Below are 115,343 nucleotides of genomic sequence, written 5' to 3' on the forward strand. Positions count from 1 at the left end.
TTTAAGCGAGTTATTCAAAACATTGCTCGAGCAGCACTATCAAAAGCTGGTTGAGTTAGACGTACATTTAGAATGGTATACGAAGAAAATCCATGCCCTAAGCCAACATGAAGCCTGCCAGCGTTTACAGAGTATTCCAGGCGTTGGTCCGATCATCGCCAGTGCGCTGTATCAACACATTGGCAACGGTAGTGAATTTAAAAATGGACGAGCTGTATCGGCTTCAGTGGGTTTAGTGCCCAAGCAACATAGCTCAGGTGGCAAACAGAATTTATTAGGTATCAGTAAGCGAGGGGATGGCTATCTTAGAACGCTATTGATACACGGAGCTCGGGCAGTGATGCGTGTGAGTAAAACCAAAGACACGCCACTGGCGCGATGGGTAAGGCGCATTGAGCAAACACGCGGGCGCAACAAAGCCGCTGTTGCTCTGGCCAATAAACTGGCCCGTATAGCGTGGGCACTATTAGCTCAAGGTGGCCGTTATACGCCTGAATGGGCATCGGCTTAATTTAAACGAATTTAACGAGTTCACTTCCAAGGATTGCTGAATAAACATAATGTGATGACAACCTGGTTAGACCGACATATCGAAAACCTGATAGGGGCTATGGATTAACAATCCGTGTCAACGATAAGGACGATATGGGCGAAGTTCATCGAGGCTCGAAGTTATAGCACTTCATCAAGAAGCCGGATATACGAACGCAAACCTGACTTTCAAAACAGCCAGTTTATTCTTGCAATATTGGAGGAGACCATATACAGACTCTAGCACAAGGTGGCGATTATCAACCTGAATTGACAACCGCTTAAGTTAATAATGTACCTGTTCACTTCCAAGGATTGCTGAATAAATATAACGTGATGACAATACGGTTAAACCGACATATCGAAAACCTGATGGGGGCTGTGGATTATTAATCCGTGTCAACGATAAGGACGATATGGGCGAAGTTCATCGAGGCTCGAAGTGAAAATACTTCAACGAGAAGCCAGATATACGGACGCAAACCATTTTAGTCAGAATAGCCTGATTACTCTTGCAATAATGGGGATACCATATAAAATCTTAGGAAGGGAACAGTTGCTAGAAGCGAAAAGAGTGACTAAATATAATGAATACTATAAAACAAATACTTATGCCTGCTGGTAACTTATCGGAAGAAGACCATCACAAAGCGTTTCTTACCATGGTGTCTTGTCTTATATTGGTGCCGGCATCGGTACTATACGCTACTGTCTATTACTTGCATGAGGCACATGATTCCGTCTTTGTTATCATATTGGATTGTTTTCATTTCATCGCTACACTATTCATTTTGAGGGCAGGCTTAATAAATCTGGCTGCCAACTCTGTATCCCTGGGACTATTGTGGGGCCAGGTTTACCTCATGTACCTTAACGGTGGTGTTTACACTGGCTCGGTCGTCTGGTTTGTAGTTGTACCTGCCATTGCGATATTGTTGTGTGGGTTTATAGAAGGGATTTTCTGGGGCGTACTGACGATTTTAGCGGTTAGCGTTATCTATTTTATCCAGATGTCTAGCGGAATCCCTGAGCCAGAACTAGGTATTGCTGAATTATCTGGCACAAGGGTTATCTTAGTTTGCGGTGCAATACTGGCGAATTTGATTATGTTAAGTATTATAGAGAAGCAACGGGTAACAAGTAACGAGTACGCTCGCCATGCATTGTTAGATTTAGAGAAATCCAAGTCAGAGGCTGAGGATAACGGCAAATTGATGACTGAGATAGTTGGCTCGGCTGAGAAAAATTCCCATCTACTGGCTGCTTCCACCGAACAACTGGCAATTACCTCTCAGACCATTTTAGAAAATACTCGTGGCCTGCTTGGCCGGGCACTGGAACAGGTGCAGGCATCGGAAAGTACCAGTAAAACACTGGAAATCATCTCCGAAAATATGAAGAGCAGCTTTGCCAAGGTTAATGCGGTCAATTCACTGGTTCAGTCAACCAAAGAAAATGCCGCCGACGGCCAGCAAGCGATTACTCGGACGATGGTGTCGATGAGCAAAATTAAAAGCAATAACGAAGAAATAAACCGGGCAGCGGCGATGATTTCCGGCATCGCAGACCAAACCAATTTGCTGGCTCTCAACGCGGCCATAGAAGCTGCCCGAGCCAGTGTGCATGGGCGTGGATTTGCAGTAGTTGCTGATGAAGTCCGTACTCTTGCTGCGCAAAGCAACAGTACTGCGGTGGAAATTCAAAACAGTCTGATACTGGCCACTACCAGTATTGAGGAAGGCGCCGCCATTGTAGAAGATACCGGTGCTCAGCTTGGGCTAATCCTGCAGGCGGTTGAAGACATCTCTGAACAGTTCGGTGAAGTTCGTGAGCTTATTGACAAGAGTGATAAAGATATCACGGCGATATCGGCTTCGGTTCATCAACTTACCCGCATTGCGGTAAATAATCAGGACAGTGCTAAGGAAGTAGAGGAAAGTTCCGAGCATATCGCCCAAACCACCAGTAACCTGAGTGAAATGGCCAGTGAGTTACAGGAGCTGGTGTCCAGGCGCAAGTATTAAGCCAGTATAGGTTAATTAAACTTCCCACCTACATCTTAGTTTCTAGTACAGTAATGGCATGATTATTAATAAATTATACCGTTTTTTGCTGTTGGTCATTTGCCCTTTTGGGAAGAGTGTGCTTTTTTTGTGGAAGTAAGCCCCAACGAACATGACCTGAATCAGTTTAAAAAACTGTTGCACGAAGATGAGGAATTCGTTTCTGGCGATGCCGGATATCAAGGCGCAGAAAAATGCGAAGAGCTTCAGGATACGATTGCAGAGTGGTTGATTGCAGAACGCCCCGGTAAAGTCAGGGCACTGAAAAAGCATACACGAAAGAAAAAGACGGCTATTAACATCGAATACGTAAAAGCAGCATCCGGGCAAAAGTAGAACATCTGTTTCGCATTATCAAACGTCAGTTTGGCTTCTTCAAAGCACGGTACAAAGGACTGATGAAAAATGACTCACAGTTAGCCATGCTATTTACCTTAGCGAACCTGTTTAAAGTCGACCAGATGTTAAGGCGATAGCCGAGATCTGTCTGAACTCCGGGAATAGCCCGAATTAAGGCTGAAATTCAGCCTAAAAGGCGAGTATATTGACCGAAATTGAAAATTTAGTATTCAAAAATTATACCAATTGACTTAAAAATTTGATCTAATGACGCTATTCATATTTGAGTGATTTTCACATGCATACAGCCGACGACTTTAAACAACTAGCAAAGCATACCTCCAACGGGCAACTGCGTACCCGCTATTTAGCGTTATATCATTTCAAAAAAGGGGAAACGCGTACTCAGATAGCCGATTACCTTGGGGTTGCCAGAGGCAGTGTTAATACATGGGTAACCAATTACCTGGCTGAGGGACTAGAAGGTCTGCAAAGCAAACCGAGTCCGGGTAGACCCTGTCAGCTCTCCGTCTCCCAGCGAGAACAGATCGCACAATTTATCGAAGAAAATGCGGTTAAAAAGGAGGGAGGCCGTTTAATTGCACAGGATGTACGGCAATACATTAGCGATACCTTCCAAATTGACTACCAGTTGCGAAACGTCTACCGCGTCATGGATGCACTCGGTTTCAGTTGGATAACCAGTCGCTCGAAGCACCCTAAGCAATCACAACAAACGCAGGAAAACTTTAAAAAACTTCCAGTTGGAAACGATCCTTCACACTCCGGGTCACCTCCCGCTGGGTCGCGTTGATGTCTGGTTCCAGGACGAAGCACGATTCGGTCAGCAAAATCAAACGACAAGAATATGGGCAGCTAAGTGCAGCAGACCAAGAGTGGTAAAGCAACAACAATTTGATTATGGCTATCTGTTTGGCGCAGTGTGTCCGAGCAATGACAACACACAGGCGCTTATCAGCCCTCTTGTCAATAAAGAGGTGATGAAGCAACATCCTACATTCCGCACTAAATTTAGGAATAAATTTGCCTGTAACGTTCGCCTAGCACAGCCAGTATGGTTTGCTGCCGTTCTTGCAGGTTAACAATGATGGGCGGTGCGTCGCCTACGCGCAGTTCATGCAAGCCGCTAAAGCACAGGAATACCCAACGCGCTGTCGGAGACTGTGTTGGTTTACGTTTCATGTCGGGTATGCTGACGTTGTTGGCCTTTAGTCCTTGGCGAATGCGATGCTTTAGCGCAGCGTATATCATCAGGCTACAGGTCATGACCATGAGTAAGGCCTCTATCCGCTCAGGCTTTTTAAGAAACAACGCTGACGTTAGGAATTCAGGACTCTTTAGAAACCGGAAACCGCGCTCGACCCGTTGTTGCGATTTGTATAAATCGAGCGTGCGCTGCATATCAATGTCGTTATCATTCGTCGCGAGGATAAAGACGCCGCTACGTAGATGACGCTCTTCCGTTTGGGTCAGACAACTGACAGCGTGACCTTGCCATTGATATTCTATGTGCGAGGGCATTTGGTCTGCACTGGGGCGGCCTCGACCGCCATACACAAGACAGGCCTCGCAGGTCATGCTTTCCAAGCGCAATAACGTCAATGATGACATAAACTCCTCTAGCGCTTGCTTGGCATCCTGCTCACAGGCAAAGCGTTTCTTGCAGAATTTCTGAAAGCGCTTCAACTCTGCCATGCTGTATTTCGTCAAGTGTTTTTCTACCGTGTGTTGTTCGCGGTGCGTCGCCTGCTCGCTTTTCAGTAACAACCAACGTTGTGGCACGCCAACTGTCGATTGGCACCCTTATGGCGCCACCCACTTGCGGGCTAATGGAGCCACTTAAAACCGTCATTTTCGCCCTCTAAAACCAGTCGATAAGCATTGTGTCTGAGTCGATCGAGCGTGGCAGCGCCAAGCAGTTTATTTGGGAAGGCCTGGCCCCATTCGCTGAAGTCCAGGTTACTGGTGATGATCGTTGATTTTTGTTCATATCGTTCATCGATTAAGTCGTGTAAGTCTTCATCCTGAGGGGATTTGAGAGGCTTTAAACCGAAGTCATCAATGATCAGTAGGTCTACTTTAGCTAACGTCTGGAAGCGTTTCTCATAGGTATTCGTGGCTCTGGCTGTATGCAAGTTCGCCAGCAGTTTTGCCTGAGTGAAAAACAGTACATCAATGCCTTGTTGCACAGCACAATGCCCGATAACTTGTGCCAGATGACTTTTGCCCGTGCCGCACGGGCCTGCGATCAGCACCGCCACATGTTCATCAATAAACCGGCAATCAGCCAGTTCATTGATGTACGCGCTGTTCAGGTTGGGATTGGCATTCAGATCGAAGCTTTCCAGTGTTTTATTACCTCTGAAGCCAGCACGACGCAGACGTGTGACATATTTTTTCTGGTCGCGTCTGACCACTTCATCCTGTACCAGTAAAGCCAGGAAGTCGGGATAACTGAGTTGATGTTCAATGGCCTCACGATTACGCATCGCTAATGAGTCCGTCATACCTGAGAGGCGTAGCTGTTTCAGTAACGGTGTGAGTTCGGGGATCGGGTTGATCATGTGTTTTTCCTTGCTTTAGTGAGGGAGAAGTTTGTTGGGATCTCGGTGGAAGCGGCCACCGCCGGTATAAGCATCGCTTAACGTATCGAAGGTGCTCGATTCATCAGGGTGCTGGTCCAGCCCTTTTTCAAGGATCTGTTTAACGGCACTGTAACGCACATTGTCGAAGGTCAGTGCGCGTAAGCAGACGGCTTCAACTCGCTTGTCACCGTAGCGTTTGGCAAGGCCCACAACGCCTTGTGCAGCACGCAGGTCATCCAGTACGCGGCTGGCAAACAGGCGCTTAATAAACACATGACAGGACTCGCCAATCCGCTGCGCCTGAGCAAGACAATACTGTGGATCCTGCATGTTGTAAGCCTGCGCGGCGGGCGGTTGATGTTCAGGCACCGTAGCGCGGCCACCCTGATGATGCATTCGGGCATGCCTGGCTTTCAGCTCATGCTTTTGATAGATACGCACCATGGTATCGCTGGCTTTCAGCCACAGTGTTTCTCGGATCAGAGTGTAAGGTACTGAGTAACGACAGTGTTCAAACTGTACGTGCCCATCACCGTGTACCTTTACTTTAGCCCAGACGGCTTGCTCTGGCGGCACTTCCGGCAACGGACTAAGCAATGCCTGCTCAATCTCAGTAAAACGCTCAAGTGGCTGACATTTTGTGGTACCGTGCTTCCGATTACCGGCGACGGACAGCAACCAACTTTTAAGCTGTGCATTGGCATCACTGAGACTGCGAAATTCTTTTAGCGGTACGAAGCTATTTTTGATGTACTTGACGTTAGATTCCACACGCCCTTTCTTCTGCGGGTCACGTACAGGGCATGGGGCAATCAAGAAACCATAGCCTTCGGCACATTCACCATAAGCGCGCTGCACCTCAGGATCGTGATAGCAGGCCCTGGTGATGGCACATTTGGGGTTGTCGATAACGACCCGTTTGGGCACACCGTTAAACCATTCAAACGCACGACGATGGCAGGCCAGCCAGGTAGCAGTACTTTAATCGCGAATGAATTCAGCGTAGATATGCCGGCTCCAGGCCAGTGTCATGACGAAGATCCAACTCTTACGCAACTCGCCGGTCCGGATATCCACAATGAGTGGACCCGCCCCGAAATCCACTTGTGCGGCATCACCAGGCGCAAACACCATGACAGTTGTGGGAACAGGTGTCTTCTCAGACAAGACTTTGAGATAGCGGATCACCGACCAGTAGCTGCCAGTGAAACCATATTTATCCACCAACGCCTGATGGATGGTCGTGCCTTGCACGCCATCTTGATACCACTTATCGACTTTATCGGCGTAAGGTGCAACGGATGAAGTGGTTGTCGGGTTGGGTGGCTTTTCGCCGAAAATAGTGGCGAGTTGCGTGTCGTCAGGCAGATCTTTATCCAGCTCAAGCCAGCCACGTTCAAGAGCGATACGCTTAATCGCTTTCACTTTATTACGGCCAGCGACACCACTGTCTGCAATCGCACGATTGGATTCCCCCATTCGCATTCGAACGAGGATCTGTCGGTATTGGTACATTTCAAACCTCCGGTTTGCCATGCGTATTCTCCTGACTGAAAAACAGTCAACGATACGCGAGTTAAACAGAAGTTTGAGGGGAAAATCAGGTCAACGTGGAGCCAATACGCCGCTAATCAGGTGGATCGATTACGGTGCAAATGGGGTGGCTCCATTAGCTGCCAATATAGTGGATCCATTAAGTGCAAATGAACTGACTCCATATTGGTGCCAATCAACACCAGCATAGGTGGAGCTCACACATCTTCCCGAATACCCGTTATCTAATGCGGTCAGCGCCTGCGTATGAAGCCCTTGCACATGGGCCTTCGCCTCACTCAGCATCAGTGGCACCCGCGTGATAAACCGTTGCCCCTGACGGTGCAAATCGCGCAGCGTATCACTGGCGTACAATGCCGCGTCTGCCACCAGATAGCGATTATCGTGCGCTTCCTTCATCTCTAGCTTCTTCACGACACGTGCCGCAAGAATTTCATACAACACCGACACATCGGTGGCATAGAGCGCATCCAAGCAACGTCCTAAGGCATCATCATTGATGATGTTCGGGCAATACACCTTCACCAATCAACCGCTCTGTCGGCTTGTCCGCAAAAAAGTCAGGAAACATGTGCAGCGTGCGGCTGTGGAAACATAACCCGTTGATAATCATCGCTACTAAAGCCTGCCCATGAGTGACATGATGGTCGTTCGATTTAGGAATGATGGCATCAATGCAGGCTTGGATTTGCAGCTCTTGGCACATGCCTGCGACTAAACCCAAGTGGTCGAGATTCTTGATGGCGTGGGTGGTGGTCATAAGTCTCTGCTCAAAAAGCAGTAATAGATCAAAACCACCGATCGCTGTCAAGCTTCTTTAAATACTATTTTTGATGCGGAATGACGGGGGGATCGGTGTCAAGAAAAATAAATCAGTTAATTAGCTGCGGAATGACGGCTCGCAACAGAAAGAACCCGCATCAAAACACGGTCGACGCGACCATTACCTTAAAAAAACGCCACAAGTCAGCGATCAACATCCACAAGCGAATGTAGATCCTGCTGGGAATGGCATAAAGCAAAGGACTGTTGAGTGATGCAACCGGCCATTCATATGAATTGGAAAATGCCCGGGGCAGCATTCGGACGTGAAAACGTAGCACTATTGCAGTCCGACTCTGCTTGGCTACATGTTTATAGAGGTGCCCAGTTGTAGCCGAATACGGTGCTGCTCAGTAGGCAGCGAAAAAAAGCACGATGAGACCAACTATCGCCAAGCTGCCGTGCCCTACAATCGCCCACAGCGGTTTGGACTGGCGGAAAAGCATGCCAAATAAAACCGCCCCCCCAAAAAACGAAAAGCTTAGCAGCCAAAATGCATATATAACAGGCCGTGGAAGCGGGACATTGGGCGGAGCGCCATACAAGGCATAGCCCAGTGTCATGAGTCCCGCCAAACCAAGCGCACCATGCCCCAAGCCGAACCATGAGGGATAACGCACTTTCATTACCGACAACAAACCGAAAAACAACCCGCCAGCAGCCGCCGCTACCAACATCCAGAAAGACCATTGTATAAGTCCCATTGTATTTATCCTCAATTAGTTTTATTAAAGAACAACTGAAATAAAGATGTAATTATGACAGCTTTTGTCTCCGTCAGACTAGAAATAAGCAAGCCAATCAAAATGATCAGTTCACTTACTAATTTCGGTGTTTCTCATCCTTCACTAGAAACTTACCACACCTATTTCTTCGCATCATAAACACACCTTAAATAGCCTAAATATCCTAGAGCACGCGAAACGTATATTCTACTTATGCACGCGCACCAAATAATGGCCTTCTCTATGTTGGGTCTGGCCATGTATAGAGTATTAAGCACAGCGTTAATCGAACATACTGGAGTTGCCGTAAAATTCAACATCACTATGCTATTTGTCTATGCAATTACGCTAAGGCAGTATCAAAAATTAAAACCTAACCAATCTTTCCGCCAACACCAAAACACCCTACTCCTCCAGTAGCGCTACCTAATTATCCATGGCCTTATGTCCCCAAGAAAAATATCGCATTCACCAGCTCTACAAGTCTACTTCGACAATTTCATCACTTTATACTACAATCTGGTTTAAGCCCACTATTAGTATGAATAGTTGTAGCTCAATACAAAATTATCTAGTGCTATTGACGATCTAACAGGTGATGATGTGTTATAAGCTGATCGGTTAGTCATACTATTCTCAAAGGCATGTGAGTATGCAGCATCAAGTCTACTAGATTTAGAGAAATTATAGCTAAAGCCTAAGGTGGCATGCTTCCGTAAAACCGCTGGAATCAGGGCAAGCAACCCTTCATCATTAAATGGCTGAGTAGCCTGACGGTATCCTGCTCGCAGCGTAAAATTCTGGGTCGCAGTATACGAAAGCCCAATCGCTACAATCGTTGAATCTTTGGCGTTCTGAGGTAATTTCAGATCAACACTCCCAGCGTCACTAGTAAAGCCCACGTCAATATCTTTCAAAGCATCCTTCCAGAAAACCCGAGATAAATCTAAACTGAACAAGAACTTGTCTTTTACATTATGGCTCAAGCCCACATCAAGTTTGGCGGGAGAGTTGAAATTTAAAATCCGGACATCCCCATCAATAGGTACATTACCAACTAAGCCATCCACGGCAGTAACAGTTAGTCTACCCTTTAGATCGTTCATATGACTCTTGAACATGTAAGAAGCCCCAAAATTTGTTTTAGGCGTCACCTTATACAACAAACCTAACCTACCAGAGTAACCCCAACCATCTGCACCACTAGCAACTTCTTTGTTTTTGCTAACGCTCAAATGCACACCTCGCGGATCAGGTAAAGTACTGATCAAACCAATTAAGGAACCAGAGGCTCGTCCACTCTGAGCAAGGCTACCTAACTGATTCATTCCAAGCAAGTAATCAAGATTCAAACCAGTCCATTTTGCATCTATCGATCCTCCGATGGAAAAACGATCATTAACCTTAAACCTTACCGCAAAAGGTATGTCAAGAATAAACAATCGGCTCGCATTCTCAAGACCTGTATCAGCACCAGCGGCATAACCCACTCAGCTAATATCACCTCGCGACAAAAAACTTGATTTGCCATACTCGACCCCTACACCAGCTTGTGCAAACATACCTACGCCAACAGTCCAGTTGGAAAATTTAAGAGTAGAAGCAAACTGAGGGGCAATATACGGACCTCTATTATTAGAGCGCGTGCTTGAAGACACACTTTCACCTGTACTAACACTCAAAGCACTGATGTCAGTGGTAATCAAGTCGAACCCTAGCAACACTTCACCTGTCGCATCTGACAAATCCATTGTCGCCGGGTTAACCATCATTGATGCTGGGCCAACATAATGAGCAGCAGCGGTACCACCCATACCTCTCGAAATTGCCCCAAAACCCTCAAGATACAAACCTTCTGTCGCTAACGCACAAAATGACGATACAGTCAAAAGTACACCAACGACAGTTCTGTATAATAATTTAGACCACATAAATTTCATCCTTACTTATAATTATTTAGTTATTTAATTCCGATTATTTATTTCCCTCAAAAATACTCTGCTATTAGGAAGAAATACGTATAACCGGCTTAAGTGTTATTCCCTTTTCCGAATCCTCTGCCGCCTGATTAATCTGATCAAATGAATAGAACTTTATCAATTTATCGAATGGAAACTTCCCTTGACGATATAGCTCAATCAATCTTGGAATAAAAATATCCGAAGTAGATTGCCCCTCAATGATACCTCTAATCTTACGATTAAATAGTAAAAAATTAATATCAACGGGAATGGTAGTCCCCATAGGTGGCGCCCCAACAATACCAATCTCACCACCTATAGTGGAACTGAGAATCGCCTGCTCAAGAACGGATGGCAAACCGCTTGTTTCGAGCGCATATGGAACACCATCACCAGCACAGATTTCTTTAATCCTCTCAACTGGATCAGAACTTGCTGCATTAATCACGTGCGTCGCCCCCAACTCACTGGCCAATTTGAGGCGATTCTCTTTGACATCAACAGCGATAATTGTTGTACAACCCGCCACAACGGCCCCCATAATAGCCGAAAGACCTACAGCCCCGGCACCAAAAATTGCAATAGATGAGCCTGCTGAAGGATTAAGCGCGTTAAGGACGGATCCTGCACCAGTTTGGATACCACAACCAAGAGGACCAAGAACCTCAAGCGGTACGTCCTTTGTAACCTTCACTGTGTTGCGTTCGTAAGCCAGCGAATAGGTCGCAAAGGAAGATTGTCCAAAAAAACTAGATCCTACTTCCGATCCATCGTGTCCATGAATAGTGCATTCGCCTGAAACTGATCGTCCCATAAAATTAGGAACGAACGAATTAGTACAACTGGTTGGATCACCGGATAAACAAGCTTCACAACGTCCACATGTATAAAAAGTCAAAACAACATGATCACCTGGCTGAACTTTTTTAACTTGAGAGCCTACTTTCTCAACTACGCCAGCCCCCTCGTGCCCAAAAACCATCGGCAGCGGTACAGGATAGTGCTGATCACGACAAACGAGATCTGTATGACACAACCCGGTCGCAACCAGTCGAACTAATATTTGATCTTCCGCAGGCTCATTAAGTATCACATCCTCAAGAATGAACGGTCCTTTTTCTTGACGTACAACTGCTGCTTTTATTTTCATTTTTGTCTCCGTTTTTGATTCGTTACACAATTTAAAAATAGCTATTATTACTCGCTAGGCTCAATAAGTTTGTTCTTCGAATGAGCTTAACCAAAAAAGAAATTCTATTCCTTCACTCCCGGCATTATTGCGTGGTTGCAGAGGTTCGGTTATAAAAACGATCTGCATATATAGATCCTTGCGCCACATCAAGTCGAAGAAGTTCGGCTTCAGCAGCATCAACCATCGGTGGTGGCCCGCAGAGATATGCTTCACACGACTGTCCCTGCAGGTACTCTTGAAAATATTCAGTCACCATGCCTCTCTTTCCTTTCCAGGAAGACGTTGCTGGTTCTTCGGACAACACTGGAATAAGCTCAAAGTTTCCTCCCCAATCCGCTTGAAGCGCTTGCATTTCTTCAATGCAAAATAAATCACGCTGCTGCCGCACCCCAAAAAATAAGAAAACATCACGCTCACGTTGGGTTCCGGTCATGCTCTCCAAAATGCATTTAATGGGAGCGAGCCCAGTTCCTCCAGCCACACATACCATTACGTCAGGACTCTCATTCAACCCAAACTGTCCATACGGGCCTCGCAACGTAACGGTTGTCCCAGTTCTATCACCACCAAATAACCAACCACTGAATAAGCCTCCTGGGACGTGGCGGACTTGAAAGTTCAGGCTACCGTCCGCTTGAGCAGGAGTCGAAAACGAATAGCTTCTTACAACCGACAGTTCTGCAAATTCAATATCAGCATACTGACCAGGATTAAAAGTTAATATTTTTTCTGGCTTTAGAGTCAATCCAATTACATCATGCGCCAGATGTTTTTGTTCACTAATCACGGCTGTCGTCTCTTTAGGAACAATGGCCTTTCCGAGTTTGGCATCCAGTTCAATTTCAAGGTCTTCTTTAGGTATACACTGGCATCCCAACCGATATCCAGATTGATATAAACCACCACTTAGCCCCATAGCAGATGATGTCAGTTCGCTTACCTTCCCCGAGATTAGTTTAAATTTACACGCACCGCAGCTTCCGACTTTACACTCATGTGGAAACGCCAGTCCTTGATGCTGTGCACTTTCCAGAATTGTCTGCCCTCGTGAAACTTTAAATTGCACACCTTGTCCTCCCACGGAAACAGTAAATTCCGCTGGAGGACTAAATAGCCCAATGATTTTCTTAAGCATAATCAAGTATCCATCATTAAAATTTTGTGGTCTTTACTTGTGTAAACTCCAGAACGACACTTTTTATGCCAGCTTTTATGGCAGTAGTTTAATGTAGTCATCAATCTGCCTGCGGTATCCACTGTGACCATCCGACTTTTTTATTAGCCTCAACGGCCAACTTTCGCTCACCGGGGGTGGCATAGTGCAGATCCCAATCCTTCAATTTCGGCTTTGCAATGAGATTCTCCCAAAGAGGCGGAACAAGTCCAAGCAGAAAGCACAGGAAGAGTGAGGGCATCTGAGGAGCCTCCTTTTCCGGGCGCAAATCATAGAACCGTATATAGCCGTCAATGTGATGGTTAATATGGTTCGTGATCTCACATCCCAGCGGGCGTACTATCATTCCCATGTGATTCCAAGCGTGGTGTAAGGTAATAGGCTGACCGATTTCGCGTATTAACCCATAGTGCTGAAAATAATTGAATCCCTCAACAAGCCCTTTCGCAATCAGCATTGAAATAATTGTAACTAGCCCCGCATCCGCCCCTCCAAAATAAGTTACCACGGCAGGCAGAGCGATCAGAAGCATGACTTGCTGATACGTTTTGTTAGACAAATGCCACGCCGACTTTCCTTTTCGACGCAAGGTCTCAGCTTCAATTTTTACTGCATCTTTGTAGGAACCAACAGTTGCACTGACCACGAAACTGTACATTGTCTGACCGCGGTATGGTGTGTCACTATCAAGCGGTGTATTGAGCTCGAGATGATGCGTGTTGACGTGCGCCATATCTCGGTTTGGATCACCATAGAATGTTGCTAACAATTGTGCCATTCTTCGCGGCAGCCAATGTCGCCGGTGCATCAATTCATGCGAAACCGGAAGCGTAGGTACTCCACTAAGCCAAGCCAAAGAAAGAATGCTTCCCCAAAATAGCATGGGTTCACCAAGGTCGATCAGGCCTTCCCTCACGCCGAAAATAAAAAACCCATACATAGCAATCATTAATGGTAAATGCAGGTATTGAGTAAGGTCTGCAAAAAAAGAACTTACCTTTCTCTCTGAAAAATCCTTGGGCAAAACGATATCTAGCACCATCAGCACGGGATAGGTTGCAGCCCCGAGCCAAACCCAATTTCCGCCATAATAAAACCCCAATACCCCACAGCCAGTCACTAGTGGAATCAGGTAGTAACGAATAGTATCCATATTATTTTCCTTCTCTAATTATCTATTTTAATTACAAATAGTTCGAAAATATAAACCATCAAGGAAATCATTAAAATTAATCTATCTAGTTAAATCAAAATGGGTAAGTAGCAGGCTTCTCAACCATGCTGACCCATTGAGACTGAGTAAATGCATCAATGCTTGCAAGCCCGCCAAACCTTCCACTGCTGCCTGAGGCTCCCATGCCTCCAAAAGGAACATGTGGCTCACAGTTTATCGGCTGGTCATTGATATGAACCATCCCTGTCTTTAAGTTCCTCGCAATCTCCAGACCCGCCGCCAAGTTACTAGTGTGAATAGACGCAGCCAAGCCATACTCCGAGCTGTTTGCCAATCCAATAGCCTCCTCTACGCTGTCAACAATTGTGATTGGTGCCACTGGACCGAAAGTTTCCAACTCAAAAATATCCATTTTCGGCGTTACGTTCATGAGGACGGTAGCTTGGTAGTAGCGATCCTGATAGGTACCTCCGGCCAAGATCTTTGCGCCAGCCTTTTGCGCAGATTTTACGAGCGCATGGACGTGCGCCACTTGTTTATCGTTGATAAGAGGACCGAGGTGTACTTGATCCGTTTTCGGATCTCCAACCACCAAATTCCCAGCACGCAGCGCAAGCTTCTCTGCGTATTCTTGAGCAATATCACGATGAACGAGGTGGCGCCCGGCGGCCATGCACACCTGACCTTGGTGGAGGAACGTACCCCATGCTGCACAACTAGCGGCCCCATCAAGATCTGCATCAGGCAAAATGATGTGCACATTATTTCCACCTAGTTCAAGCGCAACCTTTTTCAGCATTCTCCCGCACTTCTCTCCAATTGACCGGCCCACTTCAGTTGATCCAGTAAATGATATCATGTCGATGCCCGGATTCGTCACCATTGATTCGCCTGCTTCTGCCCCTCCAGGAAGGACATGAATAACGCCATCTGGTATACCAGCCTCGGAGAAAATCTCAGCAATGAGCGCGCCTCCAGTGACCGCAGTCTGAGGGTCGGGTTTTAGAATTACTGCATTCCCCAACACCAACGCTGGCGCTACCGAGCGCATCGCCAGAAACAGTGGGAAGTTCCACGGAGCAATCACGCCGACCACGCCAACAGGAACTCGATGACAAAGGTTCAGGCGCCCTGCAACAGTCGATGGCAATGTCGTACCGTCAGGCAAAAAAGCTAGGCTCGCAGCCTGATGCATTTGTTCATATGTAATCCCGACCTCCCACAAGCCTTTCTGCCGAATCGCGCCACATTCCCGCACATTCCAATCGGCGAACTCATTTTCGCGCTCTTTCATTTTTTCCGCTGCCTTTCGGACAATCTCAGCTCTTTCACTAAAAGGTCTTGCAGCCCACTCCTTTTGAGCTCGCTTGGCTGACTGCGCAGCAGTTTCGACATCTTCACCATTTGCAATGCCCACGACGCCAAGCAGAACTCCATTAGATGGATCGGTAACGTCAGAGACACCACCTCGCGCTTCTACCCATCCAGAGCTGAACACTTTTCCAGACCAAGTAGGTACTTCTTTTTTTCTTTCTTGCTCCATAACTCTTCTCCTCGACATAAAACAGTTCTTTTTATTCATTTATTTCGTCCCCACCTAATACATTTGGTAATGGCAGTAAGCGGAGTAATATAACCCACCAGCGCCTAGCCTTATAATCAGGTAGCACCCAGAACTAATTTGTAACTGATCGCCAGAATTTCCCTCCCTGCTTCCATGCGCCGGACAAGCTTTCAGTATACGCCTCGACTCAAACAACCCAGGTCCATCGGCGATTCCCTGCCAGTCATATCTAGGGCTTTATCTTTGCTGTATGAATTTTGGCCTAATTGAAGCATCTTAATCGCGGAACAGTCCTGAAACATAGTTGTTCTAGGTTAATGGGCTGTAATAAAGAGTAAAATGCTTTCATGATTCCACCTCCAGGCAGCCTTTGTCGCGCATTTATGCTACATCATGAATTGTTCGTGTAGATGACTACACTTCACAACCCTTTTCTTGCGTAATTTCACGACAATTCTCTGCAAAAATTGACAGGCTCTAGGGTGTTTTTCGTGTAGCCTTCAATAATGCTGCCTTCTTTTGCCATTGGTTTCCTTACAAGTTAGTTTTTACTAATTAAGTTATTTTTTGTTAATGTAGTGTAAGTCCCGGGTAATTACTATCCTTACAGTGCATTAAATATCCATATTGCGCAACGTTGATATTTGTGAATGTACAATACTATCATAGGCTTCCAGAGCAAAAGCCTGAACTGTTCCCTAGAGTCTGTATATGGTCTCCAATGTGAGATCATGGCAGTACAGTAAATCACAGCCCTTACCGCCCATGAGCCAACAGTTAACTTTTGCCGATAGTGAGTTTTCCAGCAAGCGCCGTCAGACTCGTAAAGAGATATTCTTATCCAGAATGGATAACCTGCTGCCGTGGTCTCAACTGCTGGATGTGATTGAACCCTTTTATCCTAAAGCAGGTAATGGCAGACGTCCGTATCCACTGGAAACCATGTTCCGCATTCATTGTATGCAGCAATGGTATAGCCTCGGTGATGAAGCCATGGAAGACGCGCTGTACGAGATTGCTTCAATGCGTCAGTTTGCGCAACTGTCACTGGATAAAGCCATTCCTGACCGCACTACCATTATGAACTTCCGGCACTTGCTGGAAAAACACAAGCTGACTCGCCAATTATTCAAAACGGTCAACCAATGGCTGTCGGAGTGCGGTGTGATGATGACGCAGGGAACACTGGTGGATGCGACGATTATTGAAGCACCCAGCTCCACCAAGAATAAAAAGAATGAGCGTGACCCGGATATGCACCAGACCAAAAAAGGTAATGAATGGCACTTCGGCATGAAAGCCCATATAGGAGTGGATGCCAAGAGTGGCCTGACGCATACGCTGGTGACCACTGCCGCCAACGAACATGACCTGAATCAGATGAAGAACCTGTTGCATGGCGATGAGGAATTCATCTCTGGCGATGCTGGATATCAAGGCGCAGAGAAGCGTGAAGAACTTAAAGAAAAGGATGTGGAATGGCTGATTGCTGAGCGTCCCGGAAAGGTTCGGGCACTGAAAAAGCATCCCCGCAAAAACAAAACTGCCATCAACATCGAATATTTAAAAGCCAGCATCCGAGCAAAAGTTGAACACCCGTTTCGCATCATCAAATGCCAATTTGGTTTTATCAAAGCTCGCTATAAGGGATTGATAAAAAATGACTCACAGTTAGCCATGCTATTCACCTTGGCAAACCTGTTTAGAGTAGACTAGATGTTAAGGCGACAGCCAAGATCTGTCTGAAATCCGGGAATATCCCGGAATTAGGTCGAAATCCGGCCTAAAACGGCAGTATATTGGCCAAAATTGAGAATTTAGCGTTCAAAAATTAGACGGTGAATGCAAAGGCTGGTTCAAGAACTAAATTGCAGGACTTATTCGCAGTTTCCTTAGCACATTTAATAACATAGCTTGCATCTTATGATATTATTGACATGACTAAATCAACGCTTAGTTAATAAGTAAAAGGCCAGGGTGAGATTGTGAATATTTATTAACCAGTTGGCGGAAACTAAACGATCAGTTTGACGATCCGGTTTAGTCGTGATCTTATACTCTCTTTTTGGGGAGTAAAACCATGTATATCGAAGCCTTCACCACCCACTTTGGGGAATTATCTGACACGCGTCAATCAGCAAAAGTGACCTATCCACTTGAGGATATTTTGTTTATCACCTTATGTGGTGTCGTCGCTGGAGCCGAAGGGTGGAGCGATATCCGGGACTATGCCGACGGTCATATTGGCTGGTTCCAACAACATGGTTACTTGCGCGATGGCGTCCCCGTTGATGACACTATTGCCCGTACCATTTCGCGTCTCGACCCAGAGCAGTTTAGAGCTTGCTTTATCAACTGGATGCAGGCTGTACATGAAAGCACCGAAGGACAATTGATTGCGATTGACGGTAAAACGCTGCGAAGCTCCTACCAGCGCGGTGACCGCCAATCAACGATACACATGGTCAACGCGTTTGCCTGCACCAATAAAGTCGTTTTAGGTCAGGTTAAAACCTCAGAGAAGTCGAACGAAATTACAGCAATCCCTGAGCTTATTCAGTTACTTGATGTTCAGGACACCTTGGTAGCAATTGATGCTATGGGCTGCCAGACCGTGAGCGTCCAGTGATCTCCACATTCAAATACTGAAATAGCTACGGCATGGTGTCCTTTTCAAAAGGAGTATGCCATGCGACACCCTCAACGTAGCCAGCAAGAATGGCGACAATTATTCAAACAGCAACAACAGAGTGGCCTGTCGGCTGTCGAATTCTGCCAACAACAACATATCAATATCCAAACCTTTTATGCCCGGCGCAGTGATATTCGCTTGCAACATAGGCAAAGCAAGTTTGTTCAGGTGAAACGCGAAGTCACCACGGTTGAATCCCGAGAGTGTGCAACGGCCGAACAGATAACACTGGATTATGGCGCGGGACAATTCAGTTTACCCATTACCGTACAACCGCATTGGGTAGCGGCGTTGATGAAGGCGCTTAACGAATGAAGATGTTCGTCGAGCCTGCTGATATCTATCTGTACATGGACATTGTCGATTTCCGTAAATCCATCAACGGACTGATTGTGGTGGTTGAGCAACAGATGCAGCTTAGTCCGTTTAGGGATGCCCTGTTTGTCTTCTGTAATAAAAAGCGCGATAAAGTCAAAATCCTCTATTGGGATAAAACTGGCTTCGCGCTGTGGTACAAACGCCTCGAAAAGCACCGCTTTAAATGGCCAAATGATGCTGATTTGCAGCACATGCATCTGAGCGAACAGCAGTTGCAATGGCTGTTATCCGGCTATGATGTGATAGGCCATCAGCCCTTACATTACACTGCTTCCGGCTTATAACCGGTGATCATAAGCAGCGATTATCGATCACGAAATAATCTGAATAATGGCATGTAATCAGTCAGTTATTGCGTAATACTAGAGCAATGAATATTGATATCGAGAACCTCCCCGACGACCCGGCAACACTGAAAAAGATGTTGTCGCAGATGGTATCGCGTTATCAATACCTGGAAGAGCAGTTCCGCATTGCTCAGCATAAACAGTTCGGTAAAAGTACTGAAGGCCACCCTGGGCAGGGTGAGTTGTTTAATGAGGCCGAAGAGCTGGTTGCTGATGTTGAAACACCCGAGCAGGAAGCCATAAGTTATACGCGCAATAAACCTAAGCGTAAACCATTGCCCAGTGATTTACCCCGCGAGGTTATCGTTCACGATATCCCGGAAGCAGACAAAACCTGTGACTGCTGCGCCAGCGAGTTGCACTGCATCGGCGAAGATAAGTCTGAGAAGTTACAGTTTATCCCGGCTCAGGTGAAAGTGATTGAGCATGTACGTCTGAAGTATGCGTGCCGTACCTGCGACAAAGACGGTACTAGCAACACTATCAAACAAGCGCCGGTGCCACACAGTGTTATCCCCAAAGGGTATGCCACGCCCAGCCTGTTAAGCCAAATCATCACCAGCAAATACCAGTTTGGTCTGCCATTGTACCGTCAGGAAGCCATGTTTAAACAACACGGTATCGAGCTTAGCCGCAAAACCATGGCTGACTGGATAATCCACTGTGCTGAGTTGTTTAAACCGCTCTATGACCAGCTTCATCAACATCTGCTACAGCAACCGGTTATCCAGGCGGATGAAACCACGCTGAAGGTGGTCGATGCGGATAAATCGACGAGCTATATGTGGTTATATGCCACGGGGGCAGATTCGCCAGCAGGCAAGATACCGGGCACGGCTATCCCGAACATCGTCCTGTATGACTACCACAATAGTCGGGCCGGGCAATGTGCGGTGGACTTCCTTGCTGGTTACAACGGTTATCTGCAAGTAGATGGTTACGTTGGCTACGAACAAACTCAGGCCACCTTAGTCGGTTTCCGAGTAGATGAGGACATTACTGCCCTCACCCCTCACAGACCCGGACGAGCGCAATTAACGCATCCGGTTCTTCATAACAGTTTATTCGCTGCGTAGCGCATTAAACATAACGATGATAGATCCTTGGAATCGCCAATGGGAAGCGTTTAAGCATTAGCGTGAATCGTACCCAAGGAATGTAACTTTTCCTAGAACGGCGACCTAGCCACTTATGCCATAGACGCTCCACTTTATGGTGGAGACGTTTAAGTGATTTTATGTTTCCAGTGATCCCAAAGTAGACAAAGTGTCCCACTAGCCTTCGATTTAACCATTCCCACTGCAAATCCAGCGGTTTATGGCGCATCTTTTGGCACAGCACATTAAATGCCTTTAGTGTTCGAGCGAGCCTATTCTTCGCTGTCTTTTGACAAACAACAAAGTGACCACGTCGAGACCGCCCCCAGTAATGGGTAAAGCCTAGAAAATCAAAATTAACGCACTTACCGCGTTGGATATTCGTTTTTCGATACCGAAATCGAAAATCTACGCGGCGAGTTTTGTCAGGGTGCAGTGTCAGTCCATAACGCGTAAAGCGTTTGGTTAAGACTTGTTGAACACGATAACAATCCTCGTAATGTTCAAACACCATAACAAAATCGTCCGCAAACCGAGTCAAACTTGAACGCCCAAGCATGCGAGCTTTAACCGAATTGGCAAACCATTCATCCAATACATAGTGCAAATATATATTTGCTAGCAAAGGAGAAATAACACCGCCTTGTGGCGTCCCGATTACAGACTTCTTTAGTTTACTCCCATCCATCACACCGGCTTTTAGCCATTTGTCTATCATTTTACGAATAACGCCATCCGTCACTCGTTGGTCTAAAAAGTTTCTCAACTGAGTATGTTCAATAGTATCGAAATACTGCTGTATATCCACGTCTAGTACCCACTTACCCCCGTCATCCATGATGTGATTACGAAGACTTTGTAGCGCTTGGTGCGCAGAGTAGCCCGGTCGAAAACCAAATGAACAATCATAGAACGTCTGTTCGTATATTGGCTCCAGTAGCATTACAACGGCACGTTGAACAAGCTTGTCTTCAAATGTGGGGATCCCAAGTGGACGCAACTTACCATCGCCCTTGGGAATATACACGCGACGAATAGCAGGCGCTCGATAGCGTCCAGACTTGACTCTTTCAAGCAATGATTGCAGATTTGCATCCAAGTGCTGTTCATAGTCACGTGCTGTTTCACCATCTATGCCGACTGCACCATCTTTACGCGTGAGCCTATACGCTTCATATAGCCATTCAATATTCAGTAGATGATTGAGTGATGTGAACACGAGTTTCGGTTTCTCTTTAGCCAATTTGGCTATCTGTTGTTGTTTCGTTGACACAATCATCGGTTTCTGTGCACCTCTATGTTTCCCATCAACAGTTAAAAAGTTATGGTGCGCCCTTTCCTCGTTAGGGTCCTCCTGAGCAGAGTTCCCCCAAGTCAACAGTACTATGGCGCACTAAGACTTCCAGCATCTACTACCTAATCACTTATGGATTCGCTTTTAAGCTCCTGAGCGCGCTTCCTGTTCGCTCTGTCTGATTGGAAGCCATTATCAGACAGCCCGGCTTTGTTAATAGCTAGAGCCAAACGCTTAATAATACTCAGGTCAATACTGGATCTCACAGGTTCCTGAGAATTCCATCCTGTACCTTTGCCCCGGCCATAGATCCCGGTCGGACAATACATCTCTTACCATTACGATATGTACTGTACTGACCCCATTCCCAACAAAATGAAGCCTCCAACGTGAACATGATATCGAGACTCCATCCCGCGGCTTTAGTACCTGCTGCCTACGCTTCACGAATAACGTTGCCGTCACCCATGCAAGACTCGCTTCCGGCTAGTGGTTAGCTTTTACCGGGAGGGAGTTGAACCCTCTGGAATTCAACGAATAATTTTGGTTACAACATAATTACCTCCTTTATTCTCAGGCTTAGCCTGTCGGTTGCTGGGCCCATGCCCGTCGTAAGTTTATGGAAGCTAAAAAAGGGGCGGGAAATAAAGGCAGTGGCAAAGCCGACTGGGCCCTGAACCATATCCAAAAGCTCTACCGTATCGAAACCCAGATAAAAGATAGCTCAGCAGAACAACGATATACCACACGGCAGGAAAAGTGTCTGCCATTACTGGACCAACTCCATACCTGGCTAACCAAATCAGCACAACAAGTACTGCCCAAAACAAAACTGGGTGAAGCGATACAGTATTGCTTGAACCAATGGCATAAGTTGGTTCGATACACACTAGACGGCCAGCTCAGCATTGATAACAACCGTGCAGAGCGAGCAATAAAACCGTTCGTCATTGGCAGGAAAAACTGGCTGTTCAGCCAGACAACTACCGGCGCAAACGCCAGTGCCATCCTCTACAGCATCATCGAAACCGCCAAGGCCAATAACCTCAACGTGTTCGAATATGTGATGAAAAGTCTGGAGTTGCTGAGCCAACCGGAAGCCGATGTCGACCCACTACTACCATGGCAGGTTGCTAAAGACTAGGTGGGATCACCGGACGGATACGCCAGACCAGCATCGCAGAGCAAATAGTCGAGCAAGGTGGTGATTACCTGTTCACACTCAAAAGCAATCAGGGCAAGTTCTGTAAAGCAGTCGAGGATGCGTTTACTGAGACACGGGAAGCACCACTTGGTGGCTTAACCTTCGAGCAAAAGCGGGGTCGCATAGAAGCCCGGACATACCATGTGTTAAGTGCTGATGAGGTGAGCAAAGCGTTCCCGCAATGGCCTGAGTTAAAGACGCTTGGCATGAGCATGAGCTTCCGCCAACAACAAGGCAAAGCACCTGAACTGACGTATCGCTACCATATCAGCTCCGCACCATTAAGTGAGAAGCAACTAGCCGAAGCAGTACGTTCTCACTGGGCTGTAGAGAACAGCTTACATTGGGTACTGGATGTCAGCATGGGTGAAGACGACTGCCAGATACACCAGAATCACGGTGCCGAAAACTGGTCGATGCTACGCCATTTAGCGCTAAACATGTTGCGGGCAGAGTCATCAAAAGGCAGCATACCCGCCAAGCAAAAACGGGCTTGGATGAAAGCCAGCTATCTGTAAGCTGTGCTAACTGCGGGTTTTAGTGGCATGATTAATTAGTTAGCACTCATGCGGTTGCCCTGAGTAAAAGGCTAGTTAACAACTTGAGAGAATTCAACCTCTTTTTTGGTTCATCGAGGCTCGAAGTCACGGCCAGCGCATTTTAATTATAGATTCTAACAGGGTTTCACGATATTCATCGTTATAAGCGGCCATTTTCCGTTTTTTGTTTTAAACTTGCTTTCTCTGTTTCATCCTGACGGTAGAGCTTCATCGCTATTTTTCTGAGGACATTGAATATCATAGGCCCGGTACCTTTACGTATTCTGGACTCGACCTCCCTGAAGGTCATATCCAACATCCAGTGCATGCTCTCCACCTGCCAGTGACTTCGTACTGCATGAAGCGATTGTGTGGCATTTAACGGTAATGAGCTAATGTAGTAACGGATTTCTGAGGTCACTTTGCCAGTTTGTTTTTCTTCTATTTCACTACTGATTTTAATGAGCGTATTGAGCCCTTTCCAACGATAAGCTTTATCTATCCATTTCGTATCAATCACTAACTGTTCACACGTACGCGTCTCAATACGTCCATGACCGCTGTCTATATGTTGGTCGCGTTGATAATTTTTTTCGGTCAAACCGTCCCGACGACATTTGTGCCACCAGGCTTCAAGTTCTGCCTGCATACCTGAATGGTTCCCTTTTAAGGCCAATAAGTAATCCGCTTTGGCTTGAACAATCTGTTGAGCAATCGCTTGCTGACATCCCATTGCATCCAACTTAATGATACAGTTCTCAATATTTAACAGACTTAATAGTTCCGGGATAGCGGTTATCTCATTACTTTTCTCGCTGACAGCCTTTTGCCCTGGCACCAGCTGATGTGAACAGCACCAAGCGCTCACCGAATGTAGGGGATTACGCCGCTGGCGAGTATCAAAGGAACGTCTCGCGGTTTTGCCATCAATCGCTATGACGTCACAATCAGTGACATCAATAAGCCCGTTTATCCACTTATGGAAGGCTTGTCCTATCTCATCAGCTTTGAGTCGGCACAGTAACCGGGCGATAGTGTCATGTCTGGGGATACCCGAGACAAAAGGACGAAACTGACGTAACCAGTCCAGTTTTCGTTTACCAAACATCTCAATATCTTCCCAGCCTTCAGCGCCTGCGACCACTGCACTCAAGGTGAGAAATAAAACACCAAGTAAATCGTACATCTTACATCGTTCTATACGCGGATCAACAATATGTTCGCAGCTTGAAATGAAAGTAGGTTGTTTCATCATTCGTTCTCAGATTAGATATTTTGCCTGGTCTGATCATCAACTACGCCATAAGTTCAAATTAAAACGATCTTGCCGTGACTTCGAGCCTCGATGAACCAAAAAAGAGGTTGAATTCTCCCAAGTTATTAACTAATCTATTACTCATTATTAACTAATCTATTACTCATTATTAGCTAATGTATTGGTTATGTTCTGCTAAATTGTTGCTACACTGTATATGAATACAGTCATTGAGAATTGATCATGCTCCCAGCACAATTTACAAAGCTTATAGCCGAGTTAGAACACTTAACAGATAGTCAAACCCGTTATGTTGAGAAGCTGCTGAAAGGCACTGATAGCGTCTCACAGTTGATAACAGAGCTTGAGGAGCGGATGGTTGAAAACCCTGAATGCCCGCAGTGTCATAGCTCACTGCTCAACCGGCACGGGAAGGTAAACAAGATGCAGCGTTATTGTTGCAAGAACTGCGGCAAAACCTTTGTAGCGACAACGGCGACACCGCTAGCTCGACTGAGGTACAAAGAGCTTTGGTTAGAATATATTCGCTGTATGCTGGACAGTAAGCCATTGCGTAAATGTGCCGAAGAATGTGGCCTCCACCTTGAAACATCGTTCAGGTGGCGGCACCGATTCTTGGCACTACCATCAGCACTGAATGCGAGCAAATTAGAAGGCATTATCGAAGCAGACGAAACACTTTTTCCCTACTCAGAGAAAGGCTCAAAACGGATGACTCGTCAGCCCCGTAAAAGAGGGGTGAAAGCGAAAAAACGAGGACGTTCAAAGGATGATTGGGTGCCAGTTTTAACGGTCAGAGACCGAGCTAAGAGTACGTATGAAGCCGTTGTGCCAAGTGTTACATCGGAAGCTTTGCATCAGGAGCTAGCAGGAAAATTAGAGAAAGACAGTGTGTTGTGTAGTGATGGCTATAAGCCCTACATAGCTCTTTCTGAGAAAAATGATTTAATACACAAGCGCTTAGATGTGGCGGGAGGTGTTAAGGTGATAGACAAAGTCTCTCATATTCAAAATGTTAACGCCTATCACAGTCGTCTGAAAGCGTGGATAAAACGGTTTGACGGAGTCGCCACAAAATACCTAGAACACTACCTTGGTTGGTTCAGGTTTATGGATACTCCAGAAAACCTTAACGGAAACAGGCTCTTTTCGATTCAACAACAGTTAATCCGAACATTGCCAATCTATTACTTATCTTATTATTAATAAGCGTTGATTTAGTCATGTCAATAATATCATAAGGTGCAAGCTATGTTTTTAAATGTGCCAAGTAATTTATTAAGTGTGCTAAGTAATTCCGTGATTTTTGCTCAGGCAGACCCGTTTGAGGTATCCGAATACCTCAAGTGTCATGTCGGACACCATGTACTGGAACCTGCAGATAGTACATGCAATCGCACACAAGCCGCTTTTCTTAATCATCGTAATTTTGCTGACTGCAACGTATCATTCATCAGCTACGGTGAACAGGTGAATATTCGTTGTTTCGAACCTCGAGATGTCTACCACTTTCAGTTTGTGGTCCGAGGTGAATGTCGTTGGCGTTTCCAAGACAAGAACATTCGGATGCTGCCTGGTCAAGCTCTTATGGTTAATGCCCATGATGAAGTGTCGCTAAGTTATTCTGATGATTGTGAAAAAGTTATTATTGCAGTGCCTCAAGCGCTGATCAATGAAATATGCTTTGATAAGGAAGGCTCATTGTCTCTTGAAAGGATTATTTTTTCATCTGAGATTATAGACTTGAGTGGATCAATATGTTTCATGAAGTTGCTAGATGCGCTGTTAACTGAGGCCGAAGACAGCGAGTTGTTGGGTTTGGAGCATGTGGAGCGGCTCTACTGTGAAATTCTGATCCGCAAGCTGCTGCAACAGTTCAGCAACAATGCTACCTCAAAGCGTGACCTACACACCATTGCTCGCAGTTATTCCAAAATTTTGGCTTACATTGAAGCCAATATCCGCGCCGACCTGAGCGTTGAAGAGCTGGCGCAGGTGGGAAATGTAAGTAAGCGCACCATCTACAACCTGTTTGCCAAGTATTCCAGTATGACGCCGAAGCTATTCATCAAGAAAGCCAAGCTGCGAAGCCTGCATAAAGAGCTAACTGGTGGCAAGGCTATTCGGAATGTGACGGAAGTCGCTTTGAACTACGGTTTTACTCATCTTGGGCGTTTTTCATCCGACTATCGTAAGATGTTTGGTGAGCTGCCGTCGGAAACGTTTCGGCGCAGGCGTTGAACCTACATTCCGCACTAAATTTAGGAATAAATTTGCCTGTAACGTTCGCCTAGCACAGCCAGTATGGTTTGCTGCCGTTCTTGCAGGTTAACAATGATGGGCGGTGCGTCGCCTACGCGCAGTTCATGCAAGCCGCTAAAGCACAGGAATACCCAACGCGCTGTCGGAGACTGTGTTGGTTTACGTTTCATGTCGGGTATGCTGACGTTGTTGGCCTTTAGTCCTTGGCGAATGCGATGCTTTAGCGCAGCGTATATCATCAGGCTACAGGTCATGACCATGAGTAAGGCCTCTATCCGCTCAGGCTTTTTAAGAAACAACGCTGACGTTAGGAATTCAGGACTCTTTAGAAACCGGAAACCGCGCTCGACCCGTTGTTGCGATTTGTATAAATCGAGCGTGCGCTGCATATCAATGTCGTTATCATTCGTCGCGAGGATAAAGACGCCGCTACGTAGATGACGCTCTTCCGTTTGGGTCAGACAACTGACAGCGTGACCTTGCCATTGATATTCTATGTGCGAGGGCATTTGGTCTGCACTGGGGCGGCCTCGACCGCCATACACAAGACAGGCCTCGCAGGTCATGCTTTCCAAGCGCAATAACGTCAATGATGACATAAACTCCTCTAGCGCTTGCTTGGCATCCTGCTCACAGGCAAAGCGTTTCTTGCAGAATTTCTGAAAGCGCTTCAACTCTGCCATGCTGTATTTCGTCAAGTGTTTTTCTACCGTGTGTTGTTCGCGGTGCGTCGCCTGCTCGCTTTTCAGTAACAACCAACGTTGTGGCACGCCAGCATAGGTGGAGCTCACACATCTTCCCGAATACCCGTTATCTAATGCGGTCAGCGCCTGCGTATGAAGCCCTTGCACATGGGCCTTCGCCTCACTCAGCATCAGTGGCACCCGCGTGATAAACCGTTGCCCCTGACGGTGCAAATCGCGCAGCGTATCACTGGCGTACAATGCCGCGTCTGCCACCAGATAGCGATTATCGTGCGCTTCCTTCATCCCTAGCTTCTTCACGACACGTGCCGCAAGAATTTCATACAACACCGACACATCGGTGGCATAGAGCGCATCCAAGCAACGTCCTAAGGCATCATCATTGAGATGTTCGGGCAATACACCTTCACCAATCAACCGCTCTGTCGGCTTGTCCGCAAAAAAGTCAGGAAACATGTGCAGCGTGCGGCTGTGGAAACATAACCAGTTGATAATCATCGCTACTAAAGCCTGCCCATGAGTGACATGATGGTCGTTCGATTTAGGAATGATGGCATCAATGCAGGCTTGGATTTGCAGCTCTTGGCACATGCCTGCGACTAAACCCAAGTGGTCGAGATTCTTGATGGCGTGGGTGGTGGTCATAAGTCTCTGCTCAAAAAGCAGTAATAGATCAAAACCACCGATCGCTGTCAAGCTTCTTTAAATACTATTTTTGGTGCGGAATGACGGTAATAGGCGCCGTTAACTGGGTAGAATTCGATTTTGCGGCTTTCTCTGCAGAGCGACGTCGCATGGTTTCAGAGCCAATATCGAGCCCGATAGCCTGTAGGTTTGCGTGCTCAGGCATTATGTACTGGATGATAAAATAACTGTTGGTATGAGGTGTTAATGTGCGAAGTTCAAATTGTTTATCCGGCCTGTCCAGCCCGGTCATGGCGATAAATTCGGCAAAGTCTGTTACCTCGACTCTGCGGATAAAGCCAAATCCCCAGGCGCCCGGGTATTGCTGACTGTAATTCTGGCATAGGTTTGTACGTAATCGTAATTCAGGTTATCTATACCCACTGCCACAATCGATGTTTTTAAGCTCGACAGCCCGTACGCATAAAGTGATACGCGATCATTTACCGCTTCGCTGATTTGCGCTAGGCGCTGCTCAAGGGCTTCGGTGATCAGTTGACCTCGCTGCGTTTCGTAACTTTTACCCACTTCGGTGGCATAGAGGTAGCCGATAACCAAAACAATCAGTGGTAACCACACAGACTTGCTGATGCTGCTCTGGATGGATGCACGCCTTAAGTCTTTCACCGACATCAATTTACACTCAACAAATTAAATACTTAGAATGCACCAGTATACAAAATCAGTCCTGTTAATATGCACCGCCCACCCATTTAGTATACAAGCGATCAGAATCCGTGCATAAAAAAGCACACACCTAATCGAAATCGTGAACTTCACAGCTGTCAGAACTGGCTGACCATTGAACCTGCGACATAAATCGGTCGATCACCGCCGACGGGTATTTAAACTCTTACTCCAGCGGACTATCATTCACTTCTTAGCTATTTTGGAAGGATATTTTTTGGTGAGTCAGGCAACTGTTAAGTTACTTCAGGATTACTACGCTGCTTTTAATAAGCAGGTTTGGACACCTTTTTGTCGCTGCTCACTGATGATGTTATTCATGACATCAATCAGGGCGCTCGCGAAGTGGGTAAAGATGCGTTTGTAGCGTTTATGGAGCGCATGAACAAAAACTACAAAGAAACCATTGTAGATATTGAAGTAATGACCAATACCGCGGGCGATCGCGCTGCAGTAGAGTTCACCGTATTAGGCGAATACCTGGCCACCGATGAAGGATTACCCGAAGCCAACGGGCAGACTTATAAACTGCCCGCTGGTGCGTTTTTTGATATTCGTGATGGCAAGGTTGCTCGGGTAACCAACTATTACAACCTGGAAGACTGGATAGCACAGGTTTCGGCCTGATTGCTAAACAACACTCATTATGCTTACTTTTAAATGTTTATCCGATGCAGCCCTACATCAATATATAGATGAACTCTCCCAACTGCGCATGCAGGTGTTTCGCGACTTTCCCTATTTATATGATGGCGATGCCGCATACGAAGCCCGTTATCTGAGCACCTATATTGAAGCGCCCGACAGTATTATTGTGCTGGCATTCGATGGCGCTAAAGCCGTAGGCGCGTCTACCGGCGTACCGCTGAAACATGAAACGGCGGAAGTAAAGCTGCCTTTTTTGAATACCGTGAGGCGCACGCCAAAGCCATCGCCGGAATGACTCACTCATGCTTTTGTGCGGTTCAGCGCCCAGCCGATCACCCGGCCCGCCCGGCAGATTTTCAGCCACTTGATACATTCTGGCAGCATCGCGGCTATCACAAATGTGCCGACCTGACGACCACCTTCAGTTGGAAGGAAGTGGGGGAGTCTGAGGAGTCTGCCAAACCCATGACATTCTGGATGAAAGCACTCACTTAGGGGTAGTAATGCATACATTTAAACTGGCCTCGGCTCAGTATGACATCGGTTTTTTTGAACACTGGGATGAGTTTGCCACAAAGCTTGATGACTGGGTAAGCCGTGCGGCCAGACAAGGTGCCAGGCTGCTGGTTTTTCCTGAGTATGGCAGTATGGAGCTCACCTCCCTGTTTGGTGAAGCGGTGTATAGTGATTTAGCTAAGCAACTGCACGCTATGCAAAGCCTGTTGCCCCGTTGGGCTGCCCTGCATAAATCGTTAGCGGCTCAATACGACGTGCATATTCTGGCCAGTTCTTTTCCTACCGCGCAGGAGGATGGCAGTTTTGTAAATCGCGCCAACCTGTTCGGCCCTGAGGGCCTGCTCGGCTATCAGGATAAGCTCATCATGACCCGGTTTGAGAACGAACAATGGCACATCAGCCCGGGCACCGACATTAAAGTAATTGATACAACACTTGGCCGTATCGGCATTCACATTTGTTACGACTCAGAATTTCCCATGATCGCCAACCATCAGGTAACGGCAGGCGCCGATTTGTTGCTGGTACCCAGTTGCACCGATACCCAGGCGGGTTTTCATCGCGTACGCATCGGTTGTCAGGCGCGCGCATTGGAAAATCAATGTTATGTGGTTCAGTCTCCCACGGTTGGCGATGCCAGTTGGTCACCAGCCGTCGACGCCAACACTGGCCGCGCCAGTGTTTATAGCCCGGTTGATTATGGTTTTCCGGCAAACGGTATTTTAGCCGAGGGGGAAAACAGCGATCCAGCCTGGGTGTATGCCACCGTAGACCTGGGGGAAATCGCCCGTATTCGCAATGAGGGGCAGGTATTTAATTACCGCGACTGGCCCAAACAATTTGATTTAAAGGCCCCCCGGTAAAAAGCAAATCAACGGTACTATTACAGGGCTACCAATAATTGAGCAACTCAAAATCCTGTTCTGCGGCATCGATGAAAGCCTGATAAATCCGTTTGCGCTGCGAACTTTCTGGCACAAAAATGTAGCAAGGCGGGCGGGGAACAGACTCCTGCAACTCAAACCACAACTTATCCAACGATTCTTTTCCGGGCACCACGTAAGTCTCACCCCATGTGGTGGTATAGATAACGGTCACTTCATCCACGGTAGGCTTGAGACGGCTGGAGGTAAAATTGACCACTGCCATACAGGCCTTTATTTGCATCGGGCTTAACAGGGCTTCCCGTGGAATGGCATTCACCCGCACCGGGCCAAAGATCTTGCCAAAATGCTTGATCAGGGCATGAATGTCGCTGTCGGTAACCGGATCAGTATCGTAATCCAGCAACACTGTGGTGCTGATATCGATAACGCGATTACACACGCACCACAAAATGAGTCTGACTGGCGATTCGGCCACACTAATGCGGGCTTTTTCCTGGTTCTTACCAAGCACGCCGAGCTGATCGTCATAATAGGCAGCCCAGACCTGCTGACCATTTTTACGCCGGTGCTGTTTAATGGTAATCACAGGGCAAAATACTTTGTCGTCAAAGCCGATGCGTAAAAATTCCAGCTTGTGCTCTTTTTTTGAATAAAACGTATCGAGGCGGCGGCCCAATACGGCCATGTCTTCACGACTGACCGACTGATTATCCATTTGCAGCTGAGAGGACATGCGCCGGTAGCAATAAATTAAGAAACGGTGAATTTTACGGCTCAGTTGGACTAACTCGGTGAGCGACCAGTTATGGGAATTATCCAGATGGCGGATCTGACTTTTGGTCCACCCCCACTGTTTAACCAGGCCAGCAATTATTCGCCGTTTAAAGGTAATATCACTCTCAGCCACGGGCTGGCTGAGCTGGCAATTGCACTTAATATAAAGGCACTGCTGTAGCAGCAACACGGTTTCCGGTTCGTTGACCGCCTGATAATGGCTCAGCAGCTGATCAAACATCAGAGCGTAGGGATCGATATTGGCCACGTTGCCCGGCGCTTCATCGCCGTGATGAACCCGTTTTTTCAGCAGGTTACACAACGGCTGCTCTTGCTCCAGATTCTCCAGAAACACTTCCAGCTTGGCCATTTTTAAAACTGATTTAAATGGCGAATCGATAGCTTTACCCAACTGCCAGATTGCCGCGCCAAACAATTCCTTGATATCCAGCTTGTCGAGATGGCCCAGATCCATGAACCAGTTGGGATCCGGTGAGCCGCCCTCTTCCAGGGCGTTCAGCAGGGAGTAATACTGCTGTTCGGTAGTAGCGTCGGGCGTTAACCACCAGAATGGCGCCTTACCCGCCACCACGATATTGGTGGTATAAAATTCGGATTTTAAGAACACGGCCTGAGCCGATCCGGCACTTTCGCCTTCGGCTACGCCAAAATCATTGTTTCTGACTTTGTCGATATCCGACAGGAAAAAATGCACTTCGATGTCGTAGCAGCTCATCGCCCAGTCTTCAACGGTGTTGAGTTTGCGCTGCATAGCCGCTAAAGACGCTTCGCTCAGTTTATTGCCGTCTACACAAACCCAGTAATCAAAGTCAGACTTCTCCGATTGCGCGATGGTGCCAATACTGCCCATTAACACCAAAGCGTCGATGGCTCGCTGGCGGGGCCAGACAGACTTGATGTCGTCAAATAAGTCATGATGCTGAGGAAAAATAGTAAACAACGCATCTTTTATTTCGTCACGAAAACTGAAGTTATTAAGGCCATAAAAGAGCTCTGCATCGGCATCGACATAACCGGGAAGATCAGGATGATTAACGTGCAATAAAAATGGGATGACATGAAACAATGGCCGGCGCTCTGGCGGCAATAACGCCTGTGCCCGCTCGATACGGGCCTTGTTATAGCGTAGCACCCGCAGTAATCGAATGGTCAGGTTTTGCTGAATTGTAAGCGACGGCTGTGAACTCATTGCACCACATTTATCCTTAAATACTCGTTAAAGGATAGTCATTTTATTTCAGACTGCAGTACTCTGCCGAAATAATCTGATTCAAACTCAGTTCTTTAGACTGAGATTTTCACTCTGTTATACCTTGCCCGTTTAACTGACGCCAGCGCTACCGGCAGAATTATTGATTCAAATCCTTGCCTGATGCTTTTCGATGATTTAATCAATCAATTTATTAGATTTTAAAAAGCATTTCTAATCGATAATAATTCTTAATAACAACTTCAGGAGAGTTCGATATGAAAAAAACTATTACTTTCGCCATTTTGCATTTCACTGTTGCTTTTACCGTGGCATACCTGCTTACGGGGAGTTTATTGATTGGTGGTGCTATGGCATTGGTTGAGCCATTGATTAATACGGTCGCGTTTTATTTTCATGAAAAATGGTGGACGTGGAAGACCAGCAAACAAACCACAAGCTCCTTTGCTGGCTCAGCCATGAACTCTGCTGTGCTTTAGCCTGACGCCCAGGTTTAGGCGTTACTTTATAACGCCCTTCTTCCTTTTAGTGCCATATAGCACCGCAATCACCGACCAGCTTTCGAGCACCTCACCACATCAATCGGCATTAAATACTGCCTGATAATGCAGAAGTTACGCAGACCGCCTCGTCATAGCCAGCGCAAGATGCGCTGGCTATACCTGAACAGACAATAAACGGGCAAGCGTCAAAGCTTGCCATCGAATGCCTAAAACAGATCCGCCTCCATGACTTTGGTCCAGGCCTTCACGAAATCACTAACAAATTTTTGCTGATTATCGTCCTGGGCATACACTTCGGCATATGAACGCAGAATTGAATTGGCGCCAAACACCAGATCAATCCGGCTTGCAGACCACTTTTGCTTACCCGAGTCACGTTCGACAATGGCATATGAACCGTCGTTTAGCGGTTTCCAGGTAAACTGCATGTCGGTCAGGTTAACAAAAAAATCATTCGTTAACGTGCCAGGATTATCGGTAAACATACCAAATGGCTGTTGTGCGTAGTTGGTGCCCAGTACACGCATACCGCCCACGAGTACTACCATTTCAGCAGCAGTTAGCCCCAGCAGTTGCGCGCGGTCGAGCAGCAACTCTTCAGGTTTTACCGCATAATCTTGTTTTAACCAGTTTCTAAAGCCATCAGCAATAGGTTCAAGCGGTGCGAATGAATCAGCGTCCGTCATTTCGTCGGTGGCATCCCCTCGCCCTGGCGTAAAAGGAACTGGCACAGCGAAGCCCGCCGCTGCAATAGCCTGCTCTAATCCCACATTCCCGGCCACAACGATGGTATCAGCCAGACTCGCGCCCACTTTTTCGGCCAACGGTGTTAATACTGCCAACACCCGCTGTAAACGTTCAGGCTCATTGCCCTCCCAGTCCTTTTGTGGCGCCAGACGAATACGAGCGCCATTAGCTCCACCTCGTAAATCGGATTGTCTGAATGTACGAGCGCTATCCCAGGCGGTTGATACCAGTTCAGCAATCGATAGACCAGAGTTTGCAATAAGCGCTTTTAAGCCATCGACATCATAATCGGTAGCACCTGCTGGCACCGGATCCTGCCAAATTAAGTCTTCTTGCGGCGCTTCGGGGCCTATATACCGGCTCTTCGGTCCCATATCCCGGTGAGTCAGCTTGAACCAGGCTTTGGCAAAGACTTCTGAGAAGTATGCCGGGTCGTTATAAAACCGTTCTGATATTTCCCGGTACTTCGGGTCTTTTATCATGGCCATATCGGCATCAGTCATGATGGGATTGAGCCGAATACTCGGATCTTCCACATCCACCGGTTTGTCTTCTTCTTTAATATCAACCGGCTCCCACTGCCATGCGCCGGCTGGTGATTTGGTGAGTTGCCAGTCATAAGTAAACAACAAATAAAAGTACCCGTTGTCCCATTTAGTCGGATGGGTAGTCCAGGCGCCCTCAATACCACTGGTTACCGTATCCCGGCCGATCCCCCTGGTCGTGTGGTTGTTCCAGCCCAGGCCTTGTTCATGTACGTCAGCCGCTTCTGGGTCTGGTCCCAGATGCTCGGCCTTGCCATTACCATGGGTCTTCCCTACCGTGTGCCCGCCAGCGGTTAACGCGACCGTTTCTTCATCGTTCATTGCCATCCGCGCAAAGGTTTCACGCACCTGAGCGGCCGTTTTCAGCGGATCAGGCTGACCATTAACCCCTTCCGGGTTAACGTATATCAGCCCCATTTGAACAGCGGCTAACGGGTTTTCCATGGTGGCAGGATTGGCCACATCGTCGTAACGGTTATCGCTGGGGGCCAGCCATTCTTTTTCGGCTCCCCAGTACGTATCTTTTTCTGGATGCCAGACATCCTCGCGACCATAGGCAAATCCGTAGGTTTTTAGGCCCATGCTTTCATAAGCAATGGTTCCCGCCAGAATCATCAGGTCGGCCCAACTCACTTTATTGCCATATTTTTTCTTGAGCGGCCAAAGTAAGCGCCGGGCTTTATCCAGGTTAACGTTATCAGGCCACGAATTGAGTGGCGCAAAGCGTTGATTTCCGGTTGCCGCACCGCCCCGGCCGTCGGCGATACGGTAGGATCCTGCAGAGTGCCACGCCATACGAATCATCAGGCCGCCATAATGGCCCCAGTCCGCTGGCCACCAATCCTGAGAATCAGTCATCAGATCTAGCATATCTTGTTTAAGGGCAGCAAAGTCGAGCGATTTAACCGCGTCTCGGTAGTTAAAATCGTCTTCCATAGGATTCGACTTGCGGTCATGCTGATGCAATATGTCAAGGTTAAGGGATTCTGGCCACCAATCAGTATTACTCTTTCCTGACGCTGTCATTCCACCGTGCATTACCGGGCACTTCGACGCAGTATTGCTATCGTCTGTCATGATTTTTACCTCTGTTGTTGTAGGCGATTCCAGGGAAATCGTGAAGATTTAAACCTAATCATAGTCGAAAATAACGCAATGGTATGGCGAAATAAGTTGATTCAAATCATTGCTAAATCTGATTAACCGACGGCATAAAATCAGGCAGTGAAAGGATATCGATGGTCAGCAAAATACTGTGGATAGGATGAATGGTGTAAAGCAAGAACACGCTTCACGGCTTCGACTCTGCGCGCCGTTATCAAAAACACAATTGTGCAAAACAGGTAAAGCCACCGCGCTGTAATGCGGCGGCTTAAAAGAATATTTAGTAGAGTTCAAACACCGGTTTGCCCTTGGCATCAAACTTGACTTCCATCACACGGGCGTGACGATTGGGATCGTACAATGGATCCTGCTTGATTTCTTCCAGCGGGCGAGTATCGGTTTTTGGTACCACCGACGGATCGCCAACGGCATGCTCGTAATCCCTGGCATGATAAACACACAAAGGGGTTACATCATCTTCAGCTACGGTAAAGCAGTTATGGCCGGGGCCAAAGATTTTCTTCTCGTAGTCGGTTTGCAACACGGGATGTCTGGTTTTGGTCCATGCATTGCGATCCAGCAGATCGGCGTTTTCATCGGCTTCCATATAGCCCATACAGTAGCAGGCACCTGTAGCACTGGCCGAGAACGCGATAAAGATTTTGCCATTATGCTTAAGCACAGCCGGACCTTCGTTTACCCAAAAATCAACCCGCTCCCAGTCGTAGTCCGGTGTGGTGAGCATAAACTGCGTGGTTTTAAGTTTAATAGGCGATTCCATTTCAGCCAGGTACAGGTTGGACGCTGCAAACTGCCCGCCGGTCTTCTCGGCCCAACAAAAATAACGCTTACCGTTATTTTCAAATACGGTGGCATCCAGTGAAAAATCGATAAAGGATTTCTCGTCGCCATCGGCAGGCTGCATCATGCCGAGCTCTATCCACTCGTCGTTAAGCGGATCCTGTCCCTGACACTCAAGCACATAGGGGCGTAACGCCCAGATGTCATCTTCCTGACTGGCGGCAAAATAGATGTACCACTTACCATCCAGGTAGTGGATTTCTGGTGCCCAGATGTGGCGGCTCATGGGGCCACTGTCGTGCTTAAACCACACATCAAAAGTTTCGGCGTCCTGTAAGCCTTCAATGGTTGCAGACTTTCTTAGTTCAATGCGATCGTAGGTAGGCACTGAGCCGGTAAAATAATAAAAACCGTCACTGTGTTTGTACACAAAAGGGTCGGCACGCTGGGCCACTAATGGGTCATTTGTCTTTGCTGTCATCATTTATTTCTCAAGTTATATCGAGGCATTTGTCATACAAATGAATTTCAGCGCCAAAGATAACACTTTTTTTACCGTCAGTGCTACCGTTGGGTTAACCCATGTAAACAGAAATTAAGCGAAGTATGAAAGCAGAGGGATAAATAGGAGGTGCTAAATCACCTCCTGTAAACCGGGCTTATCAGAGCGCGCTCAGCCAGGCGTGCTCGGGCAGTAGATACAGGCCTTTTTCTGCTGATGCCCCTTCGCCGACGATATGGCCAATCCCTGCAGCCATTACCGCCAGGGTGACATCGAAGGCATTTAAACTGTCGCCATAGCCGGCGGTAAGGTTAAACATAGAACCGTCAGCCAGTAAAAACAGCGTCTTATCGCCCAACTGATACGCATTAACATAGGGCATTGGTTCGCTGTGGGAAGCATTCTGCTTTAAGTAAGGCACGTCGATTTCCTGCGCCACATGACCCACGTTTAAAATAAACGCTCCGTCTTGCATGCTATCAAGATGCGCGGCACTTACTACGCCATAAGCGCCGGTAGCAGTAGCAACAACATCGGCGGTTTTAACCGCTTCACTTAAATCGACTACCGGCCAGCCATCATATTTAGCCTGTAATGCGCGCGCCGGATCCAGCTCGGCCACCTGCACCTGTGCGCCAAAGGCTTTGGCCGAGGCGGCAACCCCCTGCCCGACTAGTCCGTAACCAATCACCACCACAACTTTTTCGTGCAGCGTCAGGTGCGTGGTTTGAAAAAAGGTTTGCCAGGCGCTTAATCCCACCATATGGCGGTTATGCAGCCCTTCTTTTACCGGCAGGTCATCCCAGTTAAAGATAGGGTAACGGGGCGTTACATTGCCCAACCGATTAATGCCAGAGCCGGTTGCTTCCAGGCCGGCAATTATATTTGGCTGAAGATCACCTTCGTGTAGGCGTGTGGTCAGGTCGGCCCCCATTTCGCACAAATGGGTTGGCCCCCAGGCTAGTGCCTTATCGAAAGATTCAGACCAGTCCTTGTCACTCATATCTCGCCAGGCATGGGCGACCGCGCCTTTGCTAACCAGATGCGCCACTACATCATCCTGCACGGTAGTAGGGTTACAGGTTGTCAGAAATACTTCACAACCGGCATCGAGTAGACCGACTACCAGTGGTGCCATTTTTAGATCCAGATGCATATTGCAGGCAAGTTTTACGCCCTTAAGGTCCGGTATCGCATTGATGGCAGCGCGAGTGCGCGGCATATGGAGCCTGGCCCAGGCCAGCTCCGCTTGAAAGTCCTGATACATTGGGAGTTCTTATCACAGAAAAACGATAATCATACGCGCATTAAGCCCTTTTTCTCAACTGGTGAATTTATCGACCCGAATTGATCGAATTTGGCGGTTGCGTATTAAAAGTCAGAGAATAAAGGTATCTTACCTTCAGGACCTACTGCTCAAGGACGCCCATGTACATCACGCTACTTCTGGCTAGCTTATTTATGCTGTTCAGCACCCTGGCACCTCATCTGCCCGGTAAACACTGGCTTATCAGAGTGTGGGAATTTCCCCGTTTACAGTTGTTTGTACTCATTTTGTTGTGCATGACAGGCTGGTTTTTTATGACGATGACACATCCGTTCGCAGCGGTTGTTATGATTATGGGCCTGGCGCTTGCGGGTATCTACCAGGCAATCTGGATCCTGCCCTATACCGCACTGTGGCCCAAGCAGGTGAACCAGGTGAGTAAGGTTGATGACAACTGTACGCTCAGTATTCTAACCAGTAATGTGTATATGTATAACGATAACTACGAGGGGCTGAAAACTCTGGTAAGGCAATATCAGCCTGATATGCTTATCCTGCTGGAAAGTAATCAGGCCTGGCAGGATGCTATGTCATCGATTCACTCCGATTATCCGCACCGCTTAGCCTGCCCGCTGGAAAACCTGTACGGCATGCACTTATACAGCAAGCTGCCTTTTAAAGGCGAACAGATCCGCTATATCGTGGAAGATGATGTGCCTTCCATGGAAGTACAAATCGATATTAGTGGCACGCAGGTAACTGTTTATTTTCTGCATCCCAAACCGCCGAGTCCAACCGAAAATGAATCTGCCGCGCCAAGGGACACTGAGTTAGCCATAATCGGTAAAGAGATGGCAGAACATAAGGATCCGGTGATTGTATCGGGCGATTTAAATGACGTAGCCTGGTCCCCCAGTACAAGACGATTCCGCAAGCTTAGTAAAGCTCAGGATCCGCGTGTAGGACGTGGTTTTTACAATACTTTTCACGCCAAATACCCGATGGTGCGCTGGCCGCTGGATCATATTTTTCACTCGCGGGATTTTGATATGGTGAAGGTGGAAAGACTACCGGGCTACGGCTCTGACCACTTTCCGCTGTTCGCCCAGCTACAACTGACTAAAAAGCGGTAGTAAATGGTTATTCGGTGGGCATTAACAGGTTTTCAAGCTCCCGCGCAGCCATGGGCTTAGCATACAAAAAGCCCTGGGCATATTCAACGTTAAGTGCCTGGCAATACAAAGACTGCTCTTCGGTTTCGACCCCCTCAGCAACAATAAACAAGTCCAGCTTATGACCCACATTAACAATGGCCTCCATGAGGGCGCCATCGTAAGCACTTTCCGGCGCATCCTTAAGGAACGTGCGGTCGATTTTAAGATGACTTACCGGGAAATGTTTTAAATAACTCAGCGATGAATAGCCCACGCCAAAGTCGTCAACCGAGATTTCAACCCCCTTTTCGCGTTGCTTTTTGAGCTCTTCCAGGACCTCACTCCCCGCTTTAATTAGGATATTTTCGGTCAGTTCGATACCAATATCCTGTGGCTTGAGCCCATAGCGAGCACGGCATTCGTCGAGACTGGCAAAGTAGCCTGACTCAACCAGCTCGCGGCCCGACACATTAATATCGACGCGGATATTAATGCCTTGTTCACGCCAGGTCTTCACCTGTTGGCAAGCCTGTTCCATTACCCAACGACCAATATGCAAAATAAGATCGGTGCGCTCAGCAATCGGAATAAACACGCCAGGAGAAACACTGGCCACTTCCTGAGTAGGCCGCCAGCGCAATAAGGCTTCACAAGCTGCGATGCTGCCGGAGCTTAAGTCAAATTGCGGCTGATACACCAACTCAAATTCATGGTTGTTCAGTGACTCATGTAATTGCGCAGCCAGCTTGCGCTGCTCCTGCAGTTGCAAGGCCAGCGATTGAGTGAAAAACTCATAACGATTACGCCCTTTGGCTTTAGCATCGTACATGGCTAAATCTGCATTTTTGAGCAGATCGCCAGCCTTTTCGCCATCTTTAGGATACAGACTAATGCCCACGCTCAGGGTAATCCGAACACTTTCATCGCTCAGCTCAAACGCATGCTGAAAGCACCCCGTTAATTTGCCAGCAAGCTCGCTGGCTCCAGCGCTATCCAGTGCATTAGTGACCACCACAAACTCATCGCCGCCAAACCGGGTAATTAGCCCATTGTCTGCAAGGCATTCTTGCAAGCGCTGCGATACTGCGCGTAACAACTCGTCGCCCCACGAATGACCCAGGGTATCATTTACTTCTTTAAACATGTCCAGATCGACAAAGAACAGTCCAAACTGCTCACCAGTTTGTTGAGAATTCGCAATGCGACTCTGTAGGGCATTTTCAAGTTGACGGCGATTGGGTAAGCCAGTAAGTAAATCGGTAGACGCCATTTGCTCCAGTTTTTCCCGCGCCGCATACTGTTCACTCAAATCAATATCGATACAGAACATTTCAGGCGAATCGGTATTGGCTTTGAGCATAACGTGGGAAGAAAAGACGTGTACGATGCTGCCGTCCTTGCGCTGCAGCGGCAACTGCGCCGACGGAATCGGCACCCCTTGGTCCAGCCATCGTTGATGCAAAGTAAGCACTTCCTCCCGCATAGGAGGAGGAATAATTAAGTCTTCCAGCTTTTTCCCAATAGCCTCTTCGCGGGAATATCCGTAAATCTCCTCGCTCGATTCATTCCAGTAAATAACTTTTCTGTGCTTGTCGTAGCCTTGAATAGACACCTTGGCAAGTGAACAAATAAGATCCAAAAATCTAAGCTCTGCCGCATCATAGGAATCACCGAAGTCTGTCTGTTGCCGTTTATCTGAACACATTGTCGTCCTATACAAGCATTTAGCAGCGTTTTGTAAATTTCTTTCATAATCGTACATTTAAGAAAGTTTAGCTCAATTCCAAATAATTACCGTGTTATTCATGATCGCCAGCTAACCACCGGCACGTCGAATAACTACCTGCTCGTTATCCAGTAAACTTTCTATTGGTGGTAACGATGCCTCATCTTCAAATAGCGCCGGATCCTGAGCAGACTCCACGCCAACCCAACTATTTTTGCCAGCCGCTTTGGCAGCATAAAGACAACTATCGGCAATCGCCATCAGTGCTTTAAAACTGATATTCATCTCTGGCGCTTGCAGTACCGGAGGGAAACACACATAGCCGATGGAACAAGTTTGCTGGAGTGTCAGTGTATCGCTCACTATAAAATGGTGGGTGTTTATGATCTCAAGCATCCTCTGCGCCAACAGTGCCGCTTCTTCCCTGTTAATGAAGCGGGCAACAGCAACGAATTCTTCACCGCCCCAACGTACCATATAGTCAGACTGACGAAATACCTTTTTCATAAGCCGGGCAAGTTCAACCAGAATGCTATCGCCGACATTGTGACCGTAAGAATCATTCACCTTTTTAAAATCATCCAGGTCGATAATAAACATAACTACATCGGCGTGGACAGGTTTGACTGATTTGCCGACATGCCAGTCGTAATAAATCCTTAGCACATGCTCGAAGTCTGGCTCAATATGATTTTTCAAGAACCGGCGGTTATGCAACCCGGTAAGATTATCAGTAAGGCTGATCGCCTCTACTTCCTGATAGGCTGCCGACAACTGCTGGTTTTTCTCTTCCAGCTCCAGAGTGCGTTGGGCCACTTTTTGTTCCAGCTGACCGTTAATCCGGCGCTGAATTAACCGACCATAAAGTAACAACAGGAGCAGGCATACACAGACAATGGTAAAAGTTGCCGTCATCCATAAAATACGCGATGTCTGCTCAAGGGCCTGCTCTTTTTCGAGCAATTCGATTTGGTGAGCACGGCGCACAAACTCGGCCTGAGCCTGTACTTTAGTAATGCCCTCAAGCCGTGCCTCGTTCAGTCGCTGGTCATCCAGCCTTTTTTGCCTTTGCAGTGCTTCAAAGGCTTGTTCCAATGAGTTATTCGCTAAGTGAACCTTAACCCGTAACGCCTCAAAATCAGATTCCTCAGCGCGTTCGTTATTTTGCCTGGCTTGTTCAAGGCCGGCCTCTATAAATGATAGCGCTGAGGCATAATCTGCTTGCCGGTAGGCCAGCTCAGCAGCAATTTCATAGGAGTCGACCAGCAGACTGCGATAGCCATTTTTGATGGCGCGTTCTATTACTCCGTCGATAAGCGTTTTAGACTTTGCAAGGTTGCCACTGTCCATTTCAAGCTGAGCCAGTGACGATAAGGCCCAATCGATATCCCGTGGCGCCTGAATTTTTCGGAACAGTTCCAGTGCTTTCAGGATATGAGTACGGGCTCTTTCTTGTTGGCCCAGAGCATTAAGCAGATAGCCAATCTTGTTGTTGCTGTACGCGATATTTTTGGGGTCACCCGAAGCAACATCCAGTTCAAGCGCATTCTCAAAGTAGGTTAATGCAGTGTCCAGATCTCCCATCACCCGGCGCAGATCACCAATATTATATAATGCGCTGGCCACTCCGGATTTATCATCAAGCACGGTGTTCATTTCTAAAGCTTGTTGGTGAGCTTCCAGAGCTTCTTCATAGTATCCCATCTTTTCCAGCACGACCCCGATGCTGTTGTATGCTGAGCTGATCGCGTCTTTATCGCCAATTTTCTGAAAAACCTGCATCGACAAATAAACATATTGAAGCGCCTGAGAGTAACCCGACTGATAGCGATAAGTTAGCCCCATCTGACGATATGCTTTACCCAGCCGAGGCTGATCGTCAACACGTTTAAATCGCTCTATCGCTTCGATAAGTTTACTTTGCGCCAGGTCATAACGATTTCGTTCCATGGCGTTACGTGCTTGCTGATATAGCGCCTGTCCTTCAAGACCGGCATCATTCCGCGCCCGGGCTTGATTAATAAACTGCTCAGCAAGCTCATCGGCACGTCGCATCTTGCCCTCGATGCGCGCATCAACAATCTGTGAAGTCACATCTTCGACTGACTCGCTTAGTTGGGGTGGGGATTGAGCGTTTGCCGGACTGACAATGGTTACCCAAAGCACGCATCCAAGCCACCGCAGGGTATTACGAAAGGACATGAAAACCTTTACGAAACGGTAAGTAACATCACATCATTTTATACACGCTGTTTATCCTACAAACAACTATTCAGGCGTATTGCTTCACATCTACAGGTATAAAAAACTCTGTGGCGACAAAGTGTTAAGTCAGTTTTTTCTGTGGGTATGCACAGTAAGAGAGGAAAAACCGGGTGGGCATGGTCGAAGCCATGCAGCCACCCAGGTTACGAATTAATGATTATGCTGAAGTTTGATTAAGCGGCCATCTCTTTTGTCTTCCAGCACATAAATATTGCCTTTATCGTCTTGTTCGACTTCGCGCACCCGTTTACCCCACTCATAACGCTCTGCTTCTTCAACCTGCCATGCGCCTTTGTCATTCTGATTAAATGTAACACGCACTAAGGCCTTGGAAGACAATCCACCGATAAAGCCATTACCGGTCCAGTTGCTGAACAACTTGCCTTTATAGATAATAAATCCAGCCGGACTGATAGCGGGAACCCAGGCCTTCTCCGGCGCTTTGAAAATTGGGAAATCTTCATGATTGGGAATTTTAACGCCCGAATAGTGATCGCCCTGTGAAACCATGGGATAACCATAGTTACGCCCTCGTTCAATGATGTTCAACTCATCACCATGGCGAGGGCCCATTTCGTGTGCCCACAGGTTGCCCTCGGCATCAAAATCGATGCCCAGCGGGTTGCGGTGACCAAGGGTCCAGATTTGCCCGCTGACTTCGCCATTACCAACAAACGGATTACCTTCCGGCACGCTGCCGTCGTCGTTTAGACGCAGGATTTTACCCAGATTCATTGTCATGTTTTGCGCTGGCGTAAACTTTTGTCTTTCGCCAGAGGAAATAAACAAATAACCGTCGGGCGAGAACACCATGCGATGGGAATAGTGCCCGTTACCGGTCACCTTAGGTGACTGGCGCCAGATAATTTCGCGGTCTGACAAGCTTGCGCTGTTATTGGTTATTTTTAGCATAGCGCGCTCAATCACAGCGCCGCTGAATGCATCGTTTTCCGGGTCGCGTTCTATGTACGACACATAAATGGTATTGTTAGTGGCGAACTCCGGATGAATAATCACATCGCCAAGGCCGCCCTGCCCGCGGGCAGTAACGCTGGGTACGTTTTCAACTGAAAACCGTTTTTGCTGATTTTTATCGAGCAGCCAGATGACACCTTCTTTTTCGGTCACCAGGCTGTGACCATCTGGTAAAAATGTCATTGCCCAGGGTTGATCAAAGGATGCCATTACCTGACCGGTAAGGGTGGTGCCTTCGCTGCCTTCCATCTTAACTTGTGCTGACGAAGCGCTCTGAGCCAGCGCCACAAATGACGAAGTGAGCAGCGTAATAACAAACAGCAGTTGTTTCCGCGCGGGTATTTTTTGCAAAATGAGGCTCCCTACCTAATTCGTTGTTAGCGCAATACTTGTCACACTTATGCGACACGCTATTCATAATCATCAGGTTACCTACGTGATTTATCAGGGATAAGCTCAACTTGTTGCCAATTCAGCGAGTTAATCACCACCAGCGCCACGCTACATTCTGTTATATATTCTCATCTTCGCGCCACCGGGCAAAATGCTGAACCAGAAAATCAATGGCCATGCGGGTACGCAGAGGCATAAAGCGCCTGTTCTGATAAACAATCCAGCTACTGGAGCCGCTCCCCCAATAGGGTTGTAGAATCGGCATCAAGCGGCCACATTTAACTGCCTCGGTAAACGTACTTTTGGGCATATACGCTATGCCCAGACCCTGCTCACAAGCTTGCAGTACGGCATTGGCGTTATTGCTGCGCCAGCGCCCTTTTACTTTTACACTTTCCTGCGCGCCATTATGGAAGAACTTCCAGGTATCATTATTGGTAACGATACAACTATGGTTTTTTAAATCGCCCGGCTGTTTCGGCTCGCCATAGTGTTGCAGATAATCATTAGCGGCCACCGCCATCATCGGCCGGTTAACCAGTTTGCGAGCGATCAGGCTCGAATCGGCAAGCTCCCCATAACGAATGGCGAAATCAATGCCGTCTTCAACAAAGTTAACCATACGACTGTTAAAATCCATATCAATGCTTAACTCGGGGTGGGCCTGGGCAAAACGCATCAGCGCCGGGGCCACATAGTGTTCGGCAAATCCACCTGCTGCACTCACTCGCAAGGTACCGGTCAGGTGAATTTGCTGCAGATTAACCAGCTCATTAGCTTGCTGTAAGCCGATGAGTAGTTCTTTAACCTGCTGGTAATACACCGCGCCAGTGTCAGTCAGACTCACCAACCGGGTAGTGCGTGAGAGTAAAACACAACCCAGGCGCTCCTCCAGTCTGGCCAGCTGACGACTCACATGGCTGGTGCTACAGCCAAGCTGTTTTGCCGCAGCTGAAAAACCTCTGCTCTCGGCTACCGCAATAAATTCGACGATCCCTTCAAAACTATCCAAAGCCCTGCCCCTATTATTGCTATATAACAACAGTATTTACAAAAATAAGCATATTATCATTCAATGAGGGACGTTTTATAGTAATTGCGAATGAACAAGGCAACAGACTAAAAGGAGCATCATGAAAAAGATACTTGTACCGGTAACCAATCACGCCACGCTAGGTACCACTGATCAGGCCAACGGCACCTTTTCACCAGAGATCACCCACGCACTTCACGTGTTTACCCAGCATGGATTTGATTATGACATTGCCTCAATAGCCGGCGGTAAAGTGCCAGTCTACGGTACTGACATTGAAGACGACGAGGTTAACCAACAAGTACTCGCCAGCGAAGATTTTCAAAACCGTACGAATAACAGCCTGCCGGTTTCAGAGGTAAATATTGACGATTACGATGCCATATTTTACCCCGGTGGTTTTGGCCTATTAAGCGATTTAGCCAGTAATAAAGAGTTTGCCAAACTGGCCGCAACTCACTACGAAAACAGCGGGTTAATTGGCGCGGTTTGCCATGGCCCCGCGGCCTTATTGCCCATTACTTTAAGCTCAGGCGAAGCGCTTCTGGCAAATAAATCAGTCACAAGCTTTACTCGTGAAGAAGAAGTTGACTACGGCACAATCAACGATATTCCGTTTCTGCTCGAAGAAGCGCTGGCCCGCAAAGCGGCGCGATTCAGCAAAGTACAGCCATGGCAGGACTTCGTGGTAGAAGACGACCGAGTGATCACCGGCCAGAACCCGGCAAGTGCTCACAGTGTGGCTACTGCTATGGTGAAGCAACTCATCAGGTGAACCATCCAAAGTAGCACGCTTAAATGAGTGCGCGGTTTTGCAGTGGGTGCTCCCGGGCAACCCGGGATCGCTACTTTTTAATCCTAACTTTGTATTGTGTTCGGATAACCCAAGACTACAGGATATATCGACATAAAAAAACCAGCAGATTAATTATTCAACCGCATGATTTTTATATAAAAAACCCGAATAACATTCTTATTATTACCGAAGGTTTTCCTGTCCGGCGGCGTTGTTTAATCCAATTGGAACTTCGATAGCACAACAACTCATCCCATTGGAGATAACAATGTTGAAAAAATGGAAAATCGCAACGGCTTTATTATCAGCCACTATACTCTGTTCGGGTTCTATCCCCTTTCTTACTCCAACAGACTCTGACAATAGTATTTTTACTATCAAACCTGAAGATTACATCACGGAAAAAGGATTACAGAAAAGTAGTACTCGATTATTCGATCCAAATACTGTTTTTATTACTGCGAGAGGATCTGTCGGCCGATTAGCTTTAAATGCTGTCCCTATGGCGATGAATCAATCTTGCTATGCACTTAGAGCCAAGGATGAAATAAGCCACACCTTTTTATTTTTCTTAACCAAAGAGCTGATATATCATCTACGAGTGAAAGCCAGTGGTTCAGTATTTAACTCGATCGTTTCTCGTGATATTGAATATACAAAGTTGGAAACAAAATTAAGAATGTTGAGTTATTAATTAATGTGGTGAGTAATTTAGAGGCGTACAGTCTACCCAGATCATACGGTCGTATTAGGCGTAAGCTAATTTCTTTTTGTTCGTATCGAGTAGGAGGGAGTTTTACAACTCCCGTCCTCTCACACCACCGGGCATACGGTTCCGTACCACGGCGGTTCATATTAACACTGGAACTGTCGGTGACACTCCAGCAGTGATACCAGCCCCATTTTATCGAACCACCCTTTTCTGAAGGCCTGATTCATATGGCTAGCCCCCGCATTCCACCATGCACCTCGTTGGTTTGTCGCTGACCACCATGCCCGACTCTCGCTAAGGCCTGCTTTCATCAGATTACCAGCACGGGTAAACACTCCCTTCCATTGCCGCCATAACAGGCAGCGGAGTTTTCGTCGTATCCAACCGTCTAGTTCTTCCAGCACGCCTTTAACCTTTGTCAGGCGGAAGTAGCTTATCCAGCCACGAAGTACTGGTGTCAATACGTTTATCGTGTCACTGACTGAGCGCGAGCAATGCCCTGTGGTCAGTTCGCGGATTTTATCCTTGAAGCGACTCACACTTTGCGCGGCGATTTTCACCCGGCTCTCTTTGTGCCGGGTAAAGCTATAGCCTAAGAACTTGCGTTCCCATGGCCGGGCTACCGCGCTTTTGTTGACATTCACTTGCAGCTTCAGTTCGTTAGACAGGAAGTCGGTGATATCGGCCAGTAAGCTCTCGCCTGCCTTTTGACTGCTCACGTAGATATTGCAGTCATCGGCATAGCGGCAGAAGCTGTGACCTCGTCGCTCTAATTCATTGTCTAAGCTATCCAGCAGGATGTTTGATAGCAATGGTGACAGTGGGCCGCCTTGCGGCATGCCTCTGTCCCTTGTGACCCATTCGCCATTATCCATCATGTCCGCTTCAAGGAAGCGACGGATGAGTTTCAACAGCCGTTTATCTTCTATCAGGTTCGCCAGTTTCGACATTAAGATGTCATGGTCTACCCGGTCGAAGAACTTCTCCAAATCCATGTCTACGACCCACCGTTTTCCGCTACGTATGTATTGCTGTGCTTGTTGCACTGCTTGCCATGCATTGCGGTTTGGTCTGAATCCGTAGCTGGAGTGAGAGAAGTACGGCTCTACCAACGGACTTAGCCGTTGTGCTATCGCTTGCTGGATGAGTCTGTCTACCACCGTTGGTACGCCTAACGTCCTGACGTCGCCGTTCGGTTTCGGGATATCCACTTTACGGATGGCCCGCGGTAGATAGCTGCCCTCTGTCAGTGAGACCTTCACACCTTGCCAATGCTGTTTCAGCCACGGTTTTAAGTCCAGCGTGCTCAGGTTATCTACACCCGCTGCGCCTTTATTCTCCACCACCCGCTGATAGGCCAGCATCATATTGGCTCGGTCTGTCACTGCTTCCATCGTCACCGATGGTTCCGCTTTCGTTCGCCCACTGCCCGCCGTGTCAATTTCAACACCAGAGGCGTATCCCGACAGGTTCCGCCCGTCTTCGCACTCACTGGCCGCAGTCTTTTGCGCTTGTGCATCATTAATCAACATCGAGTAACAGTGTCCTAATAGCGGTTAAGTATGTTCAGCCCTTCATGTTATCGGTTTAATAACACTACTACGGCCTCGGCTGACTTCTGATATTCCATCCCAACACCTCTTGATGTCAGTAGCACGCTGTTTTTTTAAAAAAAAATAAATCAGAGGCAGAACATCAGACCTCCCGGGGTAATTCGCGCGACCTTCCTGCTTATGCCTGTCGGCTTTACGTTGCTGCATTCCGTGCAAGTATTGGGCTTTAGTGATAATCGCCACCTCACCCTGCAACAACGCCTAAACCGCTTCCTGTTCGTCAGGCCAGCATTTTGCCTTCGGCTTCCTTCAGATTTCACCTCGCGGTGAACACCCTTGCCGTTCGGCTAACACTTCCCCTTGCCGGGTGTGCAGAGGACTTTCACCTCCAAGTCATCAACTCACCACCACAGTGAGTTAAACGGTGTCGAAACACCACGCGCCATGCCCGGCGCACGATACAAAAAGGCGAACCACCTGGTTCGCCTTCCTCATATCTAGCTATTCACAATCTTAATTGTATTCACAAACTTAATTGTCGCGTTCACAATTTTAATTGCAGTTAGTCAGTCGCGGACTTAATTACGCTGCACACAAATTCATCACTCTTCCATATAACTCTCGAGTGGAGGGCAGCTACACATCAGATTACGGTCGCCGTAAACGTCATCAATACGGTTTACGCTTGGCCAGAACTTATTGCGGGCGACTGTAGGTACAGGATATGCCGCGGTGGTGCGGTCATAGCTACGATTCCAGTCGTTATCGCAGATATCGGCCAGTGTGTGTGGTGCGTTGTGCAGTGGGTTGTCGGTGGCATCCCATTCGCCGCTTTCCACTTTGGCAATCTCTTCGCGAATGTGGATCATGGCTTCTACAAAACGGTCCAGCTCAAACTTCGATTCTGACTCGGTTGGCTCAATCATCAGCGTACCGGCTACCGGGAAGCTCATGGTTGGCGAGTGGAAGCCATAATCGTTCAGTCGCTTAGCGATATCCAGCTCAGTAACGCCAGATGATTCCTTTAGCGGGCGCAAGTCAATAATACATTCGTGTGCCACGTGGCCGTTACGCCCTTTGTAAAGCACCGGATAATGGCCTTCCAGTGAACGCGCCACATAGTTAGCGTTCAGAATGGCCACTTCGGTAGCTTTGCGTAAGCCGGCACTGCCCATCATTTTGATGTACATGTAGCTGATAGGCAGAATCGACGCACTGCCCCATGGCGCGGCTGATACCGCACCACAGTCTTTACCCGCACCTTCAATGTCTACCACAGTGTGATTAGACAGGAACGGCGCTAAATGCGCTTTTACGCCGATAGGCCCCATACCCGGGCCGCCACCACCGTGTGGAATACAGAAGGTTTTGTGCAGGTTTAAGTGCGATACATCTGAGCCAATAAAGCCCGGTGCGGTAATGCCCACCTGTGCATTCATATTGGCGCCGTCCATGTATACCTGGCCGCCATGGTCATGCACAATGTCGCAAATTTCACGCACGGTTTCTTCGTATACACCGTGAGTAGACGGATACGTGATCATAGCACAAGACAGGTTATCACCTACTTCTTCCGCTTTAGCACGCAAATCGTCAAGGTCTACGTTACCGTTTTTGTCACAGGCTACTACCACCACTTTCAGGCTAACCATTTGCGCAGAGGCAGGGTTAGTTCCGTGGGCAGAGCTTGGGATAAGGCACACGTTACGATGACCTTCACCACGGCTTTCGTGGTAACGCTGAATCGCCAGCAGACCGGCGTATTCGCCCTGAGCACCAGAGTTAGGTTGCATAGATAGCGCATCGTAACCGGTAATGCTGATTAGCCAGTCGCTGAGCTCGCTGATCATCTCCTGGTAGCCTGTAGCCTGATCCAGCGGTGCAAACGGGTGCAGCTGGCCAAATTCAGGCCAGGTTACCGGGATCATTTCGGCCGTAGCGTTCAGCTTCATTGTACATGAGCCCAGAGAAATCATTGAGTGATTCAGCGCTAAATCTTTGTCTTCGAGGCTCTTAATGTAACGCAGCATCTCTGTTTCTGAGTGATAGCGGTTAAACACTTCGTGAGTCAGGTAGTCACTGGTACGTACCAGATCGGCCGGAATAGACTGGCTTCCCTGAGTGGTCACCTGGGCATCGAGGTCTTCAATGCTCAAGCCGTGATCATCGCCAATTAATACGCTGAACAGGTTCAGAATGTCGTCGCGGGTTGTGGTTTCATCCAGCGCAATACCCACAGCGCCTTCAAGGTCTGCACGCAGATTGAGGCCCAGTGCCAGCGCTTTTTCAATCACACTGTCTTTGTTATCCACCAGCACGGTGAGCGTATCAAAGTAAGTGCAGTGCTTCAGTGCCAGACCTTTCTTGGTTAAACCTGCAGCCAGAATATCGGCGAAGCGATGAATACGGCTGGCGATGGTTTTAATGCCTTCAGGGCCATGGTAAACCGCGTAGAACGAAGCCATGTTGGCCAGTAATACCTGGGCAGTACAGATGTTTGAGTTGGCTTTTTCGCGGCGGATATGTTGCTCGCGGGTTTGCAGCGCCATACGCAGTGCCTGACGACCACGAGTATCTTTACTTACGCCAATAATACGGCCTGGTAATGAACGCTTGTAAGCATCACGGGTGGCAAAAAAGGCGGCGTGTGGACCACCGTACCCCATGGGTACACCAAAACGTTGGGCACTGCCTAAAGCAACATCTGCACCTAATTCACCAGGCGACTTCAGCAGCGCCAGGCTCATCAAATCTGTCGCGACTGCCACAATGCCTTTTTTCGCCTGCACGGCAGCAATGATATCGCTTAGGTCTTTTACTTCACCGGTGGTGCCAGGATATTGCAATAAGGCGCCAAATACATCGTGATCAGCGGCTTGCTCAGCCGGGCCGGTAATAATGCCAAAACCAAACATCTCAGCACGGGTTTCTACCACGTCGAGGGTTTGCGGGTGCACATCATCGGCCACGAAGAATAGATTCGCTTTTTTGTTTTTTGATACCCGTTTGGCCAGCGCCATGGCTTCGGCCGCCGCGGTGCCTTCGTCCAGCAATGAGGCTGAGGCCAGCTCTAAACCGGTTAAATCGATTGTCAGTTGCTGGAAGTTCAGGATGGCTTCTAAACGGCCCTGGGCAATTTCTGGCTGATACGGTGTATAAGCGGTATACCAGCCCGGGTTTTCCAGCACGTTACGTAAAATGACGTTTGGCACGTGGGTATCGTAATAGCCCATGCCAATAAACGAGCGGTTAATTTTATTCTTTGCGGCGGTGGCTTTAAGGGCTGCCAGCGCTTCAACTTCGGTGGCGCCTTCGCCAGTTTCGATAGGTTTATCCAGACAAATGCTGTTGGGCACGGTCTGATCGATAAGGTCATCCAGTGAGCTGGCGCCCACTTTGTCCAGCATCTGCTGGATTTCTTCTTCGCTGGGGCCAATATGACGGCCAACAAAGGCGTTTTTTTGCTCTAACTGAGCCAGTGAAATTGAAGCGTTTGACATAATTCGTTAAGCATCTGCAATAGAGTAAAAAGAATAAACAAAGGGGCCAATACCGCCCCTTTATTATCAATGTTGTAACGTCCGACTTATTCGTCGTCCTCGATACTGGCAGCGTAGCCTTCAGCGTCGAGCAGCTCGTCTACTTCAGCTACATCGTCGGCCTTGATTTTAAATAACCAGCCGTCACCGAATGGGTCTGAGTTAACCAGCTCTGGTGAGTCTTCAAGTTCTTCGTTTACCGCCAGCACTTCGCCGGTGATCGGGGTGTAAACGTCTGATGCGGCTTTTACCGATTCAGCTACTGCCACATCATCGCCGGCATTTACCTGATCACCCACATCCGGTAAATCAACAAATACCATATCACCTAATAAATCCTGCGCGTGCTCAGTGATACCAATGGTAAAAACTCCGTCACCTTCCGGGCGAACCCACTCGTGTGACGCCGCGTAACGTAAATCATTTGGGATAGTACTCATGTGTATTCCTGCTCTTCGTTAAATTGTTATAAAACACTTTTTCCATTGCGGACAAAACTGGGCTTAACCACTTCTACTTTAACCCACTTTTTACGCATTTCCACCTCTACGGTGCTGCTGTTAGTCGCAGGAATACGCGCCATGGCTATGGCATGTCCTAAGGTAGGTGAGAAGGTACCCGAAGTGATAATGCCCGCTTCGCCTTCTGCTGTTTTGACTTGAAGTCCGGCGCGCAATACGCCTTTTTCTTTCATCACCAGGCCAACCAGCTTTTGGGTGCCCTGTTCACGCTGTGCCTCAAGCGCTGCACGACCCACAAAGTCACGCTCGGCAGGTTCCCAGGTCACGGTCCAGCCCATGTTCGCTTCCAGCGGCGAAATGGTTTCGTCCATATCCTGGCCATATAAATTCATGCCCGCTTCCAAACGCAGCGTGTCCCGTGCACCCAGTCCACTGGGTTTTACCCCGGCATCCAGCAGGCTCTGCCACAGCTCAGGGGCTTTTTCTACCGGCACCATAATTTCGTAACCGGCTTCACCGGTATAGCCAGTAGTGGCAATAAACAGATCTTCGGCCTGCACACCGTAAAACGGCTTCATGCCTTCAACCGCTTCATTCTGAGCGTTAGAGAATACTACCGCCGCTTTGGCTTTGGCCTCTGGCCCCTGCACCGCAATCATGGCGAACTCAGGACGTTCGGTAACTCTTACGTCAAAGCCTTCAGTTTGCTTTAACAGCCAGTTCATGTCTTTTTCGCGGGTCGCCGAGTTAACTACCATGCGATAGTTGGTAGCATCAAAATAATACACAATCAGGTCATCAACCACGCCGCCATCGTCGTTCAGCATGCCACTGTATAACGCTTTGCCCTTGTCCTTGAGCTTATCAACATCGTTAGCCAGCAAGTAACGCAGATAGTCTTTAGCCTGGCTGCCGGTAACATCAACAATGGTCATGTGCGACACGTCAAACATGCCCGCCGCCTGACGTACAGTATGGTGTTCTTCGATTTGCGACCCATAGTGAAGCGGCATATCCCAGCCGTGGAAATCGACCATCTTGGCACCTGATTCAAGGTGTTTGTTGTATAACGCGGTGCGTTGTGTAGTTGCGCTGCTCATTGTGGCTAACCCGACATTGTGAAGATATTGCATAAAAGTATAGGGAGGCCTGGCAATCACAACAAATTGGAAATTCTTATGAATGCATTTAAAATACTTATATACACAAGCCTGAATATCAGAATTACTAATCTTTATGATGAAGCAGCTATCCTTAGACAACCTGCGCACCTTCGTTGGTGTCATTGAACAAGGCGGTTATGCTAAAGCCGGCCAGTGGCTGGGGCGTTCACAACCTGCCATCAGCCTGCAGATAAAAAAACTGGAAGAACAGCTGGGTAAAAAGCTATTCACTAAAGTCGGTCAGCGACACTTACCAAGCTCAGATGGTAACTGGCTGTATCCTAAAGCCAAGGAGCTACTGGAACTTAACGACAGTATTTTTCGCAGTCTGGATCCCACTCCGTTACGCGGTCGCATGCGGTTAGGGATCCCCAACGAGTTTGCCTCTACCTTGCTGCCCGGCCTGATTGGCGAGTTTTCCAAACGCTATCCGGATGTATCACTGGAAGTGACTTCGGCCCTGAGCCGCGAACTGCTTCACCCGTCGCGGCAAAATGACTTTGACATGATCCTCGCGCTGGTTAACCCGGAGCAAGCCACCGATGGTGATGTGATCCTCGAAGATGAGGTCGTCTGGGTTGGCGATCCGGCTCATCCGCTCATCACTCCCAATATTGCCCTGGTGCTGGCGCCCGATGGCTGTATTTATCGCAGTCGCGTAATCACCCACCTTAAACAACAAACCACGGCCTGGAAGATAAGTTACACCAACGCCGATTTATCCGGACTCGTTGCGGCTATTCAACAGGGTTTGGGTATCACTGCGCTGGCACGCTCCAGTATGCCGGCGAATCTGATGGAGCTAAAACATAAAAACCTGCCGGCACTGGGAGGGATCAACGTATGCCTGTTTATTCAGTCTACCCAGCACCCGGTAGTCAGCAGAACACTGGCAGACTTTATTACTCGTCGATTAAGAGAACGATAATTTCCAACAGAACTTGGGGGTTCGCTACTTTGCACTATACTTTGCTCAAAGCCCCTGTTTTTCGAAGATATGCTAAGTACCCCCATAGATAGCAATCTGGTTGACGATGATTACTCCTTATTAACCAGCGACATGACCGCAGAGGAAGCCGCCCAGCTTACACCTGTCTTTCAAACGCTCACCGATCACCTTAATCTGGATGGTGCGATGCTGTTGTGTCATTCACGTTCGCTGTGGAACCAGCTGTATTTCACCACCGAGCAATCACTGGATAGCGAGTTTATCGAGTCATTGCTGGGGCAATTCAGAGCCGAGAGTCGCTGGCATTGCCCTGCCGGTATTCTCGACTTTGCCCTGCCTTGTCACGACGAGTTGGCAGCACTGACCTTATTCAGTGAACCACTGAATATTGAACTTAGTCTGTGCGTGATGCTAAAGGCTGGCACCACAGCCGATGAAGCACTGTTTAATCGCTTACAGCATTATCTGCAAATACTCACTACCCTGTGCGAGCATATTACCCGGCAGCGCATTTTGCAGGCCAGACTCATCAAGAAAAAACGGCTCGGGTTTATTGTAGAGGCCTCCGGGGCCGGCACCTGGGAATGGGAGATACCCTCCCAGCGCGTGCAACTCAACGCCCGCTGGGCCAATATGCTCGGTTACGAGCTAAATGAGCTGGGTCCGCTGTCTTTAGATACCCTATTTAATGCCATGCATCCTGAAGACCATGATAAAGCCAGGGCTTTACTGCAAGATTGCCTTGCTGGCCACAGTGAATACTTCGATTTCGAATGCCGCATGCTGCATAAAAATGGTGAGTGGATGTGGTTTTTCGAACGAGGCAAGGTTACCGACTATAACGCGAAGGGCGAGCCAGTGCTGATGGCGGGCACCCATACTGATATTACTGAGAAAAAACGCATGGCGCTGGCCCTGTCCGAAAAGGCCAGTTTTCAGCAGTTGATGTTTGATCATTTACCGGTGTACTTATTTATTAAAGACACCGACTACCGCATCGTGATGGCCAATGATAAGTTTATCTCGCTATACCCACCTGAAAAACGGGATAAGGTGATTGGCTACACAACCGTTGAGGAATATAACAAGGATGAAGCGGGGCAGTTTTTGCGTATGGATATTCTGGCCTTTGCCTCAGGCAGTTCAGAAAACGAAGAGCAAATCCAGTTTCCCAACGGCGAAATCCGTACCCTGTGGACCAAGAAAGTCCGCTTTGAGGATGCTCGGGGACAATCTTTTATTCTGGGTGTGGCTACTGACATTACCAACGTGAAGGCCAGTGAACTGGCCATGCAACTGGCAAAAACTGAAGCGGAACAGGCCAATCAGGCTAAAAGTGAGTTTTTAGCCGTCATGAGTCATGAGATCCGCACCCCAATGAACGGCATTATGGGTATGTTGCAGTTGGCGGTTCAGCACGCCTGTGACAAACAACAACAACGCCGCCTTGAGCTTGCCCGCACCAGTGCCAGTGCCTTGCTTACCATCATCAACGATATTCTCGATTTTTCTAAAATCGAAGCGAACAAAATGGAGCTGGAGTACGCCTCTATCGAAATAGATTTACTGGTACAGCGTATTGTCGAGGAACAACTGGCTCATCTGAATACGAAGCCTGTACAACTCCATGTTGATTTAAGTGATTTACCCTTTAACCGGCTTACCGGCGATGAAGTGCGCCTCGGCCAGGTGTTAACCAATTTGCTGTCTAACGCGATTAAATTTACTGCCGAGGGAAAAGTACAACTTGGTCTGCGCGGCATTCCGCTGGACAGCGAACATATTCTGCTTGAAATCACCGTGGAAGATACCGGAATAGGCATGACCGAAGCTCAGCAACAAGTATTGTTTAAGCCGTTTACCCAGGCCGACTCATCCACTACCCGGCGCTTTGGTGGCACCGGCCTGGGGCTGTCTATTGTGCACCGCCTGACTCACATGATGAAAGGCAAAGTCGCCGTAACCAGTAAACTCAATGAAGGCAGTCAGTTTACCGCCACGGCAACGTTATCTTCACCGGTACGCCTGCAACAACTGCCTGAGGTAGGTGGTGTCATCGTATTGAGTTCACTGCACCGTCAGGCGCGATTGCTGTGTAAGCAACTGGCAGTGTGGAAGGTTCGCTTTATATTAATTGACTCGCTCGACTCACTGGCTGAGTTCAGCGAAAAAATGCCGCCCAACATGGACTGGCTGATTATTGATGCTGCGCTACAGGCTGAATTCAGCGCCTGGCGAAACAGCAAAAAACAGGCCCGGCGGGTTGAGCTATTACCCACCAATCTGGCTGTGCTTGTTGATCGCGATACTACCATTAACGTTACGTCCTTACCTGACAACACACTCCATACGCTCAATAAGCCGGTGTTACGCCATGAGCTATTCGCCTTGCTGCAGGGCTCAGCCAGGAACGTTGCAAACAATGCCGATCTGTCATTCATCCCGTCCCATCAGATGGTGGTTTCAACAGGTCGCATCCTGCTAGCAGAAGACAACCCAATTAACCGGGAGGTGGCTTTTTATATGTTGCAGGACTCTGGCTTCTCGGTGCTCTCGGCCGAAGATGGCAAACACGCTATCGATTTGCTGAAAACCAACAATGATATCGATCTGGTCCTGATGGATTGCCGCATGCCGGTAATGGATGGCTTTGCTGCCACCCATGCTATCCGCACCGGCAAGGCAGGTGAGGAGTACAAAAATATTCCTATCGTGGCGTGTACGGCAAATGCTTCCGTACAGGATAAACAGGAATGCCTGCAGGCCGGCATGAACGCCTACATCACTAAACCGTTACGGAAGAAAATTCTCATCGACACCGTTTTAGCGATGCTTAACCCCGATTATTCCATCTGACAATACTGGCTTTTTTCCGGTCTTCCTGTCAGCTCTCATTGAGCGTTACATGCACTACTATGAGCTGGCAGTTTATTTTTTAATCACGGAGAAAAATCATGAGCAAAACAACCCTTACCCCACTTAAGCCTCACCAATTGTTAAACGTTAACGGTGCTGGTACAGTTTCTTTACCAGGCCTGTTTCCTATTCCTATGCCAGCCCCAATGCCAGGCCCGGTGCTCATTCCCGACGACAAGGAAGACGACACCATTTTTGTTGGCCTTAAGGTAACCCCGATGGAATAAGTAGGATTAATAGCGGCAGGCGGCAGTAGCCGCCTGCCACTTATTTTTAAACTTTCAGCGGCTCCAGTTTACCCAGTGGGTCGGCCAGCGATTCTGGTGGAGAGGTAAACCAGGCGGGGCCATTGGTAGTCATGTATAAACAATCTTCCAGTCGCACGCCAAACTCGCCGGGTAAATAAATGCCGGGCTCATTAGAAAAGCACATGCCGGCTTGCAACAGGGTACTTTCACCTTTTACGAAGTTAACACTTTCGTGCCCTTCCATACCTATGCCATGACCAGTTCGGTGAGACAGCCCTGGCAACACATAATCAGGCCCGTACCCTAACGCGGTATAGTGTTCGCGCACCGCATCGTCCACACTGCCGGCAGGTTTACCGAGTTGCGCCGCCGCAAATGCGATCTCCTGCCCTTTCCGTACGGTTTGCCACACCTGCTGTTGCTTTTTATCAGGCTCACCAAATACAAACGTCCGGCTGATATCAGACTGGTATCCATGCACCGCACAACCGCAATCCATCAGCACTACAGAGCTATTTTCGATAACCTGTTGCTGGCGCGTACCATGAGGGTAGGCGCTGGCTTCGTTAAACAGTGCCAGGCTCCACGGCCGGCTGCCTCCCAGCGCCACCATGGCCTGGTTCATCATGCTCTTGACTTCGGCCTGAGACATGCCTTTGCGTAAGCGTTTATACACGTAGCCATAAGCCGCCAGGGTGATTTCGTTAGCTTTATGCATCAGCTTGAGTTCATGCGGCGACTTCATCATTCTGCAGCCGCGGGTAATCGGTTCGGCGCTTACCGCACGCAGTTTTGGGTTAGCACTCAGGATCCCGTCTGAGACAAAAAAGCGCACACTGTTTTCAAAACCAACGGTGCCCTTGTTAATACCGCGATCGACCATGATCTTTGTCACCAGTGCAAACGGGCTCTCGTGTTCCTGCCATACCCGCACATCATCGCCCACTTCCAGGGATTCGCGGATACTGGGCTCTTCAAAGAACGGACACACTACGCCAATATCACCTTCCCGGGGGATCACTACCCCGGTTAGCCGTTCGCTGCGCCACCACTGAATACCAGTGAAATACACCATGGCCGCACCGGGTTCCAGAACAATAGCATCGATGTTTTGTTGTGCCATCAGTTGTTGTGCCCGGGCGATCCGGGCGCGTCTTTCACTGGCCAAAATGGGCGACAAGTCACCCACCAGGGATGACAAAGAAGCCAGTTCTTCTTGTTGGCCCGCGGCGCGGGTATTGCCCGCCATTAACAAACTTACGCTGCTTAAACCGGTTAATTTTAAAAATGTACGTTTATCCATATCTCGTTCTTCTTGTTTGGATGTTAAAACTTATGCGTAAATACTGAGCGCGAGGGGATTTCTATCAGGCGGGTCTGTCGCCCGTCCAGATACCAGACGCCGGTGTCATCAAAAAACGCATCTTCTTCCAGCATAATGCGAATTTCTTTGCCCCAGGGCTCTACCATCACCGCGTTATTCAGCTCAATGCTGTAGGCAGTACTTATATGCAGCGGGTAATCACCGTCGCCCGGCACGCCGCCCTGCTTATCCCACATACCCAGCGTGGTGCCAGCGGCATGACCGTGATACCCCAGCGGATGAGTATAAATAGTCGGTTTTAATCCCGCCGCCTTGGCTTTAGCCAGACTGCTTGCCAGTACCTCGTTACCAGTGCGGCCTGCGGCGAATTCACCAGTAAAGATATCCTGTAACTGATTGGCTTTTTGCAGCGCCTGCTGCAGGTATTCCGGCGCGCTACTCTCGCCAGGCATTAAAATATAAGCATGCTGCTGTGTATCGGTATTCAGGCCCAGATAGGTAATGCCAAAATCCACGTGCAGCAAATCACCGGGCATAATGACCTCGGCCTTATCATCGTCAAACGTGGCTTCATGATCAAAGCGCTGATTATCGCTTCGCTGCAAGGATACCGAAGGATGAAACCAGGTCGATAGCTTCAACTCCGCAACACGCTCTCTGAACCACCACACAAGATCATCGGTAGTCGTTTTACCTACCGTGATAGTGTTGGCTGAAAAGCCCTCGGCAATGATCTGATGGGCTACCGCCACCATTTTCTTGTAAAGGGCAATTTCGGCATCAATTCGGGTTTCCAGCCAGCTAACGGCCAGAGCCTCGGCCGATACTACCCGCGACTGGTATTTTTTAGGGAGTTCAGCCATCAAACTGGCGCGGTCGGTAACGGTAAGACCATCGGCATGGGCCCAGATTTCCGACTGGTTTACGCCGATAGTGTTAGGATCAAAACGTTTAATAATTGCATTCAGTGCCTGCCACTGATCCGGCTGCGCAGATTTATCCCAGGCCCGTTCAAACATACTCCCCACCTTGTACGGCGCTACCGCCAGCGTATGCACCTTGCCCTGCTCACCCCTGGCGATAACAAGAATAGTGGTGCGTCTGGCAGTTTGCAGCCAGTCTGCCGGCAGGAAGGTGCGTAAAACGGGGTCTTCATTGTACTCGCGGCTGATCATCAGCCACATGTCGATGCCGCTGCGGGCCATTAACTGGGGTAAGAGCTGCTCAACCCGCTTGGCCAGCAAGGTATCCTGCACTTGTGCGCGCTCGCGCAATGAGAGTAGTTCGTCGGCCGGTGCCGCCTGACTGTTAAATACGGCTAACCCGCCCAGTAGCAGTAATACATTCAACACGCGCATACCCGGTATGCTCCTGATTGTGATCAAAGGTTTATACCAATCCGCATAGAAGTTTACCCTCTCAGAGTGATCCCTGAGGGCTAGTCGAAAACGACTTAGATCACGACGCGTTCTCTGTGGCATAGTCATTCTATGTCCAGAGGGCGCAACACAGATGTAAGTCGTTTTGGCCACTCCCTTCGGGCAAGGCTGTCAGGCTTTCTGGCGTTGTTACGCTTGCTTGATTTGACACCACCAAACCTGTGCAACCAAGCCTAGCCAGAAAGCCTGACAGTCTTGCTGAGTGGGCAAACTTCTATGCGGATTGGTATTGGCTACTGTATGCCCGCTTGGCCGCCGTTGCAACGCCAGCGCGATAACCTGGCGTGCGATGAGGTTAAAGGCGGTATTGGAACTGGCCTGTTACCAGCCCATGGCCTGGGTTATAAAGCGTTGTTTTATCGCCGGGATAGCATCGGCCGTGCACATCCCTACGCCGCGGATGAGCTTCTTGAGCGGATGGCTGCCACCAAACAGTTGCTTAAAGCTTTCCATGGCTGCAATCATCTTAACCGCCTCACTCTTACGGGCCCGTTCAAAGGCTCTTAACTGACGGGCCTGATAAAACGCGGCCTGCTCAGCGGCCAGCTTTTGCAGGCTATCCGCCAGGGCAAAAGCATCCTGTAGCCCAAGGTTCGCGCCTTGTCCGGCTAACGGATGAATCGTGTGGGCTGCATCACCAATAATAACTAAGCCATCGCTCAGCCACTGGCGGGCATAGCGCATGGTTAACGGAAAGTGCATGCGTGCACTTTCAACCGCGATTTCGCCCACATCGCCTTCAATAGCCACCTGCAGGGCTTTGGCGAAGTCACTGTTAGATAACGCCAGCAACTCGTCGGCTTGCTGACTGTTCTGCGACCACACAATAGAGCATAAGTTAGTATCGCTTAAGGGTAACAAGGCCAGCGGTCCGGTGGGCGTAAACACCTGGCGCGCCACTTTACCGTGCGGCGCTGCGGTTTTGATGGTTGCCACAATGGCGGTATGACCGTAATCCTTAAACGTCAGCGGAAAGTTGGCGTATTTACGAATCGCTGAATTAGCCCCATCGGCACCCACTAACAATCGGCAGGATACCACTTCGTCGGTGTCCAGCATAAGCATGGTTTCGGCTTGGCCGGTTAACACTTTGGCAATGTGGGTCGAAGGTAACATTTGCACATTAGGCTGCTGACTGACCTGATGATGTAATGCGTTAACCAGAGACTGGTTTTCAATGATATGCCCCAGTTCAGAGGTGCCCATTTCTTCACTGCTGAACTGGATGCGGCCAAAACTGTCCTGATCCCAAACCTGCATCTGGGTATAAGCACTCAGGCGCTGCTGGTCGAGATGCTGCCACACGCCCAGTTGCTCAAGCACCTGCTTATTGGCCGCGTTAATTGCTGACACCCGCAGTTCGGGCTGCTCTGAAAGAGGCTTAGCAATGGGAGTGGTGTCGATCAGAATAACCGACAAATCGGCTTCTTTCAGAGACCGGGCCAGTGCCAGCCCCACCATGCCTGCGCCTACAATTGCGATGTCCGCCTGATACATATTTTAAGTCCTGTCTTGTTCGGATTTACTGTCCAAAACCCATGGTCTGGCGAACAAACTTCTGCGAAAGTCCGTCGCAAAATTCCATCGCCAGTAAGCCGGCATTTCGCCCCGCCACCAGTGGTGCATATCGATTGGAGAACAGCCTTACCAGACCATCCGTTAAACCGATGGTCGTCGCTTTATCCTTTACTCTGTTTTGGCGGTATTGGTTTAACACCGCAAACGCCCCTGGATCGGTTGCGCTTTCCAGAATATCGGCCAACGCCAGTACATCCCTGAGCCCAAGGTTAAAGCCCTGCCCTGCAATGGGATGCAACGCCTGTGCGCCATTGCCAACCACCACGCAGCGATGGCCGGTAAATTCGCGGATCTGATTTAACACCAACGGGTAACTGTGGCAGCTGCCCACCTTGTTAATCACGCCATGTCGGTAGCCGATTTGCTGCTGCAACCGGCTGATAAACTGTGCCTGTGGCCACGCCAGGGCGGCTTCTGCCTCGTCGTGGCTTAGCGTCCAGACTAACGAGTAACAGTTAGCGTAATCACTGCTGTCATCTTCAGCAAAGGGCAGCAGGGCCAGTGGCCCGTTTGGCGTAAAACGTTCGTGGGCCCAGCCGTTATGCGGCTCACTTAATTGCACGTTGGCAATAAGCGCAGACTGGCCGTAGTCTTCGCTGCTACGCTTGAAATTGAGTTTATCCGCCAGCTCAGAGCGCCCGCCATCAGCCAGCACTAATAAACCGGCACTTAACGTGCTGCCATTGCCGAGCTGTAGCTCGATGCTATCGGTAGATTGGTTAACTTCATCAACCGTTACGCCTTCCAGCACGCTGAGTTCTGGTAACCCGGCGGGAAAAAGTTGCTGGCCGAGAGCCTGAATTCCCACTACCTGGCCAAAACTTGGCAACTGATGATCGCTGGCGTGCAGGCGGGTCTGGCCAATAAATCCCTGGTCGGAAACCAGTATATGTTCGATGGGCGTAGCGAAGGCTTTTTTCAGTTCGACGCCCAGCTCAGTTAGCGCCTGTTCGGTACGTTTTGCCAGGGCGATTACCCTCGCATCAAACCCCGGATGGCTGTGCGGATCCCGGCTAAACTGATTGGCGTCGATTAAGGTAACACTGTGGCGGCCCTGCCTGACCAGCATACGCGCCAACGCAGAGCCCACGGCTCCGCCGCCCACAATAACAATGTCTGACTGGTTATTCTTTGCCACTGACTGTGTTTAATCCTTCTACGGGCAATCAGCCCTCGGCCATTAAGGCTTCAATATCTGCAATGGTTTTAGGCACGTCACCGGTTAACATCTGGTAACCTTCACCGGTAATAACGATATTATCTTCAATTCGGATCCCTATGCCGCGATACGGCTCGGGAATATCATCTTCAACCGGTATATACACACCCGGCTCAACGGTAATAACCATACCATTAGCCAGCGGTCGGGGCTGGCCATCCTGCAGGTAATCGCCAACATCATGGACGTCAAGGCCAAGATAATGCCCCAGGCCATGCATAAAGAAGCGTCGCCAGCTTTTATTGGCCAGTGCTTGTTCCGGGCTTTCTTTCAATAAGCCTAATTCGCACAAACCACGGCAAATAACCTCAATGACCACTTCCGTCACGGCCGGTAATGTTACCCCGGCTTTGAGTTGCGCCAGAGCGGCCAGTTGCGCATCAAGCACCAGCTGATACACCCTTGCCTGTGCCGCAGTAAATTTGCCATTAACCGGAAACGTACGGGTGATATCGGCAGCATAGCCGTGAAATTCGGCTCCTGCATCGATCAGGATCAAGGAACCATCAGCTATTTGCTGGTTATTTTCTGTGTAATGCAGGATGCAGGCGTTTTCGCCGCCCCCCACAATGGTGCCGTAAGCGGGTTGCCGGGCACCAGCCATGGCAAACTCATGATGCAATTCGGCTTCAAGCTGATATTCGTAACAGCCAGGCGAGGCAAACTGCATAGCCCGGCGGTGAGCACGGGCTGATATTTCGGCAGCCTGGGTCATAACGGCAATTTCTTCGCGCGATTTAAGTAACCGCATTTCGTGAATTAACGGTCGGCAATCCACCAGCGCGGTAGGCGCTAAGTTTTGTTTCGGCGTTTTACGCAGGGTATCGAGTACGGCAAATACCGCCTCATCGGCAAAAGCAAATTCACCCTGCGGGAAAAAGACCTGCTGATGGCCTTCGAGCCATTCGGTCAGCACCTCAGGCAACACTTCGGTGGGATAAGCTTCATCCAGTTTGAACGTTTCCAGCGCCTGCTCCGGCCCCAGCCGCTTGCCGTGCCAGATTTCGAGCTGCGGATCTTTAGCCTGACACACCAGAGCCCGATAATCCCCGGCGTAGCGCTCGTGGTTAGAGAGCAACAACCAGGCGTCGGGCTCATTAAAGCCGGTCAGATACCAGAAATAGCTGTTTTGTCGAAACACATATTCGGTGTCACGGCTGCGGGTAACCCGTTGCGCTGCCGGCAGCACCAACACGCTCGACGGCGGTAACTGACGCAGCAGGCGGGTTTGGCGCTGGCGAAATTGTTTTACCGTAACCATTAATGTACAGAAGGTGTGTCTTGTTGGTCGTCGAGCAGTGACTGACCCAGTTCGTTAAAACACAGCAGCGCAGAAATGCGCACGTATTCCACCACTTCGTGCAGCGCTTGCTCTGACTCTTCGTCATCGTTCATGGGTTCTTCCATGCGGGCGATATCCGAGAAATCCTGCAATGCTTCACGTACATCATCAGAACAATTACTGAGCTTTTGCTGATACAAACCAAATCCGGCCATAAAACCCTGAACCCAGTTTATAAGTGCCAGACCGCGGTCGTTAATAGGCTGATTATCATCTGGCAGCATCAGGCGTAAAGCAAACTGACCATCGACCAGTTGCTGGCAGGTTTCGTTAAACAGGTTTTGTAATTGAGAGACCACAGTAGAGGCCAGCGGCTGCCCCTGATTCATGGTGTCCTGCAGTACCACAAGCCATTGCTGCTCACTCAGTGACATGCCGCCACACAGCATGCCGCACATCATGCCATGGATTTCAGCGCCATCCACAACCATCTCGTTATCGGCAAGGCACTGGGTTAAAGAATCGAATTCAGTGGACATAGGGTATTCCATAAACAATTTGGCCAATGCTAACAAATGCACTGGTTTAAATCCAAAACTCCCGCTTATATAAAAAGCGGGCGGGTTAAATAAACAGCTAAGCGGATACAAAGTAAAGCATTTGAATATCATATGTCGTATCGTGTCTGGCAGTTCAGGGCTGATTCTACTATGATCACTTTTCGCAAGTTATTCATCACAGACTTGCATAGCGACACAGAGGGCGTAAACTTACTCCCTTGAACTCGCTAACAACAATGTCTCCTGGAGTGTTTGCCAGTCTATTCATGTCCCTGGCCGATGCTATTTACCAAGGAAGTTGACTTGTTACTATTGAGCAAGCTCGGCTCGTACCGAGAAGCCTACGGTGATAATGATGCTTCCGCCCTGAACTTTTCGGTTCTAGGGCGAACAATAGACAGCGGCACTTTGGGAGACGCCATTTATCGACGGAATTAATAATGGCAATAATAAACTTTGGATCGGTAAATATTGACCATGTCTACCAGGTCGACCACTTCGTTCAACCCGGCGAAACTATCGCATCAACTAATTACCAGCAATTACTTGGCGGCAAAGGAGCCAACCAGTCAATCGCTCTGGCGGCAGCCGGCGCAGAAGTTCGCCATGTCGGCAAGGTAAATCAGTCAGACAGCGCCTTTAAGCAAACACTGATTAAGCACGGTATTGACTGCCAGTTTTTGCAATGTGTGGAGGCGCCTTCCGGCCACGCCATTATTCAGGTTACCCCCTCAGGCGAAAACGCCATTGTACTGTTTGGCGGCGCCAATCAGGAAATCGGCAGTAAAGAGATTATGCATGCGCTGGATAAAGCCCGGCCGTCAGACTGGGTATTAACGCAGAACGAAACCAGCGGCCTGGCCGAAACGCTTCAGCAAGCCAAACAAAAGCATATTAAAGTGGCTTTTAACCCGGCACCAATGAGTGAATCGGTGAAGTCTCTGCCCCATGAATGCATCGACCTGCTGATCGTCAACGAAGTAGAAGCGGCTGAGCTTTCCGGCGAGCGGGAACTCGATGCTATTATTGAACACTATAAAACTCAGTGGTCACATGCTGAGGTTATCATTACACTGGGTAAAGCCGGTGTGATTATGCTTAAGAATCAACAAACCATTCAGGTCGACGCTTTTGTAGTGGATGCAGTAGATACCACCGCAGCCGGCGATACCTTTATCGGCTATTTTTTAGCGGCTTACAGTCAGCACGCGGATGCCCGTCAGGCATTAAAACGGGCCTGCGCGGCATCAGCCATTTCCGTCACCCGGGCTGGCGCGGCTCAGTCGATCCCCGAAGCCAAAGAAGTGGATCGCTTTTTAGCGAAACACACCGGCTAAACGGCAGAGTAAAAAGCATTAATTGAGAATACTATGACGCACAAAATTATTATCGACACGGATCCGGGCATCGACGATGCTATGGCGATCTTTTTTGCCTTTCAGTCACCTGAAATTGACGTACTTGGCCTGACCACTGTGTATGGCAACATTCCGGTTAGCATGTCGGCCCGCAACGCACTCACATTATGTGATATCGCTGGCCGCCAGGACGTACCGGTTACAAAAGGTGTCGCGTTACCCTGGGTAGGCCCCGAGTCTGATTACGCGCACTTTGTGCACGGCGACGACGGCTTCGGTAACATCGATTACCCACCTTCAACCCGCGAGGTTGACCCTCGTAGCTCGGCCGAATTCATTGTTGAAATGGCCCGCAAGCACCCAGGCGAGATTACCCTGGTAGCCATTGGTCCGTTAGGCAATATTGCCCTGGCGCTGCGCCTGGAACCTGAATTACCAAAACTGGTAAAAGGGATCAGCATTATGGGTGGTGCCGCTTTTGTACCCGGTAATGTTACGCCGGTAGCGGAAGCGAACATCTGGAACGACGCCCACGCGGCTGACATTGTTTTCTCAGCCGACTGGGAAGTTAAAATGTTTGGTCTGGACGTTACCCTGTTTGCCCCAACCGACCCGAAATTTGTTGATATTCTGGCCGAGAAAAATCCGGTGATGGGTGGCTTTATGCAAAAAGCATCACAGTTCTACATTGATTTTTACTCGCAAAATCGCGACGAAAAAGTGTGCTTTTTCCACGACGCCTTCCCGATTGCGCATTTGGTGAAGCCGGAACTGTTTGAGTTTACCCGTGGCAACATTCGCGTATCTACCGACGAATTAAACCGGGGCCAGACTGTAGTCGCCAAGCCTGGCACCACCGCCAGCCCGCTCTGGACCGAAGCAAAATTTGTGCAGGCCGCTACCGGCGTGAAACACGACGAGCTTTTCCAGCTGTTTATCGACACTTACGCTCTGTAAAGTATTACGCCCTGCCACCTGGCGGGGCATTTTATTCCGCCTATGACTAACACCAAGCCATTAACCCGCCGGGCACTGCGCCAATCACTGCGCGCTCAGCGCAATGCCTTAAGCCCCGGCCAGCAAAGTGAAGCAGCCCGTTTACTCAGCGAGCAGATTCAGTCGATTATGACTCAGCCAAACAGCACCGTGGCAGGGTATCTGGCTAATGATGGTGAAATCGATTTAACACCCACCATAAAAGGTTGCCAGCAAAACGGCGTAGTTACACTACCTGTGTTACACCCGTTTACCGGTAAGCATCTGCTGTTTCAGACCTTTACTGAGCAGACAGAAATGACATTGAATCGCTTCGGGATAAGCGAACCTGCCCCCAACAGCACGGCAATCCGTTTGCTAAATCAACATCATTTGCTGCTAATGCCATTAGTAGGATTTGATGCTCAGGGTAATCGTTTGGGTATGGGCGGCGGCTTTTACGATCGCACTCTGGCCAATATTAACGCCCTGGATAACCGACCTACCCTGGTTGGCGTTGCCCACGATTGCCAGCAGGTTGATGAATTACCCATTGAGCCGTGGGATGTGCCATTGGATCTTATCGTTACCCCAACGCAAATCATCTCCACCCGCTGATCCAACTTATACGCTCTTCATTTCCGGCCGTGATATTCAGTTTTTAACGCGGGCAGATCCTATAATTCCCTATGCGAAGTGAGGCAAATTCGGCTAAAATACCGCCTCTTTTTTTCAGCGGGTATTAGCATGGATCAGAACGCGAAAAAGCAGGCCGTTGGCCGCGCTGCAATTAAATATGTTGAGCCAGACACCATTATTGGCGTTGGTACGGGCTCTACCGTTAACTATTTCATCGATGCACTGGCCGATATTAAACATCAGATTGCTGGTGCAGTATCTAGCTCGGTCGCTTCCACTGAGCGCTTAAAAGCGCTGGGCATAGACGTATTTGAACTCAATGAGGTCGACAGCCTGTCTATTTATGTTGATGGCGCTGATGAAGTTACCGAACACAAGCACATGATCAAAGGCGGTGGCGCGGCACTGACCCAGGAAAAAATCGTTTCTGCAGTCGCTAAGACCTTTGTGTGTATCGTGGATAACAGCAAGGAAGTGGGCGTACTGGGCAAGTTTCCTTTACCGGTAGAAGTTATCCCCATGGCACGTTCTTATGTGGCCCGCGAACTGGTAAAACTGGGCGGCGATCCGGTTTACCGCGACGGCATAGTAACCGATAACGGCAACGTAATCCTGGACGTACACAACCTGGAAATCCTTAACCCGGTTGAGCTGGAAAAAGCCATTAATAACATCCCCGGGGTGGTAACCAACGGGATCTTTGCATTACGTGGCGCTGATATTGTGCTGGTTGCTACCGACGACGGTGTGGCAACACGGTGATAAACCATCAGACACTACTGGATGAGCCCTGGCAAAACCGCCGGGGCCTGACATGGCTAAAAACGACCAATTCGTTCCTAGATATTCCAAAGTGATGCAACAAAGCGCTTTGTTCTACCCGGGAGTTTGTGGTACTTTACCCGTATAGACGTCCAGATGTCTCTTAAATTCCCTGACTGAGAGCGATGTAATGAGCAAATTTTCACTATCAAAAGATAAAATTAAGATCTTGCTGCTGGAAGGTGTGCACCAAAGTGCCCTGGAAACCCTGCAGTCTAATGGTTATACCAACATCGAGTATTTAAAAACCTCGTTACCGGAAGATGAACTCATCGAAAAGATCAAAGACGTTCATTTTGTGGGAATTCGCTCACGTACTCAAATTACTGAAGCTGTGGTTGATGCGGCCAGCAAACTGGTAGCCGTAGGCTGTTTTTGTATTGGTACCAATCAGGTCGATCTGAAAGCGACTCAGGCCCGCGGCATTCCGGTATTTAACGCACCGTTCTCAAACACCCGCTCGGTAGCCGAGCTGGTACTGGGCCAACTGATCCTGTTACTGCGTCGGGTACCTCAAAAGAATGCTCAGGCGCATCGTGGTGGCTGGGACAAGAGTGCTGAAGGCTCTTATGAAGCCCGTGGTAAAACACTCGGTATCATCGGTTATGGGCACATTGGTACCCAGCTGTCTATTCTGGCTGAGCACCTGGGTATGCGCGTGCGCTTCTTCGATATTGAAGACAAACTGGTACTGGGTAACTCCGAACAGGTCAAATCAATGGATGACCTGCTTGCCATGTCAGACGTAGTCTCTCTGCACGTACCGGAAACCCCGCAAACCAAAAATATGATTGGTCAGGCGCAACTGGCTAAAATGAAAAAAGGCGGTATTTTAATTAACGCCTCACGCGGTACCGTGGTCGACATCGACGCGTTAACTGAAGCACTGGCCTCCGGTCACATTGGTGGCGCTGCTATCGATGTATTCCCGGTTGAGCCTAAGTCAAACAACGAAGAGTTTGAATCACCACTGCGTCAGTTCGACAATGTTATCCTCACTCCACACGTGGGCGGTAGCACCCAGGAAGCGCAGCAAAATATCGGCATCGAAGTGGCTGGTAAGCTGGCCAAATACAGTGACAACGGTTCTACTCTGTCTGCGGTTAATTTCCCGGAAGTATCGCTGCCAGAAAATGTGAAACGCTCTCGCTTGCTGCATATCCACGAAAACCGCCCTGGCGTTTTAACCCAGATCAACCAGGCATTTGCAGCCAAAGGCATCAACATTGAAGCGCAGTACCTGCAAACCAACGCCGACATTGGTTACGTGGTTATCGACGTAGAAGCCGACAAAGCCGAAGACGCACTGTCTGAATTAATGCAAATCGACGGTACTATCAAAACCCGCGTACTGCACTAATCAGGCTTCACCGGATAAATTATCTAAAAGGCTGTCTTCATTTAGACGGCCTTTTTTATGGGTAATGCAACGGCATCAAAACCGACTGTCGTACCGCTCAGGAGATCCCCGCTCAAACGCATGCGGGGATGACGGGGTTGCAACATGCGCGGATGACGGGGGTTGCAAAATGCGCGGATGACGGGGGTTTTTAGCGTAACTAAAAAGGCTTACAAGGTTGTTTTAACATGAATTAAAGCAGCCACAATCATTCCGTCTTCCCGGAATTTGCGCAGCAAATATCCGGGATCTCCCTATAAAGCTCAAGTTTATCACCGCAGTCAATTCGACCGCTCTTAACCTGTTCGGTTATTGCGAACTATTGATAAACAAAAAGCTTCAGGTAATCCGTAGGCTTGTCACGGACGACGAGCCAGGGGCAGCGCGGGCAGGACGCCCGCTCTGCTCGTTAGGTTTGCCCTTTTTGTTTCTCAATAGGCTTTTTCGCAATTTAGAACTGAGCGACGCTGTTATGAAGAGCCTAAGGGGTGGCCTCACTGCCACCCCTGGTCGTCGTCGGCGACCCGACAAAATGTTGGTATAACCTTAGCTTCTGATAAGGATTTATCGGATGAGGCAACCTGCTCAGGAGATCCCCGCTCAAAAGCATGCGGGGATGACGAAGGAGGTGAATGCGAAGATGACATAGGAGGTGCATGCAGGGATGACCGAAATTTTTAGCCGCGTATTGATACCCTTTCTTACACAAACAACAAAGGCTGTCTTTAAAACAGCCTTTGCAATTAAACTCAACGGTAGAGTCGAATGAGCCCTATGCTTAAAAGAAGTTGTAAACCAGGGTAACCGCTGTTTCGGTATCCAGTTTTTCAACGCCTTCAGCAACATTACTGTTGTGGTCAAGCCGTAAAGAGACCTTCATTGATAAAGAACCACTGATAGTCGCAGTTAATGCAGACTCAGCGCGTGATTTGGTGTTTTCAGAACCCACCTCGGTACTCGCTGTTTGGGTAAACTTAGCCGTATCAGAGATAAACCATTTAAACGCTGCAGAGCCACGAACAATGAAGCTGTCATTGTCTACACCTGCTTGCGTCTCAGCCCACGAGTAACCCGGACCGACACTGTATTCAAAAGCAGTCTTTTCCGTTTTCCACATCTTTTGTGACCAACCGCCGGCCAGTGTTGCCTGATAGGCGAAGTTACTGAAACGGTCATCTTCATAAGAAGAGAACGCAAACAAACGGTGATCAGGATTTTCTAACTTGTAGTTACCCTGCGCTGATGCGAAGAACTTCTGTGCCGATGTACGCTCTACTTCTTCACCATCCTGAATAACCGTTTCCTCTTTATAGAGACCTTCGATTTGATAATCGTTACTCCAGTTTTCAAGCTCTTGCTGAGCGGTAATACCGGCTGTAGCAGAAGTGGTTTCGGTGTTACCAGTGGTAACTATCAGACCGAACTCACCATCCATTGTGAATGGCTTTGGTTCATCCTGAGCAATAGCGCTGGCAGCAACGCAGGTACCGGCGATGGCAAGTAGTAGTTTTTTCATGCGGGGGGTTCCTAAATAAATTCAAATCCTGTTCGCCAAGTCTGAGGGGAGAAGACTCGCTCAATGGCTAGAAACCGCTATGTTAAAGCATCTCAGAGCAAAATCAATTCATCACGAGGACTAAATTCAGAAAAAACGGTAGACAATAGTCACGGCCGTTTCGGTGTTTAATGACTGCGCATTATTCACCGGGCTGGTGTTATGTTGCATAATGAATGAAAATTTTAGCGCCAGTGATTCAAATAAATTAGCGCTCAAGGATGTCTCGGTACGCGACTTGATGTTTTCATCACCCGCTTCCATCGAGACAAACTGACGAAGTTTAGCCCCGGTTGGCCAGATGTAATGATATTCTGCCGAAGCCCGGACAATAAAGCCATCAACCTGATCGGCACGCTCGCCGCTATCGAATTTAGCAAAGGCATAACCCGGTCCTACACTGTATCGGAAGTCGCTGATTTCGTTTTGCCACATTAGTTGTGACCAACCCGCTGCAATAGATGAACGGTAGTCGTAACCATTAAAACGATCATCTTCGTAATCGCCATAGACGAATAACCGACGGTTTTCCTGTGCCAGTTTGTAGTCGGATTGGGCGTAGGTATATAAGCGCTGTGCGGTGGTTTGATCGACCACACTGTCATCCACAGTTACTTCGGTTTCCTTATACAGAAACTCTACCCAATAGTTATTCGAGAAGCGCTTGGTTTCGTGTTCGGATTTAAGACTACTCTTAATCGAGGTCGCGTTGGTATTACCCGAGGCAAATATCACCCCAAGTTCGCCGTCGAGCGTAAACTTATTCTTTTGATCTTCGTCGTATTCGACAAAGTCGGCATGATACAAGGTACTGATGAGATCTTTATCAGCGCCGGATGCCGACATACAAAACAGCGCCAGAACAAGTGGCGCTGCCTTCGCTATAAATTGGTGTAACATGGAAGCAGTTTTTATGTTTTGTTTTTATTGCCTAAAGAGCGTTTACAAAACAGACACTGCCACCTTGTTCGTTTCTTTTTGGGCAAACAGTTTGGCGTTTTGTAACACTTCGTCGTCTAGCGGCAACAACCGCACCATGTCGGGTGATATGATATCCAACTCCGGATACCGTTCCCGCTGATAATGAGCCGTTGACAGCCGTATAGCACAGGTTAACAAAGACACGTCTAAGTCGCTAGCCAATTTCACCCGATTGTGAGCAAATTTAACCGGATAAAACAACGGCATAGGCAGCTTCCACTGTTCCATAATTGAACCACTGCATTCAGTGAATAAAAATCCGAAGTGGGCTACCTGACGATCCCAGGGCGTACCTGGTGAATCATCTTTCGCATACTGTTGATATTTCTCAGGTTCGCACTTTGCAATCACCAGTTCACTCAGGTTCTGCAAAATCCCCATAACAAAAAAGCGGTCGCTGCCACGCACGTTCATGTCTTTGGCGAGATATTTTGCCAGCATGCCGGTAAATACCGATTGCTCCCAGTGTTTATCAACAATCAGGCACTGGTTGTCAAAATGTTTAAAGGCAATGTTAGCAGTTTCGGCCAGCACCAGGTTATACAGCGCCTCACCACCAATAACGCTAACCGCTTTGGTGATGGATTCTATTTGCGAGGGGAAGCGGAAAAGTGCACTGTTCGCCAGACGAAGTAATTTGGCGGTAAGCGAAGGATCGATGCTGATGAGCGCGGCGATATCGTCCATATCTGAGCGCGGATCGTCCAGCACATTACGTAACCGTAAACAGATATCCGGTAACGTAAAAGATTGCGTTGCATATTCAATAAATTGATTCATTACCCTGTGACCTTTCCTCGATCATAAATTAAGTATATCAGAGCGTTAAAACCTCGCTGCGTTATTTATCTGGTTCATCACCAAACAAATCCTGTTGCAGCGGCTGCGTATCGGATTGGCTATTCGACTGTGACTTACGACGTTGATAATAGCGCTTACGTCGCTTACAGGCATCGAGTATTACGCGTCGCGTGCCGTCATCAATATGTAACCAGTACAGCCGCTCTTCGCGGGAGCGAAAGCAGCCCTGACAATACCCTTTTGGCCCACTTTGACAAACGCCAATACACGGACTCGGGATAGTAAAAAACTCAAGCTGAGCTGGCTGCTTGTCGTCTGCCATGGTTACAGAATTTAATAATCAATATTATTAGCTTAGCACGCCTTCACAGGCGTAAAGTATAGTTTTTAATCAGTTAGTGTATATTCAATGGTAGAGACTACGCGCACCTGTTTGATGTGGGGGTGCTGGCTATCCCTTTCAAAAATAGAAAACTGGCCCTGATTTGCCCGTTTGATTTTACCCAGTTGACTGTTGGAATCATCGGCAAACTTCTCTGCCACTTCACGGGCGTTAATGGTTGCTTCCTCTATCATTTCGGGTTTTACTTCGTTTAACCGGGTAAATATAAACTCTGTACGGGCATTATAGTTTTCGGTACTCAGTGCTACGCCCTGCCCGAGCAAATCAGATAAGTTTTGCTGCACACTGCGTACTTTCATCACATCGGCAGAATACACTGTCACCGTTTGCGTGCCGCTGTAGCGAAACTTTACGCCATTATTGCTGCCATAACGCTGGGCCAGCTTATCAGTCACCTCAGGCAGTCCTACGGTAATCTCCGCAAGATCTATACCTTGTAGAATAAGATAAGCTTTTACCTTCTCGCTATTAGCCGACATGGTGTTGTATAACGATGTGAGGTCATTGCCGGCTTCAACAAACTGTAGTGGCCAAATCACTTTATCAGCCACATACTCACGCTCGGACAAGCCCTTTACCACAACCGAGCGCTCCCACTGTTTGGCTTCGATTAACGCATTACCGCCCAGGCCTCCGAGTGCTGCTGCGCCGAAGAAGATACCCAGAGCCAATATTCCGGCAGCACCTTTATCCATGTTATGTCCTTTTGATTATGATTGATTACGCCACTCACTATAAAAAGACATTATGGCAAAATCAGGTCGTTCTAGCGATGATTCAGGGCGATTCAGCGGGCATACTGAACGGTTTAAGTCAGCTAACCTGCTCAGCAGATACCGACTCTGATCCCGTCTGCAGGAAGCCGCTTGCGTCTATCCGGTATCTCCTAATCTGTCATGGTGCGGTTAAAACAATAATCGAAAAATACTATTAACGTGAGTCAGACTGCTCAGGAGATCACCGCTCAAAAGCATGCGGGGATGACGGAGATATCGCATGCGGGGATGACGGAGATATCGGATGCGGGGATGACGAGGGAGGAGCATGCGGGGATGACGGGCTTAATTTAGCCCGGTGACGATTATTTCTTAGCCCACCTATCCTGTCATGCCGGAAGCCGCTTGCGGCTATCCGGTATCTCCTTGCAATGTCCAGGTTTAACACCGCAGTCAATTCGGCTGCTTTACCTGTTCGGTTATTGCGAACTATTGATAAACAAAAAGTTTCAGGTAATCCGTAGGCTCGTCACGGACGACGAGCCAGGGCAGCGCGGGCAGGACGCCCGCTCTGCTCGTTAGGGTTGCCCTTTTTGTTTCTCAATAGGCTTTTTCGCAATTTAGAACTGAGAGGGGTCCAGGGGGGGCCTCACTGCCACCCCTGGTCGTCGTCGGCGACCCGACAAAATGTCAATTATTCTTAGCTAATTAACTGTCTCGATTAGTTTAGACAACCTGGTCAGGAGAGCCCCGCTCAAAAGCTTGCGGGGATGACAGTATTTTTTTGCGGGGATGGCGGGATAATTAATACCGGATCAAAGCCCACACTCCCCGTCTTCCCGGAAGTTTCGTAGAAACTATCCGGGATCTCCCAATATGTTATTGGCTTTTTGATGAGGCAAACAAAAAAGGTTGTCTACAGTGAGACAGCCTTTTCAATATTCTTTTGTCCGAACAGTCAGACTGTTCAGGAGATCCCGGTCTTCGCTGAGCGAAACCGGGACGAAGAAACGCTTTAGCAGGAGGTCCCGGATATCGCCGTTGGCGATTCCGGGACTAAAAAACGCTTTAGCGTTTTTTAGCTTTAGGGTTTGGAAGGTCAGTGATGCTGCCTTCGAAGATTTCAGACGCCAGACCGATTGACTCGTTCAGCGTTGGGTGAGCGTGAATAGTCAGCGCTACGTCTTCGGCATCAGCGCCCATTTCGATGGCTAAGCCGATTTCGCCCAGCATCTCACCGGCGTTTGTACCAATCATGGCACCACCGATTACACGGCCAGAATCTTTGTCGAAGATCATTTTGGTCATACCGTCGGTTGCATCAGAGGCAATTGCACGACCCGAAGCTGCCCATGGGAAGGTAGCTGTTTCGTAGCTTACGCCCTGTTCTTTCGCTTCTTTCTCGGTTAAACCAACCCAAGCCACTTCTGGCTCAGTGTAAGCCACTGAAGGAATACAACGTGGGTCGAAGAAATGCTTCTTACCAGCGATGTTCTCGGCAGCCACATGGCCTTCGTGAACCGCTTTATGCGCCAGCATAGGCTGACCAACCAGGTCACCAATCGCGTAGATGTGGCCAACGTTGGTTTTCATTTGCTTATCAACAGAGATGAAGCCGCGCTCGTCAACTTTAACGCCCGCTTTGTCTGCTGCAACCAGGCCACCGTTTGGCTTACGGCCAACCGCCACCAGTACTTTGTCGTAACGCACTGGCTCAGCCGGTGCATTTTTACCTTCAAAGCTTACGTACAGACCATCGTCTTTGGCTTCAACGCCGGTCACCTTAGTTTCCAGCATGATGTTGAATTTTTCTTTGTAGGTCTTCATGAAGACCTTCATGATGTCTTTGTCGGCAGCCGGGATTAACTGATCCAGGAACTCTACCACGTCAATGTTTGAGCCCAAGGCTTCGTATACCGTACCCATTTCCAGGCCGATGATACCACCGCCCAGTACCAGCATTTTTTCCGGAATGTCTTTCATTTCCAGTGCGCCGGTTGAGTCGATTACGCGGTCGTCTTCAGGAATGAACGGCAGTGATACCGGCTCAGAACCTGCGGCGATAATGGCGTTTTCGAAAGAGATGGTGGTTTTACCGTCTTTGCCTTCCACTTCCAGGGTGTTAGCACCGGTAAATTTACCGTAGCCCTGAACGTGCTTAACTTTACGCATTTTAGACATACCGGCCAAACCTTTGGTCAGCTGGCCAACTACGCCGTCTTTGTATGCGCGGATTTTATCCAGATCGATTTCAGGTTCGCCGAACGACACGCCGTGGCTGGCCAGGTGCTTGGCTTCTTTCATCACTTTAGCAACGTGCAGCAGCGCTTTGGAAGGAATACATCCTACGTTCAAGCACACACCACCCAGGGTCTCTCTGGCGTCAACCAGAACTGTTTCAATCCCCATATCAGCTGCGCGGAAGGCTGCTGAATAGCCGCCGGGGCCGGCGCCTAGTACCACTAACTGCGTTTTAATTTCGCTCATCGTGACCTCAAATCTGTCCTGTTTCTATACGAATGTAAGTGTCTGAATTGTAACTAGCTGCGTCACAGCAGTAAAGGTAAACTCTCTAATTCAGATTACGATTCGCCCTGCACTAGGCAGGGCGAACAATGATTTACAGAATTAACTGGCGTAAATCTTCCAGTACTGACTTCAAGTGTACAGCAAACCTTGCTGCGACCGCGCCGTCAATAACACGATGGTCGTATGACAACGATAAAGGTACGGTCAGGCGAGGTTCAAACTCTTTACCATTCCACTTTGGTTTCATGTCAGATTTAGACACACCAAGAATAGCCACATCAGGTGCATTAACGATTGGCGTGAACGCCGTACCGCCAATTCCACCGAGGCTTGAGATGGTAAAACAGCTACCCTGCATATCAGCAGCTTTTAACTTGCCGTCACGGGCTTTTACGCTGATTTGCATCAGCTCTTCGGACAACTCGTAGATGCCTTTCTTATCAACATCACGCACTACCGGTACTACCAGGCCTCCCGGAGTATCCACGGCAATACCAATGTGAATGTACTTCTTCTGGATCAGGGTATCACCTGACTCACCCAGTGAAGTATTGAAGATGGGGTAAGCACGCAGAGCGTCGGCCGCCGCCTTCATCATAAACACCAGCGGGGTAATTTTTACGCCCAGCTTGCGCTTTTCAGCAATGGCATTCTGCTCTTTACGGAATGCTTCCAGATCGGTGATATCCGCTTCTTCAAACTGCGTTACGTGTGGGATAGTTACCCAGTTACGGTGAAGGTTCGGGCCGGAAATCTTCTGGATACGGGTCAGCGGCTTCTCTTCAATTTCACCAAACTTGGCAAAATCAACTTTTGGCTGTGCCAGTACCTGCAGGCCACCACCGTTACCACCACCAGCAGCTGGTGCTGTGGTACGCGGACGAGACAGCTCTTCTTTCACATAGGCCTGAACGTCTTCTTTAAGAATACGGTTCTTCGGACCACTGCCAGGTACTTCTGATAAATCCACACCAAATTCACGGGCAAGACGACGCACCGATGGTGAGGCGTGCACTTTACCGGTTTTTGGCTTGGTTCCTGCCGAAGGATGATGCGGCACAGGGGCTTTTTTCGGTTCTGCAGGCTTGCTGGCAGCTGGTGCGCTTTCCGCTTTAGGCGCAGACGCAGCACTTTCTGACTTAGCAGGCGCTGGTTTGGCGCTACCTGCCACTTTCAGCATACATACCTTGTCGCCTTTCGACACTTTGTCACCAGACTTAACCAGTAACTTGGTTACCACACCTTCTTTAGGTGATGGTACATCCATAGTAGCTTTATCGGTCTCAAGAGTGATAAGACCGTCTTCAACCGCTACGGTATCGCCTTCGGCTACCAGGATTTCGATAACATCAACGTCTGATGCATCGCCAATGTCTGGTACGGTGACTTCAATTTCTTCTTCACCTGCCGGCTCTTCAGCAGCCGCTTCAGGTGCAGATTCGGTAGCAGGCGCAGATTCCGCTTTTTCAGCCGGGGCACTGTCTGAGCTTCCAGAACCGGCAACCTCAAGCAATAATACCAGAGAACCTTCGCTTACCTTATCGCCCTCTTTTACCTTCACCTCAACCACTTTACCAGCCTGTGGGCTTGGTACATCCATGGTTGCCTTGTCGGTTTCAAGGGTGATCAGGCCATCTTCGGCTTCTACGGTGTCGCCTGCGCTGACCAGAATTTCGATAACGTCTACGTCAGCAGAGTCACCAATATCCGGTACGGTAACTTCAATAGTTTCGCTACCGCCACTGCTTTGCTCGGCAGCTTGCTTTTGTTCGGCTGCTGGCGCAGATTCTTCTTTAGCAGCTGGGGCTTCTTCCGTTTTTTCTTCCTGAGCCGGAGCTTCTGCGGCATCGCCGCCAGCAACTTCCAGCTTGGCCAGTAAGTCGTTGTGGCTGATTTTATCACCCACTTTTACGCACAGCTCTTTGAGCGTACCGGCAAAAGGTGCTGGTACGTCCATGCTGGCTTTGTCACTTTCAACTGTTACCAGGGCGTCTTCGGCTTCAACCGAATCGCCTGGCGATACGCACAGTTCAATGACTTCAACTTCATCTTCACCTAAATCCGGTACTAATACGTCTTTAATGTCTGACATCGTTTGCAGTCTCCCTGAGCTTATGCGAACAGCGGGTTAATTTTGTCCGGGTCAATACCCAGATCCTGCATGGCTTTATTGAGCGTTTTGCCATCCAGTTCGCCTTGCTTATACAGCTCGTAAAGGGCTGCAAAAGTTACGTACTCCGCGTCCACCTCAAAATGGCGACGTAAGTTAGCGCGGCTGTCCGAACGACCAAAGCCGTCAGTACCCAGTACACGGTAAGCACCTGGTACATAAGCACGTACCTGTTCACCGTAGTTTTTAATGTAATCGGTAGCGGTAATCGTCGGGCCATCAAAGCCTTCATTAAGGACTTCAGTGATATACGGCACTTTGGCATCGCTGTCCGGATGGAACATGTTGAAACGATCACATTCCTGACCATCACGGGCAAGCTCGTTGAAAGAAGGTACTGAGTACACTTCAACCGCTACGCCGTAGTCGTCATGCAGTTTGGTAGCCGCGGCACGTACCTGCTCTAAAATGGTACCAGAGCCCAGCAGTTTCACTTTCTTCTTAGCGTTGCTACGGCCAATGGTTTCTAACTTGTAGATACCTTTGATAATGCCTTCTTCAACGCCCTTAGGCATAGCTGGCTGCTTGTAGTTTTCGTTCATTACGGTGAGGTAATAGAATACGTCTTCCTGCTCTTCGAGCATTCTGCGCAGACCGTCCTGAACAATCACAGCCACTTCATAGCCGTAGGTTGGATCGTAGCTTACACAGTTAGGAATAAGCGCGGCCTGGGTATGGCTGTGGCCATCCTGGTGCTGCAGACCTTCACCGTTAAGCGTTGTACGACCAGCCGTACCACCTACTAAGAAACCACGGGTCTGGCTGTCACCGGCGGCCCAGGCTAAATCGCCCACGCGCTGGAAACCAAACATCGAGTAGTAAATGTAGAACGGTACCATTGGCAGATCGTTAGTGCTGTAAGAGGTACCGGCAGATAACCAAGACGCCATGGCACCCAGCTCGTTAATACCTTCCTGCAGTACCTGACCTTTCTGGTCTTCACGGTAGTAAGCGACCTGATCGGAATCCTGTGGCTCGTATTTCTGCCCCTGGCTTGAGTAAATACCTACCTGACGGAACAGACCTTCCATACCAAAGGTACGGGCTTCATCCGGAATAATTGGTACTATGCGCTTACCAATCTGCTTATCTTTAAGCAGTGCAGTCAGTACGCGAACAAACGCCATGGTGGTGGAAATTTCACGGTCACCAGAGCCTTTCGTTACTGCCTCAAAGGCTTTCAGTGCTGGTGCTGGCAGTTCTTCAGTAGACTTAGCCAGACGACGCGGCATGTAACCTTTCAGGGCTTCACGACGCTCGCGCAGATACTTCATCTCTGTGCTGTCTTCTTCAAACTTGTAGTATGGCAGTTTTTCTAATGCTTCGTCAGATACCGGAATGTTGAAACGGTCGCGATAGTGTTTAATCGCATCCATGTCCATTTTCTTAACCTGGTGAGCAATGTTTTTACCTTCACCGGCTGCCCCCATACCATAACCTTTAACGGTTTTAGCCAGGATAACCTGTGGGCGGCCTTTAGTGTTTACTGCGCGGTCGTACGCTGCGTAAACTTTTACCGGATCGTGACCACCACGGTTTAAGCGCCAGATGTCTTCGTCAGACATATTGGACACCATTTCTTTCAGCTCCGGATACTTGCCGAAGAAATGTTCACGGGTGTAAGCACCGCCCTTCGCTTTGAAGTTCTGGTACTCACCGTCTACGGTTTCGTTCATTAACTGCAGCAGTTTACCGGTAGTATCACGGGCTAACAGTGGATCCCAGTAGCGACCCCAGATAACCTTGATCACTTCCCAGCCTGCGCCGCGGAAGGTCCCTTCCAGTTCCTGGATAATTTTGCCGTTACCACGTACCGGACCGTCCAGACGCTGCAGGTTACAGTTCACTACGAAAGTCAGGTTGTCCAGGCCTTCACGAGATGCCAGGCCAATTGCACCCAAGCTCTCCGGCTCATCAATTTCACCGTCACCAAGGAAGCACCATACGCGCTGATCAGAACAGTCTTTTAAACCACGGTTAGTCAGGTATTTCAGGAAACGGGCCTGATAAATAGCCTGCATCGGGCCAAGACCCATAGAAACCGTTGGGAACTGCCAGAACTCAGGCATTAATTTAGGGTGCGGATAAGAAGACAGACCTTTGCCGTCTACTTCCTGACGGAAACCGTCTAACTGGTCTTCAGTTAAACGACCTTCGATATAAGCTCGTGAATAGATACCCGGTGCTACGTGGCCCTGGTACATAATAAAGTCGCCGCCATCTTTGTCGTTCGGCGCTTTAAAGAAGTGGTTAAAACCTACATCATAAAGCATGGCAGAAGAGGCAAAGCTTGAGATGTGACCACCTAATTCAAGGTCTTTTTTAGACGCCCGTAATACCATCATCAAAGCGTTCCAGCGCAGTGCATTACGAATGCTGCCTTCAATCGTCTGGTCGCCTGGCATGGTGGGTTCCTGCCCCGGCGGGATTGTATTGATATAAGCAGTGGTAGCGTCGTACGGCAAGTGCGCACCGTTGCGGCGGGCTTTCTCAATAAGAGACTCTAACAAAAAGTGCGCGCGTTCTACCCCTTCTTCCTCCAGAACCGATTCTAACGATTCCAGCCATTCCTGGGTTTCCTGCGGGTCAACATCTTGGTGCATCATATCACTCATGGTGCCATCCTATAGTTACTGATATAGAAATACATCCACACTCTATATGGCTGGTCGGCACATATGGCGGATGAAATACCTAACAAATTGTCTGACATGGCAACGATACTGCCGCACCATGTCGCTTTGTAATACTTACCTGACTGCCTCGTTATACTGCCGAAGCCGACACGTGTTCTTAAATTTCCAACCGGCGCAACGCTCGTTGCACACGACTGTCTCGCTGATTAATTGCCAACAACGTTTTCTCGATGTAGGCAAGGTGCGCATTACAGGCCTGACGGGCCGCTTCCGGATCCCGGCTTGCAATGGCTTCAACAATCTCTTTGCGCTGCTGGGCAATGTTATCAACCGCTTCGTCACTGGCATGCAGGGCCAGCATTTCAAAGTTGCGCTCGATATTGTCTACCAGCATGGTTTGCATGGTGCTCATCACATGGAGCAACACCATGTTGTGCGAGGCGCGCGCCATGATGACGTAAAAGCGCCCCAGGCATTCTGCCTGTTCGCGTTTGCATTCAGTGCGTTTAGGCGTGGGCATTTGATCCAGTGCTTCACGCAGTGCCGCATAATCTTCAGGCTGGCCACGCAACGCAGCGTAATACGCCGACATCCCTTCAAGGGCGTGCCTGAATTCAAGTAAATCAAACTGGGTTTCCGGCCGGCCACTGATAAGAGCCATTAGCGGATCAGTCATCGCAGAATTAAGCTGACGACTAACAAAAGTGCCGCCTCCCTGCTTACGCTCTACCAGCCCGCGGGCCTGTAAATTACCAATGGCTTCACGTAACGATGGCCGTGAAACCTGGAATTGTTCAGCCAGTTCACGTTCCGGAGGTAAGCGCTGACCGGCCAATAGCGAACCGTCGAGGATCATAGACTCGAGTTGCTCGGTGATAACGTCTGCAAGCTTTTTGCGGCCGGTTTGCATATGAAGAGTTCTGGCTCCGAAACATTGCTATGTAAACGAGAATGCGTTCACAATAAAATTGGTATTACCATTTTACCTATCTAATTAGTGTAGAGCAGAATATCACGGAGGTAAATAGTAAACATAGACCAAGTTTTATAAAGTTTCTGTAACAAACTACTTAACTTTTGAAATTATTCATAAAATTTCACAGGCTAAACTGGTTCAACCAGCCCCAAAACATCGCAATTTTCGGTAATTTAATTACAGATTAGACAATTTACAAAATGGTAAGCCATTGTTTTGCAGTGCAGCATTTTATTACCAATCACCTAAAAACTGCGATAAAAGGCTGCTGGATTCACCTTACTTCTGACCTGTAATGCTGAAAAATCGCACGTATTGTTAAAAAAACCATCAACACTGGATATTTGTACCGCCCGATTTCGGTTAACGATCAGATTTATAAAGGAATAGATAAACAAAAGGGCTGCCAGTGCAGCCCTTGTTTTAATAAGATGAGTTGCTAGTTAACCAGCCCAAGTAAGGTCAAAACCGCAATAACCGACAACAGCAGCATGACATTGCGCTTCGCCAGCGTCACCAGGGCCTTAGGTTCACAGGCAGGATCCGCCTGTTGTGATTCGGTAAAGTCGACATCTTCGGCTTTAGCTGCGACTTCAGTTAACACCTTCTCGCCAGCAACAGAAGGATGTGTCAGGTAACTCAGCCATATCGGCAATGCGCGGGAAAAGTGGCCAACCAATAGCAGCCCGAATGCGGTAATACGCACCGGCAGCCAGTCCAGAATATGCACCCAGGTGGCCATCCCTTTTTTACGTTCATCGTCACTTTCACACCACTGGCGGAAACATTCCCTGCTGGTGACGTACGCAATAGCCCCGGCCGCACCAAACACCGTAAAAAAGATAATCACCGCCGCGTAATGCTGATAGTTTAACCATAGTAAATGCTGGCCAAAACTTTTCCCTTGTTGGGTAGGCTCATCGGCGACCTCCAGCGCAGTACAATGGCCCAGTTCGCGGGTATATAAATGACAAGCTTCCAGATCACCGCGTTCGGCGGCCTGTAGAAATGAACGATAAGTATTGCGCAGGGGCTCACTGCCCAGACACAAGAACAATATAACGCTTTGTAATATAAAGCTGATAAAGCCACCAAATAACCACTGACACACTAAAAAGGTGACCAGAACCGGCAGCGCTATTTGCAGTATCAACTGAATAGGTACGCTTTGTTTGGCTATCCAGTCCTGCCCCTGTGTCCATTGCAAATATTGGCCTAAATGATTTTCAACATGCCACACCGGCGCTTTACGGAGTGCCCGCTCCAGTGACAAGACCAATAGCAAACTGATTAACACCATGGTGGTTTTACCTTTTTATATATTGACTCAGCGCCTGGCGATAGCCAGCCCAGTTAAATGCCACGCCCGGATCGGTTTTGCGTCCGGGTGCAATATCGTTATGCCCCACTATTCTGCCCAGTGTTATAGCCGGATACAACGAAATTATCTGTGCGCTCACCGCTTCCAGCGATTGATACTGGGCCTGGGTATACGGCAACTCATCGGTGCCTTCAAGCTCGATCCCAATGGCGCAGTCATTACATTTTTCCTGACCCTGGAAACTGGACACCCCGGCATGCCAGGCTCTTTTATTAAATGGCACATATTGCTCCACCGTGCCATCACGGCGGATCACGCAATGAGCCGATACCCGCAAGTGGGCGATTTCGGCATAAAAGGGATGCTCATCGGGGTTCAGAGTGCCGGTAAACAACTGTTCGATGCCTTTGGTACCAAACTGCCCCGGCGGCAGTGAGATATTGTGGATCACCAATAGGCTCACTGCGCTGTCATCCGGCCGCTCATCAAAAAAAGGCGATGCCTTTATTATTGCGTCTTTATATTGATAAGAAACACTCATAGTAGTGAATTTTTTAAGTAATTCATTAGAATAGTGTGACAGCGAAGTCGCCGGTTGACAATCTAAAGGCAAGGTATGACCCAACAAAGCACTGACACCAGTAAAGCCGCAAAGTGGATGCTTATTCTTGCCTGGGCCTGTTTATTTGGTCTTTTGACTCTGGTATTTGGTGATTTGCTTGAGCAGCAGGCAAACCCTAATCAGCAGCCGGTAAGTATAATGCGAGGCGAGCAAATCGAAATTCGGCTGGAACAAAATCGTCAGGGTCATTATGTTGTCAGTGGTAGCATTAATGGCAAGCCAGCAGTTTTTCTGGTTGACACCGGCGCTACCAGCGTTTCTATTCCGGCCCATCTAGCCGATGAGTTTAACCTGCCACGCGGGCGCAGCGGTATGGCTTCCACAGCAAACGGCCGGGTTAAGATTACGCTTACCGAAATTGCCACCTTAACGCTGGGCGGCATTACACTGCAAAATGTAGCGGCGAATATCAACCCAGGCATGCAAGGCGAGCAGATTTTGCTGGGTATGAGCGCCCTAAAACAGTTAGAATTCACCCAACGAGGGGAAACCCTTATTCTCCGTACCCTATAAAAAGAAGTATTACTGTGAGTCAACAAACATTGCCATCCCAACAAAGCATTCAGCAACAAGTTACCCAGGCGCTGGCCGAAGACCTTGGCGGCACGCCTGAAGCCAGTGCCGACATCACGGCCAATCTGATCCCTGCCGCGCATCAGGCTACGGCGACCATTATTACCCGCGAAGATTGTGTGGTGTGTGGTGTGGCCTGGGCCCAACTGGCATTCAGCCTGGTGGATAGCAGCATCGAACAAAGCTGGCAGGTAGCAGATGGCGATAAAATACCCGCAGACTCTGTACTGGTTTCGTTAAAAGGGCCAGCCAGAGCACTGTTAACGGCCGAGCGCACGGCCCTAAACTTTTTGCAACTGCTTTCGGGTACGGCCACAGAAACCGCTTTTTATGCCAGTCTGCTGGCTGGATCGGACACCCGTATTCTTGATACCCGTAAAACCATCCCCGGTTTACGGCTGGCACAAAAGTACGCTGTGGCCTGTGGCGGCGGTAAAAACCATCGCATTGGCTTATTCGATGCCTTCCTTATAAAGGAAAACCATATTATGGCCTGTGGCGGTATTGCCCAGGCTATCAGCACAGCCAAAACACAGGCGCCCGGTAAACCGGTAGAAGTGGAAGTAGAAAGCCTGGAGGAATTGCAACAGGCAATTGATGCCGGTGCCGATATTGTGATGCTGGACAATTTTACTAACGAACAGATCCAACGCGCAGTTAGCCTGACGCAAAAACGGTGTAAACTGGAGGTGTCGGGTAATATTACTTCTGAAAGATTATCTTCTCTGGCCTTACTGGGTGTGGATTACATCTCTTCAGGAGCGCTTACCAAGCATGTCAAGGCCGTTGATTTGTCATTACGCATAAATTTGTAATAACAGCTAACCGTCTGAATTCCCTGGCTTAGGTATCTTTACGTATGCCGGATTGTACAAATAGGTAGCAGTATCCAACACTAGAGTATAATTCCTAATACTTGTCAGATGCTTAGATGGTTCTATACTGAGAATCAAGTACCGGGGACGTAAGTGACGACGCCTCAGGTATCAACCTTAATTTTATTAAATGCTGACATTTTATTGTTTTGCGACCCGGAGAATGTGACCATGAAAAATATCAAACTGAACAACAAAGGCTTTACCTTAATCGAACTGATGATCGTTGTTGCCATCATCGGTATTCTGGCAGCGGTAGCATTACCGGCTTACCAGAACTACACTAAGAAAGCGCGTTTTTCAGAAGTGATTATGGCCACTCAGGCTCATAAAACTGCTATCGAAGTGTGTGCTCAAACAGAAGGTGCCTTAACTACTTGTACTGCAAACTCTAACGGCGTACCGGCAGACCTGACATCACCAAGCAATTTAGTTGCCTCTGTCACCTGGAATGGTACTGACCTGGTAGCTACTGCGGTTAACACCGATGGCCTGAACGGTGAAACCTACACGCTGACTGCTTCATTAGGTACCGGCGGTGTAGTTACCTGGGCCGAAGCATGCTCAGACACAGCTTTATGCTAATCGGTTAACACCTGCAAAAGCCCAGTACTGCTGGGCTTTTTGCTTTCTGAACAACGGGAATAAGCGAATGGCCAAAGAACAAGCGTTAACCACGTATACCTGGCAGGGTAAAAACGCCAAGGGACAATCCATTAAAGGCGAAACCAGCGCCAAATCACTTCAGGAAGCGAAAAATCTTTTACGAAGACGGGGTATCTCTGCCACCAAAGTACGTAAATTATCCACCCCGTTATTCGGCCGTGGTGGTGATAAGATTACCGCAGCGGATATTTGTGTAATAACCCGCCAGATTGCCACCATGTTAGCAGCCGGTGTAACGCTGATCCAAACAATAGATATGCTCGCTGCAGGACATGCTAAGGCGTCGATGCGTAAAGTGCTTAATAGCATCGGCGACGACGTAAAAGCCGGTACACCGCTTTCAACCGCCCTGCGTAAACATCCAAAATACTTTGACGACCTATATTGCGATCTCGTGGAAACTGGCGAGCACTCCGGTGCGCTTGAGACTATCTACGATAGGATTGCCACTTATAAAGAGAAAGCCGAAGCGCTTAAGTCAAAAATTAAAAAGGCCATGTTTTACCCCATTGCGGTATTAGTAGTGGCTTTTATCGTAACAGCCGTACTCCTGGTATTTGTAGTGCCGCAATTTGAAGAAATATTTTCCAGTTTCGGCGCATCACTCCCGGCGTTCACGATGTTTGTGCTTGGGATATCACGATTTGTTCAGGATTATGGTGTATTTCTATTGGCTGGAATTGGTGTCTTCATTTACTTATTTAAAGTCTACCACAATAAATCAAAAGATTTCCGTGACAGCCTGGATGCCAAGCTCCTTAAAATTCCTGTCATTGGTGAAATTTTGCGTAAAGCCGCTATTGCCCGTTTTACCAGAACGCTTGCCACCACCTTTGCAGCGGGTGTGCCTTTAATAAGCGCTTTGGAATCAGCCGCAGGAGCATCGGGTAACGCGGTATACCGCGACGCTATTTTATTTATCCGTAAAGAAGTCGCCGGCGGTATTCAGATGAACGCCGCTATGCGCAGTACTAACGTTTTCCCGGATATGGTGACGCAAATGATTGCCATTGGTGAAGAGTCTGGCGCGGTTGATGAAATGCTCAGCAAAATCGCCACCATCTACGAAGGTGAAGTGGATGACATGGTCGACGGTTTAACCAGCTTGCTGGAGCCCATGATTATGGCCGTACTCGGGGTTGTCATCGGCGGTCTGATTGTTGCCATGTACCTGCCAATTTTCCAAATGGGTATGGTAGTTTAACGTTAGCTAAGCTGTTATTCTTAATTGCATTTTCTGATAATAGGTTACGCCCTGCATGCAATCTGTCATTGAGCTTAGTTTACACTCACCCTGGTTCTTTTATGCCCTGGCGGCCATTATCAGCCTGATGGTGGGCAGCTTTTTAAATGTGGTTATCTATCGCTTGCCTATCATGATGGAACGTGACTGGCAGCGTGAATACCAAAGCTATTTCAATCCCGATGAGCCGGCCCCTGAGACCGAGCGCTTCGATTTAATCAAACCCGACAGCACCTGCCCTAAATGCGGCCACCGCATTCGCGCCTGGGAGAATATTCCCGTACTCAGCTATTTGTTTTTAGGTGGTAAATGCAGTCAGTGTAAAACCGGCATCTCATTTCGCTATCCGGCGGTGGAATTACTTACCGGTATTCTTTCTCTTTGGGCAGCACTCCATTATGGCCCGTCCTCCCAGGCTTTAATCGTCATCGTATTAACCTGGTTACTGGTTGCCATGACCTTTATTGACCTGGATAAAATGATCCTCCCCGATCAACTGACCCTGCCTTTGCTGTGGATTGGTCTGTTAGCCAGTATCAATCACATTTTTGTGTCACCCACCGAGGCGATTCTGGGCGCGGCCATTGGCTACCTGAGTTTATGGAGTATTTACTGGGCATTTAAACTGCTGACCGGAAAAGAAGGCATGGGTTACGGCGATTTTAAATTACTCGCTGCACTGGGCGCATTTACCGGCTGGCAGGGCTTGCTGATTATTATTTTATTATCTTCTTTTGTTGGCGCGCTCTTCGGTATCATCATCATGATCCGGCAAAAACAAGGTAAAGAATTGGCTATTCCTTTCGGTCCCTACCTGGCCATTGCCGGCTGGCTTACCTTGCTATATCAGGAACCTATCAAAACCGTCTATCTGAGCTGGGCACTGGGTTACTAGAATGAATGATAAACGCCCTTTTCTGGTTGGTGTTACCGGCGGTATCGGCTCGGGTAAAACACTGGTAACCGATACCTTTGCCAATTCGGGTATTGAGGTGGTCGATGCAGATATTGTAGCCCGGGATGTTGTGGCGCCAGGTTCGCCTGGACTTGCTGCCATCACCGCCCACTTTGGCGACACCATTTTAACCGCACAAGGTGAGCTGAACCGGGCCGCTTTGCGAGAGTTAGTGTTTACTAACGAAGAGCGGAAGCAATGGCTGAATCAGTGTTTACATCCGCGAATTCGTGAGGCGATGGCCGAAGCGATCAGCAACATCCGCTCTGAATACGGTGTGCTCGCAGTACCACTACTTATTGAGAACGGTATGCAAAAGATGGTCGACCGCATTGCGGTAGTGGATTGTCCGGAGTCTGTTCAATTGGAGCGTGCGCTCTCACGCGATGGCAGCAGTGAAGCGGCAATAAAAGGCATTATGGCGGCGCAGGTTTCGCGGGAAACTCGCCTTGCAGAGGCTGACGATGTAATTGATAACAGTCGGGATAGAGAGTACACCATTGCTCAGGTTAAACAGTTACATGAGCAATATCTTGGGATGGCCCGCACCTTTACCCGTTAGCACTCAGTCATTAATTTAAGCGCTATAGCATAGTCTGTTGCATCCACATTCTGGCAAAGCGCCAAACCGCTTTACGGCGTCGGTGAGCCTTGTGCGGATCGTCATCGTACCAGCCTTTAAATGCACCGGCCGAAAAGCTTCCGAATAGCCCCAGTGGCGTTGCCAACAGTTGCTTGGAGGCAGCAATGGCATCTTCCTGACAATATTTGCCCAGTAATTTAATTTCTTTGTATTCGTGAACGCGTTGCTCGCGTTCCGCGATTGCACGTTTTAAAAACAGATTGGCCATATTAACTCTCCTGTTTACTTTGCTGTGCTTTGTCACTGCCCTCTTCAGGCTCACCTTTAACGGCTGCGACAAGTGGGTTGATAGAAATGTGTTTAAACGCGTCCTTCGCCACACGCCAGGCCACATACATCAACAGACCATTAACCAACAACAGGATACCTGCTACGAAAGCGGCGTGTATTCCGGCTTTAGCCAGTAAAACTGCCGAAGCTGCATTGAGAATTAACCAGCAAACACAACCAAAGGCAAAGGTTGCCAGAGTGGCAAGTGCGGTAACCAGCACAGACTGCCTTAGCAGTTTTGCCTCAGCCCCTACCATTTCCCATTGTGCACTGAACTGAAGCTTCTTGGCCTCGATAAGATCTGACACCGCGGCAATCACCTCATCCAGGGTAACATCTGGCTGCGGTACCTGCTCAGCAGGTTGCTCCTGATGCGGCGACGCCCCGTCGGGCACGTTACTGTCCGGACGTGGCGTTGCTGGTTCGTTAACAGATGACTGATTCATCCATCACCTCTGATTATTTGCTTTTTTTCAGCAAAGAGGCCACCAGCATACCAGCAGCAAAAGTAATACCCGCTGCCGCTACAGGGTTTTCCACGGCATAATTGCGCACTGAAGACCCTAACCATTTCTGCTTCATCAGGCGACGACGAGCAGCCAGATTATCCGCTGACTCTGAAGCTGACTCACGTAAGCTTTGTTCAGCAGTTGCCGCTTTTTCTGCGATCGTATCCAGCGAATCATGCAGTGTGGATTGCAGTTTATCTGTCATAGGGTGACCTGAAGTATCTGCACCATTGGCGGTAGATTTTGATGTAGCCATTATTCTCTCCTTAAATTAAATTGTACTTCAATGAGACTTTTGCAATGTGACTGTTGCAACTGCTGTTCCAGGTTAAAAAATCAAGCTAAGCTCATGATTTTTAGATATTATTAAAATCACACCCGCTATACTTTCAACTTTGTAAGTAAATTCTGCGCAGCGGTCATGTAATTCCTTCCTGTTTGTAAGACCAGATAACCGCCGTGGCTGGCGAATGCATTGGTAAATTACAGGCTGGGCTGGTACGCTAGTGCGAATAATTGACGAGGAACCGAATGTCAAATACAACAGTCTACGAATTCCCGCTGAAAGAAAAAGTTCGTAACTATCTGCGTATCGAACAGTTAATGGGACAACTGAAGCTGGGTGCTGCGGGCCTTGATAACGGCTTATCGCTGTATTTCTTTGAACAGCTGTTTACCTTACTGGACTTGTTTGAGCGTATCGACATTCGTACCGATATCATAAAAGACCTTGATGGCCACGAGAAAAACCTGGTGCATTGGTCGCAGCTACCCAACATCGATAACGAAGCCCTGCAACAAACCCTGAAAACCATTATTAACGTACGCGACCAGCTCAAGATCAGTAAGAAGATCAGCGCTGAACTGCGTGATGATAAATTTCTGGCGAGCATTCGTCAGCGCTTTGCGATTCCGGGCGGTACCTGCAGTTTTGATTTACCCAATTTACACTATTGGTGCCATCGTCCGATTGCCGCACGTCAGGAAGACATAAAACAGTGGATCATGTGCTTCGCACTCACCGAAGAGGCTATCAGCATTGCCCTGTCGTTTTTGCGAGAGCGCACCGCCTTTAGTGCAACGGAAGCTGCCAATGGCTTTTATCAGGGTGTAGCAGACGATCGTAACGAGTTGATTCGGATCCGTTGCCAGACCAACGAAGAGTATTATCCCGTACTGAGCGGAAATAAGTATCGTTATGCTATCCGCTTTATGTACTATAACCTACCTGAAGGCCGCTCCGGTGCGGTCGAAAAACCGGTTCAATTTGATTTAGCAGCGTGTTAATTGTGAAAGTAAAATGCCCAACCTGTCAGCAAGACGTGGAATGGTCACCAAGCAGTGAATACCGCCCGTTTTGCAGCAAAAAATGCCAGTTGATTGATTTAGGTGAGTGGGCTGGTGAAGAAAAAGTCATCTCCAGCCCGGCCCAGGAGTCTGATATCAACAACCTGGATCCCGAAGATATTGAAGCCATGCTGAGTGAACAACACAGCGACTTTTTTAAGCATTAGAGACCAAGCCCAATGATCGCAAACATTACTATTGTGGGCGGTACCCACGGTAACGAAACCAGTGGTATTCAACTGGTTAGAAACTGGCAGAAGTTTGGCGTGCCCGAAGCCTATAACGGGTTGAATATCGACTGCCATTTATCGAATATGGCAGCTATCGATGCCAATGTACGATTTGTTGAGGAAGACCTTAACCGCCAGTTTACCCCTACCCTGTTGGCCCGCCAGCCGCAGTGTCAGGAAGCCCGTTTAGCTCATGCGCTTAATCAACAATGGGGGCCGAAAGGCGAGTCAGACATCGACCTGCTCATCGACATCCACAACACCACCAGCGCCATGGGAGCCACTTTAATCATTCTGGAAGCCGATGAGTTTCATACCCAGTTGGCCCGCTATGTAAAACAGCAGATGCCAGAAGCCAACATTCTGGTAGAGGACGAAAAGCCGCCATCAGAGCATGCTTATCTGTGTAGCATTGGTAAGCGCGGTATCATGATTGAAGTAGGCGCACAGCCTCAGGGTGTATTGCGCGCAGATGTATACGATCTAACGGAGCGTATGGCCCTGGCAATTCTCGACTTTGTGAATGCCTATAACAGTAATTCAGTGCCGGAACTGCCGCCCTGCGATGTGTTTCGTTTTATTGAAAACATCACCTTTCCGCTCAGCGAAGACGGTGAGCGACTGGCCATGATCCACCCTGCGTTACAAGATAACGACTTTGCTCCGGTAAGCGCCGGAGAACCAGTGTTTTTGTCTTTTGATGGACAACCACAAGCCTGGCAGGGCGAGACCATTTACCCCCACTTTATAAACGAAGCGGCCTACCACAAACTACACGTTGCTTTCGCTACCGCATCGAAAGCCGAACTGTAATCTCGCTAAGCAATGCTGCTGGTACTTTTCAGGATCAAGGTACCAGCAAGTTAGTTATGCTTAACCTTTAGTTTAACTATTCATTATAAAACTGTTGATTTTATGTATACTAGTCCATACTCGCGAATACAGGGATATGCAAGCTGGTAAGCTATATACAACCAGTTGTTAGGTGGTTCTGTTAGATAAAGGAGTTCTTATCGGCTTTGGCTGTTTACAGGATCAGAGTTATGAAAGTTCAATGAGGTTGAGAATGATTGTCTCACTATCCCGCCATAAGTCCGAGCTGAACATATTAAAATCGCAGATCGACACTGCTCAATCCATCATTCAATCGATAAAGCGTTCCGTCCCCGTAATACAGTTCACTCCAAAGGGCGAAATCATCGACGCTAACGATCTGTTCTGTAACGCTGTGGGTTATTCATTAAACCAGATCCAGGGCCAACATCACCGGATGTTTTGTATCTCCAGCTATGCAAAAAGCCAGGATTACGCCAATTTCTGGCAACAACTCAGAGACGGGATACCACAAACCGGCACGTTCGAACGCAATAAGGCAAACGGCGAGGCAATCTGGCTCGAAGCCACCTATATTCCAATTGTCGAGGCGAATAATTGCGTAGGTTCCATTTTAAAAATTGCCAATGATGTTACAGAGCGGATGGACGAAATTAACTCATTAAAAGCAGTGAACGCTTCTCTGGACCAATCAATGGCAGTGATTGAATTCACCCCGAAAGGCGAAATTTGTAAAGCCAATAGCCTGTTCTTAAATACAATCGGTTATTCAATGGAACAGATAATAGGTAAACACCACTCCATATTTTGTTCCCAGGCATTTTTGGATGCTAATCCAAACTTCTGGCAACACCTAGGTAACGGTGAGCACAAGACCGGCTTATTTGAGCGCCTCACAGCGCATGGCAACTCTATTTGGCTCGAAGCCACATACAATCCCATTCTGGGTTCAGACGGTAAAGTAATAAAGGTTATTAAATTCGCTACCGATGTGACCGCTCAGGTAGAAGAAAAACAGTTAATCACCAAAGCAGCAGAGCTGGCTTTTTCTACGGCAGAGGAAACCGCGCAAATAGCAGAGCAAGGCAATGGTATGCTCAAAACGTCTGTCATAGCATCAGATTCTGCCCGGGAACAGGTAAGCACCACCAGTGAATTAATGAGCCGGCTTAACGAACAGTCTTCCAGTATCGAGGCAATTGTTTCAACCATACGCTCGATTGCTGAACAAACCAACTTACTCGCCCTGAATGCTGCTATCGAGGCAGCCAGAGCCGGCGATCAGGGGAGAGGTTTTGCGGTTGTCGCCGATGAGGTCCGTCAACTCGCGAGTCGAACCAGTGAGTCTACCATTGAAATCGAATCTGTCGTTAACGAGAATAAGCAGTTGTCAGGCACGGTCTCTGAACAAATGAAAAACGTCCGTCTTAATGTGGATACAACCAACGAACAGATCACCCAGGTGCAGGGGGTTATGGACGAAATCCATAAAGGCGCGGTAAATGTCTCGGTGTCGGTGTCATCGCTACTTAAGTAACAGCTCGGCCACTTTATTCCTGCCATCCCGGCCCACGAGCCGGGACCTCCCAAACAGTCTGACTCAGCTCAAATAGCCTTTTCGGGAGATCCCCGCTCAAAAGCATGCGGGGATGACCAATTTATTGATAACGTCATTCCGCTCCAAATATCATAGCCCCCGTCGGCCAAAAAAATCTCTGTCATCCCGGCCCACGAGCCGGGACCTCCCAAACAGTCTGACTCAGCTCAAATAGCCTTTTCGGGAGATCCCCGCTCAAAAGCATGCGGGGATGACCAATTTATTGATAACGTCATTCCGCTCCAAATATCATAGCCCCCGTCGGCCAAAAAAATCTCTGTCATCCCGGCCCACGAGCCGGGACCTTCCAAACAGTCTGACTCAGCTCTAATAACCTTTTCGGGAGATCCCCGCTCAAAAGCATGCGGGGATGACTTTTTTTATTCTGTCATAACGGCCAAAAAAATCTCTGTCATCCCGGCCCACGAGCCGGGATCCCCCAAACAGTCTGACTCAGCTCTAATAACCTTTTCGGGAGATCCCCGCTCAAAAGCATGCGGGGATGACAAATTTGTTGATGACGTCATCCGTGCCCCTAAAGTACCGTCATCCCGGCCCACGAGCCGGGACCTCCCAAACAGTCTGACTCAGCTCAAATAGCCTTTTATGGAGATACCCGCTCAAAAGCATGCGGGGATGACCAATTTATTGATGACGTCATCCGTGCCCCTAAATTACCGTCATCCCGGCCCACGAGCCGGGATCTACCAAACACTGTCATGCAGTCTACACATCAATAGAAAACCAATGAGCTCCCGGATAGTTTCTTCGAAACTTCCGGGATGACGGTAGAGGTGAGTACGTGTGCGTTAGCGCGTTTTGGCTTTCTATTTGGTTCTTTGTATCGCGAAATACTTTTACCGGGCAGATCAAGTAAAAGCGTAGAGGCATCATGGATGATGGCTCCGGTCAGGAGGGCAGGACGCCCTCTCTGGCCGATAGGTTTTACCTGCCCGGTGACAGTATGCCCCTTCGCGATTAAAGAACTGGAGGTTTCCAAAGGGGAGCCATCTCCCCTTTGGGTGCTGTCGGCACCCCGACAAGATGCGGAGACTACGATATTTAACAATCAGCATTGTGAGTGAGTAAAACTGTTCGCCAATGAAGTTTCAAAGCCACGATATCATGCAAAGGGGTCCCCGCTTAAAGCATGCGGGGATGACACAGAGGATGTGTTAACCCCTAAAGTTCGGGGATAACAAACTTGTTGGTAACATCTACTTCGATGTTATTAGTCTTTATGACCGGTTTGTCGAATTAAATCGATACCAGCCAGTTGCACAATGGTGGTCTGCATTTGCTTTTCAAGCGCATCAAGCTTTTTGAGGTAGTCACAATACCATCGGGCTTTTTGTGGCAAAGTTGTATCAACCGGCGGGCCGTCGCCATCAGACGTGGCAGCATAATGCGCAATGCGTTGATTAATCACCGCCATTTCGGTGCGATCTACCGCCAGTTTGTCGGAGTCCATTGCACCAAGCGTGGTTAAAATACTGCCCACCGAAGTAGTTAACGTTTGTGATAACGGCACCATCAGGTCGGCCTCTGCCAGTTCATCCAGCCCTTCGCTGGAACTTGGCCCAAGGTAATAATGACTACGCGCGTAACGAAACTTCTTGCGCACCCGCTTTTTCATTTTATCCATAGCGGTATTGAGCTTTTCGTAGCTGTCGTGATCGCTGCCCAGTAACGACAAAAACATTTGCTGAACCGTATCGGTTGCTAAATCAATACCTGTGGTCGCCAGTAAGGTAACCTGCGGGACCACCGAATGCAGTCCTTTGGCATACTCGGTTACCAGCGTAGCCTGGCTATCATCGAGTGTGAGCCAGTCACCTGCCACAAATAACTGCTGCTGATGGTTGATCTGATATAAAGTGAGATATTCTTTGAGTACACGTAGCTGATCGTCATTTACCACAACGCCATAATTTAAATCGACATCGCAACTGTAATGCGCAGCAGCCGGCGCTGAAAGACCAGCCGGTAACAGGCACATTATGCACAATAAAAAAAGAGATACGCTTTTCATACCGATATTGTGAAACCAAAACCGTAAATGAAAAGTCGCTTAAGACCAGATTGCTAAAAATCAGGTTGAATACAGCTGCCTACAACGGTAAGCGGCGAACGCTATAACCCTTGCGATAACTCATCGCAAATAACCTGCTATACATCAGGCGCGGCTTTTAGCGCCTCGCTCTAAGGCTTCGCTCTGCATTACCTGTAGTGCTTCGAGTTGCTTTTTGCCACTGGCAATATCTGTCATGTCGTAAATCATCATGCTGATATGTTCAACCTTGCCGGTTGCCGATACCAATGGCGATAAAATGATGTTCTGATACATGAATTCTTCACTGCCGGTGATTGGCCGGTAATTAGAAAACTTAAACAGATAAGGGCGCTGCTCCCATAGCATAAATGCCCGGGTTTTGAGTTCGAATACCGGCTTCGCCTTCTGGGCAAACCAGTCAGGGTTGATATCAGGAAAAATACTGAACAGGGTTTTATCACGCACCTCAGAGGGCAACTTACCACTGTGGCTTTCCATAAAACCGTTCCACATTTTTATTTTAAACTCGCGATCCAGCACAACAATGCCCACATCCACCGTTTGTAGCATGTCGATGATCCAATGAAACTCCAGCATGTCATCTACGGCTTCATTGGCCATCAGAAATCCTCCAGTAAATGAGCAAGTTTATAGTTAAGCGTTTCCATGGAGCTTTCGGTAAATAACAGCAGCAACTCACATACGGTGTTATACCCTTCAAGGCCGTAAGAGATTTCGATAGCCAGGGTTCTTTTCCATTTGAGCTTATTGGTGGCAATGATCTCGGTGATGTTTCGATGCTGGCCAAGTACAACCGGCTGCCCCTGGGCAAAACTCACATCCAGTTGTTCGGCAATACCGCTCAGGCAAGTACCGATTAGGATGCTCGCCGCATCCATTAACAACTCCAGTTGCTTCTGATCGTCGACTTCACCGGAAATATTAAGAATTCGCGCTACATCGTCCAGGCTTGAGTCACTCAAAATACACAGCGCCTCCCCCTGTACTCCAGGGCCCACAAAGCCCTGGCAAACCGCACTCACCCGCTCGTGGTTTTCGATATCACTGAGCAGCATGTGCAGTTCGGATACCTCTATCAGATTAACGTTAGGAATAGGCAAATGCACAAACACATTAAGCGTACGGGCCAGGTGATCACCCGCTCTGCCCATGGCTATATTAGTGATCTCCTGATAGCAGTCACGAATATCAGCATCCAGCGGTTCAAACTCTTTTGGCTCTTCTTCATCTGGCGCATTGATTAGCTGATGTTTACTTAACACAGCCAATAGCTCCGGCGCACTAACCGGTTTTCGAATGAAATCCAGCGCGCCGAGCTTAATAACCCGCTCCCGAGCTTCAGGCTGAACATCGCCCGACACCACAATCACATTGGTTTTCAAACCTTGCTGAGCAATGGCTTCCAGCGTTTGATAGCCGTCCATTTCCGGCATATTTAAATCGAGGAGTAAAATATGCCCTTTACCGGCCGCCAGGCATTCAATGGCCTCACCGCCATGTTTAGCAAAATGGATGGCAACATCCCAGTCCTGTGGCAGGCATTTTGCCACCTGCTTGCGGGCTACAAGGGAGTCGTCACAAATCAAAACTGAGTACATAGCTATCCAAGGGTTAAGAACCGGCACAAAACAATGCAGTAAGCACTCTTTAACAAATAGCAGTCAGACGGCAAAAATCAACTTCCAAGGCGGCTTTTGTAGGCTCAGGCCATGAAAAGCCTTACAGAATAACAGGTAAGATAACAGCGGTAAGAATGCCATTAAGGCCAAGGCCCACTGTGGCCAGCGCCCCCTGCACTTCGCCCATCTGCAAAGCCTTGGAGGTGCCCACCGCATGGCATACCGCGCCCAGCGCCACGCCCTGAGCATCTGGCATAGTGACACCTAGTAGCCGATAGGTGAGCGGCGCTGCCAGCGCCCCAACGATACCGGTAAGGATCACAAATACCGCAGCCAGCGCCGGTATACCGCCAATAGCAGCCCCTGTTTCCATAGCCAGCGGGCTGGTTATCGACTTCACCAGCATAGTCATCTGAATAGCCAGCGGCGCATTTGTGACATATATCACGCCCCAGGCAAGCAGCGGTGCAACAATGCCCCCTATCATCACGCTGATGATCAACGGCATTCCCAGTTGCCGAATGTTTTGCCATTGATTGTACATCGGTACCGCAAGTGCCACCGTGGCTGGCCCTAACAACCAGTGTAATAATGACGCGAACTCACGGTATTGAGCGGCAGAGATATCCGCTAACCACATCACTGCTGCCACGGCTAAGGTCGTAATGCTGAGTGGATGTACCAGGGGATGGCCTTTAGAAGCACGGAAAATTTTAAGTGCAACACCATAAAAAACCAGGGTCACCGCCAGCCACAACATACCATTTACCGTTGCCGTACTGCTTACCACTTCACTGAAGCGGCTAATAATCTGCTTAATTGCCAGCTCTGCTCTTAACATTAATCAGGCCTTTTGGCTTTCATAAGCCGCTGGGCAAACCAGGCCGTAAAGCCCAGAGCCACAATGGTGGTAGCCACCAGCGCCAGTGCAATGCCCAGCGCATTTTCACTGACCTCTGCCCAGAATAAGCCCACGCCAATCACCGCCGGTACAAACAAAACCGACATATGGGTGAGCAATGGCTGCGCGCCCCGCCCTACAGTTACCGCCGGACGTTGACGCAACAACAAGCCGCCAAGCAGCAATAACAAGCCGATTAGCGCACCGGGCAGCGGTAAATCGGTCACCAATACAAAAAACTCACCCACCAGATAGCAGCCGATAATGATCAGCCAGCCGTAGAGGGTTGATTTAACATGCACTGTGGAAGCTCCGCAGGGAAGGAATAGTGTGATAATAACGAGGTTAAGTGCAAACCACTACCCGTCTTCGGTTGTAGTCACTTATGTGCAGGATTAATTAAAGAAATGCTGACAGACAGAAGCGCGTTATCCGATGGATAAGGCAAGCCCGCTTGCGGAAAAAGGTATTCAGGACTGCGACAACGCTGCATCCAGTTGCTGGTGACAAACGGGCATGAGGCGCCGGCTTATTTTTACCTTACTGCCATCCTGAAGCTCCACATAGTTCACCCGGGAGTTGAGTTTAATTAACCGTTTTACAAACTGGGTATTCACAATAATGGAACGGTTCACGCGGGCAAAAGCATGCTTGGGTAAACGTCTTGCCATATCCGTTAAGGTAGACCGCACAATCAGCGTTTCTTCCTGTGTGTAAACACACATGTAATCGCCAGCCGCTTCTACATAACGAATGGTTTGCCAGTCTACATACTGCCAGTCTACGCCGCAGCGCATAGCAATTTGTTGAGATGGCCGAGAACTGTTTGATTTTACGCTGGTTAACTCGGCCATTAGCCGAGACGGAGAACACGCGCGCTGGCGAGCCAATTGCTCGCTAACCAATTGCCATTTAAGGGCCTGTATACGGGTCTGGTATTTAAGATACAACCGGTGAATTTGCCTGCGCTTTTCTTCCACGCTGGCAGATAAACAAAAAAACATGCCAACTCCCGCGTTAAACGCCTGTATCGCATCCTGATTGGAATGGCCGCACATTACACTGGTTACCCCGCGTAATCCGGTGTTAGTAAAAGGTTTGATGGTGGCCTGGTCGGTTACGACGATGCGAATATCAGGTGGCTGACATGAAGTATTCGGGGCTACTGACGGGTGACTGCTAACCAGCTCATTTAATGCGGCTTCGTTAATATCCGCTGTAAACTGAAACTCAAAAGGCTCCACAAAATGCTGGGATAAAAACTGATGAAAGGCATCAACATCCGCACTCGGTTTACCAATAAATCGCACTACCATGTTATCTGACTGTATCGCTTCCATATCAGACTCCGAAAAAAGGGCTGTGAAGAACACAGCCCAAACCCCAGGGAGGGAACTAAAACCATTACCCTACTGCTTCGCTGTTAAACTCTGTTCTTCCAGGTTGGTGCGCTTGGCAATTACCGCACCGGTATTATCTGCACCATGCTGCATCGCAAAGGTGTACATATCCATGCCATCACACACCAGGCCTCGGGCCAGACGACGGTAACTTACCCCGCTGTCCTTAACTGCCCGGTGTAGCTCAATGCGGCTGTCGTCTTTAATTGCCTGACAAACCGCGACTAATTTATCTTCCATGGCCTCGGGCAAATTGCCGGCCTGAGCGGAAGAAATACCGCTAAATGTTGCTACTACTGCGGTACCTGCTAATAACGCTGAACGAATTACACTGTTAACTTTTTGCATGACACTATCCTCTACCTATCGCTGACTCTGTTGTGGAAGATGAAGCCTGACTCTTCCTTTCGCCCTTATACAGTAGGGGCAGAGCAGCAAAAGGTTGCTGGCAAAACGTTAATCAACGTCTATTTGAGATTTTGCGACAAAAGGGATATAACTGCAGTTAAACGGTCCCCAATCCCCTAAGGTTAATCGTGTGTATCACACACTTTGTAACATTCGCCCTGAAGCCGCGAGCAAGGAGTACGCGAAGAGCAAACGGCGAAAGAGGTAACCAGAGACCAACAGCCTGAACAAAAGAGGCACCCAGGAGCCAAAGCAGAAACAGGAGAGTCATGCTTACTCAGCAAGCCTATTACGATATAAAACACCTTATTGCCCCTGGCGATATTATTGCCTTTGGCGGCACCAGCCTGTTTTCCCGCTGGACCAAACTCACCACCCGCTCAGTAGTGACTCATACTGCCCTGGTGATCGACTCGCCCGATGACAACCGATCTACCTCTGCAGCGCAGGATCTCACCATGATTGAGGCAACCTCAATAAAGGGTAAAAAGGGCGTTATGCACAACTATGTGGAAGAACGCATCAAGCATTATCGGGGCGACGTATGGTGGCTCCCGTTACACAACGAGGCCAAGCAGCAATTACAAAACAACTGGCACGGGTTCCACGACTTTCTGGCTGGAGAACTGGGTAAGGATTATGATATCTGGCAACTGTTTGGTGCAGCCATCGATGTGTTTGACGACCACCGCTGGTTTAACTGGCTCACCTACAACCGTAAAAAGAGCAATCGCTGGTTCTGTTCAGAACTGGTGGCCGAAGGGTTAAATCAGGCTGGCATCGCCAATGAGCTCAATCCATCGGAAACCACGCCCAAAGATATTTGCCAGTTTACTATCTACGCGCCTGAGTACGTGCAGCTAAAAGGTAAGAAAAAACCAATTAAGGGGTTTAATACGCTGGATCCCCACCGATGGGGAAATCTAGGGTAGCGCCGGACGCACAAATAGCAGGAGGGAAGCCTTAAATCAGAAAAGCGGTTTAGTAGGTTGCCATCACCCCCTACCAACAGTGTTATGCAGACGCTTAAAAAATGCTGTCCTGATGAACGCGAATAAACATCGAAGTACCGGCTTTAGAATAATCGATTTTGTATTCTTTACCGTTCAGGGTTTGCACAAAAATCAGCGTTTTTTCATCACCGAATACGTCACTGGCGGTTACGTCTACCAATTCCATATCCATCATTTTTGCTTCGCGTTTATTTTCCGGGATTTTTCCCGAGTATTCCTTAATACCCTTGTAATTCACCACTACTGCCGGGTCGTCGTTACCGTTTAAAATCAGCAGATCAAATTTACGTATTTTATGGATTAATGTGTTGCGGCCACTGACCAAATAGGGTTTTTCAGTCATTGTTATCTCCCAATTCAAATGCCGAACCAAGACGTTTTTATTTATAAGTAGCTGAAAGATAGCAGACTATTAATATATTTGCACTAAGCTATGCCGCGGCTCAATGGATTCAGCCATTCTGATCAGGTTCAGGCTTCAACAGATCGTTATTTTTAGTATTGTTCAGTATAAGAAAACATCAAGTAAACCTCACATGGGGTGACAAGCCCCTAAAAACTGCTTATACTTGCGCGCGCCTGGTATTCCAACCAGGCATTCTTAAGCGTTTACCGCATAATGGCCCTATAGCTCAGTTGGTTAGAGCACACGACTCATAATCGTTAGGTCCCTGGTTCGAGTCCAGGTGGGGCCACCATTTTCTCTCAATTCCGCTTCTTATTGCTTTTTTTCAAGCTGTACTAACAACCCCGGCAATAACTCCGGTAAACCTAGCCTTGCTAAAGCGTAATCGTGTGAGCATAGCCTGGAATTTCTGCCCGCCAGTGATGTTTGGCCAGCGCGTCTTTAAGAGTTTGTTTGGCGTTATCTTCACCATGCACTAAATACAATCTTGGCTTGGGATCATTAAAATGACTAAACCAGTCAATGAGTTGTGCCTGACTGGCATGTGCCGAGAATCCGCCGAGAGTATGAATTTGAGCCTTAACGGCAATGTCTTCCCCGGCCATGCGGATATGCGTTGCACCATCCACTAAAATACGCCCCGGGGTGCCATTAGCCTGATACCCTACAAACACCACATGAGACTGGCTGCGCCATAAATTATGCTTCAGATGATGCCGGATCCGGCCACCGTTACACATGCCGCTGCCGGCAATAATGATCGCTCCACTGGCAATACGATTAACAGCCATCGACTCTTCGGTACTCACTGTATAGCGCAGAGTAGGTAAAAAGGTGTGCAGACTTTTTTGATCGGGGTTAACACCTGCACTTTGCTGTTCAATAGCGTGTTTGTCTTCCCGGTTATAGACATTTTGATAGCGGTGGTAGATTTCTGTTACAGCAATGGCCATCGGACTGTCTAAACATACCAGCTGCTGAGGAAGCTTGCCCTGCTGATACAACTCACCCAGGCGAAAAATAATCTCCTGTGTACGCCCCACCGCAAACGACGGGATAAGAATATTCCCGCCATTTTGCGATGCACTGGTGATGACCTCTTCAAATTCTTCGAGCGTTTCCTGCATAGAGCGGTGTTCACGATCGCCATAGGTTGATTCCATTAACACAACATCCGCCTCCGCAATCGTAGCAGGATCGCGTAATAGCGCCGCCTGTGAATTACCCAAATCGCCGGAGAATACCAGTTTTCGTTGTCTGCCCGACTCGTTGGTGGTGAGTTCAACAATTGAGGAGCCCAGGATATGCCCGGCTTCACGCAAGGTGATGTCAACGTCGGGTGTAATGGTTATCTGCGCGTTGTAATCCAACCCCTGACACAGCGATAACGCTTTATCTACATCTTCCATGGTGTATAACGGCGCAAGCTCTGTTTTGCCGGCGCGACGACGACGCTTGTTTTCCCATTCAATATCCCGTAATTGCAGCGACGCCGCATCTTTTAAAAGCACCTCGATAAGATCCAACGTGGCTGACGTCATGTAAATCGGGCCACTAAAACCGTCTTTCACTAAAAGCGGCAGTCGGCCAGAATGATCCAGATGAGCATGAGACAGCACCACAGCATCAACCGACTGTACTGAAAACGGAAATGGATCTTCATTATGGGCTTCTTCTTCCCGACCGCCCTGATATAACCCACAATCGAGTAACACTCTGCCCGACTGAGTTTCCAGTAAATGCATAGAGCCGGTGACACCGGTTACAGCACCGTAAAATGTTAGTGTTGACATGGCTTATTCTCCTTCATTGCCGGAAGATGGCGGAATTAACACCGCAGACAAGGTATTTAATCGCGTTGAGGCTTTATGCCAGGTTTTGGCGATATGCCAGGCTTCCTGCAAACAATCTAAGGCAACCGACATTTGTGCCACTTCGATATGGTGTAGTGTACCGGCCATAATTAAATGATATTTTATGCGATCTTTTTCGTGCTGTAACGCCTCTTGTGTCATTGGTGTATCTCCCACCGACAAGTTGGCACTTTGCTGCATGTAATCAACTATCTGAGTGAGGTAGCTTTTTAACTGCGCCTCGAGTTCAGGCTCTTTAAGTGCTTCGCGATTAATCCAGAGGCTGGCGAGGGTATCACTCGCCTGACTGCAATCCAGCAAATACCCTTCAACCCGCATCATTGTTGCCAGTTGAGCGGTCGTTTCGTCTGATAACGCAGCGGTTTCCAATTCCACAATAAACCTGGAGATATGCCCGGACAGCGACCTGATCACTGTCACTTGCTGCTGAAAACGTTTGATATCATGATGACCGGGATACACCGCCGCCTGAAAGAGCTTTAACAATCGTTTTTGTAGCGCCACGAGTTCATTCAGTAACGCATTAATGGCAAGTGCCGGCGTCCGGGCAATGTTTTTATCAAGATATAACGGCTCGGATTCTGTTTCTTCGCGGCTGCGAAAACGTTTCTCCAGCCAATGGGCCAATTGGCCGATAAAAGGATACATCAACAGTATCCCCATAAAATTAAACAACGTATGAAACAACGCCAGAGAAAATGCGGGATCGGCATCCAGTTCCAGAGCGTCACTGATCTGATGGATTAGATAAAACAACACCGGTAGTATCAATAGCGCAATGACAGCCGTTACCAAATTAAACAGCACCTGAGCAGCCGCCGCCCGCTTGGCTGCCGAGGTTGCGCCAACGGCAGCAAAAGCCGCTGTAGAGGTTGTCCCAATGTTCGCCCCTATGGCCATCGCGCCCGCAGAGTACATCTCAATCATTCCACTGCCTGCCGCCGTAATAGTCAGGGCGATTGAGGCACTGGAAGACTGTGTAAGCACCGTAATCATAACGCCCACCAGCAAGTAAATGAGTATTCCACCAACCCCTTCGGCCGCAAACTGACTGATGGGAAAGGACGGCATCACGCCATCAAAAGCTTCTTTCAACACGCCAATGCCAATAAAGAATAACCCAAAGCCCACCAGCGTTTGGCCAACGGCCGCCAACCTGCCTTGCTGCTGGGTTAGTTTAAACATCATGCCTATTCCAACCAGCGGTAAGGCAAAGGCTTCGATATTGAGCTTAAAGCCAAGTATCGCCACTAACCAGCCGGTCATGGTGGTGCCAATATTGGCACCAAAGATAACCCCCAGTACCTGGCGCATATTGAGCAGGCCGGCATTCACAAAGCCCAATGATGCAACGGTTACAGCGCTGGACGATTGCACAATGGCAGTCATCAGAAAGCCACTGAAGATGCCGCGCACCGGTGTTTTCGTCCAACTCGACAATATATGCCGCAAGCTCGAACCTGCTACCGCTTTAAGCCCGTCTGTCATCAAGCCGATGGCAAGAATAAACAATCCCAGACCACCCAGACCAGCCCCCACTGTACTAATTACATCACTCATAACACTCTAAATACTGGCCTGTACAACGGCATTACGAACAACACGCTTAACGCCGTTTTGCACCAGATCAACCGTTATTCTTCTGTTAGTAATAGTGTAGTCGTAAATGCCGACCCCTGCGGTTTTGGCCTTACCTGGTTCAGGCCTCGCCTTAATGAGCAAAAAGCGCGTAGCTGAATAATCCTATTTCAAGAGATAAAAAAACGGTGCGATCAAAAAGCTGACCTTAAAAACAGGTGTACTATTGATGTAACGGATGAAAGGCTGACAAACCTTTTTATGTTGCGAAAATTAACCCAGCAAATTGCTGGCGTCTTAGGGTAGTAAACAGCATGACTGACGTAGGTAACTCATTACGCGAATATCGAATAATGACTACGGCAACTAACGTTAGTAAAACATAATAACTTACAAACAAAACTGAAGCGCATGTTGACTGGCGAAAAATCAACCACCCCATGTCAGAATATTTTACACACAGATATAAAGCTCAGCCGAAATAAAAACCAAATAACTGATAAATATGAAAGAATTAAACATGGCACAATAATAGCTTATACTTTAGTGTATTTTAATTCTCCTGAATTTAAGGAACAAAACATGAAAAAGTTGAGCCAAGTCGCTAAGGTAATGACAATTGGTGGCGCATTAGTATTCGGTTCATTATCAGCAAATGCCGCATCAATATCTTTTTCCTACGATGCAGCAAATGACGGTTCTGGTTTAACAAGTCAGTACATCGACCCGTTAACAGGTGGTTTACCAGGTTACTTCATCGAGAGTTTCGACCAGGCAACTGGCGATCCTATGTTTCCGGGTTCAACTGCTTATAACGATGCTGGCTTCGACCAGGAGTGTGCGGTAAACAGTGTTAACGGTGGCCCTGCTGGCGTTTTAGTCACACCACCAAGCAGTGATGTTGGTGTTCGTCAGGGCTCTGTCTCTGGTGTTGCTGCGGCACCTGCCAATGATACGACTTGTTTCGCTTACCTGACCAACAATGGCAGTGGTTCTGCGAGCTTTACTTTTGACTACAGTCAGTTACTGGCAGCCAACGCAGACACTGGTATTACCTATCTGGGTTTCTACTGGGGTTCAGTTGACAGATACAACGACTTCAATTTTTACTCTGGCGGTAACCTGGTGTCCAGCATTACGGGTAGTGGTCTACTCAGTGCTCTGGGTGGCAGTGCGGGTAACCAAACCGGTCCTGGTTCAAACGTATATGTGAACATTGACTTTTCATTCGCAGAGCAATTTGATCGCCTGGTGATCAACACTACTGGTATTGCAGGTGAGTTCGACAACATCGTTGTTGGTCTTAGTCAGCGCCCGGTTCTGGTTTCCAGCCCGGCTAGCAATGCTCTGTTACTGCTTGGCCTGGCAGCCATCGGTTTACGTTTACGCCGTAAAAAGTAAGTTACTGATATATTAAAAAAGCTGACTTCGGTCAGCTTTTTTTATGCCTCAAATTTACACTATGCGCCTTAAGAAAGTAAGCACTACCAGTTGAACGAAAAGAGCCCCACCCCAAATCAATGGGCTTGCCACCCATCCGGCAATGGTAAACGCCACCATTGCAATCCCGCCGTTAATCAGCGCAAAAGGCAATTGCGTTCTGAAATGGTCGTACTGACGGCAACTCGCACCGGTGGCCGACAATATGGTGGTTTCCGATATGGGCGAACAGTGGTCGCCAAACAAGCCACCGGATAACACCGCGCCAATGCTCACCAATAGCGGAGCTTCAATAGCAAACGCCGTAGGGATCACCAAAGGTAGCATGATTGCAAAAGTGCCCCAGGATGAACCGGTGGCAAAGGAAATAACCGCCGACAGCAGAAAAGCCACCAGCGGTAACAACCATGCCGGAAATCCGCGCTGCGCCTGCTCGGCAATGTAGGCCGCCGTGCCAAGCTCATGCCCCAATGAGCTCAATGTCCACGCCAGCACCAGTACAATGATCACTTGCATCATACCGCTCATGCCCTGCAAATAGAGTGTTACGCCTTCCAGGGCTGGGCGAACCTGATGCCAGGCCATCAGGCCAATAAGCGTACACGCCGCCAGAAAATACGCACTGGCAAGGGCGGCTCTGAATACCGAGCCTGGTTACGCTGGAAAACGGAAAGCCAAGGGGCACGAGCATTAATAGCAGCACCGCAGCCATCACTAACAGCGGCAAAAACACAAAGCGAGCACGGGCGTTGTGATGGGTGAAAGCCTCAAAATCCTGACCCTGTTTCACGCCACTGCTTGCTGTCGTCGGCGCCTGTGTCGCTTTTATTTCTGCTTGTACCATGGTGCCAATATCGGCTTTTAGCCACACCATAAGAGGGATTACAGCAATCGCAAGCAGGGCATAAAATTGATAAGGGATAACCCCAATAAACACCTGCCAGCTATCGAGGGATTTACCAGCCTGATCGAATTCTTTTTGCAGTAAACCCATGATGTAGATCCCCCAACCGATGAAGGGCACCAGTATGGCAACCGGCGAGGCCGTAGAGTCGATAATAAATGCCAGCTTTTCCCGCGACACCCTGAGCTTTTCAAACAGCGGCCGAAATACCGGGCCGATGATCAGTGGGGTACCCAAATCAGAATAAAAAATAAAGATACCGCCACACCAGGCCGCTATTTGCGCTTTCGCTTTACTGGCGATCACCCCGATCATCTTACTGGCAAACGCCGGCCCGCCACCGGACTTCTCCATAAGCGCCACAAAGCCACCAATAAACACCATTAACACAATCACACCGGCGTTATAACTGTCGGTCAACGTACCAACCAGATGTGTTTTTATGAGCGTCGACAACACCTCAAGAGGATGCCAGCCGGTGAGCAAGACCACAGCGGTCAATACCCCGCCAAACAAGCCAATCACCACGTGTTTGGAATATAATGCGAGAGCCAGAGTAACAATAATAGGTAGTACGGAGAGAAAATCAGGGCTGGTCAAAATGCGGGCCTGCTGAGCAAATAGTTGCCGAATCAATAAATTATAATTTATATAAATCTATCTTATTCGTGTACCGCTCGCAACGAGTTGAGCTTTTCGCCGGTCTTTACGTACAATCAACCAATCTCAGCGTTTCAGAGTAGTTAAGTCATGCAAATAAACAGTGATTTTCGTCAGCGAGTGGTTATCCGGCCTTCAGAGTACGAGTTTATCCCCTCCCCCCTGAAAGGCGTGAGCCGCATGATGTTCGACCGTGCTGGCGAAGAGGTAGCCAGAGCCACCAGCATAGTGCGCTACCAACCCGGTGCGGGCTATAGTGGCCACACCCACGACGGCGGTGAAGAAATTTACGTATTAAGTGGTACCTTTAGTGATGAACATGGTGATTACCCTGCCGGCACCTATCTGCGCAATCCGCCGGGCAGTTCACACACGCCATTTTCTGCAGACGGATGCACCATTCTGGTTAAGCTCTGGCAGTTTGCTCACAATGACCTGGAGCAGTTAACCATTAAAACTCAGCAAAGTGAGTGGCTTCCCGGCCAGGCTGATGGCTTAAGCGTTCTGCCTTTACATGAGTATAATGGCGTTAGTACCGCGTTGGTAAAATGGGCGCCGAACACACAATTTGGCGGGCACGTGCATCCCGGCGGTGAGGAGATCCTGGTACTGGAAGGTGTTTTTAACGACGAGCACGGTAGTTATCCCGCCGGTAGCTGGATCCGCAATCCCCGGTACAGTCAGCATACCCCTTTTACCGGTGAGGAAGGCGCGCTGATCTACGTTAAAGTTGGCTACATGGGCGCTAACTTACTTGGTGATAAATTTATCACCGACAGCTAATCCAGCCATTATGTCATACTTGTCAGTGCATTAATCGGTGACTGTCAACTATGGCAAAAGCCACTACCCGCGCAGATAAACTCATTACATTTCAACAAGTAAATACCATTACAAATCAGGCACTATGCTTGCACTGACGTTTCTGAAGAGGCTGCGAAAATGCCTTATGGTTCAGGAGCAAACTATGTATCGGTTTTTACTTGTTATTTTATTGGGTGTTACCCTGTTAACCGGAGGTTGTGGCGGCGATGATAGCAACAGGCAAGCGCCATTTATGGTCAACGCTGACGGCGTTTCCACGTTCGATCTCAATCAGCTTCGTAACCAGCTTAATACCTTTCCCATCGGGTCATTAACCGCTCTGGAAGAAGAAGGGCTGCTGATGATGCGCGAGGAAGAAAAACTCGCTCACGATGTTTACACAACCCTGTATGCGCAGCATGGTCTGGCTATCTTCAGTAACATTGCCAGCAGCGAACTCACTCATACCGAGGCAGTTTTAGCCTTGCTGGAACGTTACCAACTCAACGATCCGGTCACCAACAATGCTGTAGGCAGCTTCAGCAACTCCGAGTTTACCTATCTGTATACGGTGCTTACCGAAAGTGGCGCTATATCATTGCTGGAGGGGCTTTATGTGGGCGCCCAGGTAGAGGAGCTGGATATCTACGATCTTATGCGCCTGAGTGAGGATATTGTAGATAACCCGGATATCGAACTGGTTTACAGTAATTTGCTTAAAGGCTCACGAAACCACTTACGCGCCTTTTACAGTCAAATCCTTAATAACAATGGCACTTATCGCCCTCAATATATTAGTCAGGCCCTGTTTGACGAAATCGTTAACAGCCCGATAGAGAGAGGCTAACTACCTATTTTTACGCTTTAAATTTACAAACTCAGGGCAGATTCAGGCGCTCAGCGCAGAGTCTGCCTTGCCCCACCAGCCACAAAATAATCGTAAATCAGAATCAAAAAACAACACAATGATTCAGAAAAGCGTTAAAAACAAACTTTAACCTTGACTGCTGTGCAAAAAGAAAGCATTCAGACAGTTCGGCGCTATCAGCCGTAGCTCAGATAGTATACTGTATGACATGGAGTCTACCGCTAGAATTGGTCAGACTATCGCTATAACAACAATAAAATACCAAAAATAACGAAACACCAAACTTCTGTTTAGGAGTCATTAATACATGTCAATTGTGGTAAAAACTTTGTCGGAACAGGCTTACGAAATTATTCGTGAGCGTATCCTTGCCAACGATATGTTCCCGGCAAAGCCCATTCGTCAGGACGCCCTCTCCCAGGACCTGGGAGTAAGTAAAATCCCGCTGCGTGAAGCACTCACCCGGCTGGAGCAAGACGGCTTATTAGTCTCTCACCCTAACCGTGGATTTATCGTTCGTCCACTCAGCCTGGCCGAAGCCGAAGATGTTTTTCATCTGCGGACCACGCTGGAGCCTGAGGCGGCCGCTCAGGGCTGTAAAAAAGCCACCGAGGAAGATAAAGCCAGGGTTACCGAGATTTTTAAACGTCTGCAAAGTATGGCTAATGAAATATCACCGGAAGCGGTTACCGTAAACCGGGAATTTCATTTGGCGCTGTCGGCCCCCGCCGGCCGCAAAATCACCCAGGAGCTGCTGTTCAAGATCCACCTGCTCTCAGAACGTTATGTTCGTAAGCACCTTGAGCCACCCGACCGTGAGGCCGATGCCTACCGCGAGCATGAAGAAATTTATGATGCGTGGATGAACAAGGAACCCAAACTGGTGAAAAAGTTACTCAAAGAACATACCCATAGCACCTTAATAGATTTGCGTGGTGAGTTGTTCGAATAACCCATCGGTTAATGATAAAAAAGAGTGGCATGGCCACTCTTTTCGTTTAACACCATAAAAATACGCTCAGTACAGGCTTCGCATCGGGATTTCACGTTGTTTACCGCTATACTCTCAGTAACAATAACAACGACAGTTTATCCGGAGCCCACACATGGAATGTATCCGTGCCTGCCAAGGCCTTTTACTTTCAACCGCAGTTGCCCTCAGTGCCTGCACCACAACTCAATCAGGCGGTAACACGCAAGCTGCCACTCCAGTCGAATTATCAACAGCCTATACCCTGAAAAGCGGCGGCAAAATACCGTTTTATCAGCAAGGCGTAAGTGTTGAGCATGCAGAGCTGCACTTTGCTTTCGACTTTGATAAACAACAGCTGTTTGGCAATGCCACTCTTACTCTGGATGCCGCCAAACCAGCCAAAGCGGTGTCGGTGGATCTCGACAGCGTATTCATTATTGATGGTGTCTGGCTCAACGGCGAAGCCATCAAGCCAGAACAGTTCTCCAACCAACAGGGCGAACTGGTTATTACCCCGGCTAACGACGTAAATTTTCCGCTGTCGGTTCAGGTGAAATATCATGGTCATCCGCGTACGCCGCCCAATGCCCCCTGGGACGGCGGCGTAATGTGGGATAAAACCCCAGACGGTTCGCCCTGGCTGGCTACCGCAGTGCAGGGCGAAGGTTGCGATATCTTCTGGCCGTGTATCGACCAGCCCATGGGAGAACCCCAGACGGCCGATATTTACATTACCGTACCTAACAACCTGGTAGCGGCGAGTAATGGGATACTTATAGAAACTACCCACTCCGAAAACGAGAGCACCTATCACTGGCAAACCCGCTCGGCACACAATACCTATGGTATTGCGCTGAATATTGCGCCTTACGAAAAAATCGAAGATACCTACCAGAGCATTTACGGCAACAGCTACCCCATTGTGTATTACCACTTGCCGGGCAATACAGAGCAAGCCCAGGAGTTGTTCGATGAAATTCCTGCCATGCTAACGTTCTTTGAGCGGATGATTGGACCTTACCCTTTTGCCGATGAAAAAGTGGGCGTGGTGCAAACCCCGCACCTGGGCATGGAACACCAAACCATCAATGCCTATGGCAACGAATACAAAAAAGACGAATTCGGTTTCGACTGGTTACTGCAACATGAGTTTGCCCATGAGTACTTTGGTAACCAGGTCACTAACGACAACTGGGATCACATGTGGATCCACGAGGGGCTTGGCAGCTACATGCAGCCTTTATTTGCTCAGTACCTGCACGGCGATATCGCCTACAAAGCGTATTTAAATAACCAGCGCAAAGGCCTGATCAATACGCATCCCATCGTGTCCAATAAACCGATGGAAGTAGAAGAGGTGTACGAAAAAGGCGTGGGTCCGGCACTGGATATCTATTACAAAGGCTCGTGGATCATGCATTCCCTGCGTTACCTGATTGGCGATCAGGCATTTTTTGATTCCGTTACCACGCTGCTGTACGGCACCGTCACGCCGCAACCCGGCCAGTTCACTACTGTGTACCGCAATACCGGAGACTTTATCAAACTGGTTAATGAATTAACGGGCGAGGATTTCAGCTGGTTTTTTGATGTGTATCTGTATCAGCCCAGGCTGCCTGAGCTTCACCAGCAACGCAGCGGCGATACGCTCACACTCACCTGGCTGGTACCAGACGACCTGCCCTTTCCGATGCCAGTGGAAGTATCGGTAAATGGCGAGGTTACTACCTTACAATTGCCTGCAGAAAATACCATTAAAGTATCAGAGCAGGATGTGGTGATTGTCGATCCGAACAGTAAACTCCTGCGCTTCGAGGCTCGCTACGACGCCGCCGCAAAATAATCCGCTATAAATAAAGTGCACGGCTCACCACAAAGCGTTAGCCGCGCACTCTTCCTGATTGCCAATTAGTCTTATAAAGTCTGTTTTATAACCGCTAATAACTTGTAAATACCGCCTTACGCCGGTAGATTTGTTCTTTAATAACAATTCACAACGCGCTGAATCATGGATGAACCTGCTGTACTAGTGACGCAAATCGCCAATGGCAACAAACAGGCGGAGCAAGCTCTGCTCAGTCACTTCTCCCGACCGCTGTATTCCATTGTGGCTTATAAATGTGACGATCCGACCCTGGCGCAGGATATTGTGCAGGAAGCCCTGCTCATTGTGATCCAGAAAGCCCGGGCTTCAGCAATCGACAACCCCGAAGCTATAGCAGGCTTTGTACGCCGCGTAGCAGAGAATCTGCTGATTGCCACCTATCGCAAAAACAAGCGCCAACGCACCGATTGCAGCGACGAGATGGACCTGCATTCCCATACAGCCAACCATACCGAAAACCAGGTCAGCTCAGAAAAACTACTGGAAACAGTGACGCAGGTAATGTCAGAACTCAGCGTAGAGCGCGACAGGCACTTACTGAGCGCCTACTTTTTTGAAGGCAAAGACAAACAAGAGCTGTGTAGCGAACTAAACTTAAGCACCGAACATTTCGATAAAGTACTGCATCGGGCCAAAACACGTTTAAAACAAGCGCTGGCGCTCAAGTGCAAAGTTGAAATCAATAAACAATCGCTGTTTACCTTGCTGTCGGTGGCCGCCGTCATTTGCTGGCTGGGCACCCGGATATAAACACTCTGGTGCTGCTTGAGAGGGAACGCCCATTGGCGACACTACTAATACGGAGTTATTAACGTTAACCGACAAGGTTACAGAAGTTAAGTGATATGAATACACAGTACATCCAGGCTAATCATATAATTCAGCGCTACCTGCACGGCAAGCTTACCGCGGCTGAAATGATTGAGTTTGAAGAATATTTGTTGATGCACCCCGACATGGTGGAAGAGTTTGAACTCAGTGCAATCTTCAAAAAAACACTCGGCCAGGCGGCTAAAAAATCCCGTGCAGATTCATCAGCCAGCAAACTGCTGCGGTTGTTCTGGCCGCTCGGTGGCGTGCTGATTGGCAGCGCCGCCACCTGGTTGTTGCTGGGTTATCAGCAACCCAAACATGTGGCAACGGCCATTAGCCCCGATGTGATCTACATTGGTGAGATGCGCGGCGCCAGCACCTCAGAATTACCACCTGTCG

97 protein-coding genes, 1 tRNA gene, 1 other RNA gene and 11 pseudogenes (2 of these 110 only partly in view) are annotated in these 115,343 nt (G+C 48.6%); 50 read left to right on the forward strand and 60 right to left on the reverse strand.

Features of this window, described 5'->3' with window-relative positions:
- From AC566Q_RS18710 to AC566Q_RS18725, 4 genes and pseudogenes are all read left to right on the forward strand, one after another.
- On the forward strand, nt 1-511 hold the end of the coding sequence (locus AC566Q_RS18710; protein ID WP_105936449.1) for an IS110 family RNA-guided transposase. 518 nt of this gene lie to the left of the window's left edge; 511 of the gene's 1,029 nt are visible here — the last part of the coding sequence; its start codon lies beyond the left edge, outside the window; its stop codon occupies nt 509-511.
- 607 nt (nt 512-1,118) lie between these two features.
- Nucleotides 1,119-2,555 (forward strand): methyl-accepting chemotaxis protein, encoded by a 1,437-nt coding sequence (locus AC566Q_RS18715; protein WP_499609318.1) that lies wholly within the window; start codon nt 1,119-1,121, stop codon nt 2,553-2,555.
- A gap of 129 nt (nt 2,556-2,684) precedes the next feature.
- Nucleotides 2,685-3,070 (forward strand): annotated as a pseudogene (locus tag AC566Q_RS18720) (transposase); the annotation flags it as partial.
- A 161-nt stretch (nt 3,071-3,231) separates the two neighbouring features.
- A complete protein-coding gene (locus tag AC566Q_RS18725) occupies nt 3,232-3,747 on the forward strand; it encodes a helix-turn-helix domain-containing protein (RefSeq protein ID WP_296053707.1) in 516 nt (171 codons plus the stop codon).
- Nucleotides 3,748-3,965: 218 nt separating this feature from the next.
- Here the strand turns inward: AC566Q_RS18725 and AC566Q_RS18730 are convergent.
- The 11 genes and pseudogenes from AC566Q_RS18730 to AC566Q_RS18780 all read right to left on the reverse strand — a co-directional run.
- Nucleotides 3,966-4,739, reverse strand: a pseudogene (locus tag AC566Q_RS18730) (IS1634 family transposase); the annotation flags it as partial.
- Nucleotides 4,740-4,780: 41 nt separating this feature from the next.
- Nucleotides 4,781-5,518, reverse strand: a complete 738-nt coding sequence (gene istB, locus AC566Q_RS18735) for an IS21-like element helper ATPase IstB (protein ID WP_296053803.1) — start codon at nt 5,516-5,518, stop codon at nt 4,781-4,783.
- Between the two features lie 15 nt (nt 5,519-5,533).
- Nucleotides 5,534-7,054, reverse strand: a pseudogene (gene istA / locus AC566Q_RS18740) (IS21 family transposase).
- Between the two features lie 216 nt (nt 7,055-7,270).
- Nucleotides 7,271-7,853: pseudogene (locus AC566Q_RS18745) on the reverse strand (DUF4277 domain-containing protein); the annotation flags it as partial.
- Between the two features lie 412 nt (nt 7,854-8,265).
- The gene (locus AC566Q_RS18750) at nt 8,266-8,619 is read right to left on the reverse strand and encodes a hypothetical protein (RefSeq protein ID WP_499609322.1); all 354 of its coding nucleotides are present in this window, start codon (nt 8,617-8,619) and stop codon (nt 8,266-8,268) included.
- Nucleotides 8,620-9,176: 557 nt separating this feature from the next.
- Nucleotides 9,177-10,130: an OmpP1/FadL family transporter gene (locus AC566Q_RS18755; protein WP_499609325.1), complete on the reverse strand. Its 954-nt coding sequence runs from the start codon at nt 10,128-10,130 to the stop codon at nt 9,177-9,179.
- Nucleotides 10,131-10,571 (reverse strand): hypothetical protein, encoded by a 441-nt coding sequence (locus AC566Q_RS18760; RefSeq protein ID WP_499609328.1) that lies wholly within the window; start codon nt 10,569-10,571, stop codon nt 10,131-10,133. It lies immediately after the preceding gene.
- Between the two features lie 73 nt (nt 10,572-10,644).
- Nucleotides 10,645-11,751 carry an NAD(P)-dependent alcohol dehydrogenase gene (locus tag AC566Q_RS18765; protein WP_499609331.1) on the reverse strand — a complete coding sequence of 369 codons (1,107 nt, stop codon included), beginning with the start codon at nt 11,749-11,751 and terminating at the stop codon, nt 10,645-10,647.
- A 124-nt stretch (nt 11,752-11,875) separates the two neighbouring features.
- On the reverse strand, nt 11,876-12,928 hold the full coding sequence (locus AC566Q_RS18770; RefSeq protein ID WP_499609334.1) for a 2Fe-2S iron-sulfur cluster-binding protein: 1,053 nt from the start codon (nt 12,926-12,928) through the stop codon (nt 11,876-11,878).
- A gap of 100 nt (nt 12,929-13,028) precedes the next feature.
- Entirely contained in the window at nt 13,029-14,120 is a 1,092-nt protein-coding gene (locus AC566Q_RS18775; RefSeq protein WP_499609336.1) for an alkane 1-monooxygenase, read from the reverse strand.
- 94 nt (nt 14,121-14,214) lie between these two features.
- The gene (locus tag AC566Q_RS18780) at nt 14,215-15,684 is read right to left on the reverse strand and encodes a benzaldehyde dehydrogenase (protein ID WP_499609339.1); all 1,470 of its coding nucleotides are present in this window, start codon (nt 15,682-15,684) and stop codon (nt 14,215-14,217) included.
- Nucleotides 15,685-16,470: 786 nt separating this feature from the next.
- Here AC566Q_RS18780 and AC566Q_RS18785 point away from each other — a divergent pair.
- From AC566Q_RS18785 to tnpC (AC566Q_RS18805), 5 genes and pseudogenes are all read left to right on the forward strand, one after another.
- Entirely contained in the window at nt 16,471-17,421 is a 951-nt protein-coding gene (locus AC566Q_RS18785; protein WP_499609342.1) for an IS5 family transposase, read from the forward strand.
- A gap of 364 nt (nt 17,422-17,785) precedes the next feature.
- Nucleotides 17,786-18,319, forward strand: a pseudogene (locus AC566Q_RS18790) (ISAs1 family transposase); the annotation flags it as partial.
- A 75-nt stretch (nt 18,320-18,394) separates the two neighbouring features.
- Nucleotides 18,395-18,712: an IS66 family insertion sequence element accessory protein TnpA gene (gene tnpA, locus AC566Q_RS18795; RefSeq protein WP_499609344.1), complete on the forward strand. Its 318-nt coding sequence runs from the start codon at nt 18,395-18,397 to the stop codon at nt 18,710-18,712.
- On the forward strand, nt 18,709-19,059 hold the full coding sequence (gene tnpB, locus AC566Q_RS18800; protein ID WP_297290798.1) for an IS66 family insertion sequence element accessory protein TnpB: 351 nt from the start codon (nt 18,709-18,711) through the stop codon (nt 19,057-19,059). Before tnpA ends, tnpB begins: the two co-directional genes overlap by 4 nt.
- Nucleotides 19,060-19,196: 137 nt before the next feature.
- Nucleotides 19,197-20,099: pseudogene (tnpC, locus tag AC566Q_RS18805) on the forward strand (IS66 family transposase); the annotation flags it as partial.
- Nucleotides 20,100-20,202: 103 nt separating this feature from the next.
- Here the strand turns inward: tnpC (AC566Q_RS18805) and ltrA (AC566Q_RS18810) are convergent.
- Nucleotides 20,203-21,492: a group II intron reverse transcriptase/maturase gene (gene ltrA, locus AC566Q_RS18810; RefSeq protein WP_499609347.1), complete on the reverse strand. Its 1,290-nt coding sequence runs from the start codon at nt 21,490-21,492 to the stop codon at nt 20,203-20,205.
- A 607-nt stretch (nt 21,493-22,099) separates the two neighbouring features.
- Between ltrA (AC566Q_RS18810) and tnpC (AC566Q_RS18815) the strand changes: the two are divergent.
- Both tnpC (AC566Q_RS18815) and AC566Q_RS18820 read left to right on the forward strand, forming a co-directional pair.
- Nucleotides 22,100-22,657 (forward strand): annotated as a pseudogene (tnpC, locus tag AC566Q_RS18815) (IS66 family transposase); the annotation flags it as partial.
- 23 nt (nt 22,658-22,680) lie between these two features.
- Nucleotides 22,681-23,235 (forward strand): annotated as a pseudogene (locus tag AC566Q_RS18820) (ISAs1 family transposase); the annotation flags it as partial.
- A 126-nt stretch (nt 23,236-23,361) separates the two neighbouring features.
- On the opposite strand, the pseudogene AC566Q_RS18825 reads toward AC566Q_RS18820, so the two are convergent.
- A pseudogene (locus tag AC566Q_RS18825) lies at nt 23,362-24,508 on the reverse strand (ISAs1 family transposase).
- Between the two features lie 246 nt (nt 24,509-24,754).
- Between AC566Q_RS18825 and AC566Q_RS18830 the strand changes: the two are divergent.
- The gene (locus AC566Q_RS18830; RefSeq protein WP_499609350.1) at nt 24,755-25,738 is read left to right on the forward strand and encodes an IS1595 family transposase; all 984 of its coding nucleotides are present in this window, start codon (nt 24,755-24,757) and stop codon (nt 25,736-25,738) included.
- 45 nt (nt 25,739-25,783) lie between these two features.
- Nucleotides 25,784-26,773, forward strand: coding sequence for an AraC family transcriptional regulator (locus AC566Q_RS18835; RefSeq protein ID WP_499609353.1), 990 nt, complete (start codon nt 25,784-25,786; stop codon nt 26,771-26,773).
- 20 nt (nt 26,774-26,793) lie between these two features.
- On the opposite strand, the gene AC566Q_RS18840 is transcribed toward AC566Q_RS18835, so the two are convergent.
- The 3 genes from AC566Q_RS18840 to AC566Q_RS18850 all read right to left on the reverse strand — a co-directional run bounded on the left by AC566Q_RS18840 (nt 26,794) and on the right by AC566Q_RS18850 (nt 28,809).
- On the reverse strand, nt 26,794-28,143 hold the full coding sequence (locus tag AC566Q_RS18840) for an IS1634 family transposase (protein WP_499609356.1): 1,350 nt from the start codon (nt 28,141-28,143) through the stop codon (nt 26,794-26,796).
- A 64-nt stretch (nt 28,144-28,207) separates the two neighbouring features.
- Nucleotides 28,208-28,477 (reverse strand): CHASE domain-containing protein, encoded by a 270-nt coding sequence (locus AC566Q_RS18845; RefSeq protein ID WP_296046497.1) that lies wholly within the window; start codon nt 28,475-28,477, stop codon nt 28,208-28,210.
- Entirely contained in the window at nt 28,459-28,809 is a 351-nt protein-coding gene (locus AC566Q_RS18850) for a hypothetical protein (protein ID WP_296046428.1), read from the reverse strand. The genes AC566Q_RS18845 and AC566Q_RS18850 overlap by 19 nt, the downstream gene beginning before the upstream one ends.
- Nucleotides 28,810-29,160: 351 nt before the next feature.
- On the opposite strand from AC566Q_RS18850, the gene AC566Q_RS18855 reads away from it, so the two are divergent.
- The 4 genes from AC566Q_RS18855 to AC566Q_RS18870 are packed head-to-tail and all read left to right on the forward strand — an operon-like array spanning nt 29,161 to nt 30,896.
- Complete coding sequence (locus tag AC566Q_RS18855) at nt 29,161-29,496, forward strand: ketosteroid isomerase-related protein (protein ID WP_499609359.1); 336 nt, start codon at nt 29,161-29,163, stop codon at nt 29,494-29,496.
- A 19-nt stretch (nt 29,497-29,515) separates the two neighbouring features.
- Nucleotides 29,516-29,812 (forward strand): hypothetical protein, encoded by a 297-nt coding sequence (locus AC566Q_RS18860; RefSeq protein ID WP_296046432.1) that lies wholly within the window; start codon nt 29,516-29,518, stop codon nt 29,810-29,812.
- On the forward strand, nt 29,809-30,012 hold the full coding sequence (locus AC566Q_RS18865) for a hypothetical protein (protein WP_296046434.1): 204 nt from the start codon (nt 29,809-29,811) through the stop codon (nt 30,010-30,012). Before AC566Q_RS18860 ends, AC566Q_RS18865 begins: the two co-directional genes overlap by 4 nt.
- 8 nt (nt 30,013-30,020) lie before the next feature.
- Nucleotides 30,021-30,896: a carbon-nitrogen hydrolase family protein gene (locus AC566Q_RS18870; protein WP_296046436.1), complete on the forward strand. Its 876-nt coding sequence runs from the start codon at nt 30,021-30,023 to the stop codon at nt 30,894-30,896.
- A 28-nt stretch (nt 30,897-30,924) separates the two neighbouring features.
- On the opposite strand, the gene AC566Q_RS18875 is transcribed toward AC566Q_RS18870, so the two are convergent.
- Nucleotides 30,925-32,904 carry a class I adenylate cyclase domain-containing protein gene (locus tag AC566Q_RS18875; protein ID WP_296046439.1) on the reverse strand — a complete coding sequence of 660 codons (1,980 nt, stop codon included), beginning with the start codon at nt 32,902-32,904 and terminating at the stop codon, nt 30,925-30,927.
- A gap of 278 nt (nt 32,905-33,182) precedes the next feature.
- Here AC566Q_RS18875 and AC566Q_RS18880 point away from each other — a divergent pair, with 278 nt between their 5' ends.
- Nucleotides 33,183-33,404, forward strand: coding sequence for a DUF2061 domain-containing protein (locus tag AC566Q_RS18880; RefSeq protein ID WP_105935963.1), 222 nt, complete (start codon nt 33,183-33,185; stop codon nt 33,402-33,404).
- 230 nt (nt 33,405-33,634) lie between these two features.
- Here the strand turns inward: AC566Q_RS18880 and katG are convergent, their stop codons facing one another.
- The 3 genes from katG to AC566Q_RS18895 all read right to left on the reverse strand — a co-directional run bounded on the left by katG (nt 33,635) and on the right by AC566Q_RS18895 (nt 38,394).
- Nucleotides 33,635-35,797: a catalase/peroxidase HPI gene (gene katG, locus AC566Q_RS18885; protein WP_499609365.1), complete on the reverse strand. Its 2,163-nt coding sequence runs from the start codon at nt 35,795-35,797 to the stop codon at nt 33,635-33,637.
- A 307-nt stretch (nt 35,798-36,104) separates the two neighbouring features.
- Nucleotides 36,105-37,106, reverse strand: a complete 1,002-nt coding sequence (locus AC566Q_RS18890) for a glycoside hydrolase family 43 protein (RefSeq protein WP_105935961.1) — start codon at nt 37,104-37,106, stop codon at nt 36,105-36,107.
- Nucleotides 37,107-37,287: 181 nt separating this feature from the next.
- Nucleotides 37,288-38,394: an adenosylhomocysteinase gene (locus tag AC566Q_RS18895; protein ID WP_105935960.1), complete on the reverse strand. Its 1,107-nt coding sequence runs from the start codon at nt 38,392-38,394 to the stop codon at nt 37,288-37,290.
- 161 nt (nt 38,395-38,555) lie between these two features.
- Between AC566Q_RS18895 and AC566Q_RS18900 the strand changes: the two genes are divergently transcribed.
- Nucleotides 38,556-39,527, forward strand: coding sequence for an endonuclease/exonuclease/phosphatase family protein (locus AC566Q_RS18900; protein WP_499609368.1), 972 nt, complete (start codon nt 38,556-38,558; stop codon nt 39,525-39,527).
- 7 nt (nt 39,528-39,534) lie between these two features.
- Here AC566Q_RS18900 and AC566Q_RS18905 read toward each other — a convergent pair whose 3' ends face one another.
- From AC566Q_RS18905 to AC566Q_RS18920, 4 genes are all read right to left on the reverse strand, one after another.
- Nucleotides 39,535-41,253, reverse strand: a complete 1,719-nt coding sequence (locus AC566Q_RS18905; RefSeq protein ID WP_499609373.1) for a sensor domain-containing protein — start codon at nt 41,251-41,253, stop codon at nt 39,535-39,537.
- A gap of 111 nt (nt 41,254-41,364) precedes the next feature.
- On the reverse strand, nt 41,365-43,476 hold the full coding sequence (locus AC566Q_RS18910; RefSeq protein ID WP_296046450.1) for a diguanylate cyclase: 2,112 nt from the start codon (nt 43,474-43,476) through the stop codon (nt 41,365-41,367).
- 213 nt (nt 43,477-43,689) lie between these two features.
- The gene (locus AC566Q_RS18915) at nt 43,690-44,856 is read right to left on the reverse strand and encodes a PQQ-dependent sugar dehydrogenase (protein ID WP_499617554.1); all 1,167 of its coding nucleotides are present in this window, start codon (nt 44,854-44,856) and stop codon (nt 43,690-43,692) included.
- Nucleotides 44,857-45,025: 169 nt separating this feature from the next.
- Nucleotides 45,026-45,919: a LysR family transcriptional regulator gene (locus AC566Q_RS18920; protein ID WP_499609376.1), complete on the reverse strand. Its 894-nt coding sequence runs from the start codon at nt 45,917-45,919 to the stop codon at nt 45,026-45,028.
- A 121-nt stretch (nt 45,920-46,040) separates the two neighbouring features.
- Between AC566Q_RS18920 and AC566Q_RS18925 the strand changes: the two genes are divergently transcribed.
- A complete protein-coding gene (locus tag AC566Q_RS18925) occupies nt 46,041-46,715 on the forward strand; it encodes a type 1 glutamine amidotransferase domain-containing protein (RefSeq protein WP_499609379.1) in 675 nt (224 codons plus the stop codon).
- A 289-nt stretch (nt 46,716-47,004) separates the two neighbouring features.
- On the forward strand, nt 47,005-47,430 hold the full coding sequence (locus AC566Q_RS18930) for a restriction endonuclease subunit S (RefSeq protein ID WP_499609381.1): 426 nt from the start codon (nt 47,005-47,007) through the stop codon (nt 47,428-47,430).
- Nucleotides 47,431-47,591: 161 nt separating this feature from the next.
- On the opposite strand, the gene ltrA (AC566Q_RS18935) is transcribed toward AC566Q_RS18930, so the two are convergent.
- From ltrA (AC566Q_RS18935) to gcvT, 4 genes are all read right to left on the reverse strand, one after another.
- A complete protein-coding gene (gene ltrA, locus AC566Q_RS18935) occupies nt 47,592-48,980 on the reverse strand; it encodes a group II intron reverse transcriptase/maturase (protein WP_499609383.1) in 1,389 nt (462 codons plus the stop codon).
- A 623-nt stretch (nt 48,981-49,603) separates the two neighbouring features.
- Nucleotides 49,604-52,501: an aminomethyl-transferring glycine dehydrogenase gene (gcvP, locus tag AC566Q_RS18940; RefSeq protein WP_499609386.1), complete on the reverse strand. Its 2,898-nt coding sequence runs from the start codon at nt 52,499-52,501 to the stop codon at nt 49,604-49,606.
- A gap of 86 nt (nt 52,502-52,587) precedes the next feature.
- The gene (gcvH, locus tag AC566Q_RS18945) at nt 52,588-52,980 is read right to left on the reverse strand and encodes a glycine cleavage system protein GcvH (protein ID WP_105935947.1); all 393 of its coding nucleotides are present in this window, start codon (nt 52,978-52,980) and stop codon (nt 52,588-52,590) included.
- A gap of 26 nt (nt 52,981-53,006) precedes the next feature.
- The gene (gene gcvT / locus AC566Q_RS18950; RefSeq protein ID WP_499609390.1) at nt 53,007-54,101 is read right to left on the reverse strand and encodes a glycine cleavage system aminomethyltransferase GcvT; all 1,095 of its coding nucleotides are present in this window, start codon (nt 54,099-54,101) and stop codon (nt 53,007-53,009) included.
- Between the two features lie 139 nt (nt 54,102-54,240).
- On the opposite strand from gcvT, the gene AC566Q_RS18955 reads away from it, so the two are divergent.
- The 3 genes from AC566Q_RS18955 (at nt 54,241) to AC566Q_RS18965 (ending at nt 58,256) form a co-directional block, all read left to right on the forward strand.
- Nucleotides 54,241-55,092 (forward strand): LysR family transcriptional regulator, encoded by an 852-nt coding sequence (locus AC566Q_RS18955; RefSeq protein ID WP_499617556.1) that lies wholly within the window; start codon nt 54,241-54,243, stop codon nt 55,090-55,092.
- Between the two features lie 69 nt (nt 55,093-55,161).
- Nucleotides 55,162-57,969: an ATP-binding protein gene (locus tag AC566Q_RS18960; RefSeq protein ID WP_499609393.1), complete on the forward strand. Its 2,808-nt coding sequence runs from the start codon at nt 55,162-55,164 to the stop codon at nt 57,967-57,969.
- 98 nt (nt 57,970-58,067) lie between these two features.
- Nucleotides 58,068-58,256: a hypothetical protein gene (locus AC566Q_RS18965; protein ID WP_105935943.1), complete on the forward strand. Its 189-nt coding sequence runs from the start codon at nt 58,068-58,070 to the stop codon at nt 58,254-58,256.
- Between the two features lie 46 nt (nt 58,257-58,302).
- Here the strand turns inward: AC566Q_RS18965 and AC566Q_RS18970 are convergent, their stop codons facing one another.
- The 6 genes from AC566Q_RS18970 to AC566Q_RS18995 form a co-directional block, all read right to left on the reverse strand.
- Nucleotides 58,303-59,580 (reverse strand): M24 family metallopeptidase, encoded by a 1,278-nt coding sequence (locus AC566Q_RS18970; RefSeq protein WP_499609399.1) that lies wholly within the window; start codon nt 59,578-59,580, stop codon nt 58,303-58,305.
- 23 nt (nt 59,581-59,603) lie between these two features.
- Nucleotides 59,604-60,959, reverse strand: coding sequence for a M24 family metallopeptidase (locus AC566Q_RS18975; protein WP_499609402.1), 1,356 nt, complete (start codon nt 60,957-60,959; stop codon nt 59,604-59,606).
- A 402-nt stretch (nt 60,960-61,361) separates the two neighbouring features.
- Nucleotides 61,362-62,537, reverse strand: coding sequence for an FAD-dependent monooxygenase (locus AC566Q_RS18980; RefSeq protein WP_499609405.1), 1,176 nt, complete (start codon nt 62,535-62,537; stop codon nt 61,362-61,364).
- A 25-nt stretch (nt 62,538-62,562) separates the two neighbouring features.
- Nucleotides 62,563-63,756 carry a 2-octaprenyl-6-methoxyphenyl hydroxylase gene (ubiH, locus tag AC566Q_RS18985; RefSeq protein WP_499609408.1) on the reverse strand — a complete coding sequence of 398 codons (1,194 nt, stop codon included), beginning with the start codon at nt 63,754-63,756 and terminating at the stop codon, nt 62,563-62,565.
- Nucleotides 63,757-63,784: 28 nt separating this feature from the next.
- A complete protein-coding gene (gene pepP / locus AC566Q_RS18990) occupies nt 63,785-65,098 on the reverse strand; it encodes a Xaa-Pro aminopeptidase (protein WP_499609411.1) in 1,314 nt (437 codons plus the stop codon).
- On the reverse strand, nt 65,098-65,658 hold the full coding sequence (locus AC566Q_RS18995) for a UPF0149 family protein (protein WP_164464717.1): 561 nt from the start codon (nt 65,656-65,658) through the stop codon (nt 65,098-65,100). Before AC566Q_RS18995 ends, pepP begins: the two co-directional genes overlap by 1 nt.
- Nucleotides 65,659-65,916: 258 nt before the next feature.
- On the opposite strand from AC566Q_RS18995, the gene ssrS reads away from it, so the two are divergent.
- The 6 genes from ssrS to serA all read left to right on the forward strand — a co-directional run bounded on the left by ssrS (nt 65,917) and on the right by serA (nt 70,833).
- A non-coding RNA gene (gene ssrS / locus AC566Q_RS19000) (6S RNA) lies at nt 65,917-66,098 on the forward strand.
- 21 nt (nt 66,099-66,119) lie between these two features.
- Nucleotides 66,120-67,016, forward strand: coding sequence for a ribokinase (locus tag AC566Q_RS19005; protein WP_499609417.1), 897 nt, complete (start codon nt 66,120-66,122; stop codon nt 67,014-67,016).
- Nucleotides 67,017-67,049: 33 nt separating this feature from the next.
- On the forward strand, nt 67,050-67,994 hold the full coding sequence (locus tag AC566Q_RS19010; protein ID WP_499609422.1) for a nucleoside hydrolase: 945 nt from the start codon (nt 67,050-67,052) through the stop codon (nt 67,992-67,994).
- Nucleotides 67,995-68,036: 42 nt separating this feature from the next.
- Nucleotides 68,037-68,630, forward strand: a complete 594-nt coding sequence (locus tag AC566Q_RS19015; RefSeq protein ID WP_499609425.1) for a 5-formyltetrahydrofolate cyclo-ligase — start codon at nt 68,037-68,039, stop codon at nt 68,628-68,630.
- A gap of 129 nt (nt 68,631-68,759) precedes the next feature.
- Entirely contained in the window at nt 68,760-69,413 is a 654-nt protein-coding gene (rpiA, locus tag AC566Q_RS19020; RefSeq protein WP_499609427.1) for a ribose-5-phosphate isomerase RpiA, read from the forward strand.
- Nucleotides 69,414-69,603: 190 nt separating this feature from the next.
- The gene (serA, locus tag AC566Q_RS19025) at nt 69,604-70,833 is read left to right on the forward strand and encodes a phosphoglycerate dehydrogenase (protein ID WP_105935934.1); all 1,230 of its coding nucleotides are present in this window, start codon (nt 69,604-69,606) and stop codon (nt 70,831-70,833) included.
- An 817-nt stretch (nt 70,834-71,650) separates the two neighbouring features.
- On the opposite strand, the gene AC566Q_RS19030 is transcribed toward serA, so the two are convergent.
- From AC566Q_RS19030 to ampD, 11 genes are all read right to left on the reverse strand, one after another.
- Nucleotides 71,651-72,388 carry a DUF481 domain-containing protein gene (locus tag AC566Q_RS19030; RefSeq protein WP_123326038.1) on the reverse strand — a complete coding sequence of 246 codons (738 nt, stop codon included), beginning with the start codon at nt 72,386-72,388 and terminating at the stop codon, nt 71,651-71,653.
- A gap of 126 nt (nt 72,389-72,514) precedes the next feature.
- Nucleotides 72,515-73,327, reverse strand: coding sequence for a DUF481 domain-containing protein (locus tag AC566Q_RS19035; RefSeq protein ID WP_105935930.1), 813 nt, complete (start codon nt 73,325-73,327; stop codon nt 72,515-72,517).
- A gap of 42 nt (nt 73,328-73,369) precedes the next feature.
- The gene (locus tag AC566Q_RS19040; protein ID WP_105935929.1) at nt 73,370-74,188 is read right to left on the reverse strand and encodes an HDOD domain-containing protein; all 819 of its coding nucleotides are present in this window, start codon (nt 74,186-74,188) and stop codon (nt 73,370-73,372) included.
- Nucleotides 74,189-74,249: 61 nt separating this feature from the next.
- Complete coding sequence (locus tag AC566Q_RS19045; protein WP_105935928.1) at nt 74,250-74,531, reverse strand: DUF1289 domain-containing protein; 282 nt, start codon at nt 74,529-74,531, stop codon at nt 74,250-74,252.
- A gap of 65 nt (nt 74,532-74,596) precedes the next feature.
- The gene (locus AC566Q_RS19050; RefSeq protein WP_105935927.1) at nt 74,597-75,307 is read right to left on the reverse strand and encodes an SIMPL domain-containing protein; all 711 of its coding nucleotides are present in this window, start codon (nt 75,305-75,307) and stop codon (nt 74,597-74,599) included.
- Between the two features lie 1,089 nt (nt 75,308-76,396).
- Nucleotides 76,397-77,815: a dihydrolipoyl dehydrogenase gene (lpdA, locus tag AC566Q_RS19055; RefSeq protein WP_105936681.1), complete on the reverse strand. Its 1,419-nt coding sequence runs from the start codon at nt 77,813-77,815 to the stop codon at nt 76,397-76,399.
- 133 nt (nt 77,816-77,948) lie between these two features.
- Nucleotides 77,949-79,949: a pyruvate dehydrogenase complex dihydrolipoyllysine-residue acetyltransferase gene (gene aceF / locus AC566Q_RS19060; protein ID WP_499609436.1), complete on the reverse strand. Its 2,001-nt coding sequence runs from the start codon at nt 79,947-79,949 to the stop codon at nt 77,949-77,951.
- A gap of 20 nt (nt 79,950-79,969) precedes the next feature.
- Nucleotides 79,970-82,642 (reverse strand): pyruvate dehydrogenase (acetyl-transferring), homodimeric type, encoded by a 2,673-nt coding sequence (aceE, locus tag AC566Q_RS19065; RefSeq protein WP_499609439.1) that lies wholly within the window; start codon nt 82,640-82,642, stop codon nt 79,970-79,972.
- Between the two features lie 178 nt (nt 82,643-82,820).
- Nucleotides 82,821-83,573 carry a GntR family transcriptional regulator gene (locus AC566Q_RS19070; RefSeq protein ID WP_123326023.1) on the reverse strand — a complete coding sequence of 251 codons (753 nt, stop codon included), beginning with the start codon at nt 83,571-83,573 and terminating at the stop codon, nt 82,821-82,823.
- A 505-nt stretch (nt 83,574-84,078) separates the two neighbouring features.
- Nucleotides 84,079-84,939, reverse strand: coding sequence for a beta-lactamase regulator AmpE (ampE, locus tag AC566Q_RS19075; RefSeq protein ID WP_499609444.1), 861 nt, complete (start codon nt 84,937-84,939; stop codon nt 84,079-84,081).
- Nucleotides 84,940-84,946: 7 nt separating this feature from the next.
- Nucleotides 84,947-85,501 carry a 1,6-anhydro-N-acetylmuramyl-L-alanine amidase AmpD gene (gene ampD / locus AC566Q_RS19080; RefSeq protein WP_499609447.1) on the reverse strand — a complete coding sequence of 185 codons (555 nt, stop codon included), beginning with the start codon at nt 85,499-85,501 and terminating at the stop codon, nt 84,947-84,949.
- Nucleotides 85,502-85,576: 75 nt separating this feature from the next.
- On the opposite strand from ampD, the gene AC566Q_RS19085 reads away from it, so the two are divergent.
- From AC566Q_RS19085 to coaE, 6 genes are all read left to right on the forward strand, one after another.
- Nucleotides 85,577-86,095 (forward strand): retropepsin-like aspartic protease family protein, encoded by a 519-nt coding sequence (locus AC566Q_RS19085; RefSeq protein ID WP_499609449.1) that lies wholly within the window; start codon nt 85,577-85,579, stop codon nt 86,093-86,095.
- A 14-nt stretch (nt 86,096-86,109) separates the two neighbouring features.
- Entirely contained in the window at nt 86,110-86,970 is an 861-nt protein-coding gene (gene nadC, locus AC566Q_RS19090; RefSeq protein ID WP_499609452.1) for a carboxylating nicotinate-nucleotide diphosphorylase, read from the forward strand.
- A gap of 231 nt (nt 86,971-87,201) precedes the next feature.
- The gene (locus AC566Q_RS19095) at nt 87,202-87,615 is read left to right on the forward strand and encodes a pilin (protein ID WP_499609455.1); all 414 of its coding nucleotides are present in this window, start codon (nt 87,202-87,204) and stop codon (nt 87,613-87,615) included.
- A 67-nt stretch (nt 87,616-87,682) separates the two neighbouring features.
- Complete coding sequence (locus AC566Q_RS19100; RefSeq protein ID WP_499609460.1) at nt 87,683-88,900, forward strand: type II secretion system F family protein; 1,218 nt, start codon at nt 87,683-87,685, stop codon at nt 88,898-88,900.
- A 55-nt stretch (nt 88,901-88,955) separates the two neighbouring features.
- Nucleotides 88,956-89,834 (forward strand): prepilin peptidase, encoded by an 879-nt coding sequence (locus tag AC566Q_RS19105; RefSeq protein ID WP_499609463.1) that lies wholly within the window; start codon nt 88,956-88,958, stop codon nt 89,832-89,834.
- Nucleotide 89,835: 1 nt separating this feature from the next.
- Nucleotides 89,836-90,456 carry a dephospho-CoA kinase gene (coaE, locus tag AC566Q_RS19110; RefSeq protein ID WP_499609469.1) on the forward strand — a complete coding sequence of 207 codons (621 nt, stop codon included), beginning with the start codon at nt 89,836-89,838 and terminating at the stop codon, nt 90,454-90,456.
- A gap of 22 nt (nt 90,457-90,478) precedes the next feature.
- On the opposite strand, the gene AC566Q_RS19115 is transcribed toward coaE, so the two are convergent.
- The 3 genes from AC566Q_RS19115 to AC566Q_RS19125 are packed head-to-tail and all read right to left on the reverse strand — an operon-like array spanning nt 90,479 to nt 91,572.
- Nucleotides 90,479-90,745, reverse strand: a complete 267-nt coding sequence (locus AC566Q_RS19115; RefSeq protein WP_499609475.1) for a hypothetical protein — start codon at nt 90,743-90,745, stop codon at nt 90,479-90,481.
- Between the two features lies 1 nt (nt 90,746).
- The gene (locus tag AC566Q_RS19120; protein ID WP_499609478.1) at nt 90,747-91,253 is read right to left on the reverse strand and encodes a hypothetical protein; all 507 of its coding nucleotides are present in this window, start codon (nt 91,251-91,253) and stop codon (nt 90,747-90,749) included.
- A 13-nt stretch (nt 91,254-91,266) separates the two neighbouring features.
- Nucleotides 91,267-91,572 carry a DUF883 domain-containing protein gene (locus tag AC566Q_RS19125; RefSeq protein ID WP_105936691.1) on the reverse strand — a complete coding sequence of 102 codons (306 nt, stop codon included), beginning with the start codon at nt 91,570-91,572 and terminating at the stop codon, nt 91,267-91,269.
- Between the two features lie 275 nt (nt 91,573-91,847).
- Between AC566Q_RS19125 and zapD the strand changes: the two genes are divergently transcribed.
- The 5 genes and pseudogenes from zapD to AC566Q_RS19150 all read left to right on the forward strand — a co-directional run bounded on the left by zapD (nt 91,848) and on the right by AC566Q_RS19150 (nt 95,264).
- Nucleotides 91,848-92,603 carry a cell division protein ZapD gene (gene zapD / locus AC566Q_RS19130; RefSeq protein WP_499609482.1) on the forward strand — a complete coding sequence of 252 codons (756 nt, stop codon included), beginning with the start codon at nt 91,848-91,850 and terminating at the stop codon, nt 92,601-92,603.
- A gap of 2 nt (nt 92,604-92,605) precedes the next feature.
- Nucleotides 92,606-92,830 (forward strand): DNA gyrase inhibitor YacG, encoded by a 225-nt coding sequence (gene yacG, locus AC566Q_RS19135; RefSeq protein ID WP_105936693.1) that lies wholly within the window; start codon nt 92,606-92,608, stop codon nt 92,828-92,830.
- Between the two features lie 12 nt (nt 92,831-92,842).
- The gene (locus AC566Q_RS19140) at nt 92,843-93,706 is read left to right on the forward strand and encodes an aspartoacylase (protein WP_499609486.1); all 864 of its coding nucleotides are present in this window, start codon (nt 92,843-92,845) and stop codon (nt 93,704-93,706) included.
- 253 nt (nt 93,707-93,959) lie between these two features.
- Nucleotides 93,960-94,733: pseudogene (locus AC566Q_RS19145) on the forward strand (PAS domain-containing protein); the annotation flags it as partial.
- A gap of 87 nt (nt 94,734-94,820) precedes the next feature.
- The gene (locus AC566Q_RS19150) at nt 94,821-95,264 is read left to right on the forward strand and encodes a methyl-accepting chemotaxis protein (RefSeq protein WP_499617558.1); all 444 of its coding nucleotides are present in this window, start codon (nt 94,821-94,823) and stop codon (nt 95,262-95,264) included.
- Nucleotides 95,265-96,555: 1,291 nt separating this feature from the next.
- Here the strand turns inward: AC566Q_RS19150 and AC566Q_RS19155 are convergent.
- From AC566Q_RS19155 to AC566Q_RS19185, 7 genes are all read right to left on the reverse strand, one after another.
- Entirely contained in the window at nt 96,556-97,356 is an 801-nt protein-coding gene (locus AC566Q_RS19155; RefSeq protein ID WP_499609490.1) for a DUF2884 family protein, read from the reverse strand.
- A gap of 144 nt (nt 97,357-97,500) precedes the next feature.
- Nucleotides 97,501-97,998 (reverse strand): hypothetical protein, encoded by a 498-nt coding sequence (locus tag AC566Q_RS19160; RefSeq protein WP_499609493.1) that lies wholly within the window; start codon nt 97,996-97,998, stop codon nt 97,501-97,503.
- A complete protein-coding gene (locus tag AC566Q_RS19165) occupies nt 97,998-98,996 on the reverse strand; it encodes a response regulator (RefSeq protein ID WP_499609496.1) in 999 nt (332 codons plus the stop codon). Before AC566Q_RS19165 ends, AC566Q_RS19160 begins: the two co-directional genes overlap by 1 nt.
- Before the next feature lie 121 nt (nt 98,997-99,117).
- Nucleotides 99,118-99,858: an LrgB family protein gene (locus AC566Q_RS19170; RefSeq protein ID WP_499609501.1), complete on the reverse strand. Its 741-nt coding sequence runs from the start codon at nt 99,856-99,858 to the stop codon at nt 99,118-99,120.
- Entirely contained in the window at nt 99,858-100,220 is a 363-nt protein-coding gene (locus AC566Q_RS19175) for a CidA/LrgA family protein (RefSeq protein WP_499609504.1), read from the reverse strand. Before AC566Q_RS19175 ends, AC566Q_RS19170 begins: the two co-directional genes overlap by 1 nt.
- A gap of 168 nt (nt 100,221-100,388) precedes the next feature.
- Complete coding sequence (locus AC566Q_RS19180) at nt 100,389-101,258, reverse strand: LytR/AlgR family response regulator transcription factor (RefSeq protein WP_499609507.1); 870 nt, start codon at nt 101,256-101,258, stop codon at nt 100,389-100,391.
- 69 nt (nt 101,259-101,327) lie between these two features.
- Nucleotides 101,328-101,666, reverse strand: coding sequence for a DUF3718 domain-containing protein (locus AC566Q_RS19185; RefSeq protein WP_105936702.1), 339 nt, complete (start codon nt 101,664-101,666; stop codon nt 101,328-101,330).
- Nucleotides 101,667-101,995: 329 nt separating this feature from the next.
- Here AC566Q_RS19185 and AC566Q_RS19190 point away from each other — a divergent pair, with 329 nt between their 5' ends.
- Nucleotides 101,996-102,658: a hypothetical protein gene (locus AC566Q_RS19190; protein ID WP_499609510.1), complete on the forward strand. Its 663-nt coding sequence runs from the start codon at nt 101,996-101,998 to the stop codon at nt 102,656-102,658.
- Between the two features lie 94 nt (nt 102,659-102,752).
- Here the strand turns inward: AC566Q_RS19190 and AC566Q_RS19195 are convergent, their stop codons facing one another.
- Nucleotides 102,753-103,082, reverse strand: coding sequence for a hypothetical protein (locus tag AC566Q_RS19195; protein ID WP_105936704.1), 330 nt, complete (start codon nt 103,080-103,082; stop codon nt 102,753-102,755).
- Nucleotides 103,083-103,360: 278 nt separating this feature from the next.
- On the opposite strand from AC566Q_RS19195, the gene AC566Q_RS19200 reads away from it, so the two are divergent.
- A tRNA-Ile gene (locus AC566Q_RS19200) sits at nt 103,361-103,437 on the forward strand.
- 82 nt (nt 103,438-103,519) lie between these two features.
- On the opposite strand, the gene AC566Q_RS19205 is transcribed toward AC566Q_RS19200, so the two are convergent.
- Both AC566Q_RS19205 and AC566Q_RS19210 read right to left on the reverse strand, forming a co-directional pair.
- Nucleotides 103,520-104,938, reverse strand: coding sequence for an MBL fold metallo-hydrolase RNA specificity domain-containing protein (locus AC566Q_RS19205; protein WP_499609513.1), 1,419 nt, complete (start codon nt 104,936-104,938; stop codon nt 103,520-103,522).
- A 3-nt stretch (nt 104,939-104,941) separates the two neighbouring features.
- A complete protein-coding gene (locus AC566Q_RS19210; RefSeq protein WP_499609519.1) occupies nt 104,942-106,579 on the reverse strand; it encodes a Na/Pi cotransporter family protein in 1,638 nt (545 codons plus the stop codon).
- Nucleotides 106,580-107,179: 600 nt separating this feature from the next.
- Here AC566Q_RS19210 and AC566Q_RS19215 point away from each other — a divergent pair.
- The gene (locus AC566Q_RS19215) at nt 107,180-107,998 is read left to right on the forward strand and encodes an Npun_F0296 family exosortase-dependent surface protein (RefSeq protein ID WP_499609522.1); all 819 of its coding nucleotides are present in this window, start codon (nt 107,180-107,182) and stop codon (nt 107,996-107,998) included.
- A gap of 54 nt (nt 107,999-108,052) precedes the next feature.
- Here AC566Q_RS19215 and AC566Q_RS19220 read toward each other — a convergent pair whose 3' ends face one another.
- Both AC566Q_RS19220 and AC566Q_RS19225 read right to left on the reverse strand, forming a co-directional pair.
- Nucleotides 108,053-108,622 (reverse strand): Na+/H+ antiporter NhaC family protein, encoded by a 570-nt coding sequence (locus tag AC566Q_RS19220; protein WP_499609525.1) that lies wholly within the window; start codon nt 108,620-108,622, stop codon nt 108,053-108,055.
- 262 nt (nt 108,623-108,884) lie between these two features.
- Nucleotides 108,885-109,325 (reverse strand): annotated as a pseudogene (locus tag AC566Q_RS19225) (sodium:proton exchanger); the annotation flags it as partial.
- Between the two features lie 366 nt (nt 109,326-109,691).
- On the opposite strand from AC566Q_RS19225, the gene AC566Q_RS19230 reads away from it, so the two are divergent.
- The 6 genes from AC566Q_RS19230 to AC566Q_RS19255 all read left to right on the forward strand — a co-directional run.
- Complete coding sequence (locus AC566Q_RS19230) at nt 109,692-110,384, forward strand: cupin domain-containing protein (RefSeq protein WP_499609529.1); 693 nt, start codon at nt 109,692-109,694, stop codon at nt 110,382-110,384.
- A 184-nt stretch (nt 110,385-110,568) separates the two neighbouring features.
- Nucleotides 110,569-111,252 (forward strand): DUF2202 domain-containing protein, encoded by a 684-nt coding sequence (locus tag AC566Q_RS19235; protein ID WP_499609535.1) that lies wholly within the window; start codon nt 110,569-110,571, stop codon nt 111,250-111,252.
- Between the two features lie 328 nt (nt 111,253-111,580).
- The gene (locus tag AC566Q_RS19240) at nt 111,581-112,225 is read left to right on the forward strand and encodes a GntR family transcriptional regulator (RefSeq protein WP_499609538.1); all 645 of its coding nucleotides are present in this window, start codon (nt 111,581-111,583) and stop codon (nt 112,223-112,225) included.
- Nucleotides 112,226-112,379: 154 nt separating this feature from the next.
- Nucleotides 112,380-114,089, forward strand: a complete 1,710-nt coding sequence (locus AC566Q_RS19245; protein WP_499609543.1) for a M1 family metallopeptidase — start codon at nt 112,380-112,382, stop codon at nt 114,087-114,089.
- Between the two features lie 165 nt (nt 114,090-114,254).
- Nucleotides 114,255-114,881 (forward strand): RNA polymerase sigma factor, encoded by a 627-nt coding sequence (locus tag AC566Q_RS19250; protein WP_499609545.1) that lies wholly within the window; start codon nt 114,255-114,257, stop codon nt 114,879-114,881.
- Between the two features lie 95 nt (nt 114,882-114,976).
- Nucleotides 114,977-115,343, forward strand: partial view of a hypothetical protein gene (locus AC566Q_RS19255; RefSeq protein WP_499609550.1) — the 5' portion only. It continues 266 nt past the right edge of the window; the window shows 367 of its 633 coding nt (coding positions 1-367); the start codon lies at nt 114,977-114,979; the stop codon falls past the right edge of the window.

It is taken from the genome of Alteromonas sp. H02, from assembly GCF_059682525.1.

Coding starts and splice junctions, on each gene's coding strand:
- AC566Q_RS19195 (WP_105936704.1), bottom strand. CDS start 103,082: ATGACTGAAAAACCCTATTTGGTCAGTGGCCGCAACACATTAATCCAT.
- AC566Q_RS18725 (WP_296053707.1), top strand. CDS start 3,232: ATGCATACAGCCGACGACTTTAAACAACTAGCAAAGCATACCTCCAAC.
- lpdA (WP_105936681.1), bottom strand. CDS start 77,815: ATGAGCGAAATTAAAACGCAGTTAGTGGTACTAGGCGCCGGCCCCGGC.
- AC566Q_RS18835 (WP_499609353.1), top strand. CDS start 25,784: ATGTTTTTAAATGTGCCAAGTAATTTATTAAGTGTGCTAAGTAATTCC.
- AC566Q_RS19160 (WP_499609493.1), bottom strand. CDS start 97,998: ATGGCCAATGAAGCCGTAGATGACATGCTGGAGTTTCATTGGATCATC.
- AC566Q_RS18830 (WP_499609350.1), top strand. CDS start 24,755: ATGCTCCCAGCACAATTTACAAAGCTTATAGCCGAGTTAGAACACTTA.
- AC566Q_RS19165 (WP_499609496.1), bottom strand. CDS start 98,996: ATGTACTCAGTTTTGATTTGTGACGACTCCCTTGTAGCCCGCAAGCAG.
- AC566Q_RS18860 (WP_296046432.1), top strand. CDS start 29,516: ATGCTTACTTTTAAATGTTTATCCGATGCAGCCCTACATCAATATATA.
- AC566Q_RS18980 (WP_499609405.1), bottom strand. CDS start 62,537: ATGTATCAGGCGGACATCGCAATTGTAGGCGCAGGCATGGTGGGGCTG.
- gcvP (WP_499609386.1), bottom strand. CDS start 52,501: ATGTCAAACGCTTCAATTTCACTGGCTCAGTTAGAGCAAAAAAACGCC.
- AC566Q_RS19010 (WP_499609422.1), top strand. CDS start 67,050: ATGACGCACAAAATTATTATCGACACGGATCCGGGCATCGACGATGCT.
- istB (WP_296053803.1), bottom strand. CDS start 5,518: ATGATCAACCCGATCCCCGAACTCACACCGTTACTGAAACAGCTACGC.
- katG (WP_499609365.1), bottom strand. CDS start 35,797: ATGACAGACGATAGCAATACTGCGTCGAAGTGCCCGGTAATGCACGGT.
- AC566Q_RS19190 (WP_499609510.1), top strand. CDS start 101,996: ATGCTTACTCAGCAAGCCTATTACGATATAAAACACCTTATTGCCCCT.
- AC566Q_RS19210 (WP_499609519.1), bottom strand. CDS start 106,579: ATGAGTGATGTAATTAGTACAGTGGGGGCTGGTCTGGGTGGTCTGGGA.
- zapD (WP_499609482.1), top strand. CDS start 91,848: ATGTCAAATACAACAGTCTACGAATTCCCGCTGAAAGAAAAAGTTCGT.
- AC566Q_RS18930 (WP_499609381.1), top strand. CDS start 47,005: ATGTTGAAAAAATGGAAAATCGCAACGGCTTTATTATCAGCCACTATA.
- AC566Q_RS19185 (WP_105936702.1), bottom strand. CDS start 101,666: ATGCAAAAAGTTAACAGTGTAATTCGTTCAGCGTTATTAGCAGGTACC.
- gcvH (WP_105935947.1), bottom strand. CDS start 52,980: ATGAGTACTATCCCAAATGATTTACGTTACGCGGCGTCACACGAGTGG.
- AC566Q_RS19050 (WP_105935927.1), bottom strand. CDS start 75,307: ATGGATAAAGGTGCTGCCGGAATATTGGCTCTGGGTATCTTCTTCGGC.
- AC566Q_RS19045 (WP_105935928.1), bottom strand. CDS start 74,531: ATGGCAGACGACAAGCAGCCAGCTCAGCTTGAGTTTTTTACTATCCCG.
- AC566Q_RS19150 (WP_499617558.1), top strand. CDS start 94,821: ATGCTCAAAACGTCTGTCATAGCATCAGATTCTGCCCGGGAACAGGTA.
- AC566Q_RS18840 (WP_499609356.1), bottom strand. CDS start 28,143: ATGACCACCACCCACGCCATCAAGAATCTCGACCACTTGGGTTTAGTC.
- AC566Q_RS18900 (WP_499609368.1), top strand. CDS start 38,556: ATGTACATCACGCTACTTCTGGCTAGCTTATTTATGCTGTTCAGCACC.
- ampE (WP_499609444.1), bottom strand. CDS start 84,939: ATGGTGTTAATCAGTTTGCTATTGGTCTTGTCACTGGAGCGGGCACTC.
- AC566Q_RS19230 (WP_499609529.1), top strand. CDS start 109,692: ATGCAAATAAACAGTGATTTTCGTCAGCGAGTGGTTATCCGGCCTTCA.
- AC566Q_RS19035 (WP_105935930.1), bottom strand. CDS start 73,327: ATGTTACACCAATTTATAGCGAAGGCAGCGCCACTTGTTCTGGCGCTG.
- AC566Q_RS19085 (WP_499609449.1), top strand. CDS start 85,577: ATGACCCAACAAAGCACTGACACCAGTAAAGCCGCAAAGTGGATGCTT.
- gcvT (WP_499609390.1), bottom strand. CDS start 54,101: ATGAGCAGCGCAACTACACAACGCACCGCGTTATACAACAAACACCTT.
- AC566Q_RS18750 (WP_499609322.1), bottom strand. CDS start 8,619: ATGGGACTTATACAATGGTCTTTCTGGATGTTGGTAGCGGCGGCTGCT.
- serA (WP_105935934.1), top strand. CDS start 69,604: ATGAGCAAATTTTCACTATCAAAAGATAAAATTAAGATCTTGCTGCTG.
- ampD (WP_499609447.1), bottom strand. CDS start 85,501: ATGAGTGTTTCTTATCAATATAAAGACGCAATAATAAAGGCATCGCCT.
- AC566Q_RS19120 (WP_499609478.1), bottom strand. CDS start 91,253: ATGAATCAGTCATCTGTTAACGAACCAGCAACGCCACGTCCGGACAGT.
- AC566Q_RS19115 (WP_499609475.1), bottom strand. CDS start 90,745: ATGGCCAATCTGTTTTTAAAACGTGCAATCGCGGAACGCGAGCAACGC.
- AC566Q_RS19205 (WP_499609513.1), bottom strand. CDS start 104,938: ATGTCAACACTAACATTTTACGGTGCTGTAACCGGTGTCACCGGCTCT.
- AC566Q_RS18905 (WP_499609373.1), bottom strand. CDS start 41,253: ATGTGTTCAGATAAACGGCAACAGACAGACTTCGGTGATTCCTATGAT.
- AC566Q_RS18960 (WP_499609393.1), top strand. CDS start 55,162: ATGCTAAGTACCCCCATAGATAGCAATCTGGTTGACGATGATTACTCC.
- ltrA (WP_499609383.1), bottom strand. CDS start 48,980: ATGTTGATTAATGATGCACAAGCGCAAAAGACTGCGGCCAGTGAGTGC.
- AC566Q_RS19070 (WP_123326023.1), bottom strand. CDS start 83,573: ATGCAAACCGGCCGCAAAAAGCTTGCAGACGTTATCACCGAGCAACTC.
- AC566Q_RS19105 (WP_499609463.1), top strand. CDS start 88,956: ATGCAATCTGTCATTGAGCTTAGTTTACACTCACCCTGGTTCTTTTAT.
- AC566Q_RS18970 (WP_499609399.1), bottom strand. CDS start 59,580: ATGGATAAACGTACATTTTTAAAATTAACCGGTTTAAGCAGCGTAAGT.
- AC566Q_RS19125 (WP_105936691.1), bottom strand. CDS start 91,572: ATGGCTACATCAAAATCTACCGCCAATGGTGCAGATACTTCAGGTCAC.
- AC566Q_RS18975 (WP_499609402.1), bottom strand. CDS start 60,959: ATGCGCGTGTTGAATGTATTACTGCTACTGGGCGGGTTAGCCGTATTT.
- AC566Q_RS18955 (WP_499617556.1), top strand. CDS start 54,241: ATGAAGCAGCTATCCTTAGACAACCTGCGCACCTTCGTTGGTGTCATT.
- AC566Q_RS19180 (WP_499609507.1), bottom strand. CDS start 101,258: ATGGAAGCGATACAGTCAGATAACATGGTAGTGCGATTTATTGGTAAA.
- AC566Q_RS18895 (WP_105935960.1), bottom strand. CDS start 38,394: ATGTATCAGGACTTTCAAGCGGAGCTGGCCTGGGCCAGGCTCCATATG.
- pepP (WP_499609411.1), bottom strand. CDS start 65,098: ATGGTTACGGTAAAACAATTTCGCCAGCGCCAAACCCGCCTGCTGCGT.
- AC566Q_RS18870 (WP_296046436.1), top strand. CDS start 30,021: ATGCATACATTTAAACTGGCCTCGGCTCAGTATGACATCGGTTTTTTT.
- AC566Q_RS19015 (WP_499609425.1), top strand. CDS start 68,037: ATGACTAACACCAAGCCATTAACCCGCCGGGCACTGCGCCAATCACTG.
- AC566Q_RS19245 (WP_499609543.1), top strand. CDS start 112,380: ATGGAATGTATCCGTGCCTGCCAAGGCCTTTTACTTTCAACCGCAGTT.
- AC566Q_RS19220 (WP_499609525.1), bottom strand. CDS start 108,622: ATGGCCTGGCATCAGGTTCGCCCAGCCCTGGAAGGCGTAACACTCTAT.
- AC566Q_RS18780 (WP_499609339.1), bottom strand. CDS start 15,684: ATGGAGCAAGAAAGAAAAAAAGAAGTACCTACTTGGTCTGGAAAAGTG.
- AC566Q_RS19030 (WP_123326038.1), bottom strand. CDS start 72,388: ATGAAAAAACTACTACTTGCCATCGCCGGTACCTGCGTTGCTGCCAGC.
- AC566Q_RS19040 (WP_105935929.1), bottom strand. CDS start 74,188: ATGAATCAATTTATTGAATATGCAACGCAATCTTTTACGTTACCGGAT.
- rpiA (WP_499609427.1), top strand. CDS start 68,760: ATGGATCAGAACGCGAAAAAGCAGGCCGTTGGCCGCGCTGCAATTAAA.
- AC566Q_RS18925 (WP_499609379.1), top strand. CDS start 46,041: ATGAAAAAGATACTTGTACCGGTAACCAATCACGCCACGCTAGGTACC.
- AC566Q_RS18715 (WP_499609318.1), top strand. CDS start 1,119: ATGAATACTATAAAACAAATACTTATGCCTGCTGGTAACTTATCGGAA.
- AC566Q_RS18965 (WP_105935943.1), top strand. CDS start 58,068: ATGAGCAAAACAACCCTTACCCCACTTAAGCCTCACCAATTGTTAAAC.
- AC566Q_RS19100 (WP_499609460.1), top strand. CDS start 87,683: ATGGCCAAAGAACAAGCGTTAACCACGTATACCTGGCAGGGTAAAAAC.
- AC566Q_RS18760 (WP_499609328.1), bottom strand. CDS start 10,571: ATGTGGTCTAAATTATTATACAGAACTGTCGTTGGTGTACTTTTGACT.
- AC566Q_RS18865 (WP_296046434.1), top strand. CDS start 29,809: ATGACTCACTCATGCTTTTGTGCGGTTCAGCGCCCAGCCGATCACCCG.
- AC566Q_RS19215 (WP_499609522.1), top strand. CDS start 107,180: ATGAAAAAGTTGAGCCAAGTCGCTAAGGTAATGACAATTGGTGGCGCA.
- tnpA (WP_499609344.1), top strand. CDS start 18,395: ATGCGACACCCTCAACGTAGCCAGCAAGAATGGCGACAATTATTCAAA.
- AC566Q_RS19240 (WP_499609538.1), top strand. CDS start 111,581: ATGTCAATTGTGGTAAAAACTTTGTCGGAACAGGCTTACGAAATTATT.
- aceF (WP_499609436.1), bottom strand. CDS start 79,949: ATGTCAGACATTAAAGACGTATTAGTACCGGATTTAGGTGAAGATGAA.
- AC566Q_RS19140 (WP_499609486.1), top strand. CDS start 92,843: ATGATCGCAAACATTACTATTGTGGGCGGTACCCACGGTAACGAAACC.
- AC566Q_RS18775 (WP_499609336.1), bottom strand. CDS start 14,120: ATGGATACTATTCGTTACTACCTGATTCCACTAGTGACTGGCTGTGGG.
- AC566Q_RS19170 (WP_499609501.1), bottom strand. CDS start 99,858: ATGTTAAGAGCAGAGCTGGCAATTAAGCAGATTATTAGCCGCTTCAGT.
- coaE (WP_499609469.1), top strand. CDS start 89,836: ATGAATGATAAACGCCCTTTTCTGGTTGGTGTTACCGGCGGTATCGGC.
- AC566Q_RS18890 (WP_105935961.1), bottom strand. CDS start 37,106: ATGACAGCAAAGACAAATGACCCATTAGTGGCCCAGCGTGCCGACCCT.
- AC566Q_RS18880 (WP_105935963.1), top strand. CDS start 33,183: ATGAAAAAAACTATTACTTTCGCCATTTTGCATTTCACTGTTGCTTTT.
- AC566Q_RS19235 (WP_499609535.1), top strand. CDS start 110,569: ATGTATCGGTTTTTACTTGTTATTTTATTGGGTGTTACCCTGTTAACC.
- AC566Q_RS18995 (WP_164464717.1), bottom strand. CDS start 65,658: ATGTCCACTGAATTCGATTCTTTAACCCAGTGCCTTGCCGATAACGAG.
- AC566Q_RS18910 (WP_296046450.1), bottom strand. CDS start 43,476: ATGTCCTTTCGTAATACCCTGCGGTGGCTTGGATGCGTGCTTTGGGTA.
- AC566Q_RS19005 (WP_499609417.1), top strand. CDS start 66,120: ATGGCAATAATAAACTTTGGATCGGTAAATATTGACCATGTCTACCAG.
- AC566Q_RS19095 (WP_499609455.1), top strand. CDS start 87,202: ATGAAAAATATCAAACTGAACAACAAAGGCTTTACCTTAATCGAACTG.
- aceE (WP_499609439.1), bottom strand. CDS start 82,642: ATGAGTGATATGATGCACCAAGATGTTGACCCGCAGGAAACCCAGGAA.
- tnpB (WP_297290798.1), top strand. CDS start 18,709: ATGAAGATGTTCGTCGAGCCTGCTGATATCTATCTGTACATGGACATT.
- AC566Q_RS18875 (WP_296046439.1), bottom strand. CDS start 32,904: ATGAGTTCACAGCCGTCGCTTACAATTCAGCAAAACCTGACCATTCGA.
- AC566Q_RS19155 (WP_499609490.1), bottom strand. CDS start 97,356: ATGAAAAGCGTATCTCTTTTTTTATTGTGCATAATGTGCCTGTTACCG.
- AC566Q_RS18765 (WP_499609331.1), bottom strand. CDS start 11,751: ATGAAAATAAAAGCAGCAGTTGTACGTCAAGAAAAAGGACCGTTCATT.
- AC566Q_RS18770 (WP_499609334.1), bottom strand. CDS start 12,928: ATGCTTAAGAAAATCATTGGGCTATTTAGTCCTCCAGCGGAATTTACT.
- AC566Q_RS19250 (WP_499609545.1), top strand. CDS start 114,255: ATGGATGAACCTGCTGTACTAGTGACGCAAATCGCCAATGGCAACAAA.
- AC566Q_RS18785 (WP_499609342.1), top strand. CDS start 16,471: ATGAGCCAACAGTTAACTTTTGCCGATAGTGAGTTTTCCAGCAAGCGC.